The organism is Rhodospirillum centenum SW (assembly GCF_000016185.1).
GTDB classification, from domain to species: domain Bacteria; phylum Pseudomonadota; class Alphaproteobacteria; order Azospirillales; family Azospirillaceae; genus Rhodocista; species Rhodocista centena.
Map to the genome: position 1 here is coordinate 1,855,492 of NC_011420.2, position 111,249 is coordinate 1,966,740.

Consider the following 111,249-nt stretch of genomic DNA (forward strand, 5'->3'; position numbering starts at 1 on the left):
GGTCAGCCGCGCCTCCAGGCTGGCGGCGACGCTGGGCGGGGCCGTCTCCATCCCGCCGGCGGCCGGCGCCGACGGGCGCGCGCCGCCACGGTAGACATCGCGGGACAGCGTCTGGAGCTCCGTCTCCAGCCGGTTGACCCGGTTGATCAGCTCCCGCAGGTCACCGCTCTGGGCAGCGGCCGGGGCGGCCGTTCCCAGCAGCGACGCCGTCAGCAGCAGGACGGTCGGCAGAAGCGGGCGACGACGCAGGGATGGCTCGGAACGGATCATGGTCTCGCGCAGGGCTGGCGGTGGACGGGTCCGGACGGTAACGCGACCGGCAAGGTAGCGTCTCCGGCGCCGGGCAGGAAGAGTGGACGGCACGGGCCCGCCCGAACGCAGAAACGCCGCCCGGTTTCCCGGGCGGCGCTCCTTAGGCTTGGACCTTGACGGTCCGCGGGATCAACCGACCGAGATCAGTTGATCACCGTCACGCCACGACGGTTCTGGGCCCAGGCGGACTCGTCGGAACCGAGAACGGCCGGGCGCTCCTTGCCGTAGCTGATCGTCTGGACGCGAGCGGTATCGACGCCCAGCGCGGTCAGGTAGTTCTTCACCGCGGTGGCGCGGCGCTCGCCGAGGGCCAGGTTGTACTCGCGGGTACCGCGCTCGTCGGCGTGGCCTTCAACGGTCACGGTGACGTTCGGGTACTGCTTCAGCCAGGCGGCCTGACGGTCGAGGGTGGCGGTCGCCTCCGGCGTCAGATCGAAGCGATCGAAGCCGAAGAAGACGCGGTCACCGACGTTGGCGACGAAATCTTCAGCGGAACCCGGGACCGGGCCGGTCGGCGTAGCCGGAGCCGCAGTCGTGGTGCCGCCCGTCGTGGTGGTGGCGGTGGTTTCCGGCGCGGACTGGCAGGCGGAAACCAGCATGAGCGCTGCGAACAGGCTCAGGAACTTGAAGCGCATTTCAGAGACCCCCTAACTTCGACACTGTTGCTTATGATCGGATGTTGCCCCACGAGCGACGCTAACTAACATCCAGTCGCCGATGTCTTCCGATCTTTAGACTGTTAAGTCTTAGCGCCGTTCTTGCGATGCGAAAATAATGTGACCACCTTAGGGAATCAAGGGCGACCAAGCCGGGTCCGACGCATCGGTGGCAGTCACCATCTGCCGTTCGTTCACGCCCGTCAGATCGATCGTGAACAGACGGCTCTGGCGCTGCCGGGCGCCCGCCCCCACCGGCTTCTCCTTGAAGTACATGAGGACGCGGCCGTTCGGGGCCCAGGTCGGACCCTCGACATGGAACGCTTCGGTCAGGAGGCGCTCGCCGGTCCCGTCCGGACGGATTACCCCGATATAGAAGCGACCACCGTTGAGCCGCGTGAAGGCGATCAGGTCGCCGCGGGGGGACCAGACCGGCGTAGCATATCGCCCCTGGCCGAAAGTAATCCGCTTCACGTTCGAGCCGTCGGCATTCATCGTATACAGCTGCTGCGTACCGCCGCGGTCGGATTCGAACACGATCTGCTTGCCGTCCGGTGAGTAGGACGGGGCCGTGTCGATGCCGGGATGGTCGGTCAGCCGGGTCTGCCGCCGCGTCCGGAGGTCGAGCGTGTAGATGTCCGTGTTCCCGGACTGCGCGAGACTCATGATGACCTGATTGCCGTCGGGGGAGAACCGCGGGGCGAAGGTCATGCCCGGAAAGTCACCCAGCAGCTCCTGCCGGCCGGTGTCGATGTTGAAGAGATACACCCGAGGCTTGTTGTTGAAGTAACTCAGGTATGTGATTTCCTGGGCGGTCGGGGAGAAGCGCGGCGTCAGCACCAGGACGCGGCCGTCGGTCAGGAAGCGGTTGTTCTCGCCGTCCTGATCCATGATGGCGAGCCGCTTGACCCGCTGGTTCGCAGGGCCGGACTCGGCGATGTAGACGACGCGGGTATCGAAGTAGCCCTCCTCGCCCGTCAGCCGCTTGTAGATGGCGTCGGAGATGATGTGCGCGACTCGGCGCCATCCTTCCGCCTGGGTGAAGTAGGCCAGCCCGGTGAGCTGCTTGCCGTAGACCACGTCGAACAGGCGGAACTGCACCCGCAGGCGACCGTCCGGCTGGGCCTGCACGCCGCCGGCGACCAGCGCCTGGGCCCCGATCAGGCGCCAGTCGGCAAAGCGCGGCGGCGCGGAGGCGAGCTGCTCCGGCGTCTGGATGAAACGGGCCGGGTCGAGCGGCTGGAACAGGCCCGACCGCTCCAGGTTGGCCGTGATCACCGAGCTGATCTGGCGCGCGACCGTCTGCTCCTGCGGGGTGCCCCCGAGGAACGTCGTGATCGCGATCGGCATCGGTTCGGTGACGCCCTTGGTGATGTCGAGCCGGAGTTCCTGCGCCGACGCGGCGCCGACCGGCAGGGCCGCGGCTAACGCGACCAGCAGGGCCGCCGCGAGACGGCGGCCGATCGTGAGGACGGTGCGGATCATCAGAACATGTCCCTCGGGCTGAAATTCATCACGATGCTGCCGCGGTTACCGTACTTGTCCCGCGGAAGGTTCAGGGTAGCGCAGGCCGGAAGCTGTGGCGCGCGCAGGGCGCTCTCCACGAAGGCGCGGAAGTGCGGATCGCTCAGATTGCCGTTGCCGCGGATGAACTGCACGCCGGTGACCCGCATGTTCGCATCAAACAGAACCCGGATCTCGGCCTGCATGCTCTCCACCCCGCGCGCACCGCTCGGAACGTTCCAGCACTGGCCGATCTGCCGGCGCAGGGCGTCCTCCTCGCTGATGCTCAGGCGCTCCCCGGCGGCGGCCGGCGGACTGCCGGACTCCACGGGGCGTTCCTGCGGCTTCTCCTTGGCCGGAGGCGCGGGCTGCTCCTTCTCCAGGCTGTTCAGCAGGTCGGACAGGGTCCGCTCGGGCTTCGGCTTGGGTTCTTCCTTCTTCGGCTCGGGCTTCGGCTTCGGCTCTTCCTTCTTGGGTTCAGGCTTGGGCTTGGGCTCTTCCTTCTTGGGCTCCGGCTTCGGCTGTTCCTTCTTCGGTTCCGGCTTGGGAGGCTCCGGCTTCTTCGGTTCCTCCTTCTTCGGCTCCGGTTTCGGTTCCGGCTCGGGCTTCGGTTCGGGCTTCGGCGGTGCAGGCTCCGGCTTGACCGGCGGCTTGGGCGGTTCAGGTTTCGGCGTCGGCTCCGGCTCGGGCGGAGGCGGCAACGCCTGGGCCTTGGGCGGCGGGGGCGGCGGCTCCTGCTTCGGAGGCTCGGGCTTGGGGGGTTCGGGCTTGGGCGGCTGTGGTTTCGGCTGGGCGCGCGGCTTGGGCGCGTCCTGTTGCAGGCGGGCGATGGTCATGGGCCCGACCTCGACCACGTCCACCGGAATCTCCTGAAGCATCAGGACGTCCTGGCTCTTCAGGGCGGGCAGGCCGAACAGCGCGATCAGGAAGAGCGCGACGTGCAGCACACCCGAGAGGACAAGGGCCCTACGCATGATGGTGTCGGTTTCACCCCGGAATGACCGTGCAGACGCGGATCAGCGGTTACGCCCGTCCGACTCGATGACCAGCTTCGCCTCGGTCAGCCCGGCGCGGCGGGCCTCGCTCAGCACGTCGATGATGACGGCGTACTGCGCCTTGCGGTCGCCGCGGACCAGGACCTTGCGGTCCGGGGTCTTTTCCGCGACCGCGATCAGGCGCGGCTGAAGCTCCTCCAGCGTGTACTCGTCATCGTCGAACACTGCCTTGTCCTTGAGCGAGATGCGGCCGTCCGACGTGACCGTCAGCCAGAGCGGGTCTTCCTGCGTCTCCAGCGCCTGCGCCGCTCCCTTCGGCAGATTGACGGGAATGCCCGCGGTCAGCAGCGGAGCGGCGACCATGAAGACGATCAGAAGAACCAGCATGACGTCCACGAAGGGCGTCACGTTGATCTCCGCCAAGGGACGGTAGGCGCGGCGCCTGCCGCCGCGTCCGGGCTGCTTTCCGGAAAGGGACGCCCCCATTTCGTCAACCCCGCTCTTCCAGATGGCGTTGCAGGATCGCGGAGAATTCTGTCGTAAATGAGTCGAGACGGTCCGCGAAGCGGCCGAGATCGGTCGAGAACTTGTTGTAGGCGATGACGGCGGGAATGGCCGCGACAAGCCCCAGCGCCGTGGCGAACAGCGCCTCTGCGATGCCGGGGGCGACCACGGCCAGCGAGGTGTTCTGCTGCGCCGCGATCGACGTGAAGGCGTTCATGATGCCCCAGACCGTGCCGAACAGGCCGATGAAGGGCGCGGTCGAACCGACCGAGGCCAGCACCGTCATGTAACGCTCGGCCCCCGCCATCTCGCGCCCGATGGTGACGGACATGACCCGCTCGATGCGCTGGGCAAGGTTGGCGCGCATGGCCCCGGTGGTCAGCAGCCCGCGCTCGGCGGCATGGCGCCATTCCCGCATCCCGGCGGCGAAGGTCGCGGACAGCGGATCGCCGGGATTGGCCGCGACCTCGTCATAGAGCTGGTCGAGCGAGCCGCCGGACCAGAACTGCTCTTCGAACTCGGTCGCCGCGGCCTTCATCCGGCGCAGCTTGACGGCCTTGTCGAAGATGATGGCCCAGCACCAGACGGAGGCGCCGACGAGCGCCAGCATCACGATCTTCACGATCCAGTCGGCGGCCAGGAACAGGCCGAGGATCGACAGCTCATGGGCAGGAGCCACGGCGCCGGCCATGGCGACGGCTTGCAACTCGATGGGCGACATGGGGGATCAGTCCTGACTTTGCCTCAAGGGGCGGGCCTCGGGAACAGGGGCTTCAGTGCCGTCCGCACCGCATTGGGTAACCGGGCGGGCCTTCCGCTCTGGTTAATGCAGGCCAGCCGCAGGCGCACATGGACAAGAACGTCACCGTCCGTCGCGGATCCCGCACTGCCGTCCGCGTATCCCGCGCCGGTGGCGAAAGTGCGGCGGATGATCTGTACCGCGTCCAGTGTCGCGCCGCCGATATCGGAAATCTCCGTATGCACTTCAAGCGCATCGTCCAGCCGCGCCGGACGCAGATAGTCGATTTCGCAGCGCCGTACCGCGAACGCAACACCGCTCTCCGCCACCATGGCCGAATGCGGCACACCCAGCAGGCGCATCATCTCGGTGCGGGCCCTTTCGCAGTAGCGAAGATAGGTCGCATGGTAGACGATGCCGCCGGCGTCCGTGTCCTCGTAATACACACGGCAGGGATAGACGTGCAGCGGCCCGACCAGATGGCCCGTCGCCGGGCCGCGGGGGGCTTCCGGACCGTCAGACATCCTCGCCCTCCCCCTCCGGTGTCCCGCCGCCGGGTCCCGCCCCGCCCAGCAGGTCGAGCTGGCGGGCCGGCGTGGCCGGCGGCGGCAGGCCCAGATAGCGGTAGCCGCTGTCGGTCAGGAGCCGGCCGCGCGGGGTCCGCTGCAACAGGCCCTGCTGGATCAGGTAGGGCTCGATCGTCTCCTCCAGCACGTCGCGCTGCTCGCCCAGCGCCGCCCCCAGCGTCTCCACCCCGACCGGGCCGCCGCCGTAATTGTCCGCGATGCAGCGCAGATAACGCCGGTCCATGGCGTCGAAGCCCAGCCGGTCCACCTCCAGCCGGGTCAACGCCCCGCCCGCCGCCGCCGCGTCCACCACCGCCAGCCCGGCGACGCCGCAGATGTCCCGGACCCGGCGCAGCAGCCGCCCGGCGACACGCGGCGTCCCGCGGGAACGGCGGGCGATCTCCAGGGCACCCTCGCCGGTCAGTTCCATCCCCAGGATGCGGGCACCGCGGGCGACGATGAGCTGCAACTCCTCCGGCTCGTAGAACTGCATCCGCAGGGGGATGCCGAACCGTTCCCGCAAGGGGCGGGTGATCAGGCCGGACCGGGTGGTGGCGCCCACCAGGGTGAAGGGCGGCAGGTCGATCCGCACGCTGCGCGCGGCCGGCCCCTCGCCGATGATGAGGTCGAGCTGGAAGTCCTCCATCGCCGGATAGAGGATCTCCTCCACCGCCGGGGAGAGGCGGTGGATTTCGTCGATGAACAGCACGTCGTGCGGCTGCAGGTTCGTCAGCAGCGCCGCGAGATCGCCGGCCTTGGCGATGACCGGCCCGCTGGTAGCGCGGAACCCGACATTCAGCTCCTTGGCGACGATCTGGGCCAGGGTGGTCTTGCCCAGGCCCGGCGGCCCGAACAGGAGCACATGGTCCAGCGCCTCCTTGCGGCCGCGGGCCGCCTGGATGAACACCGACAGGTTCTCGCGCACCTGCCGCTGGCCGATGAACTCCGCAAGGCTGAGCGGACGGATCGACGCCTCCGCGGCGTCGCCGCCGATGCGGTCCTGCTCCACCAGCCGCTGCGGTCTGTCGGGCGGGCTCACGGGCTAAGCTCCTTCAGTCCGGCGCGGATCAGGTCCGACACCCCGGCCTCCGGCCCCAGCCGCTGGGCCACGGCATTGACGGCGGTGAAGGCTTCGACCCGCCTGTAGCCCAGATTGACCAGGGCGGAGACGGCATCCGCCACGGCCCCGGCCGGACCGGCGGGGGCGGCCCCCCCCTTGCCGGCGGTGGCGGCGGCCGGAGCCGGCGCGCCGAAGCTGGCGACCTTCTCCTTCAGCTCGTTCAGGATGCGCGCGGCCAGCTTCGGCCCGACCCCGTCGGCCTGGCACAGGGCGGTCCGGTCCTGCGCGGCGATGCTGTTGGTCAGCTCGGCCGGCGACAGCGCCGACAGCAGGTTCAGCGCCACCCGGGCGCCCACCCCCTGCACCGTCGTCAGCAGGCGGAACCAGTCCCGCTCCTCCGTATCGGCGAAGCCGAAGAGCTGGATGTTGTCCTCCGACACCCACATCTCGGTCAGCAGCGACACGGCCTCCCCCGGGGCGGCCAGCCGGCGCAGGGTCCGGGCCGAGGCGGAGACGAGATAGCCCACCCCGCCCACATCCACGATGGCCCAGTCGAGCCCCGTGGAATCCAGCAGACCCGTCAGCTTGGCGATCATGCCGCCCCTCCCTTCCATGGCAGGGCGAAGATGGGCCGGCAGGAACAGAACAGCAACAAATTTGCCGGCGGGCGGTGACCTGCCGGCGGGATCATCGCCGGACCCCCAGCATCCCTTCCATGACACGGCGGTTGGTCCCGGCCGTGTGGGCGTGGCAGATGGCGACGGCGAGCGCGTCCGCCGCATCGGCGGAGGAGCGCTGGAAACCCGGCAGCAGCATCCGGACCATGTGCTGCACCTGCTCCTTCTCGGCATGGCCGGTGCCGACGACGGACTTCTTCACGATCATGGGCAGGTACTGCTCCACCACCAGACCGGCGCGCGCCCCGACCAGCAGCGCCACCCCGCGCGCCATGCCGAGCTTGAGGGTGGATTGCGGGTTCCGGTTGGCGAGGGTCTCTTCGACCGCCACCTCGTCGGGCCTCCAGACCCCGATCACCTCGACAAGGCCGTCATGCAGCCGTTCCAGCCGCCGCGGCAGATCCTGCTTCTCGTCCGTGTTGATGGTGCCGTCCGCGACATGGGTCAGGCGGCTGCCCGCCACGTCGATCACACCCCAGCCCGTATGCCGGAGGCCGGGGTCCAGCCCCAGGATCCGGATCGGGACAGCGGCGCTGGACGTGGCGGTCATCGGCGCCCACCCCGGCCGTCAGCCGTTCAGCTTGTCGAGCAGGTCCTGGGGGATGTCGAAGTTCCCCAGCACCGTCTGGACGTCATCGTTGTCGTCCAGCATGTCCAGGAGCTTCATCAGGCTCTGGGCGGCGTCCTCGGCGGCGACCGGGACGGTGTTCTGCGGCTGCCAGGTCAGCTTGGCGCTCTCCGGCGGGCCGAAGCGGGTTTCCAGGGCGTCGCGCACCTCACCCAGGCTGTCCACGGCGGTGCTGATGTAGTGCCCGCCCTCGTCGGACTGCACGTCGTCGGCGCCCGCCTCGATGGCGGCCTCCAGCACCGTGTCGGCATCGGCCACGGAGGCCGGGTAGACCACCTGCCCGATCCGGTTGAACATGAAGCTGACGGAGTTCGTCTCGCCCAGGGTGCCGCCGAACTTGGTGAAGGCGGTCCGCACCTCGCTGGCGGTGCGGTTGCGGTTGTCGGTCAGCGCCTCCACGATCAGGGCGACGCCGCCGGGGCCGTAGCCCTCGTAGCGCACCTCCTCGTAGTTGGCGCCGTCCGCGCCGGGCGTGCCCTGCTTGATCGCCCGCTCGATCCGGTCCTTCGGCATGTTCTCGGCCCGGGCCGCCTGGATCGCGGCACGCAGGCGCGGGTTCGACGCCGGGTCCGGCAGGCCGGCCTTGGCCGAGACGGTGATTTCGCGGGCGAGCTTGTTGAACTTCTTGGCCCGCTTGGCGTCCTGCGCGCCCTTGCGGTGCATGATGTTCTTGAACTGGCTATGACCTGCCATGGCCCCGTGGCATCCTTAATGGAGTTATCGAACTGATATATGGATAGGCAAGGCGTGCTTGTACCATATCTGGTGGCGCATAGCACGCCTCCCGCCGCTTGTCTCGGGTCACTTCCGGGAGGCCGGACCCGGATTCCGCCGGTCAGGCCGCGGCGGAGGGCATGGCCGGCTTCAGCCGGCCGCCCAGGCGCAGCGGCTCCACCCGGACAGCCAGCCCGGTGCGGTCGTCCGTCTCCACGAACAGGCCGCAGACCGTGACGGTGGCATCATTCTCCGCCGGGGTGAAGCGTTCCCCCGGCAGCCGGCGCACCAGCTTGTGGATGGCCGCATCCTTCTTCATGCCGATGACGCTGTCATAGTCGCCGCACATGCCGGCGTCCGTCTGGTAGGCGGTGCCGCCGTTCAGGATCTGGAGGTCGGCCGTGGGGACATGGCTGTGCGTGCCGACGACAAGGCTGACGCGGCCGTCCAGCACATGGCCCATGATCATCTTCTCCGACGTCGCCTCGCCATGGAAATCCAGGACGGCGGCGTCCACCCCGCCCGGCCCCATGCGGTGGACGCGCAGCACCCGCTCGACCGCCGCGAAGGGATCGTCCAGCGGGTCCATGAAGACCCGCGCCATGGCGTTCATCACCAGCACCTTGCGCCGGCGGTCCTTGCTGGGCAGCACGGTGAAACCGCGGCCGGGCGTGCCCTCGGGATAGTTGATGGGGCGCAGCAGGTTCGGCATCCGGTCGATCTGGCCGACCAGTTCGCGCTGGTCCCAGACATGGTTGCCGGTGGTGATGCAGTCCACGCCGGCGGCGAAGAACTCCGCCGCGATCTTCTCGGTGATGCCGAAGCCGCCGGCCGCGTTCTCCCCGTTGGCGATCACGAAGTCGAGGGCGAGGTCCTTGAGCAGCGCCGGCAGGTGCCGCAGCACCCCCTCGCGCCCGCTGCGCCCCACGATGTCGCCGAGGAAGAGAATCCGCATGAACTAGTCCTTTCCGATCCTTGATCGCGTCCAGTTCGTCACCACCCAGTGGAGCGGGTTGTCCAACCCGTCATGGGGCACCGCGGGAACCTCCTGCGCCGCATGGCCGATGCCCGACCGCCCGTCACCGCCCCGCCCGACGCGCAAGCAGAGCGAGCGTGCGGTCGTAGAAGCCGGCGCCGTAGCCCAGCCGCATCCCCGTCCGGTCGAAGGCCAGCAGCGGCACCAGCACCCAGGGACGGGCACCAGTTCCGGCGCCTCGGGCCCCGGCTCCTGCACGCCGAAGGCGCCGGGCCGCAGCGCCTGACCCGGCGCCCAGGCGCGGAAGCGCAGCGGCAGCCCCGGCCCCTGCATCACCGGCAGGGCGGGCCGGCCGCCGGTCCGCGCAAGGTGGTGCAGCAGCGGCCGCACGTCGATCTCGTCCCCCAGGGGCCAGTAGCCGGCGACGACGGTGCCCGCCGGCAGCGCCGGGAAGGCGGCCGCGAAGCACGCCGTCAGCCGCTCCCCCGCCCCGGCCGGGTCCAGTCCGGCGCGCAGGCGCCGCGCCGCCGACCGGGCGGCGGCCTTGGCCCGGCGCAGATCCTCCGACGGGGCGGGGGCTGCGGCATCGGTCATCGGACGGGACACGGGGAAGCGGGGGCCATGGGGTCTGCGGCCATGGGAGCGGGAACCGGCTGTCGGGCATCAAGAAAAACGCCGCCCCCGGCCACGGGAGGCGGCGTCGGAATCCGGGTTGGAAGGACAGCCGCGACGGCCGTTGGTATTGCGTATCCTCCGCGGCCTGCATCAGCAGGTGGGCGCCGTGTGTCCGACACCAGGGCGTCGGCAGGGACAGCTCCCTAGAGGATGGGTATCGGCCCCGGGGATTATGCGACCTGACGCACCGCGCAGCCGCCTTCCGGGGGGTAATCTAGGCACGTTCGAGGCGGGCGGCAATGTCTTCGATGCGCTTTGCCAGGCTGTCCACCGCCGCGATCACGGTTTCGTCCTCCTCGACCGCGCGGGGCGCGGGGGTGTGAACGGCAACCGGGACGGGCCGGCCGCTGCGCAGCGCCTGGGTTTCGGCCCGCAGGTCGAAGATCTCGTCCGCCAGCATCAGGCTGGCCAGCATCAGGAGCTGCGCCTCGCTGCTGCCGACGGAATCGGCGGCGATCTCCTTCAGGCGGGCATCGACATAGGCGCCCAGTTCGCGCAGCCGCTGTTCCTGCCCGTCCTCGCAGGCCAGCGCATAGCCGCGTCCGTTCAGCGTGATCTCCACGCGGGCCATCGGTCACTCCTCCAGCACGATGCGCAGCCGGTCTATGGCGCCGTCCAGCCGCCCGGCCACGGCCTCTACCGTCTCGTTCGCCCGCCGCTCCCCCGCCAGCGCGGCGGCGAGGGCGCGGTTGATCTCCGCCACCTCCTCCTCGCTGAGGGCACGGCCGTCGCCGTCACCGACGAGGGCCGCCCGCTCCAACCGGAAGGCGATGGCCTGGTCCAGACGTCCGATGGCGCGGTCCAGGCGGTCGAGGGCGGTCTTCAGGCGGTCCATGCTCGGCTGTGGCAGGTGCGCCGGCCGGCCCCGGCGCACGGAAAGGCGGTGTGTGCGTGGCAGCACAGTAGGGGGGGCCGGCCCCCGCCGTCAACGGGCGCCCCGACGTCAGCGCCGGGACCAGTCCGGCTCCAGCACGAAGCGCAGCCGGAACCAGGCGACGGCGAAGCCGGCCAGCGTCCAGGCGGCGACCGCGGCGAGGCTCCACTCCAGCGGCTGCACGCCGACGCGGCCGCTGAGCGCCATGTCGAACAGCTCGGTCAGCGGGCCGAGCGGATTGAACAGGGTGAACAGATCCGGCCCGTCCGTCGGATCCGCACTCTTGCCCGCGGCATAGCCGAAATGGACCGAGGCCAGCATGATGAGGATGATCAGGAGCGGCGTCGCCCCCTTCTCGTCATCCACCGGCTTGAAGGACAGGGCGGCATAACCGATCGCCGTCAGCATCGCCGCGGCACCGATCGCGGCGGCCAGGGCCAGCAGCGGGTTGATGTTCGCCCCCTCCCCCGTCAGGACCAGGGAGACCAGCAGGAGCATGGACTGCGCCACGGCCAGAATCCCGACCGCGGTGGCATGGCTGACCATGACCAGCCCGCGGGAAACCGGGCTGACGGAGAAGAAGCGGAGCTGGCCCTTGCGCGTCTCCACCACGAAGGCGACGGCGCCGGTGGTGAAGCAGAAGGCCGCGATGCCGATGGCGAGATAGAAGGCGGCGAAGCGCAGGATGCCGCTCTTGGTGTCCTGCGGCACCTCCACCACCCGCACGTCGTAGCGCGCCCCCGGGGGCGGCCCCGCCGCGGCCGGGGTGCCGGTGGCGTCGCCGCCGATGGCGTCGCCATGGAGCAGGAGATCGCGCACCAGATCCGCCTGGTCGATCAGACGCAGGGGCGAGCGCACCAGCACCGCCTGCCCGTCGGGGGCCGGCAGCACCAGCAGGTCCGCATCCTCCGCCGCCAGCGCGGCCTCCGCCTCCGCCAGGGGGGCGGTCCGCACCGCCATGCCGCCGAAGCGGCCGATGCGCTCCGCCGCCTCGGCGGCGGTGAGACCCAGGCCGGGCAGGGCCTCGCCCGTGTCCGCCACCAGCACGGTGTAGCTGGACCCGACCAGCTTCTGCGCGAAGCTGATGTCGCGGAACACGGTCGCCTTGTAGAAGACGATGAAGGCCAGGGCGACCAGCGGCGTGCTGATCAGCCCGTTGCGCACCTTGCGGTCGCGCAGCAGCGAACGCAGGAAGGTCAGCACGAAGCGGGGGAAGAGAAGCAGCGTGTGCATCATGCCCTGGCCTCCGCCAGCTTGGCGCGCCGGCCCAGCAGGGTGATCCCGACAGCGGCCACGAGCGTCCAGCCGGCCAGCACGAGCAGCGCCGACCCGGCACCCATGGCCGCCGGCTCCCCGCCCAGGGCCAGCCGGAACAGGTCGTAGACGGGCGTCACCGGGTTCACCCAGGCGACAGGCGCGATGGCCGGGATCGACAGGACGTTCCAGAACACGGGGCTGAGCAGCACCAGCGGCCAGATCGCGGCACCGAAGGTCTCGGCACTGCCGCGGTAGGCCGGCAGCAGCAGGCCCAGGAAGGACCCGACCGCACCGAAGACCATGGTGCCCAGCAGCACGACCGCGGCCAGGGCCGGGACGCTGGCGCCGGTCGGCAGGCCGATCACGAGGTCCAGCAGCAGCGCCGTGTAGGCCGTCCCCCCCAGGGTGACCAGGATGCGCCCGAAGGCCAGCCCGGTCATGGCGAAGCCGGGCGTCACCGGCGTGATGCGCAGGAACCCGGTCCAGCCGCCCAGCCGGTCGTGGTGGATCTGCTGCACGGCCACGCTCAGGGTCAGCGCCAGGAGAAGGGTGAAGAAGGCGGCGACCGGCTGCACCGGGGTGCCGTCCTTCTCCGGCGCCGGCAGCGGGTCCAGCAGGATACGGGCCGTGGACGGCGGGGTTTCGATCACCCGCGCCAGGAAGGGCCAGAGATAGAAGCCGGCGTCGCGGACCTGAAGCTCCAGCACCGTCGGCCCGCCGGGGTCGGAGGCGTCCGCGGGGGCCTTCCCGTCCGTCGGCGGGACGACAGGCGTCAGCACGGCGTCGAACTGGCTCTGCTCGAAACGCCGCTGTGCCTCCCCGGCCGGGAGACGTCCGGCCACGATGTAGTCCATCCCGCGCAGCACCGGCCGCAGGTCCTTCGCGGCCGGGCCGACATCCGCCACCACCACCCGCGCGGCCGGCTGTTCCAGCACGGCATCGAGCGTGAAGGGCAGCAGCGCCAGCACGTAAAGCACCGGCAGAAGAACCTGCGCCACCGAGCGCCAGGGCGAGCCGAACCAGTCGAACAGGCCGACCCGGGCGAAGCTGAGGAAGAGCAGCAGGCTGCGGATCATGCGTCGCGCAGCTCCCGCCCGGTCAGCTTCAGGAAGACGTCGCCCAGCGTGCTGCGCTCGACGGACAGGTTCTCGATGGCGAAGCCATGCGCCACCTGCGCCGCCATCAGCGACGCCAGCAGCGGTTCCAGCCGGGGAGCCGCGAAGTGGACGCGGCTACGGCCGGGCTGCGGCTCCAGACCCTGGAACCCCTCCACCGCGGCGAAGGTCTCCACCGGCGCCTGCGCCTCCGTCTCGAAGCTGACATGGGCGCCGGGGCAGTGTTCGTTCACCAGGGCCGCGGGGCTGCCCATGGCCAGCAGCCGCCCGTGGTCCACGATGGCGACGCGGGAGCAGAGCGCCTGCGCCTCCTCCATGCTGTGGGTGGTCAGCAGGGCGGCGCGGCCGGTGCCGGCCACCCGCTCGCGCACCATGTCCCAGAGCAGGGCGCGGCCCTGCGGGTCCAGATTGGCGGTCGGTTCGTCCAGGAACAGCAGGTCCGGGTTGCCGGCGATGGCCAGCGCCATGGCAAGACGCTGCTTCTGCCCGCCGGACAGGCTGCCGACCTGGGCGTCCGTCTTCTCCGCCAGCCCGACGCGCTGGAGCAGCGCCGTACCGTCCTGCGGCTCAGGATACATCAGCCGGTAGAGCCGCATCAGCTCGCCCACCGTGGCGCGCTCCAGCAGCGCGCTCGACTGCAGGACGATGCCGATGCGGGTGCGGACCGGCTGCAGGCCCTTGGAGACGTCGCGGCCGAGCACCAGGGCGCGGCCGCCGTCCGGGCGCCGCAGCCCTTCCAGGATCTCCATGGTGGTGGTCTTGCCGGCGCCGTTGGGGCCGAGAAGCCCGACGACCTCCCCCGGTTCGACCCGGAAGCTCAGCCCCGCCACGGCCTGGGTCTTGCCGTAGCTCTTCCGGAGATCCTGGACCTCGATCATGCCGCCCCCGAAATTTCTCACACGTTTCGCTATCCGACGCGATCCTGGCTGTCAACCGTGGCGCGCGGCCATTGCACCGCAGCAAGGGAAAACCGGCTTGCCCTTGACGCGCCCGGCAGCGCTTGGGCATGGTCGCCCGTCGCGGGTCCTGCAGGCGCGGCAGTGCCCCGGTGCCGGACCCCGAGCGCATCTGTTGGTGTTCCAGGCCCGGCCCTGGCGCCCGGCTTGGCCGGGTGCGCTCCCGCGTCCCCGAAGCCTGCGGGCCCGAAGCCCGCGTCCCGAAAGGCCCTTCATGCACCAGTCCGCTTCCAACGGGTCCGCCAACGGCATCTTCTTCGACGGCATTCCCCATGCCGATCTGGCGAACGCCGTGCGTGCCCTGTCGATGGACGCGGTGGAGGCCGCGAAGTCCGGCCACCCCGGCCTGCCGCTGGGCATGGCGGACGTGGCGACGGTGCTGTTCACCCGCTTCCTGAAGTTCGACGCGGCCCGGCCGCGCTGGCCCGACCGTGACCGCTTCGTGCTGTCGGCCGGGCACGGCTCGATGCTGCTCTATTCGCTCTTGCACCTGACCGGCCACGAGGACATGCCGCTGGAGGAGCTGAAGCGCTTCCGCCAGCTCGGCAGCCGCACGGCCGGACACCCCGAATTCGGGCTGGCCGCCGGCATCGAGATGACCACCGGACCGCTGGGCCAGGGCATCGCCACGGCCGTCGGCATGGCGCTGGCGGAGCGGGTGCTGAACGCCCGCTTCGGCGACGATCTGGTGGATCACTACACCTATGTCATCGCCTCCGACGGCGACCTGATGGAGGGGGTGTCGCACGAGGCCGGATCGCTGGCCGGCCATCTGGACCTGTCGCGCCTGATCGTCCTCTGGGACGACAACCGGATCTGCATCGACGGGCCGACGGAGATGTCCTTCACGGACGACACGCTGGCCCGTTTCCGCGCCTATGGCTGGGACGTGCAGACGATCGACGGACACGACGCGCACCAGATCGCCACGGCCATCGAGTACGCCCGCACCACCGACGCCCCGTCGCTGATCGCCTGCCGCACCGTCATCGGCTATGGCGCCCCGACCAAGGCCGGCACCGCCGCCAGCCACGGCTCGCCCCTGGGCGCGGCGGAGGTGGAGGGCGTGCGCAAGGCGCTGAACTGGCCGCACGCGCCCTTCGAGGTGCCCGAGCCGGTCCGCCGCGCCTGGCGCACCGCCGGCCGCCGCTGGGCCGAGGCCGCCGATGCCTGGGAGGAGCGGCTGGCGACGGCCGGGCACGAGCTGCGCGAGGCGTTCCGCCAGGCCGTGGACGGCCGCCTGCCGGCCGAGGCCGACGCCATCATCGACCGGATCAAGCGGGAAGCGTCGGAGACGAAGCCCGCCGTCGCCACCCGGCAGGCCTCCGGCACCGTGCTGGACGCGCTGGTTCCGACGGTGCCGGAGCTGCTGGGCGGCTCCGCCGACCTGACCGGCTCGAACAACACCAAGGCGAAGAACGTCCCCATCATCCGCAAGGGCAGCTACGGCGGCCGCTACCTGCATTACGGCGTGCGCGAGCACGGCATGGCCGCCGCCATGAACGGGCTGGCGCTGCATGGCGGGGTGATCCCCTTCGGCGGCACCTTCCTGACCTTCAGCGACTACTGCCGCCCCTCCATCCGCCTGTCGGCGCTGATGAAGCAGCGGGTCGTCTATGTCATGACCCACGACAGCATCGGCCTGGGCGAGGACGGCCCCACCCACCAGCCGGTGGAGCACATGGCGGCCCTGCGCTGCATCCCCGGCCTTCTGGTCTTCCGTCCGGCGGACGCGGTGGAGACGGCGGAGGTCTGGCAGATCGCGCTGCACCAGAAGGCCCGCCCGTCGGTGCTGGCGCTCACCCGCCAGAACCTGCCCACCCTGCGCACCGTGCACCATGAGGAGAACCTCTCCGCCCGTGGCGCCTATGTGCTGCGCGAGGCGACGGGCGAGCGGCAGGTGACCCTGCTGGCCACGGGGTCGGAGGTCGCCATCGCCGTGGCGGCGCGCGACCTGCTGGAGGCGGACGGGATCGGCACCGCCGTCGTGTCCATGCCGAGCTGGGAACTGTTCGAGGAACAGCCGGCGGAGTACCGCGCCGGCGTGCTGGGCAGCGGCGTGCGCGTGGCCGTGGAGGCCATGGTGCGCTTCGGCTGGGACCGCTGGACGGGGGCCGCGGACGGCACCCCGGGGGCCTTCGTGGGCATGCCCGGATTCGGGGAGTCCGGCCCCTACCAGGATCTCTACCGTCATTTCGGGATCACGCCGGAGGGGGTCGCGGCCGCGGCCCGGGCACGGCTCTAGGGTTCCGCAGGCGGGTTTCCGGGCCGCTGCCGGCCGTGCGCCAGACGCATGGCCGACCACGCCGGGTGCATGCTTGCGTATCGCGCCGGGGGACGCTGGACTGCCCCCGGACCGTCTCAAAAAAGGCCGCCGGGGGGCGGCCGCCATGCAAACTCGGAGGAAGGCTATGGCAGTCAAGGTTGCGATCAACGGGTTCGGCCGCATCGGCCGTCTGGTTCTGCGGGCCATCTACGAGAGCGGCCGCACCGACGTGGAGGTCGTCGCCATCAACGACCTCGCCGACGTGAAGACCAATGCCCACCTGCTGAAGTACGACAGCGTGCATGGCCGCTTCCCCGGCACCGTCGAGGTGGATACCGAGGGCCAGAAGCTGGTCGTCAACGGCCACGCCATCCCCTGCTTCCAGCAGCGCGACCCGGCCCAGCTCCCCTGGCGCGACCTGGGCGTCGAGGTGGCGATGGAATGCTCCGGCATCTTCACCAAGCGCGACGATGCCGCCAAGCATCTGACCGCCGGTGCGAAGAAGGTGCTGATCTCCGCCCCCGCGACGGACGAGGACATCACGGTCGTCTACGGCGTGAACCACCAGAAGCTCACCGCCGAGCACAAGATCGTCTCCAACGCGAGCTGCACGACGAACTGCCTCGCCCCGGTCGCCTATGTGCTGAACAACGCCATCGGCATCGACCATGGCTTCATGACCACGATCCACAGCTACACCGGCGACCAGCGGACCGTGGACACGATGCACAAGGACCTGCATCGGGCCCGCGCCGCCGCGCTGAACATCATCCCGACCTCGACCGGCGCCGCCAAGGCGGTGGGCAAGGTGCTGCCGGAGCTGAAGGGCAAGCTGGACGGTACCGCCATCCGCGTGCCGACGCCGAACGTCTCGGTCGTGGACTTCAAGTTCGTGGCGAAGCGCGCGACCTCCAAGGAGGAGATCGCGTCTCTGATCCAGGACGCCGCCAAGGGCCCGCTGAAGGGCATCCTGGCCTGCTATACCGAGGATCTGGTCTCCACGGACTTCAACCACGACCCCGCCAGCTCCATCTTTGCGCTGAACGAGACCAAGGTCATCGAGGGCACCTTCGTGCGTATCATGACCTGGTACGACAACGAATGGGGCTTCTCCAACCGCATGAGCGACACCGCCGTGGCCATGGCCAAGGCCGGCTGATCCCCACGCGGTCACCGAACCTGGAGAAGGGCGCCGTCGCCGTGCGGCGCCCTTCCGTTTTCCGGACACGGCAGCATCAGGACAGAACGCATGACCCCGAACGAGATCGCCCGCCTCCAGGCCTATCTGCGCAAGACCTTCGGCAACGACCGGCTGACCGTGATGGCCCCGGCCAAGAAGGGCCAGCCGGTGGAGGTGATGCTGGGCGAGGAGTTCATCGGCACCCTCTACCGCGACGAGGACGAGGGCGACGTCTCCTACAATTTCAACATGAGCATCCTGTCCGAGGACCTGCCCAGCGTGGCCCCGGCCAAGGGAAAGTGAAGCCGGGGCCGCTTGCCCGGGCAGCCGCACCCGCGGCCGGTCCGGCCGGCGGTCCTGCCGCCGCCTTTGCCTGTTGACCGTGTCCCGGCTGGCCGTCACCGCGCCGGCTGCGTGCCGGGGCCGGCGGCCCCGCCGGCCGGCGGCGCGTAGTTTCTGATCCAGTCCTGCACCTGCTGATACCAGAAGACCGAGTTCTGGGGCTTCAGGACCCAGTGGTTCTCGTTCGGGTAGTAGATGAAGCGGGACGGCACGCCGCGCCGCTGCAAGGTGTGGAACAGCTCGATGCCCTGGTTCACCGGCACCCGGTAGTCGAGCTGGCCATGGATCACCAGCGTCGGGGTTCTGAAGTTCCCCGCCGCCATGTGCGGCGAGTAGCGCTGGAATTCCGCCGGATCGTCCCAGTGCTCGCCGAAGCGGTCCACCGAACCGCCACCGTCCCCGCCTTCCTGCGTGTAGCTGTTGTAGACCGCAGCGTGCGCGATCAGCGCCTTGAACGGATGCTCGCGCCCCAGCAGCACGGTGGCGAGGAACCCGCCGTAGCTGCCGCCGCCGGCCACCATGCGCGTGCGGTCCGCCCAGGGCTGCGCCGCCAGCCAGTCCGCAGCCTTGATCGTGTCCTGATAGGGCTTGTCGATGCGGTCGGGATTGATGCTGTCGGTGAAGGCCTCGCCGAAACCGCTGGAGCCGTGGAAATTGTGCCAGGCCACGACATAGCCCCAGCCGGCGAAGACGTGCGCGTTCCAGCGCCACTGCCAGGTGTCGGTGATCGCATTGTGCGGGCCGCCGTGCAGCAGCAGGAAGACGGGATAGGTCTTCTTCGGGTCGAAGCCGGGCGGCTTGATCACCCACATCTGGATATCGTCGCCACCGGCCCCCTTGTAGTTCACGCTCTCCACCGTGCCCATCGCCGTGCGGGCCAGCAGATCGTCGTTGAAGCTGGTAAGGGGGGTGGTCTCGCCGTTGCGGGGATCGACCCGGACCAGTGTCGGCGGCTCGCTGAAGGACTGCCGCAGCGCCACCAGGACCGCCGGCTTGCCGGCCATCCCCAGTTCGGCGAAATCCCGGCCGGCGGTGACCGGCTTCGGCGTTCCGCCGTCCACCGCGAAGCGGTAGATGCGGCGCGTGGCGGCATCGTCGATGGCGCCGTAGAGCGCCTTGGAATCCGGGGCCCAGACGATCCCGGACGCCGACCTGTCCCAGTCTTCCGTAAGGCCGCGGGTCTTCCCGGCGCGGCGGTCGTACAGCATCAGCTTCGCATTGGCGCCGTAGAAGCCGTAGACGCGCTGCTGCTGGAAGGCGAGCCAGCGCCCGTCCGGCGAATAGAGCGGCGAGCCGTCGGAGCCGTCGGGGTTGTCCGCCGTCAGATTGCGCGGGTTGCTGCCGTCGATGCCGGCGACGAAGAGATCCACGTTCGGCCGCGTGCCGGTCGGGTCAACGTCCACGGCGAAGGCGATCTCCGTGCCGTCGGGAGCGATGTCGTAGGGCACGGGTCCTGGATCGCGGAAGGCCACGGCCTTTCCGGTCGGCCGCGTCACCGCCACCGGCGCGCCGCCGTCGAGCGCGGCGATGTAGACATGCGCCTCGCGGTCATCCAGCCACTGGTCCCAGAACATGAGCGGCGGCCTGTCCCAGACCTTGGCGGTCATCTTCGAGGAGTCGCGCTCGGCAAGGCGCCTGCCCTGTTCCTGCCAGTCGTCGATGTCCGTCCAGACCCGGGTCAGGAAGGCGATGCGCCGACTGTCCGGCAACCAGCGCGGCAGCCGCACCCCGGTCGGCACCTCCGTCACCCGCCGCGCCTCGCCGCCGGCGACGGGCAGCACGTAGAGCTGCGCCGCCTTGTCTCCGTCGCGCCTGGCGACGAAAGCGATCCAGCGCCCGTCGGGGCTCCACTGCGGTTCGCTCTCGGCCGCCGGATCACTGGTCAGTTGCCGGGCTTCCCCGCCCGCCGTCGGAACCAGCCAGAGATCGACGTCGCGCCCGTCCGTCGCGGTGTCGTAGGCTGTGACCGGGACGACCGCGGAGCGGCCGTCGGGCGAAAGCGCGGGTGTGCCGATGCGCTTGAGCTGCCACATCGTCTCCGCGCTCAACGGCGCGGGCTCGGCCGCCGCCGCCGGGGCGGCCAGCAGCGCGGCCGCCGCCAGGGCCAGACAGGTTCTTCTCATTCTTGCTCCCCGTTCGTGTGGACTGGTCCGTTCCGATAGTGCCACTTCCGGGGTAGCGTGAAAGGACCGATCCGGGCCGCGGCGACGGGTCCATCCGTCGCGCCCCGCCCCCGGCCCGATCTGCGGTTGCGGCGCCTCGGCCCAGGGTGGTAGGCGGACGGCGGTCCAGGAACGACGGGAGGACGGCACGGATGACCCGCCCGGTGCGCATCCGCGGCATCGAGGACGCACGGCTGGTCCTGGGCGTGGCCCGGGACTGCGGGTGCACGGTCGTGCTGGTCTCCCCCGCCGGGGCCGCGGGCTATCTCGGCGGCGGCTGGTGGGCGGCGCTCACGGCACTGCTGCGGCAGGAGTTTCCCGGGACGGAGATCACGGCCGTGCTGGACTGCGCCGACGACCCCGGCCACGTGCTGGCGGCCCTGCGCGCCGGCTGCACCGAGCTGTCCTTCGCCGGACCGCCGGAGGTGGTGGTGAAGCTGGCCGACATCGCGGCGCAGCACGGCGCCCGCCTGCACCCGCCGGCCGCGGATGCCGTCGAGCCCTGGCGGGAGCGCATCCCACGGGCCGCGCTGCACGCGCTCCTGGCCGGCCCGGGCACCGCCCCTGCGGACACCAGCCCCCCCGGAACCGCCGGGCGGTAAGGCGGATGGTTGCGTTGCAATGCGAAGGGGCGTGGGCTATCTAGCCGCCGGTAATGCCCGAGAGGGCCGGACCCCGCACATCCCCGGCAACTAGGCAGGAAAACCGTCATGAAGCTGACCCGGCGCGTCAAGGAAATCCTCTCCTGGTATGAGAGCGACAATCCCGGCACCAAGGCCAATCTGGCCCGCATCCTGATGGAGGGGCGGCTGGGCGGCAGCGGCAAGCTGGTGATCCTGCCGGTCGATCAGGGCTTCGAGCACGGCCCCGCGCGCAGCTTCGGCGTCAATCCGCCGGCCTACGATCCGCACTACCATTTCCAGCTCGCCATCGACGCCGGCCTGTCGGCCTATGCCGCCCCGCTCGGCCCGCTGGAGGCCGGGGCCGGCACCTTCGCCGGCTCCATCCCGCTGATCCTGAAGATGAACAGCTCCAACAGCCTGTCCCGGCTGAAGGAGGGCGCGGACCAGGCGGTGACCGCCAGCATCGACGACGCTCTGCGCCTGGGCTGCTCGGCCATCGGCTTCACCATCTATCCCGGCTCCGACGCCATGTTCGGCCAGTTCGAGGAAATCCGCGAGCTGTCGCGCGAGGCCAAGTCCAAGGGGCTGGCGACCGTGATCTGGTCCTACCCGCGCGGCGGGGAGATCACCAAGAAGGGCGAGCTGGCGCTGGACATCGACGCCTACGCCGCGCACATGGCCGCCCTGCTGGGCGCCCACATCATCAAGGTCAAGCTGCCGACCGCCGACCTGGAGCAGGAGGAGGCGCGCAGGATCTACGAGCAGACGAAGGTCCCGCGCGAGACCCTGACCGACCGCGTGAAGCACATCATGCAGGCGTCCTTCAACGGCCGCCGCATCGTCGTCTTCTCCGGCGGCGCGCACAAGGGCGAGGACGCGATCTTCGACGATGCCCGTGCCATCCGCGACGGCGGCGGCAACGGTTCCATCATCGGCCGCAACGCCTTCCAGCGCCCGCGCGAGGAGGCCCTGGCCCTGCTGGACAGGCTGGTCCGCATTTACCAGGGCAAGGAATAAGTCCCCTGCCCGGGGCGGTCTTCCGGGACCGCCCGTCCGGCGTTATCGTCGGCCCCGGCGGGCATCTGCCCCCGGGGCCGCTTCCTTTCCGGCGGCCCGCCGCCCTTTCCGGACTGCCATGACCGACTGCCGCCTGTACCTGATCACCCCGCCCGCCTTCGACCCGCAGGCGTTCGCCCCCACGCTGGCCGCGGCCCTGGATGCCGGCGACGTCGCCTGCGTGCAGCTCCGCCTCAAGGACGCGCCCGACGAGGCGATCCTGCGGGCGGTGGAGGTGCTGCGGCCGCTGGTGCAGGCCCGCGACGTGGCCTTCATCCTGAACGACCGGCCGGACCTCGCCGCACGGTCGGGCTGCGACGGGGTGCATGTCGGGCAGGAGGACACGCCCTACCGCGAGGCGCGGCGGCTGGTCGGGGCAGACGCCATCGTCGGCGTGACCTGCCATGACAGCCGCCACCTCGCCATGGTGGCCGGCGAGGAAGGGGCGGACTACGTCGCCTTCGGCGCCTTCTTCCCGACCGGGACCAAGGAGCCGAAGACCACGGCCGATCCGGAGATCCTGACCTGGTGGCAGGAGATGATGGAGGTGCCGTGCGTCGCCATCGGCGGCATCACTGTAGAGACGGCGCCGCTGCTGGTGCAGGCCGGGGCCGACTTCCTGGCCGTCTGCGGCGGCGTCTGGAACCACCCCGCCGGTCCCGCCGCCGCGGTGGCCGACTTCAACCGCGTGATGCGGGGCTGACGGCAGGCGCCGCCACCGGCGCCCAGAGCACGTCCTCGATCCGCGCCGCGCCGGTGACGAGCATCACCAGCCGGTCGAAGCCCAGCGCGATGCCCGCGCTCTCCGGCATCAGGGCCAGGGCGTCGAGGAACTCCTCGTCCAGCGGGTAGCGCTCGCCGTACAGGCGCTGCTTCTCCGCCATGTCTGCCTCGAACCGGGCGCGCTGCACGGCGGGATCGGTCAGCTCCCCGAAGGCGTTCGCCAGCTCGACGCCGCAGGCATACAGCTCGAACCGCTCCGCCACCCGCGGGTCGCCCGGCTTGGCCCGCGCCAGCGCGGCCATGGACACCGGATAGTCGGCCAGGAAGGTCGGCCGTCCGTAGCCGAGACGGGGCTCGATCCGTTCCAGGCTGATGCGGAAGAACAGGTCTTCCCAGGTGTCGCCCGGCGCGGTGCGGATGCCGATGCGCGCCGCCTCCGCCGCCAGCAACGCGGGATCGGGCCGCAGCGGGTCGGGGGCCGTCGCCAGCAGGTCCACGTCCGCGTAGCGCCGGAAGGCATCGGCGACGCTGAGCACCTCCCACGCCCCGAAGGGATCGCACGTCGCCTCTCCCCGGCGCAGCAGGTCCGTCCCGCCCGCGCGGCAGGCGGCCCGCACCAGCGCCTCGCAGTCGCGCATCAGGTCGGTGTAGCCGGCCCCGGCGCGATACCATTCCAGCATGCTGAACTCGGGATGATGGGTCGCCGACCGCTCCCCGTTGCGGAAGACGTGCGCAAGCTGGAACAGCCGCGGCAGCCCCGCCGCCAGCAGCTTCTTCATGGCGAATTCGGGGGAGGTGTGCAGGTGCAGCACCCGCCGGTCGTCGGGATGCGGACCCCGGAGTTCCGTCGAGAAGGCCTGGAGATGCACCTCCAGCCCCGGCGAGACCTGGAGCGCCGGTGTCTCGACCTCGGCGAAGTCCTCCGCCTCGAACCAGGCGCGCACGGCCCGGGTGATGCGGCCCCGCGCCGCAAGCGCGGTGCTGCGGCGGGCGAAGGCGTCGGGGTGCCACCAGGGAAGGGCGGACGGCAGCACGGAGGGCGGAATCGGCGGCAGGGACGTCATGGCGCAGGGGCTGGCGGCGGGAGACTGCGCGCACCATACTGGACTTCGCTTGCCGAGGGGAATGGGCGCACACCGTGGGGTCAGACACGCTTCCGACGCTCCGCATCCTGTGGGACGTCGGCCGCATCAGCGAATGGTACAGCGCCCTGGCGGAGGTGCCGTGCAGCACCCTGACCCAGTGCTTCGGCTATGCCCAGGCCATGGCGACGGTGGAGAAGTGGAAGCCGCGCCTGGGCCTGATCGAACTGGCCGACCGGCCGGTCGGGCTGGTCGTCGTGATGGAGAAGCGGATGATGGGGCTGGTGCGCGTCGTGCGCATCCACCGCGGACCGCTGATCCGGCCGGAGGCGGCGAAGCCGGCCGTCGTGGCGCAGGTGCTGAAGCTGCTGCGCGAGGCCTATCCGTCCGGTCCGACGCGCTGGACCGCCATCGTGCCCGAACTGCCCGCGACGGAGGAGAACGCCGCCATCCTGCGCTGGGCCGGGTTCCGCCGGATGGGCGGCCCCGGCTACCGCACCCTCTGGCTGGATCTGACGCAGGACGAAGCCACCTTGCGCCGGCGCATGGCGCAGAGCTGGCGCAACGCCCTGAACAAGGCCGAACGTTCCGGCCTGACGGTGGAGCTGGACCGCACGGGGACCCTGCTGCCCTGGCTCCTGGAGGAATACGCCCGCGACAAGGCGGCCAAGGGCTACCGCGGCGCCTCCGCCCCGCTGCTGACCCGGATGCGGACCGGCATGCACAAGGACGGCGACGTGCTGATCCTGCGCGCCCTGCTGGACGGCGTACCCGTGGCCGGCATCCTGGTCTTCGGCCACGGCCGGGCCGCCACCTACCAGATCGGCTGGAACGGGCCGGAGGGGCGCCGCTGCAACGCCAACAACCTGCTGCTCTGGCGCGCGGTGCAGGAACTGAAGGCGCAGGGGCGCCTGCGCTTCGACCTGGGCGGCATCCTGCCGGACCAGGCGCCCGGCGTGACCGCCTTCAAGCGCGGCCTGGGCGGCGAGGAGGTCGAACTGGTGGGCGCCTGGGCCTGAACGGGCAGTCCGGCCGGCCCCTAACGCGCGTCCAGCTTGATCTCGATGCGGCGGTTGCGGGCCAGGGCCTCGGCCGAGGTGCCGGGATCGAGCGGCTGGTACTGGCCGAAGCCGGCCGCGGCCAGCCGGTCGGCCGGGATGCCCTGGTCGATCAGGTACTTCACCACCGCCGTGGCGCGCGCCGTGGAAAGCTCCCAGTTGCTGGGGAAGCGGGCGGAGCGGATCGGCACGCTGTCGGTATGCCCGTCCACGCGCAGCACCCAGTCCACCTCCGGCGGCACCCGGGCCGCGATCTCCTTCAGCGTCTCCGCCAGCCGGGACAGACGTTCCTTGCCGGCCTCGCCCAGTTCGACGCTGCCGCTGCCGAACAGCACCTCCGACTGGAAGACGAAGCGGTCGCCCACGACGCGCACGTCGTCGCGCTCCCCCAGCGCCTCGCGCAGCCGGCCGAAGAATTCCGAGCGGTAGCGGGCCAGCTCCGTCACCTTGTCGGCCAGGGCGACGTTCAGCCGGTTGCCCAGGTCGGCGATCTGCGCCTCCTGCTCCCGCCCCTTCCCCTCCGACACCTCCAGCGCCGCCGCCACCCGGGCAAGCTGCTCGCGCAGGGCGGCGACCTGCTGGTTCAGCAACTCCACCTGGGCGCGCGCCTCGTCGCCCAGCGCCCGCTCTGACTCCACACTGCCCTTCAGCCCGGCCTCCCGCGCGGCCAGGGCGTCGCGCTCTCCGGCCAGGGCGGCGATGTCGGCCTGGAGCTGCTCCCCGCGGGCCAGAGTGCTGCGCAGCCGGTCGGTCAGTTGCGCCACGTCGGCACGCAGGCCGCCCGACGTTTCCCGTTCCAGCGCCAGCATGTCCGCCAGTTCGGCGATGCGGCGGTTGACCTCCGCGAGCTGGCGGTCACGGCCCTGCAGGGCGCTGGACAGGTAGACCTGCGCCAGCACGAAGACCAGCAGCAGGAAGACGATCACCATCAGCAGGGAGGACAGCGCATCCACCCAGCCGGGCCAGATGTCCACCGCCGCCCCCCGCCCGCCCCGCCGGCCGCCGAAGCCGGGCATGGCTCAGCGCTCCCCGCCGTCGCCCAGCGCGGCGACGGTGCGCGCCAGGATGCGGATCTCGTTGCGCAGTTCGGCCACCGCCTCGGCCCGGCCGCTGGAACTGTCCTCCAGCAGCCGCGCGGTATACAGCTCCAGGTTCCGGATGTGGGTGCGGGTGGCGTCGTCGATGCCCATGTTGACGCCGGCGGCCAGCGTGGCCGCCAGTTGAGCCAGCACCGGGCGCAGTTCCATCTGGCTTTCCGCCAGCCGGGCCATGAGCTGCTGCTCCGCCCGCATCTGCTCGGCCAGCGCGGTGATCTTCTCCGTGAGCTGGGTCAGGTGGACGTTCTGCGTCCGCCGCCCCTCCTCCGTCGAGGCCATGGCATACTGCAACCGCTCGATGCTCTCCGCCGTCGTCTCCAGCAGCGCCTGGACATAGGCCGGGACGGAGCCGCCCTCCCCGCCGTCCCCGGCGATCCCGCCGGTCAGCCGGGTGGCACCGGCCAGCCAGTCCTCAAGCTCCGCATAGAAGCGGTTCTGCGCCTGCCCCGCCTGGAGTTCCAGGAAGCCCAGCACCAGCGAGCCGGCAAGGCCGAACAGCGAGGAACTGAAGGCCGTGCCCATGCCGGCGAGCGGCGCCTGGAGCCCCTGTTGCAGATCGCCGAAGACGCTGCCGGCATCGGCCGCCCCGTCGATCCGCAGGCTGCCGATCACGCCGCCGATGGCGCCGACCGTCTGCAACAGGCCCCAGAAGGTGCCCAGCAGGCCCAGGAAGATCAGCAGGCCGATGAGGTAGCGGCTGGTCTCACGGCTTTCGTCCAGCCGGGCGCCGACGCCGTCCAGCAGCGAGCGCGTGGCGACCGCCGAGAGGCTGAGCCGCCCCTGCCGCTCGCCCAGCATCCTGGCCATGGGGGCCAGCAGGCGCGGGGCCGCCGGCGGCACCTCCCCGGCGCGGAAGGCGTCCAGCCAGGCCGCCTCCGGCCGCAGCATCAGCACCTGCCGGAAGATGAAGGCGATGCCCAGCAGCAGGACGACGAGGATCAGCCCGTTGAGCGCCGGATTGGCCAGGAAGGCGTGCGCGATCGCCGGGAAGAGCGCCACCGCGACGGCGGCGACGGCGAGGAGGAACCCGGCCATCCGGCCGAGGAACCGCTGCGGGCGAGACATGGGCATGATCCTGGCTCCCCTGCTGTGCCGGCCTGTGCCGGTCTTCTCCGTCCCTGCCGGCCTGCGCCGGTCTGTCCGGTGCCGGTCCCTCTTCGGCGTCCTCTGCCGGGCCGGCCTGTCCCTGCGGACGGGGGCCCTGGGGACGGCGGCACTGTGGATCGGTCAGCGCCGGAAGGAAAGCTCAACCCGGTCGGCTCCCCCTTCGGCGCCGTCGGTGCCGAGCGCGAAGACCAGCATCCGCTGCTTCGGGACGCCCAGCGCCATCAGCTTTGACCGCACGGCGAGCGCGCGGGCCAGCGCCAGCCGGCGCGCCCCCGTCTCCCCGTCGGCCCCCAGGGTCGCATGGGCCCGCAGTTCCAGCCGGTCGCCCGGCGCCTCGGCCAGCCGCCGGGCGACACCCTGGAGCACAGGCTCGGCCGCGGCGCCGAGTCCGTCGGAACCGGGGGCGAAGTCGATCGCCACGGCAGCGCGACCGGCCACCTCCGCCGGCACGGGGCCGGGCGCGACGCGGGTTTCCGGCGGCGGCGGCAGGTCCGTCCGCGGCGCGGGCGGCACGCCCTCCGGGTCCGCCGCGGGGGGAATCGGGGTCACTTCCGGCAGATAGGCCGGCGGCGCCTTGATGAGGCCGGTCCGCTGCCCGGGCTTCGGCACCACGGGCGTGGCCGGAGTCTCCACCGCGGGCGGCGGCGGCACGGGCGGCTTGCGACCGGGCACCCGCACGGCGGGGGCCGGGGCCGTTGCCGTCGTGTTGTCGCCGGTCTGTGCCTGCGCCGGGCTCAGGGCGAGCAGCGCAGCGGCAAGGCCGGCGGCACAGAGGACGCCGCGGCGGAGCGGGGCACGGAAGAGGAAGCGGTTCTGCTGCACGCTGTGCATCGGAGCCCGGAAATGTGGCGGCACCATGGTCCGGTGCCCTGGTCTGCCCGGGTTGGTCCGGCCGGAACGGTCCGGCGGAACGGTCCGGCCCCCGCAGGTCCGCCGCCCGGGCGGCGGACCGGGGCCGGCGTCAGCCGGCGCTGCCGCCCGCGGCAGTCGGGGTGGAAGCGGCCGGGGTGGAGGCGGCCGGGGCCGGCTTGGCCTTCGGCTTCATGGCGTTGCGCAGCAGCGTGCCGAGCGGCAGGTGCAGGTGCGGGTTCGCCGCCAGCACGCTCTGCCCCGCGGCCGGATTGCGGCCGCCGCCGATCTCGGTGACGAAGCCGCCCGCCTCGGCCACCAGCAGCACGCCGGCCGCCACGTCCCAGGGGTTGAGGTCCGTCTCCCAGTAGGCGTCGAAGCGGCCCGCCGCCGTGTAGGCGAGATCGAGGGCCGCCGAGCCCAGACGGCGGATGCCCGACACCTCGGGCATCACGGCGGCGAGCTGGGCCATGAAGCCCTGGAAGTCGCCATGCCCCTTGAACGGGATGCCGGTGGCGACCAGCGCATCGGGCAGGTTGCGCCGGGCCGAGACGCGCAGGCGCTGGTGGTTCAGGAAGGCGCCCTGCCCCTTCTCCGCCCAGAACATCTCGTCATGCGTCGGCTCGTAGACGACGCCGGCAACGATCTCGCCCTCGCGCTCCAGCGCGATGGAGATGGCCCAGTGCGGCAGGCCGTGCAGGAAGTTCGTGGTGCCGTCCAGCGGGTCGATGATCCAGCGGCTTCTCTTGTCGCGCCCTTCGACCGTGCCGGACTCCTCCATCAGGAAGCCGAAGTCGGGGCGGGCGCGGGCCAGCTCGTCGCGGACCATGCGCTCGGCCTTGCGGTCGGCGGCGGAGACGAAGTCCGCCGGTCCCTTGCGGCTGACCTGGAGCTGCTCGACCTCGCCGAAGTCGCGCAGAAGGCGCGGCGGGCCTTTTCGGCGGCGCGGGCCATGACATGATGACGGCCGAACGGGCGGCCATGGGCAAACTCCTCAAAATGCGGGACGGGCACCCTCTCGCGTGCGAGGGCGCCCGTCGGGAACGGTCGGGACCGGGGCGTCGCGCGCCGCGGACGGCGCCACCGGGCGCCGCGGGAGACGCGCGGCCGGATCAGTCCTTCGCGCGCTCCAGATAGGTGCCGTCCTCGACATTGACCACGATGCGGGTGCCGGCATCGACATGCGGCGGCACCAGCACGCGGACGCCGTTCTCCAGCACCGCCGGCTTGTAGGAGGAAGACGCCGTCTGGCCCTTCACGACCGGGTCGGCCTCGACGATGCGCAGGGTCACCGTCTGCGGCAGCTCGACCGAGAGCGGCGCGCCCTCGAAGGACTGGACGACGACTTCCATGCCGTCCTGGAGGAACACCTTGCCGTCGCCGATCACGTCACCGGGGATGGTGACCTGCTCGAACGACTCCTTGTCCATGAAGGTGTACTGGTCGCCCTCGGCGAACAGGAAGGACATCTCGTGCTCGTCCAGGCGGGCGCGCTCCACCGTCTCCTGCGTGCGGAAGCGCATCGACGTCTTGGTGCCGGTCCGCACGTCCTTCATCTCAAGCTGGATGAAGGCGCCGCCCTTTCCGGGCTGCACGATGTTGGCCGCCGTAATGACGTAGAGCTTGCCGCCATCCTCCAGGATGTGGCCCTTCCGCATGGTGTTCGCGTTGACCTTCATGGCACTGTCTTTCACGTGGACTTGAAGCGGCGCGGACCCTACCAGCAAGCCGCGGGACAGGCAACGCCGGGCCGCGCAGCCCCGTTCTGCACAACCGCGGCGGGCCGGAAAAGCGATGCGGCTCCGGTACTTCGGCCGGTCTGCGGCTTGAACGGGGGCGATCCGTCGGATAGGGTTCGCCCCCAATCAGAAAGCCCGGATCACGGGTTTCAGGGCATGGGGACTTCATGGACGGTGCAGCGCTGGGACTGGGGACATTTCTCCAGCACCTGATCAATGGACTGACGCTGGGGGCGATCTACGGCCTGATCGCCATCGGCTACACGATGGTCTACGGCATCATCCGCATGATCAATTTCGCCCATGGCGAAATCTACATGCTGGGGGCCTTCGTCGCGGTGACGGGTTTCACACTGCTGTCCGCGCTGGGCGTGCAGTCGGTAGCGCTGGGCCTGATCGTGGTGCTGGCGGCCTCGATCCTGTTCACCGCCGCCTATGGCTGGACGGTGGAGCGGGTCGCCTACCGCCCCTTGCGCGGATCGGGCCGGCTGGCGCCGCTGATCAGCGCCATCGGCATGTCGATCTTCCTGCAGAACTACGTGATGCTGACCCAGGGCGCGCGGCCGAAGCCGTTGCAGCCCGTGCTGTCGGGCGGCATCACCCTCTGGCAGGGGGAGACCTTCGCGCTGGGCATCACCTACATCCAGGCCTTCATCATCGTGCTGACCGTGGCGCTGATGGCGTCCTTCACGGTGCTGATCGCGCGCACGCCGCTGGGCCGGGCGCAGCGGGCCTGCGAGCAGGACCGGACCATGGCGGCGCTGCTGGGCATCAACGTGGACCGCACCATCAGCCTGACCTTCGTGATGGGTGCCTCGCTGGCCGCCGTCGCGGGCGTGCTGGTGACGATGTATTACGGTGTCGTGGACTTCTACATCGGCTTCCTGGCCGGGCTGAAGGCCTTCACCGCGGCCGTGCTGGGCGGCATCGGCTCGCTGCCGGGCGCGATGCTGGGCGGCCTGCTGATCGGGCTGATCGAGGCGTTCTTCACCGGCTATGTCTCCGGTGCCTACAAGGACGTGGCAGCGTTCTCCATCCTGATCCTGGTGCTGGTGCTGCGGCCGACGGGCCTGCTCGGCCGCCCCGACATCGAGAAGGTGTGAGCCGATGCAGCCTGCACCGACCCTCGCCGCCCGCCTCAAGGATGCCGGCCTCGCCGCCGGCGTGGCGCTGCTGCTGGCGATCCCCTTCATCGGCCTGACCACGGTCAACACCGACCAGGGCCTGTCCGTCGCCACCCGCTGGCCCTGGGTCGGCTACGCCGTGGCCGCCGTCTTCGCCGGCCGGCTGCTGGCGGGCTACCTGCGCGACGCCCTGGCCGGCCGCGCCAGCGCCGCGACGTCGGCGCGCAACGTGCTGCCGACGGGCGAGACGGCGCGGCGGCTCGGCCGTGGCTTCGTGATCGCCGGCATCGGATTCGCCGCGGTGATGCCGTTCCTGCCCTTCAGCGACCGCTACATCCTGGACCTGGGCACCACGGCCCTGATCTACGTTCTGCTGGGCATGGGGCTGAACGTGACGGTGGGTCTGGCGGGCCTGCTGGACCTGGGCTTCGTCGCCTTCTATGCCATCGGCGCCTACACCTTCGCCCTGCTGGCGAAGTTCGCCGGGCTGGGCTTCTGGCTGAGCCTGCCGCTCTCGGGGCTGGTCGCGGCGCTGTTCGCGGTGCTGCTGTCGCTGCCGATCCTGCGGCTGCGCGGCGACTATCTGGCGATCGTCACGCTGGGCTTCGGTGAGATCACCCGCATCGTCATCCTGAACTGGCAGAGCCTGACCGGCGGCCCGAACGGGGTTGCCGGCATTCCGCGGCCGTCGCTGTTCGGCATCTCCTTCGAGCGCCGCCCGCCGGAGGGACAGGTCAGCTTCCATGAGCTGACCGGCATCGCGTTCTCCAGCGAGCACCGGATGATGTTCCTCTACTTCATCATCCTGGTGCTGGTGCTGGCGGCGTCCTGGGCCGTCTGGCGGCTGCGCCGGCTGCCCATCGGCCGCGCCTGGGAGGCCCTGCGCGAGGACGAGATCGCCTGCCGCAGCCTGGGCATCAACCCCACCGCGGCCAAGGTTTCGGCCTATGCCACGGGAGCGATGCTGGGCGGGCTGGCGGGCTGCTTCTTCTCCGCCCGGCAGGGCTTCGTCAGCCCGGAGAGCTTCACCTTCATCGAGAGCGCGATCATCCTGGCCATTGTCGTGCTGGGCGGCATGGGCAGCCAGATCGGCGTCGTCATCGCGGCGCTGTTCATCGTGCTGCTGCCCGAATTCGCCCGCGAGTTCGCGGACTACCGCATGCTGCTGTTCGGGGCGGCGATGATCCTGATCATGGTCTGGCGTCCGGGCGGGCTGCTGTCGGGACGCGACCCGACCCTGCGCCTGTCCGACCGCCGCAGCCCCCCGCCCGCCGCGACGGAGAGCCTGTGATGGCCGAGCCCACGACGACGCCTCCGCTGCTGGAGGTCACCGGCCTGACCATGCGTTTCGGCGGTCTGGTCGCGGTGGACAACCTGAATCTGACCGCGCACGGCTCCGACATCACCGCCGTGATCGGCCCCAACGGTGCCGGCAAGACCACCGTCTTCAACTGCCTGACCGGCTTCTACCGGCCCTCCGCCGGACGGCTGCTGCTGCGTCATCCGGCGCGCGGCGCGGTGGAGCTGCAGGCCCTGCCCGGCTATGCCGTGGCGCGCATGGGCGTGGTCCGCACCTTCCAGAACATCCGCCTGTTCCCCCGCATGTCGGTGCTGGAGAACCTGCTGGTGGCGCAGCACACGGGCCTGATGCGGCAGTCGGGCTACGGCGTCGCCGGGCTGCTGAACCTGCCGGTCTGGCGCCGGGCCGAAGCGGCGGCGGTGGAGCGGGCGCGGGTCTGGCTGGACCGGCTGGACCTGCTGTCGGTCGCCGACGAGGAGGCGGGCAACCTGTCCTATGGCGTCCAGCGGCGGGTGGAGATCGCCCGCGCCATGAGCACGGACCCGCTGCTGCTCTGCCTGGACGAGCCGGCCGCCGGCCTGAACCCGCGGGAAACGGCGGCGCTGGGCGACCTGCTGCTGACCATCCGGGGCGAGTTCGGCACCGGCATCCTGCTGATCGAGCACGACATGAGTCTGGTGATGCGCATCTCCGACCGCATCCATGTGGTCGATCACGGCAAGAAGATCGCCGAGGGCACGCCCGAGGAGATCCGCAGCGACGACCGGGTCATCAAGGCCTATCTGGGCGAACCGGAGGAGGAGGAGATCCCGCCCGAGGTGGTGCAGGACCTTGAGGCGGAGGGGCGGCTATGACCATGCTCAGCCTGACGGGCGTGCGCACCAACTACGGCCCCATCGAGGCCCTGCGCGGCGTGGACGTGACGGTGAACCAGGGCGAGATCGTCACCCTGATCGGCGCCAACGGCGCCGGCAAGTCCACGCTGCTGATGACCATCTGCGGCAACCCGAAGCCCGCGGCGGGCAGCATCGTCTTCGAGGGACAGGACATCGTCAGCCTGCCCCCGCACGAGACGGCGCGGCTCGGCATCGCCCAGGTGCCGGAGGGCCGGCGTATCTTCCCGCGCATGACGGTGTTCGAGAACCTCCAGCTCGGAGGCACCCTGGCGGACCCGGCCCACTTCGAGGCGGACCTGGACTACTGCTACGGCCTGTTCCCCATCCTGAAGCAGCGCCGCGAGCAGCGCGCCGGCACGCTGTCGGGCGGCGAGCAGCAGATGCTCGCCATCTCCCGCGCGCTGATGAGCCGGCCGCGCCTGCTGCTGCTGGACGAGCCCTCGCTGGGGCTGGCGCCGCTGATCATCCGGCGCATCTTCGACGTCATCGCCGAGCTGAACCGCAGCCGCGGCATGACCATCCTGCTGGTCGAGCAGAACGCCTACCACGCCCTGAAGCTGGCCCACCGGGCCTATGTGCTGCAACAGGGGCTGGTGGTGATGCAGGGCCCCGGCCCGGAGCTGCTGGCCAATCCGGAGGTGCGGGCGGCCTATCTGGAGGGCGGGGCGCACTGACCCGCCCCGCCGCCGCCTGACCGCCCCCTGCGCCGCTCAGCGGCGCAGGGCGAGCGCGAGGCCGGTGCCGATCATCGCGGTGCCGGCCGTGCGGTTCATCCAGCGCACCCGGCGCGGGCTGGTCAGCAGCCCCCGCGCCTGCGCCGCCGTCCGGGCGTAGACCACCACCACCCCGCCGACGACGACCGTGACCAGCCCGGCCAGGACCGCCATGTCCACCGGCCCGATCCGGGTCACGTCGATGAAGCTGGGCAGGAAGCCCATGTAGAAGATGATGGCCTTGGGGTTGCCCAGCGTGACGGCGAGGCCCGCCAGGAAGGTGCGGGCAAGGCCCCTGCCCGTCTCCGGTCCGGCGGCGGACGGCAGCACCGGCTCGGCCCGCCACGCCTTGATGCCCAGCCAGAGGATGTAGGCGGCCCCGGCCAGCTTCACCGCCAGGAACAGCTCGCCCATGGCCTGGGCCAGCAGCGCCATCCCCTGCACCGCCAGCGTCATGTAGACGAGATCGCCCAGCACCAGCCCGGCCCCGAGCGCAAGCCCGGCGCGGAAACCGCGGGCGATGGCACAGGACATGACGGCCAGGATGCCGGGACCCGGCGTGGCGGCGAAGATGGCCAGGGCAAGCGCCAGGGCCAGGGAGGATTCGAGGGTCATGCGGGGCTCGGGCGGCAGGAGGGCGGGGATCAGGAGGGCGGCGGGCTAAGCTGGGAATTGTGCGCCGCACCAGAAGGCTATCCCCTTCCGCGCCCGGCGGGAAGGGGCACCGACTCCACGGGGCCGGGACGCTTCGTGCTGTCTGCCGTCCCGGCCCGTTCCGAAGCTCCCCGCCGCCCGGGTAACCGGCGGGCGGCGGGGCCCCGGAGACAACCGTCCTTCCCTCCCAGGACCAGGAGACCCGTGTCGGGTGCGGTCCCCGGTCCGTCTCTTCCGCCTTGCGCGGTTGCTTACGCCGCGTTCAGGTTCTCGACGAAGCGGCGGACCTGGGTGCGCATGGTGGTCAGTTCCTGTTCCAGCGCGGCGATGCGCTGCTGCAGGGCGCTGGCCGATTCCCCGCTGCTGTGCGCCAGATCGGCGACGCTGCGGACGCTGGTCTTCAACTGCCCGGTGCCGCCGGCCGCGGCGGCCACGGCCCGGCTGATCTCCGTCGTCGCCGCGTTCTGCTCCTCCACCGCCGCGGCGATGGACGCGCTGATCTGGCTGACGGTCTGGATCACCTGGGCGATCTCGTTGATCTCGCTGGCCGCGGAGCCGGTCGAGGACTGGATCGCCTGGACCTGCTGGGAGATCTCCTCGGTGGCCTTGGCCGTCTGGTTGGCAAGGCTCTTCACCTCCCCGGCGACGACGGCGAAGCCCTTGCCGGCCTCGCCGGCCCGCGCCGCCTCGATCGTCGCGTTCAGCGCCAGCAGGTTGGTCTGGCCGGCGATCTCGGAGATCAGGGTGACGACGTCCCCGATCTTCCGCGCGGCATCGACCAGCCGGGCGACCTGGGAGACGGTGGTGCTGGCCCGGCTGGCCGCGTCGTCCGCGACCCGGTTGGAGTTCTGCGCCTGACCGCTGATCTCGCGGATGCTGGCCGCCAGTTCCTCCACCGCCGCCGCGACGGTCTGCACGTTGCCGCTGACATCCTCTGCCGATTCGGCGAGCGCCTGGCTGGTGACGGCGTTCGACTGGGCCGCCTCCGCCATGTCGTCCACGGCGCCGGCCATGGCTTCGGCCGTCTGGCCGACACCGTCGATGGAGCGGCCGACCTCGCGGTCGAACTCCTGGGCGATGGTGCGGCGGGCGCGCAGCCGCTCCTGTTCGGATGCCTGCGCCAGACGGGCCTGCTCCGCCTCCAGCTCGCGCTTGGCCTGGGCCTCCTTGCGGAAGGTCAGGACCGCGGCCGCCATGCGGCCGATCTCGTCGCCGCGGTCCATGGCCGGGATCTCGACCGACAGGTCGCCCGCCGCCAGCCGCTGCATGGTGGCGGTCATGCCCACGATGGGCCGGCTGATGGAACGGGCCATCAGGAACAGCACCAGCACGCCGGCCAGAAGGGTCAGGGTGCCGACCAGCAGCATCCCGTTGCGGGTAGCGACCGCATCGGCCAGCAGCGCCTTTTCCGGCACGATCAGGCCGAAGGCCCAGGTGGCATCGACCCCGTCGAAGCGGACCGGCACCATCACGGCGATCATGGTCTCGCCGCTGGCGGCGTCAGTGAAACGGGTGGACGACACCTCGGCTCCGGCCAGCCCGGCCCGCGCCTCGCGGATCGCCGCGTCGTCGCTGTCCTTGCCGACCCTGGCGGCATCGGGATGGGCGACCCACTTGCCGTCGTCGCTGAGCAGGACGGCATGGCCCACGCCGAAGGGGCGGACCCGGCCCAGCGTCTCGTTCACGCTGGCCAGCGCCACGTCCACGGTCGTGATGCCGCGCGGCACGCCGCCTTTGTCGATGATGGGGGTGGACGCCGTGACCATCAGCACGTCCCGCCCTTCGACCGGATAGGTATAGGGCGAGGTGAGGACGGTCCGCTTCTCCCGCATCGGGCGCTGATACCAGCCGTCGGTGTCCTCCGGCTTCGACATGTCCAGCATCTCCATGCCGACACCGCCCGCGTTGCGATAGAAGTAGGGCACGAAACGGCCCTTCGCATCGCTGGCGGAGTGCCCGACGAAGCGCGCGTCATCGCCTTCCGGGAAGCCCGGATCGAAGGCGATGGTCACCCCGAAGAACTGGTCGCTGAGGCCGAGGGCGGACCGCGCCATCGCTGCCAGATCGTCGCGCTCGGCGCGGTCGGCCTGGACCAGGGCGGTGACGCTGCGTCCGATGCCCTGCACCGCGGTCACGGCGCGTCCCACGGTATCATGGACGACACGGGCCTCCGCGGCTGCCTGCTGCCGGAGAAGGTCCGTGGAGAGGGAACGCGCCTCGCCCATCTGGGCATAGTTCGCGTAGAGAACCAGGGCGCCCAGGCCGGTCACGAAGACGGCCAGAACGGACACCATGATCCGCATGCCCAGGGAGAGCTTCGACATCAGTCACCTCGAATGCGAGCACCGATGTCGACAATTTAGTCTTTATTGTACGCCACGGCATTCTGACCGGACGGACAGGGGGGGCAGAGTCCCCGGAGGGCCACGGAATTCCCAGGACGTCGAGACGCCGGACGCGGTGTCAGACGACGGCGGCGCCGGCCGTCCGCTGGTCGAACTGCAGGGCGGCAAGGCGGGCATAGAGACCTTCCTGCCGCAGCAGCTCGGCATGGGTGCCGCTGGCGACGACGCGGCCGGCATCCAGCACGACGATGCGGTCGGCGTTCAGCACGGTGGCGAGGCGGTGCGCGATGATGAGCGTCGTGCGGTTCTTCATCAGGTCTTCCAGCGCCTCCTGCACGGCGCGCTCGCTCTCCGCGTCCAGGGCGGAGGTCGCCTCGTCCAGCAGCAGCAGCGGCGGGTTGCGCAGGAGCGCGCGGGCGATCGCCACCCGCTGGCGCTGGCCGCCGGAGAGCCGCACGCCCTTCTCCCCCAGGAAGGTGTCGAAGCCCTGCGGCAGCGCCTCCAGGAAGTCCAGCGCGTGCGCCGCGCGGGCCGCCTCCCGCACCTCCGCGTCGGTCGCCTCGGGACGGCCGTAGCGGATGTTCTCCATCGCGTTGGTGGAGAAGATCACCGGGTCCTGCGGCACGATGCCGATGCGGGCGCGCACGGCGGCGGGATCGGCCTCGCGGATGTCCACCCCGTCCAGCAGGATGCGGCCCGACCGCGGGTCGTAGAAGCGCAGCAGGAGCTGGAACACGGTGCTCTTGCCGGCCCCGCTGGGGCCGACCAGGGCCACCGTCTCGCCCGGCCGGACCTCAAGCTCCAGGCCGTTCAGCGCCGCGTCTTTGGGTCGGGAGGGATAGTGGAAGACGACGTTGTCGAACCGGACCGCCCCTTCGGCCGGCTGCGGCAGCGGCTTCGGATCGGCCGGGGCCCGGATGTCCGGTTCCGTCGCCAGCAGGTCGAACAGGCGCTCCGTCGCTCCGGCGGCACGGGCAAGGTCGCCCATCACCTCCGACAGGGCACCGACGGCGCCGGCCACGACCACCGCATAGAAGATGAAGGCCGACAGCTCGCCGGCACTGATCTCGCCGCTGATGACGGCATGCCCGCCGATCCAGAGCACCGTGCCGATGGCACCGAACACCAGCACGATCACCAGCATGGTCAGCCACGCCCGCGCCCGCACCCGGTCCAGGGCGACGCTCACCGCGTCCTCCACCCGGGAGGAGAAGCGCTGCCGTTCCAGCGCCTCGCGGCCGAACGCCTGCACCGTGCGGATGCCGCCCAGCGCCTCGTCCACCGCCTGCGCCACATCGGCCACGCGGTCCTGGCTGGCCCGCGACAGGACCCGGACCCGGCGCCCGAAGACGACGATGGGCAGCACCACGGCCGGCACCACCAGCAGCACCATGCCCGCCAGCTTGGGGCTGGTCACCACCAGCAGCACGATCCCCCCCGCCAGCAGCAGGGAGTTGCGCAGGGCGATGGAGATGGTGGAGCCGACGACGACCTGGAGCAGCGTGGTGTCCGTCGTCAGGCGGGACTGCACCTCGCTGGTCCGCGTCACCTCGAAGAAAGCGGGGGACAGGCTGACGACATGGTCGAACACCGTCTTGCGCAGGTCCGCCACCACCCGCTCGCCGACGAAGGAGACGAGGTAGAAGCGCCCGAAGGTGGAGGCGCCCAGCAGCACGATCACGGAGAGCAGCACCAGCAGCGCCTGGTCCAGCACCGCCCCGTCGGCCTGGGCGATGCCCTGGTCCACCAGGTACTGGAGCCCCTTGCCCAGACCCAGCACGGTTCCTGCGGCGATCAGCAGCGACAGGCAGGCCAGCGCGATGGCGCCCCGGTACGGCGTCAGGAAGGGCAGCAGGCGCCGGAGCGGTTTGAGGTCCCGGCGGCGGGCGGTGGCGGTCTTCTGGTCGTCGGCCGGGGACCGGCCGGCTTCGGCATAGCTCGGTTCGCGGAAGACCAAGGGGGCGCTCCAGAGGCTTCGCTGTGCATGCCGGACCTGCCGGCGCCCCCTTGCTAACGGGATGAGGGGACAAGAGCAACACCGCAGCCTGCAATCACCATCATTCGGACGGTTGCACCGGCATGAGGCTTTGGCTATATACGGCGCTTCGTTTTGGGGACCGCCGATCATGAAGCCTGAGATTCACCCGGAATATCACGAGATCACCGTCGTCATGACCGACGGCAGCTCGTTCAAGACCCGCACCACCTGGGGCAAGCCCGGCGACACCATGCGCCTGGACATCGACCCGAAGTCCCACCCGGCGTGGACGGGCGTGCAGAAGCTGGTCGACACCGGCGGCCAGATCGCCAAGTTCAACAAGCGCTTCTCCAACTTCGGCCTGAAGTAAGGCCGGACCGGAGTCCGCTTTGCACCGGAAGGGCGCCGCGGCTTGCCGCGGGCGCCCTTTTCGTGTTGCCGGTATCTGTGACGCCGTATCTGTGACGCCGTATCCGTGGTGGTCATGTCCGGGCGCCGGAACGGTGCGCCGGCAAAGGTCGCCGCGCGTCAGCGACAAGGGCACCCGTCAGGCGACGTTGCGCCGGACCATCTCGTCCAGGCGGGCCACCCGGACATAGAGCCCGTGGCTGCGGTCCAGCAGCGAGCGCAGGCCGCCGGGCAGCAGCTCGCTCTCCGGGCCGGACGGTTCCGAACAGATATGGCCGCCGGACAGGGCGTATTCGTCGGACGCCGCCTGTTCCTGCGTCATCTCCCCCGCATGCACGGCCTTCTGCGCCAGAAGCCATGCCATCACCTGGGTCAGCCGGGTGGTGACGCGCATCGCCTCGTAGCTGGCCTGAAGCCGGAGGTGCGGCGGCAGCTTCGCCTGGTCCGCCGCCTCATGATGGGCGACATAGTTCCGCGCCTCCAGGAGCAGAGCCATCGTCTCGTCATAGGTGCGGTTGAAGAACGCGGTCGGGCCACCCACACTCGATCCTTTCACCGGGACAGCCCCGGCCTCCGGAAACTCTAGAGTTTAAACGCTGAAACTTGCAACCGTTCCGGAGCAGACGCCGGGGGTGATGCAGGCGACAGGAGCAACCGGAAGGCGTCGGCCCACACCTGGATACCGTCGCCATCCCCCCTCTTGACGCCGTCGGAGCGCCTTCCCATCTCGAAGAGCGTCGGCGGACGCCCGCCAGGGGTTCCCGACAGAGACCTGAAAGTACTGGCAGAAAGTACTGACAGAAGTGTCGGTACGCACTGTCACCGACGCACCCCGGAAGGATCGCCCGCAGGCGGGGACCTTCCATCGGGGTATCGCTCACGAAGGAGGATATCCATGCGTAGCTACGACCTGTCGCCGCTGTTCCGTTCCACCGTCGGTTTCGACCGCCTGACCCGCCTCATGGAGTCGGCCCTGAACACCGACGAGGCCAGTACCGGCTACCCGCCCTACAACATCGAGAAGCTGGACGACGACCATTACCGGATCACCATGGCCGTGGCGGGCTTCCGCCCCGAGGATCTGGAGATCACGGCGCATCCGAACCTGCTGGTCATCCAGGGCAAGGCCATCAAGGAAGGGGACGCGGGGAACTATCTCTACCGCGGCATCGCCGGCCGGGCCTTCGAGCGCCGCTTCCAGCTTGCCGACCACATCCGCGTCTCCGACGCGACCCTGGAGCACGGCCTGCTGAGCGTGTCGCTGGTCCGCGAGGTGCCCGAGGCCATGAAGCCCCGCACCGTCCAGATCACCACCGCCACCCGCCCGGCGACCCTGGAAGCCCGCGCGGCCTGATGTCCGCGCAACTCCGGGAGAAGGCAGCCCCGGGAGAAACCTGAGCGGGGCCTTCCGGAACGCGAACGGGGACGGCATGACGCCGTCCCCGTTTCCCGAACCGCCCGGAAGGACCCCGACGGCTGCATGGCCCTGAGGCCATGCCCACCACCGTGGGCCTTGTCCAAGCGTGAGGCCGCTTTTCCGCGGTCCCCTTTTTGTTGCCCCGCCCGTTCAACTCGCACTCGAACAATGCGGTAACGGTATGCAGGGCCTGCGGAGTCGTCAAGCCGAACAAGCAGCCTTGTTAGCCATATCGTCATAATTCCGCATTGTTGTGTCCTTACATCCCCTGCCGGTGAACCGCCGGGTGCAGCGACGCCGCCCGCGGCGGTGCCAGTCCCCGCCGCGGATGTGCCCCGTCGGGGCTGAGCCCGGCATGCACCGCATCGGCCAGACGCAGCAGTTCGCCCCGGCCCAGGTCGCCGACCAGCGCATAGCCGAGATCCCCGTCCAGCCAGGTGAACAGCGTCCGGCTGCCCTGACGCATGTAGCTGAAGGTGCCCTCGGTGGCCTCCGCGGGCGGTCCGACGATCAGGCTGACATGACGGGCGCCCGCGGCCTCCCGGTAGATGAACTGCAACCCCGCCCCGTCGCCCAGGGGAACGGGACGACGCCGGTCCAGATGCCAGCCCAGCGGCGACAGGTCGGGGGGCCTTACCCCCGCCACCAGCCCCGTCGCCGCCGGAATCGCCCCGCCGGCACCGGCGACCGTCCGGGCGTGCGCCTCCAGGGCGGACCGGGAGAAACGGTAGAAGTCCGCCCCGCCCGGTCCGGCCCGCCAGCCCGGCAGAACCGCCACCGCCAGCAGGGCCGCGGCACACAGAGCACCGGCCAGGACCACCCGCCCCCCGCGGCGGAACGGCGGCGGCTGGCGTACCTGCCGCGCCAGACCTGACGCCTCGCGCCGCCAGGCCTCGAACGCCGCCCGGGGGACGGGTCCCGCCCCCTCCCCCGCGCCGAACAGCACCCGCAGACCCTCGTTCTGGGCCTGCCAGGCGGCGACGCGGGCTGCCGCCGCAGGATTGGCGGCAAGATAGGCCAGCACGACCGCCCGGCGGGCCGGCGGCAGGGCACCGTCCACCAGTTCGTGCAGGTCCTCCTCCACCACCACCGGCGGCCGCCGCCCGATCATTTCACCCTCCGTAGCCGCGGGGCCTCGCCGGCCAGATGCTGACGCAGCGCCTCCCGCGCCCGGGACAGACGGGACATGACAGTGCCGACCGGAATGCCCAGCACGGTTGCCACCTCCTCGTACCGCAGCCCCTCCAGCGCCACCAGCAGCAGCACCTGCCGCTGCTCCGGCGGCAGCAGGGCCAGACCGCGGGCCATGTCGCGCAGTTCCATGTGGTCGTCCTGACCGGCAGGGGTGGCGACATGCAGGGCCGCGTCCCCGACGGGGGTGACGGTGGGGGCCGTCACCTTGCGCCGGACATGGTTGGCATGGAGGTTGTGCAGGATGGTGAAGAGCCAGGCCCGCAGATTGGTGCCCGGCTGGAACCTGTCGGACCGGGACAGGGCCCGCGCCAGCGCATCCTGGACCAGATCGTCGGCATCCGTCCGGTCACGCAGGAGAGCCCGGGCATACCGGCGCAACGGCCCGATATGCTGCTCGATCTCCGCACCGAATTCGGTCACGCCGCCCCCCATCGCTGTTGCCTGCGAGGACAACAGCGATGGGGGACCGGGAGACACGCACGAAAAAGAGGCCCGGGCCGATATTCCCGGCCCGGGCCTTCGCAGATCGTTCGGCGAGGACGCCCGCCGGGTCAGTCCGCGGGCTTGTCCACGGCGTAGCCGATGGTCCGCAGGGCGTCCCCGATCTCCTCCAGGATCATCGGGTCGTCGATCGTGGCCGGCATCTTCCAGGGTTCCGCATCGGCGATCTTCTGCATGGTGCCGCGCAGGATCTTGCCCGAACGGGTCTTCGGCAGGCGGTCCACGACGATGGCCTGCTTGAAGCTGGCGACCGGGCCGATCTCGTCGCGCACCTTGGCGACGATCTCGCGCACGATCACCTCCGTCGGGCGGGTGACGCCGGCCTTCAGCACGACGAAGCCCAGCGGCACCTGGCCCTTCAACTGGTCCGCCACGCCGATGACGGCGCATTCCGCCACGTCGGGGTGGCCGGCCAGCACCTCCTCCATACCACCGGTGGAGAGCCGGTGGCCCGCCACATTGATGATGTCGTCGGTGCGGGCCATCACATAGACATAGCCGTCCGCATCGACGAAGCCGGCGTCCGCCGTCTGGTAGTAGCCGGAGAACTCCGACAGGTAGCTCTTGCGGAAGCGGTCCTCGGCGTTCCAGAGGGTCGCCAGCGTGCCCGGCGGCAGCGGCAGCTTGCAGACGATGGCGCCGATGTCGCCGCGCTTCACCTCATGCCCGTCCGCGCCCAGGATGCGGACGTCCCAGCCCGGCAGCGGCTTGCAGGTGCTGCCGTACTTGACCGGGAAGAGACCCAGGCCCAGCGGGTTGCCGGCGATCGGCCAGCCCGTCTCCGTCTGCCACCAGTGGTCGATGACGGGGACCTTCAGATGGTCCTCGGCCCAGTGCAGCGTGTCGGGGTCGCTGCGCTCACCCGCCAGGAACAGGGCGCGCAGGCAGGAGACATCGTAGTTCTTCAGCAGCAGTGCGTTCGGGTCGTCGCGCTTGATGGCGCGGAACGCGGTGGGCGCCGTGAACAGCGTCTGGATGCGGTACTCGCTGATCATGCGCCAGAAGGCGCCGGCGTCGGGCGTGCCGACCGGCTTGCCCTCGTAGATCACCGTCGTGCAGCCGTGCAGCAGCGGCGCATAGACGATGTAGCTGTGGCCGACCACCCAGCCCACGTCCGAAGCGGCCCAGAACACCTCGCCCGGCTTCACGCCGTAGAAGTGCTCCATGGTCCACTTCAGCGCCACGGCATGACCGCCGTTGTCGCGCACGACGCCCTTGGGCTGGCCCGTCGTGCCCGAGGTGTAGAGGATGTAGAGCGGGTCGGTGGCGGCGACCGGCACGCAGTCGGCCGGGGTCGTCGCGGCGACGGCGGCCTCCCAGTCGTGGTCGCGGCCGTCGATCAGGGACGCCTGCTCCTGCGGGCGTTGCAGAATCAGGCAGGATTCGGGCTTGTGGGTCGCCTGCTCGATGGCGCTGTCGAGCATCGGCTTGTACTTCACCACCCGGCCCGGCTCGATGCCGCAGGAGGCGGAGACGATCACCTTGGGCTGGGCATCGTTGATGCGGGTCGCCAGCTCGTGCGGGGCGAAACCGCCGAAGACGACGGAGTGGACCGCCCCCAGCCGGGCGCAGGCCAGCATGGCGACCAGCGCCTCCGGCACCATCGGCATGTAGACCAGGACACGGTCGCCCTTGACCACACCGCGGTCGCGCAGCGCGCCGGCGAACAGCGCCACCTGGTCACGGAAGTCGCGGTAGGTCAGGATGCGCTTCGTGCCGGTGACAGGGCTGTCGTAGATGATGGCCGGCTGGTCGGCCCGGCCGCCCTCGACATGGCGGTCGATGGCGTTCCAGCAGGTGTTCAGCTCGCCGCCGGCGAACCAGCGGTAGAGCGGGGCGCGGCTGTCGTCCAGCACGACGTCCCACGGCCTGATCCAGTCGATGTCCTTGGCGGCTTCTCCCCAGAAGCCAGCAGGATCGGCCAGCGAGCGTTGGTGAAGCTCCTCATAGCGGGCCGGCATTGATGCCTCCTCAGAATTTCTCCGCCGCACGCAGATTCCGCACGCACGGCGTGTTGGCTCTCGCTTGTCGCCAAGCGCAATTAGGGCGTGTCGACTCCGCCATGACAATGGGGAAAAGGCAAAGCCCTGCACCTGACCGGGCGACCCCGGACGCCCGCGACCCTTCCGGTCCGGCGACCGCGACGCCATGACATAGGTCATATCAGCGCTGGCTGTTGAAGCATTTTGCTTCCCGCGGCGATGCACCGCGGTTTAGAAGTGGGCCCCCGGCGCCATATGCCGGTAATTTCCGTAGCATATGCCCATGACATGATCGTCGAGAACCGCCGTATCATCTTCTCGCCGGAGGCCGTCCGCGAGGCCGTGAAACTGTACCGCGAGTCGTTCCCCCAGAAGCAGCCGCCCGGCGTACTCGGACCGATCATCCTCCGCAACCAGGCGCCCCTGGCGCTGGGCATTTCAGTACAGGCGGTCGGAGCCAGCAACTTCCGGGAGATCGAGATGGCGGAGACGGAGATCGCCGCCATGCTGATCCTCTACTGCCGCCGCCTGAAGATCCCCCTGCCCCGCGCCAGCTCCAAGTCGATGGAGGCGCAGAACGACAGCCTGGTGCTGTCGATCACCAAGGTCCTGCCGGTCGCACCGGGGGCCTGACCGCCCGTCCGCCCGCGGACGGTGACGCTCAGGCGAAGAAGCGTTCGACCTCGAAGCTGCTGGCCCGGCCGACGCTGGCGAAGCGCTCCTCCAGCCAGCGCGAGGCGGCGGCGCGGCCGAGATCGCGCAGTTCCGTGAGAAAACCCCAGTCGGCGTTCAGCTTGCTGGACACACCCAGCACCGCCATTGCCGCCTCCGCCTCGATCCGGTGCAGGAAGAGGGCGCGCATGCCCGCCTCCTCCTCCGTCAGCCGGCCGGCGGCGAGCAGCCGGTTGACCAGTTCCAGCGAGCGCAGTTCGCGCAGGAAGGTGCCGTTGAAGCCGATCTCGTTCATGCGGTCGATGATCGCCGTCGGCGTCGTCGGCACGGCCGGGCGGGCGATCGGCGTCACCTGCACGATCAGCACGTCGCGGGCGGCGCACTCGTGGATCAGGGGATAGATGGTCGGGTTGCCCATGTAGCCCCCGTCCCAGTAGTGCTCCCCGTCGATCTCCACCGCCTGGAACAGGAACGGCAGGCAGGCCGAGGCGACAAGACAGTCGGCCGACAGCTCCCGCCCCTTGAAGACCTTGAGCTTGCTCTCCCGCACGTTGGTGGCACCGACATAGAGGCGCACGTCCGCCGCCTCGCGCAGGACGTCGAAGTCGATCAGGCCGCGCAGGATCTCCCGCATCGGGTTCAGGCCCAGCGGATTGAACTGGTAGGGACTCATCATCCGGACCAGCAGGTCGAAGCCGGCATAGACCGGGTGGGCCTCCAGGTGCGGGTCGCCGGTGAAGCGCGACATCCAGGAGGGATTCCAGGGGCCGACCGCGTTCGCCTTGGCCAGCCGCCGCCAGAGCCGGTAGAGCTGGCCGCGCGCCTCCTCCCGGCCGCCGGTCAGCAGCCCGTAGGCCAGCATGGCGCCGTTCATGGCGCCGGCGCTGGTGCCGCTGATCCCCTCGAAATCCAGCCGCCCGTCCTCCAGCAGCCGGTCGAGCACGCCCCAGGTGAAGGCGCCGTGGGCGCCGCCCCCCTGGAGAGCGAGATTCACCGTGCGGGTCCCCGCCGCGGCCCCCTGGTCCCCGGACCGTTCCGGTGCCGTCGCACCCTCGACCATGCCGTCCTTCACAGTGTCCGCTGCCTCATGTCAGGGGGGCCTCGTGTCAGGGGGCCTCATGTTGCGGGGGATGGGTCGGGCGCGCCGGGCAGGCCGCTACTGCGCCGTCCAGCCGCCATCCACCGGCAGCGAGGCGCCGGTCAGGTTGGCAGCGGCCGGGCCGCAGAGGAAGACGGCCAGCTCGCCGAGTTGTTCCGGGGTGGTGAACGCCCTGGAGGGCTGCTTCTCCGACAGCAGTCGCACCTCCGCCTCCTGGGGCGGGATGCCCTCGCGCTCGGCCAGGGCGTCGATCTGCTTCTGCACCAGCGGCGTCAGCACCCAGCCGGGACAGATGGCGTTGCAGGTGATGCCGCAGCCCGCCGTCTCCAGCGCCACGACCTTGGTCAGCCCGACGATGCCGTGCTTGGCGGCGACATAGGCCGACTTGTTGACGGAGGCGACCAGACCGTGGGCGCTGGCGATGTTGACGATGCGGCCCCAGCCGCGCGCCTTCATGTGCGGCAGCGCCAGCCGGATGCCGTGGAAGGCGGAGGACAGGTTGATGGCGATCACGGCATCCCAGCGGTCCACCGGGAACTGGTCCACGGGGGCCGTATGCTGGATGCCGGCATTGTTGACCAGCACGTCCACGCCGCCGAACCGCTCGGCACAGGCGGCGACCAGCGCCTCGATCTCCGCCGGCTTCGCCATGTCGGCGCCGTGGTGGATGACGCCGACGCCGAACTCCGTCTCGATGCCGCGACGCAGCTCCTCGATCGCGGCTGCCTCACCGAAGCCGTTCAGCACGATGTCCGCGCCGGCGCGGGCGAGCGAGCGGGCGATCCCCAGCCCGATCCCGCTGGTCGATCCCGTGACGATGGCCGCCTTGCCCTTAAGCATTACCGTCTCCTCCCCTGATCGTGTCTTCCCGGAAGGAATAGCGGAGACGGGCCGGCCGTTCCACCGCCGACCTGCGGCGACGCACAGGCGACAATGGACCGGCGGCGGTTACCTACTGCTTAAGCCGGTCGGGAAGGGAGCCGGTCGGGACCGCCCCCCGGCCCTCCGTCCGGTCACCCCCTGGCGGCGCGGCGGCGGCACGGCCGGCCACCCAGGCCAGCAGCGTGTCCGCCGCCAGCGTCCGGTCCGGTCCGGCGAGCGGCCCGGTCAGGTCCAGGCTGAAAGGCGGCGCCCCGTCCGGTCGGGCCGGCTGCACCGCCGCCGACAGCCGCACGGTATCGGTCAGCGGGTCGAGCACCCCGTCCACCGTGAGGGAACCGGCCGGCCCCTCCGCCGCCAGCCCGCTGCTGCCGGGGGTCCCGGCGGCGAACGCCAGATCGCCGGACAGCCGGGTGAGCGGTGTGCGTCCGGCAGCGACCGCGGCGGCCAGCCGACGGGCGGCGTCCCGGGCGTCGCCGGTCCCGTCAAGCGCCGCCGTGGCGCGGCCGAGGTCGAGACCGAGCAGGACCGTGTCGCTCAGAGCCACCTGCCCCTGGCCGGTCAGGCTGCGCAGCACGCCGGCCGGGTCCGGCCCCGCGCCGCGGCCTTCCATGGCGAGGTCCAGGCGGCCGCCGGACAGGGCCAGCCCGCGGTCCCGGCCGGGCGGCAGGTCGGGCAGGGTCGCCCCCGTCAGTTCCAGCCGCAGGTCCCCCTCCAGCGGGGGAAACGCCCCCTCCCCCTCCGGCAGCGGCTGGGTGAGCCGGAGAGCGGCCTCCAGGCGCCCGCCGCGCCATGTGCCCCGCAGCCGCTCAAGCTCCAGCCCGCCATCGCCGGCAGCGAGGCGGAGGGAGGCCCCTTCCACGGTGGCCCCGGCGAGGGTCAGGGCCTGGGCCTCGATCTCCGCCTCGCCGTCCAGGCCCCGGGTCCAGGACAGATCCCACGGTGACCCGCCGGCCGCCGCCAGGGCGGGAGCGAGACGGTCGAGGTCGAGCGGCCCCGTCACCAGGGACGCCCGCAGCCGTGGCAGATCGCCGGATCGGTCCAGCGCCACCCGGCCGGTCACGGCCGTCTGACCCAGCGTCCCCTGGATGGCATCGACGGTCAGCTCGGGCCAGGTGCCCGTGAGGGCGGCGAAAAGCTCTGTTCCCCCCGGCGCGCCGGCGGGCCGCCAGTCCGGCCACCAGAGCCGGCCGAGGCGTACCGCGTCCGGCAGGGTCGCCCGCAGCTTGAGGTCGAGCGCCGGGGTCCCGTCCGTCCCGGCCAGGGTGCCCCCGGCCTGCACCGTTCCGCCCAGCAGCCCGGCCTCCGCCTCCAGCACCATGCGGGCGGCGTCGCCGGCCAGCCGGGCCGTCAGCGTGACCGGGCCGAGCCGGTCCGGGGCCACCGGCGGCGGGAGGGCCAGAGCCCGGAACAGCGGCGCCAGCGTTTCTGCCCGGGCGCTGACGGTCAGGTCGGTGAAACCGCCCGACAGCGGTTCGCCCACGCGGCCGGCGATGCGGCCGGCGATGCCGGCGGCGGACTCCGCCGACAGGTCGCGCAGGGTCAGGGCGCCGTCCCGGGCCGTGGCGGAGAGAACCAGCCCCTCCACCGGCACCCCGCCCGCCGTCAGGTGCCCGAAGCGGGCATCGAGATCGATGTCGAGCGTCTCCAGCCGGTCCGCCCAGGCGCGCGGATCAATGTCGCCGCCCCCGTCCGGCCGATAGGCGTCCAGGTCCAGCCGGTCGGCGGCGAGGTTCAGGCCCAGGACCGGCCTTTCACCGCCGTCCCACGACACGGCCCCGGTCAGGGTGGTGGTATCGAGGCTGCCGGCAAGATCGGTCAGGCGGAAGGCCGCGGGCGTGCCGGCCAGCCGGCCGGCCAGCGCCGCCGAGCGCAGCCGCTCGGCCGGGATGTCCGCCGTGTCCAGTCCCATCCAGGCCAGGGTGGTGCGCAGGTCCGCCGTCTTCAGCGTGACGGCAGTGTCCGCCCGGAGGAGCCCGTCGGTGGCGGCAAGACGGCCCGAGGCCGTCACCACCGTATCGCCCGGCAGCACGATGCCGGCAGTCTCCAAAGCCAGCCCCCCGTCCTCCAGCCGGCCGCGGAGACGGGCGTCGCGCAGCAGGGCGCGTTCCCAGACGATGTGATCCGCCACGAGATCCAGCGCGAGCACGGCCGGCAGCGGCAGCGGGGCCGTCGGACCGGAACCGGCATCGTCCGCGGGGGAACCGGGCAGCCAGTCGTCCAGGGCCAGGGGCGAGAGCGCCAGGGACAGCCGCGCCGGATCGTCCGCGCTGGCGACGGCCGGCAGGACCAGGGTGCCGGTGCCGCGCGTCTCCCCCACCCGCAGGTCGATCCCCTTCAGGGTGCAGCGCCCGCCCGCGACCGTCAGGGACGCCGCGGCGTTGAAGGGCTGGTCGGCTGCGGCCGGCAGCGCCTCGGGCAGGCGCCGTCCCAGCCCGGCCGCGGCGGCGCGGAGAAGCGATGCCAGCCGCTCCCCCTCCGCGCGCAGGTCCCCCTGCAACCGGGACGGGTCGCCGTCCGGCACGACGCCGGCGAAGCGGACCTGTCCCTTGCCGTCGGGCACGCCCAGCGTGGCCCGCACCGGGACCGTGGCGCCGGGGGCGATACGGCCGGTGGTGACGTCCAGCGTCAGCGGTACCCCGTCGAGACTGAAGCTGCCGGCGACGTTGAAGGGTCCCTGCGGTCCGCCGGCATCCACCGAGCCGCGGATGGAGACCAGATCCAGCCGGCGGCGACCGTCGTCGGCTTCCAGGGTCAGGGTGCCGCGATGGATCGTCATGCGGTCGAGCTGCACCGTCCCGCCCAGGGCGGACAGGTCGATCGGACCGATGCGGCTGCCGTCGGGACGGAACTCGATCCGCATGCGGGAATCGACCAGCGCCAGCTTCTCGATCTGCACCCTGCCCGCCAGCAGCGGCAGCAGCCGCACCTTCACCTCCACCGTTCCGACACTGGCCAGAGGCGGGCGGCCGGGCGCCGCCCCCGGTTCCGAGAGCGCGACATCAGCGGCCAGCAGCGTCGGCGAAGGCAGCAGCGTCAGATCCACGTCGCCGGCAATGGTGACATCCCGCCCCATGGCAGTGGCCAGGAGATCGGCCAGCTCCGGCCGGAAGCGGTTCCAGTCCACCAGGGCCGGGGCCAGCAGCACCGTCGCCAGGACCAGGGCCAGTCCGGCGGCAGCGGTCAGGGGCTTTCTCACGAGGCGTCGTCCCGTCGGAAGAGTGACGCCCTCTCCCTTTCCGGGGCGGGCGTCGAAGGGTAAGCTGGGGGTCGCGTTCTAGGGCGCAAATGTGGCGTCCGCCGGGCGCGCGCAAGGGCACCGGCGGGGCACCGGAGGGGCGCAGGAGCGTTCCGGCGCCGCCGGATGTTCAGCCATGCCGCCGGACCATCCGGCGACAGTCGGAACGGACGCGACACGGGAAGGGAGGGTCCCATGGGGGAGGTCGTCAACCTCAACCGCTACCGCAAGCAGCGCAGCCGCGCCGAGCGCGAGAAGGAGGCCGCCGCCAACCGGGCGAAACACGGCCGGACCAAGGCGGAACGGCACCAGCAGGCGATGCAGCAGTCCAAGGACACCGCCGACCTTGAGCAGCACCGGCTGGACCGGGACGAGTGACCGGGAACGACGGGAAACGGCGTCAGAAAGCCGGCCACGGCTCGGCCGACCTCCGCGCGGTCGGCCTCAGCGCGGTCGGCCTCAGCGCGGTCGGTTGACGTGCCCCATCTTGCGCCCCGGCCGGGCCTGCGCCTTGCCGTAGAGGTGCAGCTTCGCCCCCGGCTCTGCCAGGAGCGCGGGCCACTGCGCCACCTCGTCTCCGATCAGGTTCTTCATGCGCGCCGGGGCACGGATGCCGGTCGGTCCCAGGGGCAGGCCGCAGACCGCGCGGACGAGCTGCTCGAACTGGCATGTCTCCGCGAAATCCATGGTCCAGTGGCCGGAATTGTGCGGCCGCGGGGCGATCTCGTTGACCAGAACGGTGCCGTCGCGGGTGACGAACATCTCCACCGCCAGCAGCCCGACGACGCCCAGCGCCTCGGCCAGCGCGCGGGCGATGCGGTCGGCCTCCGCCGCGACGGAGGGCGCGATGTCGGCCGGGGCCAGCGTTTCGTCCAGGATGCCGGCGCGGTGGCGGTTCTCCACCGCCGGCCAGGCCGCCATCTCCCCGTCCTCGCGCCGGGCGACGATGACGGAGACCTCCAGCGCGAAATCCACCCAGCCTTCCAGGATGCCCTCGGGGGCGCCCATCTCCGCCCAGGCCGCGGCCAGATCGGTGCCGGGCGCGAGCCGGACCTGCCCCTTGCCGTCATAGCCCATGCGGGTGGACTTCAGCACCGACGGGGTGCCCAGCGCGGCCACGGCGTCCGCCAGCCCGGCAACGTCGCGCACGGCGCGGAAGGGGGCCGTGCCGATGCCCAGCGCATTGGCGAACCCCTTCTCCCGCAGCCGGTCCTGCGCCACCGCCAGCACGCCGGCGCCGGGATGCACGGGCACCCGCTCGGCCAGGAAGGCGACCGCCTCCGTCGGGATGTTCTCCCACTCCAGCGTCACCACATCGACCGCGGCGGCGAAGCGGGTCAGGGCGGCGCGGTCGGTGTAGTCGGTGACGATGGTGGCCTCGGCCGCGACCTGGGCGCAGGGCCCTTCCGCCTCATGCGTCAGGACATGGGTGCGGTAGCCCAGCCGGGCCGCCGCCAGCGCCGTCATGCGGCCGAGCTGGCCGCCGCCCAGCATGCCGAGGGTGGCGCCCGGCGCGATCGTCCGCATGATGTCAGCCCTGCGGTTCGTCGACGGGGACCTCGGCCACCCGGTCGGTCTGCCGGGCCCGCCAGTCCACCAGCGCGGCATCCAGCCGCGGGTCGGAGAGCGCCAGCACCGCGGCGGCCAGCAGCGCCCCGTTGATCGCCCCGGCCTTGCCGATGGCCAGCGTGCCGACCGGCACGCCGCCGGGCATCTGCACGATGGAATAGAGGCTGTCCAGCCCGCGCAGCGCGTGGCTTTCCACCGGCACGCCGAAGACCGGCAGCGTCGTCATGCTGGCCGCCATGCCGGGCAGGTGCGCGGCCCCGCCGGCCCCGGCAATGATGACCCTGAGCCCGCGGCCCTTGGCCGTGTGCGCATAGTCGTAGAGGCGCTGCGGCGTCCGGTGGGCGGAGACGATGCGCGCCTCGAACGGCACGCCCAGCTCCTCCAGGACCTGGGCGGCGTGGCGCATGGTCGCCCAGTCGGACTGGCTCCCCATGATGATGCCGACCAGCGGGTCGGCGGCGTGGGTTTCGGGCGGGGTCACGGGCGGCGCTCCTGGCCTGTCGCAGGCGGAAAGCGGCGGATTATAGGAACGGACGCCGCCCGCGCAAGCGTGGTGGTGCAGCGCAGCGCGCCGCGCGGCCGGTGCTCAGGCGATGATGTCGGGCAGCAGCTCGCTCTCGATGCGGGCAATCATGTCCTTCAGCAGCAGCTTGCGCTTCTTCAGCCGCTGGAGCTGCAACTGGTCGATCGGGGTCTGCTCGGAAAGCCGCACGATGACATCGTCCAGGTCGCGGTGTTCGACCCGGAGCGCCGCCAGCTTTTCCTTCATCGCCTGTTGTTCGTTCATGCCACGCGCCGCCACTGCATCGAGCGGGTTCCTTATCACAAATCCCCCGGCAGGTGGCCTGTGGAATTTGCGCCCGGCCGGTGCGGTCCGGACGGTGCATTCCGCCCCCGGTGGCCGGGCGCCCGGCGGCAGGGCGGTTGCGGCGCCGGGGCGATCTGGTAACACTGGCAGCGTCCGGCGCGGACCCGTCCGGGCGCCGGCACCCTTCCCGTCCCGAGCATGGAACCCTGCCATGACGCCCACCAAACGCATCGGCATCCTCACCAGCGGCGGCGACTGCGCCGGCCTGAACGCGGTCATCCGGGCCGTGGTCCATCGGGCCACCACGCATTACGGCTGGCAGGTCGTCGGCATCGAGGACGGCACCCAGGGCCTGCTGTCGCGCCCCGTGCGCTACCTGAACCTGGACCTCAACATGGTGGACGGCACCATGATGCGGCAGGGCGGCACGGTGCTGGGCACCACCAACAAGGGCGACCCCTTCGCCTATCCCATGGCCGACGGCAGCACCCGCGACCGCAGCCAGGAGATCATCGGCGGCCTGCGCGAGCTGGGCGTGGATACGCTGATCGGCATCGGCGGCGACGGCAGCATGGCGATCCTGCGCAGGCTGGCCGCCATCGGCGGAATCAAGCTGATCGGCGTGCCCAAGACCATCGACAACGACCTGGGCATCACCGAGACGTCCGTCGGCTTCGATACGGCCGTCGCCGTGGCGACGGAGGCGCTGGACCGGCTCCAGCCCACCGCAGCCAGCCACGACCGCGTCATGGTGCTGGAGGTGATGGGCCGCGATGCCGGCCATATCGCCCTGACCGCGGGCATCGCCGGCGGCGCCGACGTGATCCTGCTGCCCGAGCTGTCCTGGTCCATCGAGGGCGTGGCGGCGAAGATCCGGCAGGTGCAGCGCAACGGCCGCAACTTCGCCCTGGTCGTCGTCTCCGAAGCCGTGAAGACGGCCGAGGGCGCCGCCGCGCGGAAGGAGTTCGCCGACGGCCAGAAGCGCTACGGCGGCATCGGCAACTACATCGGCCATCTGATCTCCGAGGCGACGGGGGCGGAGACCCGCGTCACCGTGCTGGGCCATGTCCAGCGCGGCTGCCCGCCCTCCTACCGCGACCGGCTGCTGGCCTCGGCCTTCGGCGTGCGCGCCGTGGACCTGATCGCGGAGGGCAAGTCCGACCGGCTGCTGGCCTGGTCGAACCGTCAGGTGATCGACGTGCCGATCGAGGAGGCGATCGCCGCCTATGCCAGCGTCGATACCGCCAGCACCCTGGTGCAGACGGCGCGCGGCCTGGGCATCTATATCGGCGATGTGGACGGCTGAGCGGCCGCCCGCCGCCGCCCTGACGTGATGCCCGCGTGACGGTCTCTGCCGCCCCTTCCCCCGACCTCTGGCGCTTCTCCCTGGCGGTCTACGCCCGGCCGGGCGTGGCACCGATGTGCCTGGAGCTTCAGGACCGGCACGGAGCGGACGTCAACCTGCTGCTCTGGGCCGCCTGGCTGGCCCTGGTGCATGGCCATGTCCTGACGCCGGAGGAACTGGCCGGGGCGGAGGCGGCGGTGGCGCCCTGGCGCGAGGCGGTGGTGCGGCCCTTGCGCGCGGTCCGACGCACGCTGAAGGCTCCGGAACCACCCCTCCCCGCCGACGCCGGCGCCCTGCGGGAGCGGATCAAGGCGGTGGAGCTGGAGGCTGAACGGCTGCAGCAGCAGATGCTGGACGGGCTGCCGGCCACGCGCAGGCCGGGCGGCAGCCCCGCCAGCCCCGCGGCGGCCCTGGCGACCAACCTGTCGCGGCTGGTTCCGCCCGAGACTCTCCCCGCCGTTACACGGGCGTTACACACGGCCGCTCAGGAGTCCGGCATCCTCCGTGGTAGCGTCCCTTCCCCGTGAGGGGGGGCCATCCGCCGCGGTGGTTGGTCCCCCCTCACGGGGAAACCACGAAGAAGCATGGGGCCTCGATGAGCAGGAATTCCAGCAAGGGCGCGCTGTCCCGCCGCGCGCAGTCCACCACGTCCCTGACGGGCGCCGCGCTCGGCGGCATGCTCGGGGCGTTCGCCGTCGCGCTGACCGTCGCCGGTACCGCCGTGGCCGCCGGGCCGACGCAGGTCGCGCAGTCCCAGGCCGTGCCGAAGGCGCAGCCCCCGGCCCCCGGCCTGCCGGTGCTGGACCCGGCCGTCAGCCCCTGCCAGAACTTCTTCCTGCACGCCTGCGGTCCCTGGATCAAGGCGCACCCGATCCCGGACGACCAGTCCCGCTGGGGCAGCTTCAACCTGCTGGCCGAGGACAACCAGGCCCTGCTGCACGACATCCTGGAAGCGGCGGTGAAGGCGCCGACGCCGGAGACGCAGAAGATCGGTGACTACTACAAGGCCTGCATGGACGAGGCCGGCATCGAGGCCAAGGGCCTGAAGCCGCTGGAGCCCGTGCTGTCCGGCATCCAGGGCCTGAAGGACAAGAAGGCGATCGCGCCCCTGCTGGCGGATCTGCACCGCCAGGGCATCGGCGGCCTGTTCCGCTTCGGCCAGCAGCAGGACTTCAAGGACGCCACCATGGCCATCGCCGTGGTGGATCAGGGCGGCCTGGGCCTGCCGGACCGCGACTTCTACCTGAAGGACGACGAGCGCTCGACGAAGCTGCGCGACGCCTATGTGGCGCATGTGCAGAAGATGTTCGAGCTGGCCGGCAGCAAGCCCGAGGAGGCCGCGAAGAAGGCCGCCGCGGTGATGAAGATCGAGACGGCGCTGGCCGACGGCTCGATGACCCGGGTGATGCGCCGGCAGCCCGAGAACCGCTACAACATGAAGGCCTTCGCGGACTTCACGGCGCTGGCCCCCAGCATCGACTGGGCCGCCTACACCGCGGCGCTGGGCGTGCCGCCGCAGAAGGATCTGAACGTCGCCAACCCGGCCTTCTTCCAGAAGCTGGAGGAGGTGGTCAAGGCGACCTCGCTGGACGACCTGAAGACCTATCTGTCCTGGCACGCCCTGCGCGGTGCTGCGCCGATGCTGCCCGACGCCTTCGTGCAGGAGAATTTCAACTTCTACGGCAAGGCCCTGTCGGGGGCGAAGCAGATCCGCCCGCGCTGGAAGCGCTGCGTCGCGGCGACCGACAACGCGCTGGGCGAGGATCTCGGCCAGCACTATGTCGAGAAGGTGTTCGGCCCCGACCACAAAAAGCGCATGCTGTCCATGGTCGCGGACATCCAGTCCGCCTTCCACGAGAAGATGGGCACGCTGGAATGGATGAGCCCGGAGACCCAGACCAAGGCCCGTGAGAAGCTGGCCGCGGTGCAGAACAAGATCGGCTATCCCGACCAGTGGCTGGACTACTCGCTGCTGGAGGTGAAGCCGGACGACGCGCTGGGCAACGCCGCCCGCGCCAACGCCTTCGAGACGAAGCGCGACCTGGACAAGATCGGCAAGCCCGTGGACCGCGGCGAGTGGTTCATGACCCCGCCGACCGTGAACGCCTACTATTCGCCGGCCTTCAACGACATCAACTTCCCGGCCGGCATCCTGCGTCCGCCCTTCTTCGACTTCGAGGCCGACGACGCCTACAACTACGGCGCCATCGGCGCCGTGATCGGGCATGAGATCACGCACGGCTTCGACGACCAGGGCCGCAAGTTCGACGCCAAGGGCAACCTGTCGAACTGGTGGACCGAGGACGACGCCAAGCGCTTCACCGAGCGCGCCCAGTGCCTGGTGGACCAGTACGGCTCCTACGTCGCGGAAGGCGACGTGAAGCAGAACGGCGAGCTGACCCTGGGCGAGAACACCGCCGACAACGGCGGCCTGCGTCTGGCCCTGGCCGGGCTGCGCAAGCGGCTGGGCGAGAAGGGGCTGGCCGAGAAGGTCGGCGGCCTGACGGCGGAGCAGCGCTTCTTCTACGGCTGGGCGCATGTCTGGTGCGCCACGGCGCGGCCGGAGGCGCGGGTGCTGCAGGCCAAGACCGACCCGCACTCGCTGCCGGAGTACCGTGTCAACGGCACCGTCTCCAACATGGAAGACTTCGCCAAGGCCTTCAACTGCAAGCCCACGGACCCGATGGTCCGCGGCGAGAAGGCCTGCCGCGTCTGGTGACGGCCGGGGCCGGGGCACCGCCCCGGCTCCCCTTCCCCTTCGCGGATACGACGAGGGCGGGCCCGCAAGGACCCGCCCTTTCGCATTCCAGGCTCCGGCGGACCGGAATGTCGGCCGACGCCGGTCAGTTCCGGTCGGTGCGGTCCTCGATCCGGTCGCCGGCCTCTTCGGCGTTCCGCTCCAGGCGGTCGCCGGTATTCTCCAGGGCCTCCCCGGTCTCCTCGGCCGCCTCGTCGAGCTGGGCGCCGGCCCGCTCGGCGGGACCCTCGTTGTCGCAGGCGGCCAGGGCCAGCGGCGAAGCCAGCAGGGCCACGGCGAGGAAGCGGCGCAGGGTGGGGTTGGCGGTCATGTCCATGTCCGTTCGCTGTTGCAGGGGGCCGCCGCAGCGGCTGCAACAACCAACGTCAAGAGCGCATCGGTGGTTCCGGGCGCCGTGAAACGATCACACTGGGGCGATTCCGGGGCAGCGCCTCCCCGGTCGGGGTTCAGTCCCCGTCCGCAGCGACGGGCGGCACCGGGGCCGGGGCTGCCGGATCGCGCCAGCGCCGCACCCGGTCCGTCTCGATGTCGAACAGGTCGAGCACGCGGCCGACCGTGTGGTCCACCATCTCGTCCACCGAGCCGGGCAGCGCATAGAGCGCCGGCACCGGCGGATAGACGATCGCCCCCATCTCCGTCACCGCCACCATGGAGCGCAGATGACCCAGATGCAGCGGCGTCTCCCGCACCATCAGGACCAGCCGCCGGCGCTCCTTCAGCACGACATCGGCCGCGCGGGTCAGCAGCGTCGAGGTCACGCCGGTGGCGATCTCGCTCAGGCTGCGCATGGAGCACGGGGCGACGACCATGCCGAGCGTGCGGAAGCTGCCGCTGGAGATGGCGGCCCCGATATCCTGCGGGGAATGCGCCACATCCGCCAGCGCCCGCACGTCCGCCGCCTTCAGGTCTGTTTCATACGCAAGGGTCACCTCCGCCGACCTGCTCATTACGAGGTGGGTTTCGATCGGCAAGGGACGTAGGATTTGCAGCAGGCGGATGCCGTAGACGACACCCGAGGCGCCGCTGATACCGACGATGAGGCGGGGAGTTCCGGACATGGACGTGATGTAGCGTTCCGCCGCGCCAGCGTCCAGCACCAGCTTCCCGCCCGTGACCTGAGTCCGCGACCCGGCAGGAGGGAACGAGATGTCGATGGTGGAGCGTGTCGAATCCCTGAAGGTGAAGCACCGGACCCTGGAGGCGCTGCTGCGCCACGAGACGCAACGGCCCCTGCCCGACCCCGCCATCGTCACCCGCCTGAAGCGGGAGAAACTGCGCATCAAGGATGAGATCGCCCGGATCGCCCTGGCCTGACCGGGAGCCGGACGACAGGGGCTGGAAGAGACACCAGCCGGAAACGCAGACGGCGTGTCCCGCCAGGGACACGCCGTCCGTTCCGTGACCGTGACAGGCCGGGAGCGCCTGCCGGGATGCCGTCAGTCGGCGTCGTACTCGGCCGCGTCCCCGGCACCTGCACCGCCTTCGACCAGCCCGGAGACGGTCTCCGTCTCCTCCTCCTCGTCGGCGGGGCGGCCCTTGCGAGCCTTCTCCAGCGCCGCTTCCATCTCCCGCTGGCTGCACAGGCCCAGCAGGACGGGGTTGCGCGGCTTGATGTTCTGGGAGTTCCAGTGGGTCTTGTCGCGCACCGAGGCGATGGTCGGCTTCGTCGTGCCGATCAGCTTGCAGATCTGCGCGTCGGTGAGCTGCGGATAGGTCTTCAGCAGCCAGGAGATCGCGTCGGGCTTGTCGCCGCGCTTGGTCACCGGCGTATAGCGCGGCCCCTTGGCGCGGGCGACCGGCTGCGGCAGATCCTGGTGCCGCATCTGGAGCTTGGCGTTCGGGTCCTTTTCCACCCGATGGATCTCGTCCCAGGTAAGCTCGCCGCCCGCGATGGGGTCGCGCCCGACCATGCCTACCGCCACCTCGTCGTCGGCGATGGCCTGGACCTCCAGCTCGTGCATGCCGCAGAACTCGGCGATCTGATCGAAGGTCAGGCCGGTGTTCTCGACCAGCCAGACCGCGGTCGCCTTCGGCATCAGGGGCAGAGCCATGTTTCCTCCTCGAACGCAAAGCCCGCCCGTGGCGCGGGTCACTGGCCCCGCGCAGCCCCGGACGGAAATGTCACGTATGCTTCTGCTATACAGGCAGGTGCCGGGAGAGGTCACGCCTTTTCGCAAGGAGCGCGCGTGGCGGACAGCCGGCTTCACCCGGCAACGGTGAGGATGATCTTGCCGACATGCTCGCCGGATTCGATCAGGGCATGGGCGGCGGCGGCCTGCTCCAGCGGGAAGGTGCGGTAGATGCGCGGCCGCACCAGCCCCTCCTCCAGCAGCGGCCAGACCTTCTCCTGCAGGGCCACGGCGATGCGCCCCTTCTCCGCCACCGGCCGCGGCCGCAGGGTGGAGCCGGTGAGCACCAGCCGCTTCTGCATCACCCACATCAGGTTGAGCGTCCCCTTCGGCCCGCGCTGGAAGGCGATGGAGACATGCCGCCCGTCGGGGGCGAGGCAGTCCACGTTGCGGGCAAGGTAGTCGCCACCGACCATGTCCAGCACCACGTCGACCCCGGTGCCGCCGGTCAGCTCCTTGACCACGACCACGAAATCCTCGGCCTTGTAGTCGATGCCGCGGTCGGCCCCCAGCTCCTCGCAGGCGCGGGCCTTGGCCGGGCTTCCGGCGGTGGCGAAGACACGGGCGCCGAACGCCTTGGCGAGCTGGATGGCGGTGGTGCCGATGCCGCTGGTGCCGCCATGGACCAGCAGCGACTCGGTCGGCTTCAGGGCGCCGCGCTCGAACACGTTGCTCCAGACGGTGAAGAAGGTCTCCGGCACGCCCGCCGCCTCCACCGCCGACAGCCCGCGCGGGATCGGCAGGCACTGCGGTGCCGGGGCGACGCAGTAGGCGGCATAGCCGCCGCCGGCGACCAGGGCGCAGAGCGCATCGCCCTCGCGCCAGCCCGACACGCCCTCGCCCACGGCCGCGACGGTGCCGGCCACCTCAAGCCCCGGCAGGTCGCTCGCCCCCGGCGGCGGCGGATAGAGGCCCAGGCGCTGGAGCACGTCCGGACGGTTGACGCCGGCGGCGGCGACGCGGATCAGCAGCTCGCCCGGGCCGGGCCGCGGCACCGGCCGCTCCACCGGGCGCAGCACCTCCGGGCCGCCGGCCCCGCCGATCTCCACCGCACGCATCCGCTCGGGCACCGCCATCACCATCCTCCTGAAAACCGACGGAGCGCCCCTGACCGGATCGCGCCCGCTGTTGCCCCGGCCCCGGGGCGGGGACAGACTATACAGATCGGAACCGCCTTGAGCAGAGGATGACGCCATGGAACCGGAGGATTTCGAGCCGCGCAACCGGCCGGCCAGACCGAAGGATCTCTCCACCCTGTCGGTGGGCGACCTGGAGGAGTACATCGCCGGCCTGGAGGCCGAGATCGCCCGCGCCCGCGCGACGATCCAGGCGAAACAGGCCGTGACCGCCGCCGCCCAGGCCGTCTTCAAGCGCTGAGCGTCCGTCAGGCCCGGGCATCTGATGCCGGACGTCGCGGCGCTGCCGCCGGAGCGAGAGGAGCGCCGCGGACGTCACAGAACGTCTCGTCCGTCATAAGACTTTTTCGCACGTCATAAGACTTTCATGGAGCGCTGCTAGGGTCCCGCCTCTTTCCTGAGGGGGGAAACGATGAACGGTTTCAGGACTCTGACATCAGCTCTGGCGCTCGTGACGGCGCTCGGCGCGGGGAGCGCCGCCGCCGATCCGGCACTGATGGACTTCGTGCTGCGCCCGGGCACCGACGGCGCCGAGGGCTCGATCGCGGTGGCGATCCCCCTGGCCGACAGCGACGCGGCCCGCACCTTCCTTGACCTGCGCGGCAGCATCGACGATGCCGACCGCCGCGTCGCCAACATCGGCATCGGCCATCGCTTCCGCCTGGGCGCGGTGGTGCTGGGCGGCGCCGTCTACTACGACCGGGTCCGCACCGACCTGGAGAGCGACTTCAGCCAGGCCACCGTCAGCCTGGACCTGATGACCGCCGACCTGGACCTGCGCGCCAACTATTACGCACCGCTGGACGACGAGGAGTCGGTCGGCACGACCGTCGCCGGGGCGCCGCGCCTGTCGGGCAACCATATCGTCCGCAGCATCTTCCAGCCGCGCGAAGTGACGCTGAAGGGCTTCGACGCCGAGGTCGGCTACCGCCTGGGCGCCATCGAGGGCTACGACGTGCGCGCCTTCGCCGGCGGCTACCGCTACACCGACGACGAGGCGCCCACGGTGGACGGCGTCAAGGGTCGCCTGGAAGCGTGGTCGCAGGACGGCCGCTTCAGCTTCGGCATCGAGGTGCGGGACGACGACCAGGACGACACGCAGGCGTTCGCCACCTTCCGCATGCGGCTGGGCCTGTTCAGCGAGCCGGCCCGGCGCGAAGGCACCGCGTCCCGCCTGGACTGGCCGGTGCTGCGCGAATCCGGCGTGCGCACGGCCGGCCCCGGCCGCTCCGATGACCGTTTCGTCGCCGAGGAGCAGTACAACCTGACGAGCGGCACCTTCGGCGGCAGCGGGGGCACCCGGCTGGTGTTCGTGAGCCAGGGCGCCGCGGGCACCGGCACCGTGGAAAGCCCGTTCGGCAGCATCGCCGCCGCCGCCGCCGCGGCGCAGGCGAACGACCTCATCTATGTCCGCAGCGGCTCCTACACCGGCAACGTGGCGCTGAAGAACGGCCAGCAGCTCATCGGCCAGGGCGAGGCGCTGAGCGCGGGTGGCACCACCCTGATCGCCGCCGGCGAGCGGCCGAGCCTGACGGCCGCCAGCGGGAACGTGGTGACGCTGGCCAACGGCAACACCGTTGCCGGCCTGCGCATCACCGCCCCTGCGGGGACGACGAACCGGGACGAGTTCGCCGCCGTTCTGGGCGACAACATCACCGGCCAGACCCTGCGTAACAACGATTTCTCCGGGAACACCGGCAGCAACGGCACCTCGTCCGTGGGTGTGCGCCTGACCAACATGGCCGGCATCGCCGGCACCCGGTCGGAGACGCGCCACTTCGTCTCCAACAGCACCAGCGCCCCCTATTACGGCACCTACTATACGGGCTTCGGCGCCAACAACGCCGAGATCGTCTCCGTCACCACGGCGAACGGCGGCTGGGGCGTGCTCTCGACCGACGGCGCCGGCACGGTGGACGTGTTCAGCATCGGCAGCGGCGACATCGCCGGCCTGCCCATCCTGATGCGGCGCGACACGGTGCGGGCCGACATCGCCCGCGACGTCGGCGCCGCCGCGGCGGGCGACCTGACGACGGTGACCGTGCATCCGACGTCCGGCTACTATCTGGTGGCGGTGCAGCACACCGACATCACCAGAAGCGGCCTTGTGGAGATCCGCGACAAGGCCACGGGCCGCGTCATCCAGCGCGTGACCGCGGGCGTCGGACCGGACGGCACCGGCATCTCCCCCGACGGCCGCTGGGCCGTGGTCGCCAACGAGGCGGAGGCGCTGAACGCCCCGGGCTCGATCACCGTGATCGATCTGGCGAAGGCCGCCAGCGGCGGGGCCGTGGCGCGGCAGGTCGCGCTGACCGACCAGACCGGGACCTTCTACGCCAACCCGGCGGGCACGCAGCAGCGTTTCACCGACAACGACGACCCCGTGCGCGTCGGTCCCGTGACGCACGACCCTGAGGGGCTCCAGCCCGAATATGTCGGCTTCAGCAGCGACAGCCGCTACGCCTATGTCTCCTTGCAGGAGAACAACGGTGTGATGGCCCTGGACCTGACCGGCGGCACGGCGCCGCGGTACTTCAACCTGGGCGCGGTGACGCGGACCGGGGTCGATCTGACCAACAGCTCCAGCAACCCGCCGCAGATCAGCTTCACCCAGACCCTGACCGGGGCGCTGCGCGAGCCGGACGGCGTCGCTGGCTTCACGCTGAACGGAGTCCGCTACTTCATCACCGCCGACGAGGGCGACACCAGCCAGCCGGGGGTGAGCAGCAGCCAGCGTTTCCGCGGCGGCCGCTCCGTCTCCATCTTCAACGCGGAGACGGGGCAGCTCGTCGGCGACACCGGCAGCCAGTTCGACCAGCTCCTGTTCAGCACCGGCAACGCGGCGATGGAGGCCAACCCCGGCATCTACGGGTCGCTGTCGCAGGCGCCGCGCTACTACAACGATGACCGCTCCCGCCGAGGCGGCAGCGAGCCGGAGGTGCTGACCGTGTTCGAGCAGAACGGCGCCACCTATGCCGCCGTCGGTCTGGAGCGCGGTGCCAGCATCGCACTGGTCAACCTGTCCGACCCGGCGCGCCCGCGGGTGGAGACCATCGCCCTCTTGCCGCGCGATCTGACGACGGTGACCGGCACGGTCGGCCTGGCCGCCAACCCGGAGGGCATCGCCTCGGCCGTGTTCGGCGGCCGGCGCTTCGTCTATGCCGGGCTGGAGAACGCCGGCAACGTCGCCATCTGGCGCTTCAACCCGGGCGGCAACTGACGCCCGGCCGAGAGACCCCGGATTGCTCCTCAACTCGGGGGCGGCAGCGATGCCGCCCCCTTTTCTTCGCCCGCGGCGCCCGTCAGCCCCGGGGAACCTCCCCGGCCCTGACCGCCTCCAGCACATGGACCCGCAGCGCGCTGGAGAGATTGCCCGTGCGGGTCGCGTCCACCTCCTCGATCAGGGTGCCGACGGGGACGCCGCGCGCCGCCGCCAGTTCCTTCAGCGCCTCCCAGAACGGTTCCTCCAGCGTCACGCTGGTCGGGTGCCCCGCCACGAGCACGGATCGCTTCTTGATCATGGTCCGCCGCCCCCTTCCGCCGGATCAGCCCCGGCCGCTCAGAACGTCACCCGGCCGGTCAGGCTCCAGACCCGGCCGTCGCCGGGCGTCACCAGCCAGGCGCGGGCGGAGCCGCGGGCCGGGTCGGAGAAGCGCACGGCCACCGGCGGCGTGCGGTCGTCGAACAGGTTCTCCACCCGCAGGGTCAGGCGCCAGGGGCCGCTTTCCAGCCCGGTCCAGACATCCACGCGGCCGGCGGACGGGACCCAGGAGAGGTTGGAGTTCTCCGTGTACTGGCGCGACTGCCAGAGCCATTCGCCGCCCGTGAACCAGCCCAGGTCCGCGGCCCAGGGCAGGTCGCCGTCATACTGCGCGGTGGCCGCGACCTGATGCCGGCTCTGCCGCGGCAGGGCGTTGCCGGAGATGTCGCCCGTGGGGCCGAAGGCGGGGATGTCGCGGTAGTCGGGGTCCTGGTAGTCGCGGAATTCCGCATCCACCAGCGTATAGGCGAGGCTGAGGTCCAGCCCCGCCGCGGGCGTCGCCGCCAGTTCCAGTTCCAGCCCGCGGCTGCGGCTGCGGGCGGCATTGTTGGTGTAGAAGTTGTTGGACCGGCCGGCGGCGCTGGCCGCGACCACCTGCTGGTCGCGCCAGTCGATCCAGAACAGCGCCGCGTTGGCGGTCAGCAGGCCGTCGAACCACGCCGTCTTGGTCCCCACCTCGTAGGTCCAGTTCGTCTCCGGACCGAAGCTGCGCTCCGTATCGAACAGGTTGGCCATGGTATTGAAGCCGCCGCTCTTCGCCCCCTTGGCGACGCTGGCATAGAGCATGGCCGTGTCCGTCGCCTGCCAGGAGAGGGCGAAGCGCGGAGTCCACATGGTCCAGCGGTCGGACAGCGCGATGGGATTGCCGGCCGCGTCGCGGCTGGTGGTCCGGAAGTCCTTCTCGTCGCGCTGCCAGCGCAGGTCGGCCGTGGCGGTCAGCCCGTCCAGCAGGCGCCAGCCGAGCGAGCCGTAGAGGGCGGTGCTGTCCGTCTCCTCGTCCGTGCGCGGCAGCCGCGGGCTGACGGTCTGGCCCAGCGCGTACTCGATGTTCCGCCGCTCCGTCTCGTTGTCGAAATGGTAGACGCTGGCGCCGACGATCCAGGTCAGCGCCTGCCCGCGGTCGGCGGAGACGAGCCGCAGCTCCTGGCCCGCGTCCCAGCGGTCGGTGAGCTGGCCGGCGCCGGAGACGAGGGCGGCCGTGTAGTCGTTGTCGCGGTTGAACTCGTTGGTTTCGGCGTTGAACGCCGTGATGGCGGTCAGCGTCGCCGCGTCCAGCGCATAGTCCACGGTCAGGGCGGTGCGCCACGCATCGCGCCGGAAGCCGAAATGCTCGGGATTGGCGGCGAAGGGGCCGCTGCTCTCCGGGATAGCGCCGCAGTACTGGCTGAACACGCCGGTCGCGGCGCGCGGCTCGCAGTTGGTGGCGAGGTAGTATCCCTTGGGCTGGCCGTCGTCGTCCTCGGCGTAGGAGACGCGCAGCAACGCCTCCAGCCGCTCCGTCGGCGTCGCGCGCAGGGTCAGGGCCCCGGCGACGCTCTTCTCCGAGCCGATCTCCGGCCCGCCGGCCAGCGCATTGTCGTAGAAGCCGCCATAGTCGCGCAGGGACACGCTGGCCCGCGCCGCCAGCTTGCCGGGGATCAGCGGGCCGCCGACGGCCGCCGCAGCCTGCCGCTGCTGCTTGGAGCCGAAGCCCGCTTCCGCGAAGCCCTCCAGCGTGTCGCCCGGCCGGCGCGTCACAAGGTTGACGGCGCCGCCGAAGGTGTTGCGGCCGAACAGGGCGTTCTGCGGTCCCTTCAGCACCTCCACCCGCTCCAGGTCGTTGAGGAACAGGTTGATGGAACTGCGGCCGGAGACATAGACGCCGTCCAGGAAGAAGCCGACCGACGGCTCCTCCCCCGTGCCGGGCTGGGTCAGGCCACGGATCGCCGGGGCCGGGTTGAAGCGGCCGAAGGGGTCGCTGACGACGAGGCCGGGCGCGCGCACCGCGATGCCGGCGATGCTGTCCACCCGCGCCCGCTCGATCAGGGTCGCGTCCAGCACCGTGACGGAGACCGGCACGCGCTGCGGGTTCTCCTCCCGCTGGCGGGCGGTGATGACGATCTCCTCCACCGGCGCCGCCCCGGCGGGGAAGGCGTGCAGGACGGTGACGGCCGCGGACAGGGACGGCAGCAGGGCGGCCGCGGCCGCCATGGACGTTCTACGCATCGGTCGGTGTCTTCGGTGCCGGGGATGTCGGGCGCGTCCTTCCGGAGCGCGCGCAGGGCTGCCGGGTAGCAGCTTCGCGGCAGCCCTGTCCAGCGCGGCCGGCCCGCCTGCGTCACCCGCAGGCAGCACCGTGGCACGGATGCTACGCCGCGCCCGCCTGCGCCGGGTCGAAGGGGCGGCCGAGCAGATAGCCCTGCATCAGGTCGATGCCGCGGTCCAGCAGCCAGTCACGGTCGGCTTCCTCCTCGATCCCTTCCGCCACCGAGAGCGCGCCCGTGTCGCGGATCATCGGGATCAGGTGGCCGACGATGCTCTGCCGGTAGCGGTCGGCATGGACGCCGCGGATCAGCCCCATGTCGATCTTCACGACGTCGGGGCGCAGTTCCTGCATCAGGCTGAGCCCGGCGAACCCGGCGCCCACATCGTCCAGCGCGATGCGGAACCCGGCCTTGCGGTAGAAGGCCAGGATGTTGCGCAGGTGGTCGAGATCCTTGACCTCGGCGCTCTCGATCACCTCGAAGACGACATCGCCCGGATCGAGGCCGATCTCCTGGATGAAGCGGGCCGTGGTGCGCAGGCAGTAGGTCGGGTCGTAGATGGCCGAGGGGTTGAAGTTGATGAAGACCTTGCCCCCCGACGGCCGGACCCGGCCCGCCGCCTGCAACCCGGCGCGGCGTGCCACGAGGTCGAGGTTGAAGAGAAGGTCCGCCTCCCGGGCCGTGTCGAACAGGGGGCCGGCGCCGATCAGGCTGCCGTCGGCCTCCCGCCCGCGCAGCAGGCTCTCATGGCCGTAGAGCGTGCCGTCGCGTCCGACGATGGGCTGGAGCATGGCGAACAGCCGGTCATGCTCCACCAGATCCACCAGCCAGCGCCCGCGCACCCGGGCCACCAGATGGCGCAGGGTGACCGTGTGCAGCCAGTCGCCCATGCGCGGGGCAACGTCGGCCGGCAGCAGCAGGGCACGGGTGTGCGTCTGCTCCTCCCGCGAGAGCAGCGGGTCGAGCGCGGCGCAGAAGCGTTGGAGCTGGTCGGCGCTGGCGGTGAAGCCCAGACAGTCCCCGTCCTCCAGCGGCTCCAGGGCCAGCGCGTGCTCGCGCGCCAGCCGGGCCACCTTGGTGCGGGTGAAGCCGGTCGCAAACCCCAGGAGAACCCGGTTCTCGGGATACTCGACGGGGGGAAGCCGCTCGCAGTCGGGACAACGCATGCGCCGGGGTCCTCCCTTCTGTCCGTCGAAGGCACAGCCCGGGGCGGCGTGGGGTGGCCCGCCGCCCCGCTTGGGACAGGTGGGCCGCATCAGCGCGGCCCGACCATGTCCTCCGGCCGTACCCACTGGCGGAACTGTTCTTCGGTCAACAGCCCCAGTTCGATGCCGGCCCGCATCAGCGTGGTGCCTTCCTTGTGCGCCTTCTTGGCGATCTTCGCCGCATTGTCGTAGCCGATGTGCGGGTTCAGCGCCGTGACCAGCATCAGGCTCTCATGCATCAGCCTGTCGATGCGCTCGCGGTTCGCCTCGATGCCGACGACGCAGTTCTCGGTGAAGCTGCGGCAGGCGTCGGCGATCAGCCGGATCGACTGCAGCAGGTTGTAGATCATCACCGGCTTGAAGACGTTCAGCTCGAAATGGCCGGTGGCGCCGGCCTGGCTGATGGTGACGTGGTTGCCCATCACCTGGGCGCAGACCATGGTCATGGCCTCGCTCTGGGTCGGGTTCACCTTGCCGGGCATGATGGAGCTGCCGGGCTCGTTCTCCGGCAGGCTGATCTCGCCGATGCCGCAGCGCGGGCCGGAGCCCAGCAGGCGGATGTCGTTGGCGATCTTCATCAGCGAGCAGGCCAGCGTGTTCATCACGCCCGACGCCTCGACCACCGAGTCATGGGCGGCCAGCGCCTCGAACTTGTTCGGGGCCGTGACGAAGGGCAGGCCGGTGATCTTCTCCACCTCCGCCGCGAAGGCCGCGTCGAAGCCCTTCCTGGCGTTCAGCCCGGTGCCGACGGCCGTGCCGCCCTGGGCGAGGCGCAGCAGCGCCGGCAGGCAGGACTTCGCCCGCTCGATGCCGTAGGCGACCTGCTGGGCGTAACCGCCGAACTCCTGCCCCAGGGTCAGGGGCGTCGCATCCTGAAGGTGGGTGCGGCCGATCTTGACGATGTCGGCGAACTCGCGGGCCTTGGCGTCCAGCGCGGCGTGGAGCTGCTCCAGCGCCGGGATCAGCTCGTGATGCACCTGCTCGGCGGCCGCGACATGCATGGCCGTCGGGAAGGTGTCGTTGGAGGACTGGCCCATGTTGACATGGTCGTTGGGATGGACAGGCTTCTTGCTGCCCATCTCCCCGCCCAGCAGCTCGATGGCGCGGTTGGAGATGACCTCGTTGGCGTTCATGTTCGTCTGGGTGCCCGAGCCGGTCTGCCAGACGACCAGGGGGAAGTGGTCGATCAGCGTGCCGTCGATCACCTCCTCGGCCGCGTCCACGATGGCGGCGCCGATCTTCGCGTCCAGCACCCCCAACGCCATATTGGTCTGGGCCGCGGCCTTCTTGACGATGCCGAGCGCGCGCACCAGGGGGGCGGGCATGCGCTCGCCGCCGATCCTGAAGTTCTGCAGAGACCGCTGGGTCTGGGCTCCCCAGTACCTGTCGGCGGGCACCTCGACGGGACCGAAGCTGTCGGTTTCGATGCGCACCTTGTCGGCCATTGGCCAGATCCTCCGGAAGGTCGAACGACGCTCCGCGTTGTAGCCCCACCGCCGCCGTCGGGCAATGGTGCCGGCCGGAGCGAAGGGACAGGTGACCGCGCGGACGGCAGGGCGACACCGCCACGGGAACAAACGCCGCCGCCGGCTGTCGTCATCCCGCGGGTGCCGGCACATCCGCCGCGGCCCCGTCGCCGCGGCGCTCCCCGGGGAGGAGGACAGCCGGTACCCCCGGAGAAGGCGGGGGTGGGGATGGAAGCCGGACGGCGGGGACTCCGGAAGCGGAAGGCGGTGGCGGGCCGGGCGGCCGCGCTGGCGGTGGTCGTCGTGTCCTGGGCCATGCCGGCCGCGGCAGGCGGAGGCGGCGGCCGGGAACCCGCCGCGGAAATACCGGCCGTGGTCGCCGGCCGGATCACAGAGATGCCGGCCGTAACCCGGTCGCGCCTGCTGGTGCTGCCCCCGACAGCCGGGCCGGCGCTGGCCGAGCCGGCCCTGCGCCTGGACCGCGCCCCCGACCGGCCGCGCACCGCCCCGGTGGACGCCCCCTTCTCCGGACACGGCTTCGCCGATGTCGGCAGCGTGCGGATGGGCATGGGCTGGGCCTTCGAGGGCGACGCCCTGTCCCTGGACCTGACGCCGGAGGCGGCCCGCTACCGCCTGCGCAGCCGGATCGAGCTGGACACCGGCGACGTGGTGGACCGGGTGATGCTGGGCGTCGTCATGCCGTTCTGACGCACCCGACCTGCAGAGACACCCCCCGCGGAAATGCCATCATGTCGCAGTTTTGCCTTCACTTGGGCACAGCGAGGGGCTAGTCCTTTCTCAGGATGCTTTAACCGGACCCTGTTACAGTTATCCAGGTTACAAGTATCCTGAATCGCAGCCGATCCCCACAGCCGATCATGTCCATCGAGACAGCCACGCCGTCCCTTCCCGCCGGCACCGCGCCCGTTGTGCGCCTTTACCTCACCCCCGCCCTGATCGCCGTCGCCATTGCCGCCCTGGCCGTGCTGGCGGCCTGCGCCCCGGACCGCCCGGTGCCGCACGGCGGCTATGGCGTGAACGAGCAGGCGGAGCGCCGGGCGGTGCTGGGCACCCCTGCCTTCGCGCAGTTCCCGCCTTACCGGATCGTGGCGCCGGAGGCCGTGGTGCCGGACCTGGACAGCCATCCGCAGGCGCGCGACTACGCCACCGCCCTGCGCCAGGGCGCTGCCCGCGGCGCGACCTTCGCCGGGCATCTGGCCGTGGCCCGCTGGAGCTGCGGCACGGGCTGCCAGCAGTGGGCCTTCATCGACGCGCTGGACGGGCGGGTGCTCTGGGGGCCGACGACGGCCGCCGGCGCCCGCTACACCATGGACAGCCGGCTGTTCGTCGCCGACGCGGACGGCACGGCGCGCTACTTCGTCTGGGACGGCAGCGCCCTGCGCCCGCTGGCCGGCTGAGGCAGCGGCGGCCCGGAAGCCGCCGCCCGCCATCCTCCAGCCTGTCGCCGGCGCGACCGGCCGTCAGCGGTTGCCCATCACGATGTCGCCCAGGGGGCCGAGGGCGCTGCCCTCCCCCTTCTTGCCCAGCGGCGTGGCGGCGGCCAGCATCCGCCCGGCGAGGCGCGAGAAGGGCAGGCTCTGGATCCAGACCCGGCCCGGCCCCCGCAGCGAGGCGAAGAACACCCCCTCCCCGCCGAACACCATCGACTTGATGCCGCCGACCTGGACGAGGTCGAAATCCACCTCCGGCGTCATCGCCGCGAGGCAGCCGGTATCGACGTGCAGTTCCTCACCGGCCGCGAGCTGACGCTCCACGACGGTGCCGCCGACATGCACGAAGACCCAGCCGTCGCCGGCCAGGTTCTGCATGATGAAGCCCTCGCCGCCGAACAGGCCGGTAAGGATGCGGCGCTGGAAATGGATGCCGATGGAGACGCCCTTGGCCGCGGCCAGGAAGCTGTCCTTCTGGCAGATCAGCCGGCCGCCGACATCGGACAGCTTCAGCGCCAGGATGGTGCCGGGATAGGGCGCGCCGAAGGCGACCTTTCCCTTGCCGGTCCCCTGATGGGTGAAGACGGTGGTGAACAGGCTCTCCCCGGTGATGACGCGCTTGCCGGCACCGATCAGCTTGTCCATGAAGCTGCCGCCCTCCGGCCCGGAGCCGTCGCCGAAGATGGTGGTCATCTCCACCCGGGAGTCCTTGTAGACCATGGCCCCGGCCTCGGCCACGGCACTCTCGCCGGGGTCGAGTTCGACCTCCACGAACTGCATCTCCTCGCCGTAGATGCGGAAGTCGATCTCGTCGGCGCGGCCGCCGCGGATGCCGGCCGACGGCGGCGGCGGCATCGCCCCGCCGGCCCAGGGGCTGGCGTCGGCCGACAGTTCCGCGACCGCCTTCACCGGCAGCCATTCCGGCATCCCCTGGCGCCAGCAGAAGGCGTCCGGGTTGCGCCGGGCGAAGTCGAGGGCGGCCTCACCCTGCAACGGGCCGACCTGTTCCCGCGACGTATGGAAGAACCACTGCGTCATCATCCGCTCTCCCCTTGTTCCCTGCCCTTCTGCACGGCTCCGTCCTTGCGACGGGTTCTTTTCTGTCATGGGGCCGTCGCCGGGCCCTGCGGTCTCCCGTCAGTCGTCGCTGCCGGCCCCGGCTTCGGCGAGGCGGGCCTCGATCTCCGCCACGGCGGCCTCGTCGAGGCCGAGGCGGCGGGCCAGCTCCGCCAGATAGTCCTGTTCCACCCGGGTGTCCGGCTCGATGGCGAGGCGGGAGGCGGCCCAGACCTCGGCCGCAGTGGCGGGGTCCTTCACCCGCGCGACCAGTCCATCCATGTCGCAGGGACCGGCCAGCAGCTCGTTGAAGCGGGCGAGCACGTCGTTCTCCGCCCCCTCCTCCTCCATCGCGTCGAGGATGTCGCGCTTCTCCTCCTCGTCCAGCACGCCGTCGGCCTTGGCCGCCTGCACAGCGGCATAGATCAGGAGATCGACGTCGGGCACCGGCGCCGGCGGGGTCAGCGCCCCCGGCGGCAGCGGCGGCGGGCCAGAGGGCGCGGCAGGCATGGGCACGGCGGGCAGGGGCACAACAGGCGGCGGCGCGGCAGGCGCGGCCCCAGCCCCGGGGGCGGCCCCGGGGAACGGTGGCGGCACGGCCTGCCCGCCCGGCGGCGGGGGCGGCTCGACCTGCGGCCCCTGCTGACGGCCGCGGAAATGTTCGTAGGCGGCGAATCCGATCCCGGCGATGAGCGTCAGCCCCTCGCGCGAGAAGGCTGCCCGGCGGGCGATCCCCCCCACCGATCTGCCGCGCAGGCTGTTGTCCAGAAACATGCCGAGAAGCCGTTCGACATCCATCCCCGGGTCTCCACCGACCATCGTGACCGGCCCCCTTATAGGGCATCCCGGCGCCCGCTGTCCCGGTCCGCTTGGGGGCACCCCGTCGGACCAGCGCTGCCGACCGGTCCCGTATGTCAGCCGCGCGGGGCCGCCACCAGCCGCAGCGCGAGCGCGACAAAGATCGTCCCCACCAGCCAGTTCTGCACCCGTGCCCAGAGCGGCCGGCGCAGCAGCCAGCGGCCCAGCCCCCCGGCGGAGACGCCGACGGCGGCGTTCACCAGGAAGCCCGGCACGAACAGGATCAGGCTGAGCACCAGGAACTGCGCCGCCATGCTGCCCGCCTCCGGCCGCACGAACTGCGGCAGGAAGGCCAGCATGAACAGCAGCAGCTTCGGGTTCAGCAGGCAGGTCAGCAGGCCGCGCCGGTAGACCGCCGCCAGGGCGGCGCGCTGATCCGTCGGCGCCACCGCGCCCAGCCCCGCCGGGCCGGCGCGGAAGGCGTTCCAGGCCGCCCACAGCAGATAGGCGGCGCCGAGCCAGCGCAGCAGGTCCAGCGCCAGGGGGGACGCCGCCACCAGCCCGGCGAAGCCCAGCGTCATCGCCACCGTGTGCAGCAGCAGCGCGGTGGCGACGCCGGCGGAGGCCGCCAGCCCGGCCCGCGGTCCGCCGCCCAGGCCGCTGGCGAAGCAGAGCAGCATGTCCGGTCCCGGGGTAAGGGAGAGGGCCACGGCGGCCAGGGTGTAGACGGCCAGGAGCTGGGGATCGAAGACAGGCATGGCGGGTCCCGGGATTGCGGCGCTGCGGGACCGCTATTGGACGGGGCGTCCGGGCGTCGCGCAAGCCCCGTCGTGCCCGGGCGGCGAACGACGTTCCCGCCGTTCCCGCCGCCGGGCGGCGCGGGCCGCCAGCCGACGGCGGGGCAGGAGCACGGCGGCGGCGCCTGCGGCGACCGCGAGCCAGGCGGGCAGCGCGTGCGTCGCCAGCGACGGCAGGGCGTGCAGCACCAGCACGTCGTTGCCGCCGTAGCTGAGCCCCGCCCCGCCGCCCATCAGGATGCCGCCGGCGAAGCACGCCACCGCCCGGGCCGGGATCGAAGTGCAGGCGGAAGCGGCCGGAGGCGCGCACCGACACCGTCGCCCCGGCGAGCACGGCCGCCGTCAGCAGCGCCACCTTCCCAAGGCCCGGAAATGCCGTTCCGGCGACACCTGTCTGGCCCAGGGCGCGGGGGATCAGGGAGGTGTACATTCCAGGGGCCCGTGCAGGGCGTAGAGCGTGCCGCCGGCGACTCTAATCACCGCCGTCGCCGCGAAAGGGGTTCCAGCGCGCCCGGCTCCAGGGCGTTGCGCCAGGCCCGGCCGCGGGACCAGCCGCACCAGCAGGGCCGTCCCGGCCACCAGGAGGGCCGCCACCAGCAGCAGCGACCAGGGGTGCGGCTCGGCCAGGACGCTGGTCCGGTCCGGCGCCGGAACCTCCCGCGCCAGCCCGCGCCAGAGGGCCAGCAGGCCGAGCCCGCCGGCCAGCCCGGCCGCCGCCGCGAGATAGGAGAGGTCGCCGCCGCCCAGCCGGGTGACCGTGCTGAAGGCGCAGCCGCGGTTGACCGCCGCCCCCATCCCGAAGACGAAGGCGCCCGCCAGCAGGGGGAGATCCACCGGCAGGCTGACCGCCAGCGTCGAGCGCGGCAGCAGCCAGGCCAGCGGCACCGTCACCGCCAGAACCCAGGCGGAGCAGGCGAGGATCGCCACGCCCTGCCGCGGCCGGCGGCGGTCCAGCAGTTCCTGCACTGCCGCCACGGCGCAGATCGAGCCCTTCTGTGATGCCAGCCCGACGATGAAGGCCAGCGGCAGCGACACCAGCACCATGACGACCGCGAGAAGCACCCCCGTTCCCCCTTCCTGCCGCGTCCCCTGCCCCCGACAACGGCGGCCGACGCGCTCCGCTCCCGCACGGGAACCGCACGGAACCGCCGCGGCCGGCCCCGGAAGGGCGACAGCCTGGCGCGGGCGTGCGCGCAGTTTCCCCCTCGACACCGTCGTCGGAACGGGTGTTCGATTGATCCAGGAGGAACAAGCGCACCAGGCCGACTGTCGGGTCGGCGGGCGGCGCGCAAGCCCGCCTGAAGACCGCGAGAGCCGCACCGGGGCGTGATCGTACACGGAGGTGTGGCATGAATGACGGCATGAGGTCAGGGCCGCGCGTCGCGGCCCTGGTCGGACCCTATCTCAGCGGCAAGACGACGCTGCTGGAGAGCCTTCTCGCGGCCACCGGCGCCGTCGCGCGCAAGGGCAGCACGACCGAGGGCAGCAGCCTGGGCGATGCCTCGCCCGAGGCCCGCGCGCGGCACATGACCATCGACATGAATCTGGCCGCCGCCGAGTTCCTGGGCGAGCGCTGGCATTTCCTGGACTGCCCCGGCTCGATCGAGCTGGCGGCCGAGGCGCAGCGGGCGCTGTGCGTGGCCGACGTGGCGGTCGTCGTCTGCGAACCCGACCCGGACAAGGCGGCGGCGCTGGCGCCGCTGTTCAGGTTCCTGGACGATCTTGCCATCCCGCACATGGTCTTCATCAACAAGATGGACCAGCTCGCCGGGGCGGACCTGCGCGTGCGCGACCTGATGCAGGCGCTGCAGGGCGCCTCGCAGCGGCCGCTGGTGCTGCGGCAGGTCCCCATCCGCGACGGGCAGGAGGTCACCGGCTACGTCGATCTGGTCAGCGAGCGCGCCTACCGCTGGCGCCCCGGCCAGGCGTCGGACCTGGTGCCGCTGCCCGACACCGTGCGCGAGCGCGAGCAGGATGCCCGGCAGACCATGCTGGAGTCGCTGGCCGACTTCGACGACACCCTGATGGAGCAGCTTCTGGAGGACATGGCGCCCGAGCGCGGCGAGGTCTACCGGCAACTCTCGCAGGATCTGGCGCGCGACCTGATCGTGCCCGTCTTCCTGGGCTGCGCCGACCGCGACCACGGTGTCCGCCGGCTGCTGAAGGCGCTGCGCCACGAGACGCCGGACAGCACGCAGAGCGCCGCCCGCCTGGGGATCCCCGAGGGCCAGACGGTCGTGCAGGTGTTCAAGACCTTCCACGCCAGCCATGCCGGCAAGCTGTCCATCGCCCGCGTCTGGCGCGGCACGGTCGGCGACGGGGCCGTTCTGTCCGGCGACAAGGCCAGCGGCCTGTTCGACTTCGTCGGCCTTGCCGCCACCAAGCGCGGCCCCGCCGCCCAGGGCGAGGTGGTCGCCATCGGCAAGCTGGAGCATGCGCGCAGCGGCGACGTGCTGTCCGACGCCGGACCGGCCGTGCGCGCGACCTTCTGGCCGGAGCCGTCGGTGCCGGTCCATGCCGTCGCCATCGCCGCCGAGCAGAAGACCGACGAGGTCAAGCTGACCGCCGCCATCCAGAAGCTGATCGACGAGGACGCAAGCCTGTGCTTCCAGCACGGCGGCGACACGGGCGAGCTGATCCTGTCCGGCCAGGGCGCGGTGCATCTGGCCATCGCCATCGACCGGCTGCGCAGCCGCTACAACGTGGCCGTCCGCTCCCACCCGCCGGCGGTGCCGTACCGCGAGACGATCCGGAAACCGACCGAGCAGCACGCCCGCTTCAAGCGCCAGACCGGCGGCCACGGCCAGTTCGCCGACGTGCATGTGGAGGTGCGGCCGCTGGCCCGCGGCGAGGGCTTCCGCTTCGAGGACAGGATCGTCGGCGGCGTCATCCCGCGCACCTACATCCCCGCCGTGGAGGAAGGGGCGAAGGAGGCGCTGGCCCTGGGGCCGCTGGGCTTCCCCGTCGTTGACGTGGCCATGACCCTGACCAACGGCCAGTACCATGCCGTGGACAGCAGCGAACAGGCCTTCAAGACCGCCGGCCGCATGGCCATGCAGGAGGCCCTGCCGAAGTGCGAGCCGGTGCTGCTGGAACCGATCCTGCTGGTCACCCTGTCGGTGCCGTCGGAGTTCACGCCCAAGGTGCAGCGCATGGTCAGCCAGCGCCGCGGCCAGATCCTGGGCTTCGACGCCCGGCCCGGCTGGCCCGGCTGGGACGAGACCAAGGCCTACATCCCGCAGGCCGACATGGCCGACCTGATCGTGGAGATGCGGTCCCTGAGCCAGGGGCTCGGCACCTACACGGCCGAGCTGGCGCATCTGGCCGAGCTGAACGGCAAGCTGGCCGACCGCGTGATCGAAAGCCGCGCCGCCGCCATCGCGGCCCAGTAGCCGCCGGTCCGGTAACCGCCGTCACAGCGAACGCCGGCTGATCCCGCCCAAGGGCGGAGCGGACCCCGGGGCCATCCCCGGGGTCCGTCCGTTCCGGCCCTCTTGTCCGGCCCCGGGGCGGTCCCCATCCTGCTGCGGCGTGCGCAAGCGTCTTGCAGCCGCCGCCGGCTTGCCGCAGTAAGAGCGTCGCCAGTTTCCCTGGAGTGGGTACGCCCTCCGGCGCGCCGGTTCCGTCCGGCGCCCGCGGGGCCAGTGTCGGGAGCCGTTCTTGAAAGCCATCATCCTGAGCGCCGGGCAGGGCAAGCGGCTGATGCCGCTGACCGCGGACCAGCCGAAATGCCTGATCGCGCTGTCCGGCCGCACCCTGCTGGAATGGCAGTTGCGCCATCTGGCGCAGGCCGGCGTGGAGGAGGCCGTCGTCGTCACCGGATTCGGCGCCGACATGGTGGACCAGGCCATCGCGGCCATGCCGCTGTCGGGCATCCGGGTGAGGACCCTGCACAACCCCTTCTACGCCCTGGCCGACAATCTGGGGAGCTGCTGGGCCGCCCGCGGAGAGATGGGGGACGGCTTCCTGATCCTGAACGGCGACACCCTGTTTCCGACCGCCGCGGCGGCACGGTTGCTGGCCGCAGGGGACGCGCCGATCACGGTCACCATCGACCGCAAGGACGGCTACGACGCCGACGACATGAAGGTGCGGACGGCCCCCGACGGGCGGCTGCTGGCCATCGGCAAGACCCTGCCGGCGGAGATCGTCAACGGCGAGTCCATCGGCTTCCTGAAGTTCACGCCCGAGGGCGGCCACCGCTTCCGGACGGAGGTGGAGCGCGCCCTGCGCGCGCCGGAAGGGCTGAAGCTCTGGTATCTCTCGGTGATCGACCGCATCGCCCGGGCGACGCCGGAAGATGCGACGCCGGTGGTCGGCACCGTGGGCATCGAGGGGCTGGAGTGGGGCGAGATGGACTTTCCCGCCGATGTCCGCCGCAACGAGGAACTGACCCGCGGCTGGCTGGCGGCCGAAGCCGCCGGGCGTTAGCCGCGGCAGGACGCCGCAGCCATTCCGACCCGCCTGCCGTGACCCGGTGCTCTTTCCGCTGTTGCAGGGACACGTTCCCTGAACGCGGAGAGAAACGATGGACCAGCAACTGACCGATACCCAGCGCACGCCCCCGTCGCACGAGGCGCTGCCCGTGCAGACCGGGCTGCCCGAGGACGCCCGGCAGGATCTGGCACAGGGGCTGGCGCGGGTCCTGGCCGATACCTACACGCTGCTGGGCAAGACGCACGGCTTCCACTGGAACGTCACCGGCCGGCAGTTCCATTCCCTGCACGAGATGTTCCAGGAACAGTACGAGGATCTGACCGGGGCCGTGGACGACCTGGCCGAGCGCATCCGCGCCCTGGGCCACTTCGCCCCCGGCAGCCTGAGCCAGTTCCTGAAGCTGACCGAGATCGAGGACGAGCACGGCGTGCCCGCGCCGCAGGAGATGCTGAGCCAGCTCGTGCGCGACAACGAGACGGTGACGCGGACCTGCCGCGAGGTGGTGGACATCGCCCAGGAGGCCGGGGACACGGTCACCGAGGACCTGATGAACCAGCGCATGGCCTATCACGAGAAGGCGGCCTGGATGCTGCGCGCCAGCATCGGCTGAGCCGCCGTCCCGGCAGAGACCGGCCAGAAGACGGGCGGGCCCCCGCGGCCCGCCCGTTCCGTTGTGCGGGTCCCGCCGGAGCCGGAAAAGGGGAGCGGCGATACCCCTGCCATAGGTAGTGCTTCTTCAAGGGCCCGGAGGGGCTTATCCTTTGTGTGCGACGCATAGCCGGTAAACTTGGAAGAATTCTAAACTGGGCTTGAGGGGATGTCCCCGCCCCGTTAGGATCGCCAGCGGATGGCCGGTTACGGCTCACAGCATCGAGGAGAAGCGATTATGGCCAAGGCAATGACCATCGACATCGGCATTCCGGAAGCGGACCGCAAGGAGATCGCGGACGGGCTGTCCGCCCTGCTGGCGGACACCTTCTCGCTCTACCTGAAGACCCATGGCTTCCACTGGAACGTCACGGGCCCGATGTTCAACACGCTCCACACCATGTTCATGACCCAGTACACGGAGCTGTGGAACGCGCTGGACGACATCGCCGAGCGCATCCGCTCCCTGGGCTTCCCGGCCCCGGCCAGCAGCACCCAGTACGCCGCCCTGACCTCGGTGACGGAGGAGACGGCCGTGCCGTCCGCGATGGAGATGGTGCGCCAGCTCGTCGCCGGGCACGAGGCCGTGGCGCGCACTGCGCGGCGCGTCTTCCCGGCCGCCGAGAAGGGCGGCGACGAGTCGACCGCCGATCTGCTGACGCAGCGTCTCCAGATCCATGAGAAGACCGCCTGGATGCTGCGCTCCCTGCTGGAATAGCAGCCTGCCCGCTCAGCCGAAGGCCGTCGCCTGCATCGACGGCCTTCGGCCGACCTCGTCGTACCAGTCCGCCAGCCGCGGCGCGAGGCTGCGCCAGCCCAGCGCGGCGTGGCGGAAATCCAGATAGGCCAAGGCGACGGCAAGGCCGATGTCGCCCAGGTCGAAGTGCTCCGGCTCCCCGGGCTCGCCGTCCGGGAAGCGGGCCTTCTCCAGCGCCGGCACGGCCCGGCGCAGCGCCGCCGTCTGGCGCGACACCCAGCCGGCGGAGCGTTCCGCCTCCGGCCGCCGTCCCTCCACGACGGCCGCGAAGGCCGCGTCGGTGACGCCGCGGGCCAGCGCCGCCAGCCGCAGCGCCCGCCAGCGTGCCGGCCCGATGGGGGCCAGCAGCCGCGGGGCCGGGCCGGAGGCGTCCAGCCATTCCGCGATCAGGTCGCTGTCCACCAGCGTCGTGCCGTCCTCAAGGTCCAGCGCGGGCACCTTTGACAACGGATTGACGGCCAGCAGGGCCGCCGGGTCCGACCAGGGGTCGCAGAACACCGTCTCGACGGCGCTCTCCAGCCCCTTCTCCTGCACCACCACCAGCACCTTGCGCGCATAGGGCGAGGTGCCGTTGACATAGAGCTTCATCGCCTGTTTCCCGTGGCGCCTGGTGCCCGCTGCGGCCGCCCCCTCCATAGGGATCGTCACCCTCGAACAGGCGTGAGGCGGCGTCCTCCCGCCCGGACGGACGGAGGGGCGGTGATCAGTGCGTGACCAGCAGCGGCACCTTGGTGTGCTGCAGGACGTACTTGCTGACGCCGCCGAGGATGCGGGTGCGCAGGCGGCTGTGGCCGTAGACGCCCATCACGATCAGCCCGGCCCCGGCGATCCGCGCCTCCTCCAGAATGGTGTCGCCGACATCGTGGTCGTCGGCGCCGATGGTGCGCAGTTCCACCTGGACGCCGTGTTCGGCCAGGAACTGCGACAGGCCGGCGCCGGGCAGATCCTTGGAGCCGTGCGGCTGGGCGCAGACGACGGTGACGCCCTCGGCCTCCTTCAGCAGCGGCAGCGCGTCGCGCACGGCCGACGCCGCCTCCCGCGAGGATTTCCAGGCGATCAGGATGCGGGTGGGGTCGATCACGCTGTCGCGGCCCTGGGGCAGCACGATCACCGGCGCGCTGGCGGCGAAGGGCAGGAACTCCGTCAGGTCGGCGTGGAAATCGTTGAAGGCGCTGCGCGGCGCGTCCTGGCTGATGACGATGGCGTCCGCATAGCGGCCGTGCAGGGCGAGGTGCTCGGCGGCGTCGCCCAGTTCCATCAGGAATTCATGGCGCAGCCCGTTGCGCCCGCAGACCGCCTCGAAATGTTCCCGGGCCTCGGCCGAGACCTCCTCCGCCCGCAGCACGGCATCGCGCATGGACACGCCATAGGGCAGGCCGGGAAGCTGCATGGGAAGGCAGATGAACAGGCCGCGCAGCCGTGCCTGCTGGCGGGCCGCGAACTCGGCCGCGATCTCCACCCGCCGACGGCTGTCAGGATCGGGGCCGATGTGGACGAGGACGGTCTTGAATCCCACGGGCGCTCTCCTTGATCTTTGATTTTATTATATGTTTCCGGCCAGGGCGGGGAGGGTCCGCCGCCCTGCCGCGCTCCGGATCGCCGCGGACCCGGGACGTCCGCCTGGAACGGCCCCGGATTGTCGCCGGAGGCGCCCCCCCAGTCCAGCCCCTGATCAATGACGGCCCCGTGACCGGACGGAACCGTGACCGCCGCTACTTCTGCCCGTCACCCCCGTCATCCGTGCAGGAGGTGCATTCACCCCCCAGATACGTGTGGAGAAACCGCTCGATGGCCTCGCTGGAGACGATGACGCCGTCGAGCGAGCTGATCTCATGGCCGTCCTCCGGCAGGGTCACCAGGGTGGATGTCCGCCCCGCCGCCGCCATCCGGGCCTGCATCTGGCGCACGGGACCGACAGGCGTGACCTCGTCCTTCTCTCCCTGCACGAAGAGCGTGGGCGGGAAGCCCTCCCGGGTGCCGGTGAGCGGCGACGCCGCCACACGCCGCCGTTTCAGATCGGCATCATCCGGATCGCCCAGGTAACGGAGTTGCTCCATCCCCGCGGAACCCATTGATCGGGCGTAAGCTAAGAACTGTTCCAGGTCCACGAGGCCGCCGAGGGCGACGACGGCGCGGTAGGGCGTGCCGGGGCGGTTGGCCGCCGCCAGCGCCAGATAGCTGCCGAAGCTGCCGCCCACCAGCGCCACCCGGTCCCGCCGCGCCAGTCCCGCCGACACCGCCCAGGCCAGCGTGTCCTCAACATCGTCCAGCATGGCCCCGTCGAACTGACGGAACCCCGCCTTCTGGAAGGCCTGCCCGAAGCCGGTGGAGCCGCGGTAGTCGGGCATGATCACCGTATAGCCCCGGTCGGCCAGGAACAGGGTCAACTGGTCCAGATGGGGTTTGTTCTGCTCCTGTGGACCGCCGTGCAGCATGACAATCGCAGGGCCATCGGTGCCGGCTGCCGCATCGGCCCGGCGCCGGACCGTGTAGACCGGCAGTTCGGTCCCGTCCCGCGCCGTGATGAAGCGGAAGTCGAAGGCGAAGGCCCCCATCAGGTCGCACCCGGACGAAAGCCGCTGCACCGCCCTGGCCTTGATGTCCAGGATGACGTCGTCCACCTGCCCGTCGCGGCTGTAGACCCGCAGGAGCTGGCGTTCGCCCGTAGCATCGGCTGCCGTGACCGAGACGAAGGCGGTGGGCGCACCGAAGGCCGTCTGCAAGGCCGGTTCGATCCAGGCGGAGTCGTGATCGAACAGGGCGATGCGGGAGAAGCCGGCGGTCTCGACCGCCCCGAAAGCCGTGCGCCCGTCGGCGGAGAGCAGCAGATCAGAGACATCGCCGCGGGCCGGAGCCCAGAGCGGCGTCACGGTACCGTCGCCGCCCAGTTTCCCGAAGGCCAGCAGACCCCGCCCGTCCCAGTACCGCACATGGCTCCAGGGTATCCCGTCCATGACCAGACCGCGCCCCATACGGAGGTAGTCCGCAGGGAAGACCGTGTCCTTGTCGATGGTCAGCAGCGGGGTCGGTGTCCGCCCCTGGCGGATCTCCTCGACCGTGCCGAGAAAGAGGTGCCGGAGATCCAGGGGGTCGCCCACCTCATTGGGGCGGCCGGCGACAGCGTAGATACGGTCCTCGGCATCGACCACCCAGCGCACGATATCGCCCGGATTCCGGACCAGCAGCTCTGCCGTACCGCTGGACAGGTCCACGGTGAACAGGTCACCGCCCTTATGATGCCTGTCGGCGGACAGCGGGTCCGCATCCGCTCCCAGCCGCAGGGCGATGAAACCGGTATGCGGCTGCGCCGGATAGCCCAGGCGCGTCACCCGGTCTGGCAGCAGGATTCTTCTGTCCTGGGGCATCTCCCGGGCGAGAGGGACGACCAGGGGGCGCTCGGAGACGTCCGGCTCCAGGGTGACCAGGATCGGCGTCTTGTCCCGCAGCACCACCAGGAACCGGCTCGCCGTTCCATCCAAGGGGACATAAACCGTCACGTCCTCGACTACGCGCTCACGCCCCGATACGAGGTCGCGGGTCTTCAGCAGGGTGCGACTGCCTTCGGTGCGGATCGGTCCCGGGGTGCGCGCCCTGGCAACAAGGCGCAGCCCGTCCGCCGAGAGACCCTCGGCATCGGTCCGGCAGACGGGCTGATAGTAATGGATATAGGGAGCTGTCGGCCCTTCATCTGCAGAAGCCCCCGCCCCCGGTCCTCCGGTAATGACTGCGGCGAAGAATACCGGAACCACGAACAAGACACGATCCAGCTTTCTCATCGAAACGAAGTCCCACTTATCGGAATTGCGCCAGACAGAATGAAGGACCTTCCTTGAGGCCAGAACCTCAGGAGCCGAGCCCACCTGTTACCGCGGTAGCACACCCGGCGGCCAACCATGACCTGCGTCAAGGATACGCTGGCGGGCCCCGTCCGCACTTCCTAAAAATGGCGGCAAGGGGCCGCACTTACGCGGCCCGTCCGGGAGGAAGCCATGACGGCCCGCCGTGGATGCCTGAATTTTGCCGCCCTGGGTTGTGCCCTGGCCCTGGCCGCTGCCTTTTCGCCCGTCGAAGCGCAGAGCGCCGACCGGACGGACCCGAAGCCGGCCCCGCGCCCCTCGCAGGCCGAGTCCGTCCCCCTGGGCGCGGCGGCCTGATCCGCGCGGGGGCCTGTCCGCGCGGGCGATGCCTGCCCCGGAGGGGGAAACCCCTGCCCCCCGGTGTCAGGTCAGGCTGACAGCCTTTTCCGGATCGCCGGCGGGAAATACAGAACTTTTAACAGCTTGCATGGATGGCCCGGACTTGCTTGAGCCCGGCCCCGCGATCCGGGCCGCGTGAGACGGGGTCCGGCCCCCCATCGGCTCCGGTCGTGCTTCCGCCACTGCCGCGGCATGTCCCGCGGCAGCACTCAAGGGCGGCGGCCTGCCTGCGCCGCCGCCCGGTTTTCCGGTCCCGCTTCCGTTCGGCGTTCCGACCCCGGCCGGCGTCAGCGCAGCGAGGCGCAGAAGCGCTGGATGCGGCGGCACGCCTCCTCCAGCACCGTCTCCGACGTGGCGTAGCTGATGCGGAAGTGCGGCGACAGGCCGAAGGCCGCGCCATGCACGACGGCCACGCCTTCCGCCTCCAGCAGTTCGGTGGCGAAGTCCTCGTCACTGCCGATCACCCGGCCGCCGGGGGTGGAGAGGCCCAGCGTGGCGGCGCAGGAGGGGTAGACGTAGAACGCCCCCTCCGGATTCGGGCAGGACAGGCCCTTGGCCTGGTTCAGCATGCTGACCACGAGATCGCGGCGGCGGGCGAACACCTCGGCCTGGCGGGGGATGTAGTCCTGCGGGCCGTTCAGCGCCTCGGTCGCCGCCGCCTGGGAGATGGAGGTGGGGTTGGAGGTGGACTGGCTCTGGATCACGCCCATCGCCTTGATCAGCTCCTTCGGACCGCCGGCGAAGCCGATGCGCCAGCCGGTCATGCTGTACGCCTTGGAGACGCCGTTGACCGTGAGCGTGCGGCCCAGAAGACCGGGCACCACCTGGGCGATGGTGGCGAAGCGGAAGCCGTCATAGACCAGGTGCTCGTACATGTCGTCGCTCATCACCCAGACCTGGGGATGGCGCAGCAGCACCTCCCCCAGCGCCGTCAGCTCGGCGGCCGTGTAGGCGGCGCCGGTGGGGTTGGAGGGCGAGTTCAGGATCAGCCACTTGGTGCGCGGCGTGATGGCCGCCTCCAGCGCCGCGGGCGTCAGCTTGAAGCCCGCCTCCGCCGGGCAGGCGACGGGCACCGGCGTGCCCTCGGCCAGCAGCACCATGTCCGGATAGCTGACCCAGTAGGGCGCCGGCACGATCACCTCGTCACCCGGATCGAGCGTCGCCAGCAGGGCGTTGAAGAGCACCTGCTTGCCGCCGGTGCCGACGGTGATCTGCGTCGCCGGGTCGTACTCCAGCCCGTTGTCACGGCGGAACTTGGCGGCCACGGCCTTCTTCAGCTCGGGCGTGCCGTCCACGTCGGTGTACTTGGTGAAGCCGCGGCGGATCGCCTCGATGGCGGCGTCCTTGATGCTGTCCGGCGTGTCGAAGTCCGGCTCCCCCGCCCCCAGCCCGATGACGTCGCGCCCCGCGGCCTTCAGCGCGCGGGCCTTGGAGGTGACGGCGATGGTGGCCGACGGCTTGATGCGGGAAAGACGGCTGGCGAGGAACGGCATGGCTGGCCCCGGGGCGGTGGTCGGTGGATCGGTCCGGGCGGACGGGCCGCGACGGTACGCCCCACGCCCCGGAGGGGCAAGGGCCAGCCGCGGCAGAGGTGCGATGCGGCCGGCGGACGGCGGGAGGCGATGCACCACGGAGGCACGGAGGACACGGGAGGGGCACGGAGGGCGCAGGAAGGGCCCTGCCTGCCGGGGTCACGCGGACTCGCACAGGGGCGGCGGCAGGCGCTTGGCGGCGGCAGGCGCGCGGCATGCGGTGATTCAGGACACGGATGAACGCGGATAACCACGGATAGCCACGGATGAACCGGATGAGACCTGTTCCTGTCCGCGCCATCCGTGCGCCGGCGCAGCCGGCATCCATGGCCATCCGCGTTCCCTGCCCTACGCCTGGGGTGTCGGCCCGCAAGATGCGCGCGACCTCCGAGGGCGGGCGGAAACTCCGTGTCCTCCGTGCCTCCGTGGTGAGAAGATCCGGTGGGCGCCTACCGCCGCTTCCGGGTCCGGGTGCCGCCGAACTGGACACCGCCGACGTCCAGGCCGCCGTCGTCGGTGGCGTGTGCGCCCTTGGGGGCGCCTTTGGGAGCCCCCTTGGCGGACTTCGTGTCGCCGCGGCCGCGGCCCTTCGCGGCGGCGTGGTCTGCCCGGGCGTGGTCTCCCCGGGCGCTGGCGCGCAGGGCGGTGCTGCCGGGGATGCCGGGGGCGGCGAGGCCGAGGTCGATGGCTTCCAGGCGGCGGATCTCGTCGCGGATCTTCGCCGCCGTCTCGAACTCCAGGTCCGCGGCGGCCGTGCGCATCTTCTTCTCCAGGTCCGCGATGACGGCCTTGATGTCCTTGCCGGCCAGGAGGTTGCCGGCGGCGCCCGTGTCCACCTCCACGCGGTCGCCGCGTTCGTAGACGCTGCCCAGCACGTCGGCGATGTTCTTGCGCACGCTCTCCGGCGTGATGCCGTGTTCGGCGTTGTAGGCGAGCTGGCGGGCGCGGCGGCGCGCCGTCTCCTCCAGCGCCGCCTTCATGCTGGCCGTCTCCTTGTCGGCATAGAGGATGGCGCGGCCTTCCAGGTTGCGCGCGGCGCGGCCGATGGTCTGGATCAGCGAGGTGCGGGAGCGCAGATAGCCCTCCTTGTCCGCGTCCAGGATGGCGACGAGGCCGCATTCGGGGATGTCCAGCCCCTCGCGCAGCAGGTTGATGCCGATCAGCACGTCGAACACGCCCAGGCGCAGGTCGCGGATGATCTCGATGCGCTCCAGCGTCTCCACGTCGGAGTGGATGTAGCGGACCTTGATGCCCGCCTCCATCATGTACTCGGTCAGCGCCTCGGCCATCTTCTTGGTCAGGGTGGTGACCAGCACGCGCAGGCCCTTGGCCACCACCTCGCGCACCTCGGCCATCACGTCGTCCACCTGCGTCTCCGTCGGGCGGACGATCACCTCCGGGTCCACGAGGCCGGTGGGGCGCACCACCTGCTCGACGAAGACGCCGCCGGTGCGCTCCAGCTCCCAGGGCCCCGGGGTGGCGGAGACGAAGACCGTGGGCGGGCGCATGGTGTCCCACTCCTCGAACTTCAGCGGCCGGTTGTCCTTGCAGGAGGGCAGCCGGAAGCCGAAATCCGCCAGCGTGGACTTGCGCATGAAGTCGCCGCGGAACATGCCGCCGATCTGGGGCACCATGACGTGGCTCTCGTCCACGATCAGCAGCGCGTCCTCGGGCAGATACTCGAACAGGGTCGGCGGCGGCTCGCCCGGATTGCGGCCCGAGAGGTAGCGGGAATAGTTCTCGATGCCGGCGCAGGAGCCGGTGGCGGCCATCATCTCGATGTCGAAGGTGGTGCGCTGCTCCAGCCGCTGCGCTTCCAGCAGCTTGCCCTCGGCGTAGAACTCCTCCAGCCGCAGCTTCAGGTCGCGCTTGATCTGCTCCACCGCCTGCTGGAGCGTGGGCTTGGGCGTGACATAGTGGCTGTTGGCGTAGATCCGCACCTCCTTCAGCGCCCCCTGCTTCTCCCCGGTCAGGGGGTCGAACTCGTGGATCGCCTCCACCTCGTCCCCGAACAGGGAGAAGCGCCAGGCCCGGTCCTCCATGTGCGCGGGGAACAGCTCCACCGTGTCGCCGCGCACCCGGAAGGTGCCGCGGGAGAAGCCGGCATCGTTCCGGCGGTACTGCAGCTCCACGAGCTGCTGGAGGAACTTCTGCCGGTGCAGCGCCTGCCCGACGACGACGTCCACCGTCATCGCCTGATAGGTCTCCACCGAGCCGATACCGTAGATGCAGGAGACCGAGGCCACGATCACCGCATCGCGCCGCTCCAGCAGGGCGCGGGTGGCGGCATGGCGCATGCGGTCGATCTGCTCGTTGATCGTGGATTCCTTCTCGATATAGGTATCGGTGCGCGGGACGTAGGCTTCCGGCTGGTAATAGTCGTAGTAGCTGACGAAGTATTCGACCGCGTTGTCGGGGAAGAAGCTCTTCATCTCCCCGTAGAGCTGCGCGGCCAGCGTCTTGTTCGGCGCCAGGATCAGGGTCGGGCGCTGCAGCGCCTGGATGACGTGCGCCATGGTGAAGGTCTTGCCCGAGCCGGTGACGCCCAGCAGCACCTGGTCGCGCTCACCCCGGCGCAGGCCCTCCGTCAGCTCGGCGATGGCGCGCGGCTGGTCGCCCGCCGGGGCGAACTCGCTGACCACCGTCAGGGGCGCGCGCTGCGGCGGGCTTTCCACCCGCGTGCGCCAGGGCATCACGGCGGAACCGGCGGGATCGGAGCCGGCGGCAGCAGAGCCGGCAGCAGCAGAGCCGGCGGTGGGGGCGGTGTCGGGGCGGTCCTGGGGCATGCCCCTAGGATAGGACGCGGCGGCCCGCCGTTCCAGTGCCCGATCCCGTTCTGTTCGCCCCGGCCCGCCCGCCGGTGCGGCCGCTGGCCTGGGAGAACGCCTTGGACAGGGTGTCCCAGGCCGCGTCCAGGGCCGGCGAGGCGCCCCCGTCCTCGGCCGCCATGTCGCGGATCGCCTTGGCGAAATCGTCCATGACGCAGGTCCCCTTGGGCGGCCGGGGACCGAGGTCGGCGCTGCGCGGGAACACGGTCAGCACCCGGATGCGGACCAGCGGGAAGCGGCCGCGGATGGCCTGGATCAGGGGATGCAGCCTGACCACCGGATTGGGGAAGCTGCCGACCTTGCCCCCCGGCGCGACATAGCGCCAGAGGCCGGACCCGGCATTGGCCTTCACCGGCCCGACCACGTCGTGCGGGCCGGAATGGACCAGCAGGACCGAGGCCGGCAGCCGCAGCACATGGTCCACCTTCAGCACCTTGCCATGCCCGTCATGGATGCGGACATCGTGGATCGCCTCGAAGGGCAACTCGTCCAGCACGATGCGACGCTTGTAGAGGTCGGCGTCGTACTGCCGCGCCGACGGCATCCGGCGCCGCCGCGAGACCAGCGCCAGCAGCAGCACCAGGACGAGCACGGCCAACACCAGCGCCAGGGCGCCGGCCGTCACCAGTTCGCCGGGGCTCAGACCCGTCTGTTGCACAAGCGTGGAAAGCATGGGGGTTGCTTAGCTCTTTTATGCGCCCCTGTCACCGTTGCGGGTCCCCGCCCGCCCCGCATGCCATATCGCCACTGACACCTGCCCGGCCGGAGCGTTACGCTGCCGGGCGACAGGTGACGGAGCGCAGGCGGGGGAGCGACGATGCCGGTGATGGCGAAGAAGGCGGTACTGGTGACGGGGGCGGCGATGGGCGTGGGCGCCGCCATCGCGGAGGACCTGGGGGCCGACGGCTGGAACGTGGGTGTCCACTACTTCACCCAGAAGGACCTGGCCGACCAGGTGGTGGCGAACATCCGCCGCAACGGCGGCACGGCCCACGCGCTCCAGGCCAATCTGGCGAGCGAGGCCGACACGGCGGGGCTGATCCCGCAGGCCTTCCAGACGCTGGGGGCGCTGACCCTGCTGATCAACGCCGCCTCCGTGTTCGAGGACGACACGGCCCTGACCGCCACCCGGCGCTGCTGGGACCGGCACATGGAGACGAACCTGCGGGCGCCGTTCGTGCTGATCCAGCAGTTCGCCCGCCAGCTTTCCGAGACCGAGAGCGGCTGCGTCATCAACGTGCTGGACCAGCGGGTGCTGAACCTGACGCCGCACTATCTGAGCTACACCGTGTCCAAGGCCGGGCTGTGGACCCTGACCCGCACGCTGGCGCTGGCGCTGGCCCCGCGCATCCGGGTCAACGGCATCGGCCCGGGGCAGGAGTTCCGCCCGGCGCGGGAGCCCGACGCCAAAGGTGCCGCCATGGCAGCGGCCCCGCCCCTGGATCCCGACGAGCACGCGCGCAGCCTGCCGCTGCGCAGGCGCGTGGGCGTGGAGGAGGTCTGCCGCGCCGTCCACTTCATCCTGGAAACCCCGTCCCTGACCGGCCAGATGCTGGCGCTGGACGCGGGCGAGCACATGGGCTGGGCGCTGCCGACCTCGGTCCTGCCGGGCGGGTCGTGACCCCCGGGAGCGGGCGGTGCCGGCGGGCGGCCGGACGGGACTCCGGGCCGGCGCGCCTGTGCCGCAGTGCGGCAGGTGCTGTGCTGCAAATCCGCACGGAGAAGACAGACCGCCCCCCTGGCCCTGTTCTTTCGGCAGGCTCTGGCCGGGGGCCGGACCCAAGGATGGTTCGCCCGCCGAAATAAAGGGAGCCGAAGTTTTGCACACCCCCCGGCTGCGCCCCACGCCCCCGCCTGTCAAGCCGAAAAATCCGCCACATGACGGGACCGTGACCCCTTGACTTGAAAAAAGCTCAATGAAATCAATGACGTCATATTTGATGCCCAAAAAATGAGCAGGGACGTGAAAGCCGCGGAGCGCTTAGGGTCCCACAGCACAGACCAGGGCTTATCCGCAGAGTTATCCACAGGAATCGTGGATGACTTCCCGATTACCCCTCCCGGAAGGGTGGGGCCGGTCGATTCGACGTCCCGCCCCGGGCCGGGGCCGGCATCCTGCGGATCGGCGGCGGCCGCAGCGCCCGCGGCGCGGCATGCCCGGGTTGCCCGTCACCCGCGTTGACCATGGCGGCGGGATCGGCCACATGAGCGGCATGCACCCCGATGAGATGCCTCCCCCGCAGGACGCGGAGACCCTGCCGTCTGTGAACAGCCCGGCGACGGACGGTCCTGCCGACGCCGCCCCCGCCGTTCCGGACGGGGGGCCGGGAGAAGACGGAAGCACCGCCCCCGCCGAGGCGCGCCCGGGCCGGCGGCGACGCGGCAGCGTGGCGGACCTGGCCCGCGGGGTGGAGACGATCAAGGGGTATCTGCGCACCCTGCCCGACCGGCCCGGCGTCTACCGCATGCTGAGCGCCGAGGGGGACGTGCTCTATGTCGGCAAGGCGCGGAACCTGAAGCGGCGCGTCACCAACTACACCCAGGTCGCCAAGCTGCCCGTGCGCCTGCAGCGCATGGTGGCCGAGACGGTCACCATGGAGTTCGTCACCACCCACACGGAGGTGGAGGCGCTGCTGCTGGAGTCGAACCTGATCAAGCGGCTGATGCCGCGCTACAACGTGCTGCTGCGGGACGACAAGAGCTTCCCGCACATCCTGATCACGGGCGACCACCCCTTCCCCCAGCTCACCAAGCACCGCGGCGCCCGCGACCGTGCCGGCAGCTATTACGGCCCCTTCGCCAGCGCCGGAGCGGTGAACCGGGTGATGACGGCGCTGCAGCGCGCCTTCCAGATCCGCACCTGCACCGACACGGTGTTCGCCAGCCGGACACGGCCCTGTCTCCAGTTCCAGATCAAGCGCTGCACGGCGCCCTGCGTCGGCCGGGTCGGCGACGCCGGCTACGCCGCCCAGGTGGCCGAGGCGAAGTCCTTCCTGTCGGGCCGGAGTTCGGAGGTGCAGGCGCGGCTGGCCCGGGCCATGCAGGACGCGGCCGAGGCGCTGGAGTTCGAGACGGCGGCCAAGCTGCGCGACCGCATCCGCGCCCTGACCGCCATCCAGGCGCATCAGGACATCAATGTCGAAGGGGTGGAGGATGCCGACGTGATCGCCGCGCACCAGGACGGCGGCGTCACCTGCATCCAGGTCTTCTTCTTCCGCGGCGGCCGCAACTACGGCAACCGCGCCTATTTCCCCAGCCACGACAAGGCCCAGGATACGCCCGAGGTGCTGTCCGCCTTCGTCGCCCAGTTCTACGAGAACAAGGCCGCCCCGGAGCTGGTGCTGGTCAGCGAGGACCTGCCCGAACACGCGCTGCTGCAGGAGGCGCTGTCGGTGCGCGCCGGGCACAGGGTGGCGCTGGTGGCCCCCAAGCGCGGCGACAAGCGCCGGGTGGTGGACCATGCCCTGACCAACGCGCGGGAGGCGCATGGCCGCCGGCTGGCGGAGAGCGGCAGCCAGGCGAAGCTGCTGGCCGGGGTGGCCGAGGTCTTCGGTCTGGCGGAACCGCCGCAGCGGATCGAGGTCTACGACAACTCCCACATCCAGGGCACGAACGCCGTGGGCGGCATGATCGTGGCCGGCCCCGAGGGCTTCCTGAAGTCCGCCTACCGCAAGTTCAACATCAAGGACCCGGCCGCCGCCGGCGACGACTACGCCATGATGCGGGAGGTGCTGACCCGGCGCTTCGAGCGGGCCCTGAAGGAGGACCCGGAGCGCACGGGCGGCACCTGGCCCGACCTGCTGCTGATCGACGGCGGCGAGGGCCAGCTTGCCGTGGCGCTGGAGGTGCTGGCCGAGCTGGGCATCGACGACGTGCCGCTGGCCGGCATCGCCAAGGGACCGGACCGCGACGCCGGCCGCGAGCGCTTCTTCCTGCCCGGCCGTCCGCCCTTCGGACTCGATCCGAAGAGCCCCGTCCTCTACTACCTCCAGCGCCTGCGCGACGAGGCGCACCGCTTCGCCATCGGCACCCACCGGGCGCGGCGGGAGAAGGCGCTGGGCGCCAGCCCGCTGGACGAGATCGCCGGCATCGGGCCGCGGCGCAAGAAGGCGCTGCTGCACCATTTCGGCTCGGCCCGCGCCGTCTCCCGCGCCGGACTGCAGGACCTCGCCAGCGTCGAGGGGATCAGCGAGGCGGTGGCCAGAATCATCTATGACCACTTCCATCCGGACGGCTAGGATGGGCCCGGCCCGGAACCGGGCCAAGGAACCGGACGCGGCTGCGCCCGGTTCCGCCAGCAGCCGGGGCGACCCGGTCTGCCGTGACCGCGAAGTGTTTGGACGCCGATGCTGACCAGCCTGCCCAACATCCTGACCCTGTCCCGGATCGTCGTCATTCCGGTGATCGTGGCGCTGTTCTTCGTGCCGGGGCCGTCGGCCGCCTACACCGCCTGCGCCCTGTTCGCGGCGGCCGGCATCACCGACTGGTTCGACGGCTACCTGGCCCGCGCCTGGCGGGAGGAGAGCGTCATCGGCAAGTTCCTGGACCCGATCGCCGACAAGCTGCTGGTCGCCGCCGTGCTGATGATGCTGGTGGCGGTGGACAAGGTGGCCGGCTGGGCCGTGATCGCCGCCGTCGTCATCCTGCTGCGCGAGGTCATGGTGTCCGGCCTGCGCGAATTCCTGGCCGGCCTGCAGGTGGGCGTGCCGGTCAGCCGGCTGGCGAAGTGGAAGACCGGCATCCAGATGGGGGCCATCGGCGTGCTGATTGTCGGCGACGACGGTCCCGGCTGGCTGCCCACCACCCTGATCGGCGAGGCCGGCCTCTGGGTCGCCGCCCTGCTGACCCTGGTCACCGGCTGGGACTATCTGCGCGCCGGCCTGCGCCACATGCTGGCGCCCTTGCCGGAAAAGCCGCCGCGGGCGACCGAGGTGCGGACCTGAGGTCGGGCCGGCACAGGAGCGCACGCCTGCAAGCGGGCGCCCCTACAAGAGAAGTCCAAGGCGAATGCATACAAGTAGACGGCGGAGCATCGAAAGCCGAAGACTTCCGAGGCTTCCTTCCAGGCGATGACGCCGACTGTACTGCATCTCGACACCGGAACAAATAATGGGTATTTCTTTCGTCGTGCCGCCGGACGGTCGGCGGCCTGACGATGAGGACTCCATGATCCGTCGCGCGCTTGCTGCAAGTGTCCTGGTCCCCGTCCTTCTTGCCGGGGCCGCGCTGGCCGACGGCCGGCAGGATTTCACCCTGGTCAACAAGACCGGCTACACGATCTCCGAAGTCTACGTCTCCTCGGCCAAGACGGACGACTGGGAAGAGGACGTGATGGGCCGCGACGTCCTGGAGGACGGCGACCGCGTCCAGATCTCCTTCCCCTACAAGGAGAAGTCGTGCAAGTGGGACCTGAAGGTCGTCTATGACGATGGCGAGGAAGCCGTCTGGAACGGCTTCGACCTCTGCCGGACCTCGGTGATCCGCATCCGCTACAACCGCAATGACGGCAGCACCTGGGCCGAGTACGAGTGACGGCTGAGGCAGAGCCCCTCCCCGCCGGTCCGCTGCCTTGTCCGGGCTTCCGTCCCTGGCCGGGTGCGCTATGTATGGGGGCGAGACCGCGGGGAGGATTGCTGTGAAGCTGCTCTATTTCGCCTGGCTGCGCACCAAGGTCGGCCTGTCCGAGGAAACGGTGGAGCCGCCGCCCGGGGTGACGGACGTGGCCGGCCTGATCGACTGGCTGAAGGGGCGCGGCCCCGGCTATGCCGACGCGCTGGCCAATCTGGCCGTCGTGAAGGTGGCCGTGAACCAGGAATACGTCCCCTTCGAGCATCCGGTCCGGCCGGGGGACGAGGTGGCGCTGTTCCCCCCGGTCACCGGCGGCTGAGGCCCCCCGTGACGGTACGCGTGCAGGCGGAGGATTTCGATGTCGGCGCCGAGCTGGCGGCCCTGACCCGCGGCAATCCGCGGATCGGCGGGCTGGCCTGCTTCGTCGGGCTGGTGCGCGACCTGCACCCCGGCGCCGCGGATGCCGCCGCCGTCCAGGCCCTGACCCTGGAACACTATCCCGGCATGACGGAGCGCCAGATCGGCGCCATCGCGGCCGAGGCGAAGGCGCGCTGGCCGCTGGAGTCGGTGCTGGTGATCCACCGCCACGGCCGGCTGGAGCCGGGCGACCGCATCGTGCTGGTGGCCTGTGCCAGCGCCCACCGGGACGCCGCCTTCGCCGCCTGCCAGTTCCTGATGGACTGGCTGAAGACCCGCGCCCCCTTCTGGAAGCGGGAAGAGACCGTGGAGGGCGGCCGCTGGGTGGAGGCCCGTGCAGAGGACGAGGCGGCAGCCCGGAAGTGGTAGTCCATCCGGCTGCGAGGGAGCCGTGCGAAAGTTGCCGGAGACAGAGACCCTTGGAGAGCGATAGGATAGCCGCCGGTTTCTGAGAGCGATCAAGAAGATATGACCCAGGGACAGCGGACCTGTACCATCCTGGTCGTCGATGACAGCCGGACACATCTCGCCCAGCTCTCCGACCTGTTGCGCCAGGACGGCTATGCTGCCGTCCATACGGTCCGCGATCCGCGCACGGCCGTTGCGGAATGCCGCGAGCGCAAGCCGGACGTCATCCTGCTCGACTATGTGATGCCGCACCTGGACGGGTTGCAGGTGATGGACGCGCTCCAGGCCGCCCGGCTGGAGGTGGAGCCCGCGGTCATCCTGGTCACCGGCCATTCCGACCGGAATCTCCGGCTGGAAGCCCTGCGCCGCGGCGCCCGCGACTTCATCGGCCGCCCCTTCGACCCGCACGAGCTGCTGGCCCGCCTTTCCAACGTGGCCCAGGCGCAGTTCCTGCAACGCCAGCTCCGGCACCAGAACGTGATGCTGGAGAGCATGGTCAAGGAGAGCACCCAGCGCCTGTCGGAGGCGATGGAGGTGCTGCGCCATGCCGAACGGCAACTGGCTGAACAGCTTGAGCATTCGCGGGAAGAGAACCGGCGCAAGAGCGAGTTCCTGGCGAACGCGACGCACGAGCTGCGCACGCCCCTGAACGCCATCCTGGGCTTTGCCGACCTGCTGGTGGCGGAGGCCTACGGTCCGCTGGGCAACCCGCACTATGCCGAGTATGCCCACGACATCCACACCGCCGCCGAGCACCTGCTGGCGCTGGTGGAAGGCACCATGGATCTGGCCAAGGCGGAATCCGGCCAGGACGAGATCGAGCTGCGGGAGATCGATATCGGCCGCACGGTGCAGGACAGCATCCGCCTGCTGCGCCAGCTTGCCGAGATCGGCGGCGTGAGCCTGACCGTGAGCGTGCCGGAGACGCCGCTGCGGCTGCGCAGCGACCCGGAGAAGATCAGGCAGATCGTCCTGAACCTCGCCTCCAACGCCATCAAGTTCACGCCCAAGGGCGGCTGCGTGACCGTGGATGTCAGCGCCGACAGCGACGGCGGGGCCTGCATCCTGGTGATCCGCGACACCGGCATCGGCATCGCGCCGCAGGACCTTGCCACGGCCCTGCGCCCGTTCGGACAGGTGCGCAGCCCCGATCGCCCGCACCCCAAGGGCACCGGGCTGGGACTGCCGCTGACCCGGCGTTTCGTGGAGATGCTGGGCGGCTCCATGGCGATCGACAGCCGCCCCGGCCACGGCACCGTCGTCACCGTGCGCCTGCCCGCCCTGGCGGAGGAGGCCCTCTCCGAAAATCTGGCCGCCGGCTGACGCCCCCCCGACGCCCGGGAAACGTCATCGTGCATCCGTGTTTCCGGCGCGACCGGCCCGCGGCTGGTGCCGACGGACCGGATGGCACGGATCACCACGGATGACACGGATCGGAACGGCACCCGTCGGTACTTTCCGGAGCCCCCGGCGATCCGGTAAGGCGGACGGTCACCGGCGCCTGCGGCGCCCGGACCCTTCATCCGTGTTCATCCGTGTTTCCGGCGCGACCGGCCCGCGGCTGGTGCCGACGGACCGGATGGCACGGATCACCACGGATGACACGGATCGGAACGGCACCCGTCGGTACTTTCCGGAGCCCCCGGCGATCCGGGCAGGTGGACGGTCACCGGCGCCTGCGGTGCCCGGAGCCTTCACCCGTGTTCATCCGGACAATCCGTGTTCATCCGTGTTTCCGGCGCGACCGGCCCGGGCTGGTGCCGACGGACACGGATGGCGCGGCGGATGACGCGGGGTAGCCGCCCCTCCCCCGCCGTGGGCGACGGGGGACGGGCGGGACCGGACCGGGTCGAGCGGCGTTACTCGGCCGCGGCGGCGTCCGCGAGGCGGCCGTTCACCAGGGCGTCGTAGTCCAGCATCAGGGCCTTGGTGATCTCGCCCGGGGTATAGGTGATGTCCCCGATGCGGCCGACGGCCGTGACCTCGGCAGCGGTGCCGGTGAGGAAGACCTCGGTGAAGTCCTTCAGCTCGTCGGCGCTGATCGCCCGCTCCACCACCTGGTAGCCGCGCCGGCGGGCGAGGCCGATCACGGTGCGGCGGGTGATGCCGTCCAGGAAGCAGTCCGGCGTCGGCGTATGGATCGCCCCGTCCTTGACCAGGAAGATGTTGGCACCCGTCGCCTCCGCCACGAGGCCGCGGTAGTCCAGCATCAGCGCGTCCTGGAAGCCGTCATTCTCGGCCGCATGCTTGGACATGGTGCAGATCATGTAGAGGCCGGCCGCCTTGCTGGCCGTGGGCGCCGTGTCGGGCGCCGGCCGCCGCCACTTGGAGATCTGGAGCGAGATGCCCTTCATCCGCAACTCGGGCGAGAAATAGCTGGGCCATTCCCAGGCGGCGATGGCGAGGTGGATCTTGTTCGCCTGGGCGGAGACGCCCATCATCTCGCTGCCGCGCCACGCCACGGGCCGGACATAGCCGTTGACCATGCCCGCGGCCTTGACGACGTCATTCGTCGCCTTCTCGATCTCCGCCGCGCTGTAGGGAATGCGGAAACCGAGGATTTCCCCCGACCTGACAAGCCGTTCCGAATGCTCGGTCAGCTTGAAGACCTTGCCGTTGTAAACCCGCTCCCCTTCGAATACACAACTTGCATAATGCAGGCCGTGCGTCAGGACGTGGATCTTGGCATCGCGCCACGGCACCATCTCACCGTCGAACCAGATAACGCCGTCGCGGTCGTGGAAGGGGATGATGGACATCGCAGGTCGGTTCCTCATGGCTTACGCCCGGGTCAGAATGTGTCCGGGTGGACAGCTCGGACGTTACGATCTTTCAGAAAAAAGTCAACATGGCTGACATAAAAACCGGCGCCAACCCCCTCTTCCTCCGCGAGGAGGAACTGCGTCAGGGGATCGAGCTGCTGTTCTACGCCTACCGCGACTTTACCGCCGAACCCGACGCGATGCTTGAGAAAATCGGTCTGGGCCGGGCGCACCACAGGGTCGTCTATTTCGTGGGACGCTATCCCCAGATCACGATCACAGAGCTGCTATCGATTTTGCGCATCACGAAACAGAGCCTCAGCCGGGTGCTGAACGACCTGATCGGGCAGGAGTACATCGAGCAGCGCACCGGCACCCGCGACCGCCGCCAGCGCCTGCTGACCCTGACCGCCAAGGGCGAGGCGCTGGAGCGCGAACTGTCCGACGCCCAGCGCGCCCGCATCGCCCGTGCCTACCGCGCCGCCGGGGCCGAGGCGGTGGAGGGATTCCGCACCGTCATGCTGGGCATCATGGACGAGGACGACCGCGCCAAGTTCCCCGCCCGCGGCCCCGCCCCGAAACGCTGACCCCGCCCCTGCCCCGCCAGCGGAGCGCGGCCGCCGTGGCTTGTCCGCCGGAGGATCGCGCCGGTTCGCCCGGCCGGCCGGATGCGGCGGGGGATGCCGCGGGGGCGGGAGCGCGGTATGATCCCGCCATGACCGAGGAAATCCCGCACATCCTGGTGGTGGACGACGACACCCGCCTGCGCGAGGCGCTGAAGCGCTACCTGTCGCAGCACGGCTTCCTGGTGACAACGGCGGCCGACGCGGCCGAAGCGCGGGCGCGGCTGGAGGGGCTGTGCTTCGACCTGATCGTGCTGGACGTGATGATGCCGGGCGAGAACGGGCTGGACCTGACCCGCAGCCTGCGCCGCACGGGCGGCGTGCCGATCCTCCTGCTGACGGCCCGCGGCCAGCCCGACGACCGCATCGCCGGGCTGGAGGCCGGGGCCGACGACTACCTGCCCAAGCCGTTCGAGCCGCGGGAGCTGCTGCTGCGCATCCAGTCGATCCTGCGCCGGCTGGCGAAGCCGGCCGCCGCCCCGGCGGAGATCCGCCTGGGCCGCTGGGTGTTCGACCCGCAGCGGGAGGAACTGCGCGCCGGCGAGGAGACCGTGCGCCTGACCCCCGCCGAAGCGGGCCTGCTGAAGACCCTGGCGACGGCGCCGGGCGAGGTGTTCAGCCGGGAGGAGCTGGTGGACCGCGTGGGCATGGAGTGCAACGCCCGCACCATCGACGTGCAGGTCACGCGCCTGCGCCGCAAGCTGGAGGACGACCCCCGCCTGCCCCGCTACCTTCAGACGGTGCGCGGCGAGGGCTACGTCCTGCGGCCCGACTGAGGGAAGCCGGCATGACCGTCCCCGGAATGCTGTCCCGCCCCCTGGCCGCCTGGCGCCGGCGGCCGCGGCCCTTCGCCTGGATGAAGCGGTTCCTGCCGCGGACCCTGTTCGGCCGTTCGCTGATGATCATCGCCACGCCGGTGGTGCTGGCCCAGGCCATCGCCACCTTCGTCTTCTACGACCGGCACTGGGACACCATGACCAACCGGCTGGCCTTCGCGGTCGCCGGCGAGATCGCCATCATCGTGGACGAGCTGCTGGAGGACCGCAGCGAGGAGGAACGCGCCAGCACCATGGCGCGGGCCGCGGGCGCCGTGGACCTGTTCGTGAGCTGGCTGCCGGGCGAGACCCTGCCCCCCGGCCGGCAGGAACTGCGCGGCATCCTGAAGACCACCCTGGGCCGCGCCCTGGACGAGCGGGTGCGGCGGCCCTGGCGGATCGATTCCACCGTGGCGCACGAATGGATCGAGATCCGCATCCAGATGGACGAGGGCGTGCTCTCGGTGATGAGCCCGGAGCGCCGCCTGTTCAGCTTCACCAGCTATCTCTTCATCATGTGGATGATCGGCAGCTCGGTGGTGCTGTTCGCCATCGCCATCGTCTTCATGCGCAACCAGATCCGCCCGATCCGCCGGCTGGCCGTGGTGGCCGACGCCTTCGGCAAGGGCCGCGACGCCCCCGGCTTCAAGCCGGAGGGGGCGCTGGAGGTGCGGCAGGCGGCGGCGGCCTTCCTGCTGATGCGCGAGCGCATCCAGCGCATGATCAGCCAGCGCACGGAGATGCTGGCCGGGGTCAGCCACGACCTGCGCACGCCGCTGACCCGGATGAAGCTGGAACTGGCCATGCTGCCCGACCTGCCGGAGGTGGCGGAGCTGCGCCAGGACGTGGCCGACATGGAGACGATGATCGAGGGCTATCTGGCCTTCGCCCGCGGCGAAGGGGCGGAAGCACCCCAGCCGGTGGACATCGCCCGGCTGCTGGAGGCCGTGGCGGCGAACGCCCGGCGCGAGGGCGCCGCCGTCACCCTGGATCTGCCGGCGGAGACGGCCGGCGAGGACGGGGGGAAGGACGAGGGAGCGGACGGGGAGGCCGGCATCATCCTTCCGATCCGCCCGAACGCCTTCAAGCGCTGCCTCGCCAATCTGGTGGGCAATGCGCGCCGCTACGGCAGCCATGTCTGGATCGGGCTGCGCCGCGACGCCACGGCGGTGGAGATCGTCATCGACGACGACGGGCCCGGCATCCCGCCCGACCGCCGCGAAGAGGTGTTCCGCCCCTTCACCCGGCTGGAACCGTCGCGCAATGCCGAGACGGGGGGCGTGGGGCTGGGCATGACCATCGCGCGCGACGTGGCCCGACGGCACGGCGGCGACGTGGTGCTGGGCGACAGCCCGCACGGGGGGCTGCGCGCCATCGTCAGGCTGCCGGTCTGACGGCGCCGGTCTGACGGCGCTGATCCGGAGGAGCGGAGGGGGCCGGGCGGAGCGGTCGGCCCCGCGCCGGCACCCGCGGGCGGCCTACTTCTTCGGCTGCGTCTTGCTGACGGCGACCTTCAGCTCCTCCAGGCTTTCCTTGACCCGGTTGGAGAGGACCTCGGCCGCCTCGGTGTTCGACTTGGCGACCATCTCGGCCATTTCCTTCATGTTGGTGAGCGCCTTCTCGAAGGCGGCCTTCACCAGCTCGGTCTGCTTGGCGACCTTCTCCTCCGGCGTGCCGGCGGCCATCATGTCGGAGACGCTGGAGGACGCCTCTTCCATCGACTGGCGCAGGATCTCCACCTGCCGGCGCATCACGGCCTGCAACCCCTCGAAGGCGAGCTGGTTGGCAGCGGTCAGCGCCTCGATGTTCTTGCGTTGGGCCTGCATCATCTGGTCGAGATCGACGCCGGGGACCTTGAAGTCGCCCATCATCTTCGTCACGTCCATGAACTTCGCCGGGTCCATGAACTTGGACATGTCGAAGTCGAAGAAGGGATTCTTGGAAGCCGCCATGGATTCGTTCCCCCACGTCCGGGTTGCGCCGCACTGCAACAAAGTCGCGTCGAAGACTGCCCTCTGCCGCTTTCTTAGTCAATCTTTTTGTTGCACTGCACAAAATCGCATGCACTTCAGGGGGCCGGCGCCTCGGCCGCGGTAGCCCGCCGGCGCGGCCGGGAGACGCTGTTCCAGACCTCCTCCGCCCGGCGCAGATTGGCGTCGAGCGCCGCCATGGTGCGGGCGAGATCGGGGCTGTCATCCTCGAACCAGACGCGCAGGGTCGCCAGCCAGACGGCGGCAAGCCCGCGCGCCTTCAGCATGCCGGCCAGCCCGCCGCCGGGCAGCCCGGCGGCCTCCAGCATCCAGGCCATGGAGCGGGGAAGCTGCGGCGCCACGCAGAGCGCCGCCGAGGGGGAGCCACGCAGCTCCCGCCAGACGACGCGCAGCCCGGCCCGGTAGGGCTCCAGCGCGTCGAAGCGCCGCATCAGCACGTCGAACACGCGGTCGTGCGGCCGCTCCTCCATGTCGGGAGCGGGGCCGGCGAGCACAGCCCCATCGGCGAGCCGCGCGAGGCCGCGCAGAAGCGCGAGCTTGCCGGGGAAATGGCGGTAGAGGTCGGCCAGCGACACCTCCGCCGCCGCTGCGATCTCCGCGAGCGTGAGGTCGCGCCAGCCCTTCTCCGCCGCCAGGGTCATGGCCGCGGCGATGAGGCGCCGCTCCGCCTCGGTCTTCCTGTCCGGGTCCGACTTCCTGCTCATGCCGTCTCCGCCCTTGCTGTCTTCGGCGCTTGCTGTCTCAGGCCCCTCACGTCCCTGCCGCACCAGCGGAAGCGGACTCCCGGGGCCACCCGCTAGAAGTGGGGACGGACTCCCGGTCCGGCCAGCCGGGACGGACGGGATCGCCGGGGAAAGACGGTCGGGCAGGCAGCGTTCAGGTCACCTCGTCCACCTGCCCGCCGGTCAGCGCGACCAGGGTGGCGGGGGCGACGGGGAAGACGGCGCTGGGCGTGCCCGCGGCGGCCCACACCGTGTCGAACGCCAGCAGGTCGCGGTCCACCAGCACCACCGGCGGCACCGTATGGCCGAGCGGCGGCACCCCGCCGATGGCATAGCCGGCATTGGCGCGGACGAATTCCGCATCCGCCTTCGCCAGCTTCTCGCCGCCGATCAGCGGGCCGAGCCGGCGGGCCACCGCCGTCTCGTTCACCCGGTTGCTGCCGCTGGCGACGACCAGCACGGGCCGGCCGCTGTCGCGGGTGCGGAACATGATCGACTTGGCGATCTGGGCCACCTCGCAGCCCACGACGGCGGCGGCCTCGGCCGCGGTGCGGGTGGAGGCGGAGAACTCCACGACATGGACCGGATGGCCCAGGTCGTTGATCAGGTTCTGGAAGCGCTGGGCGCTGGGGCTGAGGGGAAGCGGCACGGCCCGGCTCCGCTCAGCCCGCCAGCTCGCGCGAGCGGCGCACTGCGGCGGCGACCGCCCGGTCGAGCAGCGGCCCCAGCCCGTCCGGCGCCATCAGCACGTCCAGCGCCGCCTGGGTGGTGCCGCCGGGGCTGGTGACGTTGCGGCGGAGCTGGTCCGCCGGTTCGGCGGCCCGGTGCAGCAGCTCCCCCGAGCCGGAGACGGTGGCGCGGGCCAGCGTCATGGCGAGATCCGGCGGCAGGCCCGCCGCCTCCCCCGCCTTCGCCAGCGCCTCCACCAGCAGGAAGACATAGGCCGGGCCGCTGCCGGAAACGGCGGTCACGGCGTCGATCTGGCTCTCCTCGGAGAGCCACGCCACCTCCCCGGCCGCGGCCAGCAGGCGGGTGCAGAGATCGCGCTGTTCGGACGTGACGGCGGCATTGGCGACGGCCGCCGTGATGCCACGGCCGATGGCGGCCGGCGTGTTGGGCATGGCCCGCACGATGGCCGCCCCTGACCCGAACACCCGTTCGAAATAGCCGACGGTCCTGCCGGCGGCGATGGAGAGGAAGACGGCCGTTCCGGCGAAGCGGGCGTAGGCGGGGGCCGCGGCATCCATCATCTGCGGCTTGACCGCCAGGACCACCGCGTCGGGCGCGAAGCCGGACGGCAGCGCCTCCGCCCCGGTCACCACCTCGACACCGTCCGGCACCCCGGACGGAAAGGCCGCGGCGGGGCCGGACGGCTCCACCACGACGATGCGGGACGCGACCGAGGCCGCCCTCCAGCCGGAGAGCAGGGCCCCGCCCATCTTGCCGCATCCGACCAGCAGCAGCGAAACACCCATGCCGATGCCCGAACCGCCTCCTGTTTCCGGGGCCTGTTCCACAGCTCGCCGCGGCCGCATCCGGGCGGTCGCCGTGCGGGGATCAGGCCTCCCCGACCGTATCCAGGATGGCGGCGGTGACCGCCTCCTGGGCCGACTTGCCGCCCCAGATGACGAACTGGAAGGCGGGGTAGTAACGCTCGCACTCGGACAGCGCGATGTCCACCAGATCCTCAAGCTGTTCCACACTGGCCGCCCGGGCGCCGCGCAGCAGCAGCGTCTGCCGGAACATCGGGGTCTGCTCCTCGGGGCAGACATCGAAATGGCCGAGCCACATCTTCGAGTTCACCTCGGCCAGCAATTCGTGGATGGACGGCCGCCGCGGTACGGGCACCTTCATGTCGAACTGACAGGAGAACTGCATGGCGCTCACCTCCGTCTGCCAGACGAAGAAGAGCCGGTAGTCGCACCAGCGCCCGCCGATCTCGACCACCATCTCCTCCTCGCTGGCGCGATCGAAGGGCCATTCGTTGGCGACGACGATCTCCTCGATGATGTCGAGCGGATTGTGGGTGTTGCCCTGGGTATCGACGGATACGGCCGTCATGATGCGCCCTCCTCTCGCGCGCGGTGGGAAGGATGACCCCGCCCCCCGTTCCCGGTCTGGAAACCCGCCTGCCCCGGCTCCGTCACGCTGCGTCGTGCCCCCGGCCCGACCCAGCATGTATGACAGCGCCGATATGTTGTGGTTCCAGACCGTGGGGCTACTAGGCTTACGGTGCCAGATGCGCCCCCGTGCGCGCAACCGGATTCCCGGCGGGCCGGGTATTCCGGTGCATGAACTTTCCCCGACGCGGTTCCGGCGTCCAGGGCCGTTTCAGCCGTTCTTTCAGCGACGGTGCGGACAGGCGCCGCCCGTGCGGCGCCGGCCGGATCAGGCCCCGGTATCCTTGGCGCCCGTGTCCTTGGCGCCCGCGTCCGGACCGGCATCCTTGCCGGCCGGCCGGTGCGGCCGCTTGGGCGGCGTGTCGGGGCTCAGCAGTTCGAGCTGCGCCGTCAGCGTGGCGACCAGGGCTTCCAGCCGGGTCACCCGGTCGGCCAGCGTCTCCTGCTGGCGGACCTTGTCCTCCAGCTCCTCCTGGGCCGCGCGGGCCCGGGTGGCCATCTCGCGCACCATCTCGAAGTCGTCGCGCGGCACCACGTCCATCTGCGACAGGATACGCTCGAACTGCTGGCGGAACTGGGACTCGACCTCCGAGCGGATGCCGGTCAGCGCACCCACCGCGCTGCTCGCGACTCGGGCCAGATCATCCAGCAGCTTATTGTCGACCTGCATCGGTCATCACCCCTTGATGGAAGCGCGCCAGTATGGCGGGCGGGTCCCGGCCTGTCCAATGCAGGATCGGCCGGGCCCGTCGGACGGGGGCGCAAGATGCGGTGCCGTCGCGGGCGGCGCAACCCCGGAAAAGCGTCCCCCGAGAAGCGTCCCCTGGCCTGATGGTCCGCAACCGCGGCGCAGCCGCCGCCCGGACCGGGGACGTCCCGTCAGCCACGGGTCGCCGCCCTGTGGACAACCCACCGTGGACAACCCACCCCGGCCCCTATAACACTTCCTATAACACTCAAGGCCGGCGGACGTGCCGTCCGCCTGCTGAATCGGCAGGGAGGGGCCGCCCATGCTCGTGGTCACCGGCGGTGCCGGCTTCATCGGATCGAACCTGGTCGCCGGCCTGGAAGAGGCGGGCCTGGGTCCCGTCGTCGTCTGCGACCGGCTGGGCCGCGGGGAGAAGTGGCGCAACCTGGGCAAGCGCGCCCTCTGGGACCTGATCCCGCCGGAGGAGCTGTTCCGTTACCTGGACCGCCATGCCGGCGAGATCGACTGCGTGTTCCACATGGGCGCGGTCTCCGAGACGACGGAGACGGACGCCGACCTGATCGTGACCAACAATTTCCGCCTGACCCTGGATCTCTGGGAGTGGTGTACCCGCACCGCGACCCGGATGATCTACGCCTCCTCCGCCGCGACCTATGGCGACGGCTCGGCCGGCTTCGACGATGACCCGTCGCCGGGGGCGCTGGCGGCGCTCAGGCCGCTGAACCCCTACGGCTGGTCCAAGCACCTGTTCGACCGCCGTATCCTGCAAGGCGGCATGACCGGCGGCCGGCGCCCGCGGCAATGGGCCGGGCTGAAGTTCTTCAACGTCTACGGCCCGAACGAATACCACAAGGGCGAGATGCGCTCGGTGGCCTGCAAGATGTGGCCCGCCATCGCCGCGGGCGAGCCGGCCCGGCTGTTCGCCTCGGACCTGCCGGACTATCCCGACGGCGGGCAGATGCGCGACTTCGTCTGGGTCGGCGACTGCGTGGACGTGATGATCTGGCTGTACGGGCACCCGCAGGTCAGCGGCCTGTTCAACCTGGGCACGGGCCACGCCCGCACCTGGAACGATCTGGCCTGCGCCCTGTCCATCGCCACGGGCCGCGCCCCGGCCATCGAGTACGTGCCGATGCCCGACGTGCTGCGCGGCCGTTACCAGTATTTCACGCAGGCGCGCATGGACCGGCTGCGGGCCGCGGGCTACACGGCACCGTTCACGTCGCTGGAGGAGGGCGTCGCCCGTTACGTGCGCGACTACCTCGCCACCCCCGACCCGTATCGCTAGAGCCCCTGTCCGATGTCCGGTATCCCCTTTCCCGCCATCGACCCCGTCGCGGTCGAGCTGGGTCCCATCGTGATCCGCTGGTACGCCCTGGCCTATCTGGCCGGGTTCCTGTTCGGCTGGTGGTACTGCACCCGTCTGGCCCGGGCGATTCCGGGCCGGCCGACCCCGGACGACCTGTCGGAGTTCCTGACCTGGGCCATCGTCGGCGTGCTGCTGGGCGGCCGGCTGGGCTTCGTGCTGTTCTACAATCTCGACTACTACATACAGCATCCTTTGCAGGCCCTGGCGATCTGGTCGGGCGGCATGTCCTTCCACGGCGGGCTGACGGGCATCGTCGCCGCCATCCTGCTGTATGGCTGGCGGCACGGCTTCAGCCCCTTCGCGCTGGGCGATCTGGTGGCGGTGGCCGGCCCGGTGGGGCTGTTCCTGGGCCGCATCGCCAACTTCGTGAACGGCGAGCTGTGGGGCCGCCCCGCACCGGATCTGCCCTGGGCCGTGATCTTCCCCGACCCGCGGGCCGGCGGGGTGCCGCGCCACCCGAGCCAGCTCTATGAGGCGGCGCTGGAGGGGCTGGTGCTGTTCGCCGTGCTGGCCTGGCTGGCGTCGAAGCCGGCGGTGCGCGAGCGCACGGGCACGCTGTCGGGCACCTTCCTGGTCGGCTACGGCATCGCCCGCATCCTGGGCGAGGTCTTCCGCGAGCCCGACGTGCAGATCGGCTATCTGGCCTTCGGCGTCACCATGGGACAGATCCTGTCCGTGCCGATGGTGCTGATCGGTCTCTGGATCCTGGTGCGGGCGCCGTTCGGCCCCGTGCGCACGCCCGCGGCGGCCGCGGCCGGGCGATGAGCCCGACGCCCGTCACGGGCACGCCGCCGGAGGCGGAGACGCCGCTCGCGGCGCTGATCGCCCGGCAGATCCGGCTCACGGGACCGCTGCCGGTCAGCGCCTACATGGCGCTCTGCCTCGGCCATCCGCAGCACGGCTACTACACGACCCGCGACCCGCTGGGCGCGGGCGGCGACTTCACCACCGCCCCCGAGATCAGCCAGATGTTCGGGGAGATGCTGGGCCTCTGGGCGGCGCACTGCTGGCTGGCGATGGGCAGTCCGGCCGGCGTCGCCCTGGTGGAGCTGGGACCGGGCCGCGGCACCCTGATGGCCGACGCGCTGCGCGCCACCGCCCGGGTGCCCGGCTTCCACGCCGCCCTGCGCCCGCATCTGGTGGAGACGAGCCCGGTGCTGCGGCAGCGGCAGGCGGCGGCGCTGGCCGCCCTGCCCGCCCCGCCGGCGCCGGTCTGGCACGACCGGCTGGAGGAGGTGCCGGAGGGGCCGCTGCTGCTGCTGGCGAACGAGTTCTTCGACGCCCTGCCGATCCGCCAGCTCGTGCGGCAGGAACACCGCGGCCGGCTGCTCTGGGCCGAGCGCAAGGTGGGGCTGGACGCGGACGGGCGGCTGGCCTGGGTGCTGGACCCGGCCGCCGGCGAGGCGCTGGTGCCGCCCGCCCTGCGCGGCTCCCCGCCCGGCAGCGTCGTCGAGCTGGCCCCCGCGGCGGCGGCCGTGGCGCAGGAGATCGGCGGACGGCTGGCGCGCGCGCCCGGTGCCGCGCTGATGGTGGATTACGGCCATGCCGGGCCGGCCGTGGGCGACACGCTCCAGGCCGTGCGGCGGCACCGCTTCGCCGACCCGCTGGAAGCCCCGGGCGAGGCGGACCTGACGGCGCATGTGGACTTCGCGGCGCTGGCGGCGGCGCTGCGGGCGGGCGGGGCCGCGGCCTGGGGGCCGGTGACGCAGGGCGATCTGCTGTCCGCCCTGGTATCCGGACCCGCGCCGCCGTCCTGAAGGGGCTTGCGACGCCGGCGCACCTGCGGATATTGACAGCGCCCTCGACCGCCTGCTGGGGGAGGCCGGCATGGTCCGGCTGTTCAAGGCGGTCGCGGCAACGAGCCCCGGCCTGCCGGCCCCGGCCGGCTTCGACGCCTGACCCCCAGCCACCCCGTTTTCCGCCGCGAAGGTCCGCAGGACGACCGTGATCACCCTTAGCACGTTGAACGCGATCCCCGCCATCCGGCACGGCTTCTTCACCCGCACGGGCGGCGTCTCCCGCGGGCTGTTCGACAGCCTGAACTGCGGCTTCGGCTCGGGCGACGCGCCGGCCGCCGTGGCGGAGAACCGGGCCCGCTGCATGCGCCGGCTGGACCTGCCGGCGGAGAGCCTGGTCACCGTCTACCAGATCCACAGCCCCACCGTCGTGACGGTGACCGCCCCCTGGCACCACAGCACCGCCCCGAAGGCCGACGCGATGGTGACGCGGGTGCCGGGGATCGCGCTGGGCATCCTGACGGCCGACTGTGCGCCGGTGCTGTTCTGCGATCCCGAGGCGGCGGTGATCGGCGCCGCCCATGCCGGCTGGAAGGGGGCGTTCGGCGGCGTGCTGGAGGCCACGCTGGCCGCCATGACCGCGCTGGGCGCCCGGCCGGAGCGCACGCTGGCCGCCATCGGCCCGCACATCGCCCACCGCTCCTACGAGGTGGGGGCGGAGTTCCGCGACCGCTTCCTGGAGCAGGACCCGGCGCACGCGGCCCTGTTCGCCCCCGCGCGCCGGGAGGGGCACTGGCTGTTCGACCTGGGCGGCTATGCCGAGGGGCGGCTGGTCGCGGCCGGGGTGGCGGGGGTGCAGCGCACGCCGCACGACACGCTGGGCGAGACCGACCGCTTCTTCAGCTACCGCCGCGCCACCTTGCAGGGCGAGCCGGACTACGGCCGCGGCCTGTCCGCCATCGCCCTGGCGGAGTGACCGGCCGGGGGGCGGGGCGCCGGAAGCGGGCCGTCCGGCCAAGTCGAACGGGGCTGGCTCCCGTACCCGCCCGGCAGCGGCTGGCACAGGATGACTGTCCGCGCGGGGGAGGCAGCCATACCCTGAGGAGATGCCCCGGCCGCGCCGAGAAGGGAGGAGCAGCGTTTACTTCAAGAACATGCCTTGATATGGTCCGCGCGCCTCATGAAGGTTTCGCTACGGCCGCCGGGCGGGCGTGGCACTTCCACCACGACATCGCGAGACGGGCGGCGCTCCCATGAAGCTCATCGCCGGCAACAGCAATCGGCCGTTGGCCGAGGCCATTTCCGTTTGCCTCAAGGTGCCCTTGACCAAGGCCAGCGTCCGGCGCTTCTCGGACATGGAGGTCTTCGTCGAGATCCTGGAGAACGTCCGGGGCGAGGACACCTTCGTCATCCAGTCGACCAGCTATCCGGCGAACGACAACCTGATGGAGCTGCTGGTCACCATCGATGCGCTGCGCCGCGGGTCCGCGCGCCGCATCACGGCGGTGATCCCCTACTACGGCTATGCCCGGCAGGACCGCAAGACCGGCCCGCGCACGCCGATCTCCGCCAAGCTGGTCGCCAACCTGGTCACCATGGCCGGCGCCCACCGCGTGCTGACGCTGGACCTGCACGCCGGCCAGATCCAGGGCTTCTTCGACATCCCGACGGACAACCTGATCGCCGCCCCGGTGTTCACCCAGGACATCCAGGCGAAGATGCCGGACAAGGGCAACCTGACCATCGTGTCGCCCGACGTGGGCGGCGTGGTCCGCGCCCGCGCCATCGCCAAGCGCCTGGACGCCGACCTCGCCATCATCGACAAGCGGCGCGAGCGCGCCGGCGTGTCGGAGGTGATGAACGTCATCGGCGACGTGGACGGCCGCGACTGCATCCTGATCGACGACATCGTGGATTCCGCCGGCACCCTGTGCAACGCGGGCGTGGCCCTGCGTGAGCGCGGCGCCCGCTCGGTCCGCGCCTATGTCACCCACGGCGTGCTGTCGGGCGGCGCCGTCGCCCGCGTCGCGGACTCGCCGCTGGACGAGCTGGTGACGACGGACAGCATCCAGGCGACGGAGGCCGTGCGCGTCTCCCGCAACATCCGCCAGCTCACCATCGCGCCGCTGATGGCCGAGGCGGTGGAGCGCATCAGCCACGAGCGCTCGGTGTCGAGCCTGTTCGACTGATCTTCGACTGACCACCGTCGGCGCCGGTCCTTTTCCGGGTCTGCGCTTGACAGGAAACGGGGCGGGCATTAGACCCGCGCAACTTGATCCGGGCGTACAGCACCCCTGGAGGCTGGCGTCCGGCTCGCGGACCCGGGGCGATCCCGCCCGACCGGGTCCGTCTGCTTTGAGGAGATGACCTATGACCCAGACCATCGCGCTGAGCGCCGAGCTGCGCGACCGGGCCGGAAAGGGGACCGCCCGCCAGACGCGCCGCGAGGGCCGCATTCCGGCCGTGATCTACGGCAACAAGGAAAAGCCGGTGATGATCTCGCTGGAGTTCAACCAGTTCTTCCGCGAGCTGCACCGCCCGGGCTTCTTCACGCACCTGTTCAGCATCACCGTCGACGGCGCCACGCACCGCGTGCTGCCGCGTGACGTGCAGTTCGACCCGGTCAGCGACCGGCCGCTGCATGTGGACTTCCTGCGCGTCTCCGCCGCGACCGAGATCGTGGTGAAGATTCCGGTGGAGTTCGCCAACGGCGAAACCTCCCCGGGCATCAAGCGGGGCGGCGTGCTGAACATCGTGCGCCACGAGATTGAGGTGTTCTGCCGGGCCGACAACATCCCGGAGCACATCACCGTCGATCTGGCCGATGCGGACCTGAACAGCTCCATCCACATCAGCGCGGTGGCGCTGCCGGAAGGCGTGCGTCCGACCATTGCCGACCGCGATTTCACCATCGCCACCATCGCCGCCCCGTCGGGCCTCAAGTCCGAGGCTGCCGAGGCGGAGGATGCGGCCCAGGCGGGCGCGTAAGCTCCGATGCGTCTCGTCGTCGGTCTGGGCAATCCCGGCCCGGAGTACGAGCGCCAGCGGCATAATGTCGGCTTCATGGCGGTGGACCTGCTCCACCGCCGCTACGGCTTCGGTCCCTGGAAGCGCCGCTTCCAGGGGCTGACCGCCGAAGGCAGCGTGGCGGGGGAGAAGGTCCTTCTCCTGAAGCCCGCCACCTTCATGAACCTCTCCGGCCAGGCCGCCGGCGAGGCCATGCGCTTCTACAAGATCACGCCCGACCAGGTCCTCGTCTTCCATGACGAGCTGGACCTGCCGCCGGGCCGCGTCCGCGTCAAGCGGGGCGGCGGCCATGGCGGCCACAACGGCCTGCGGTCGCTGGACGACCATGTCGGCAAGGACTACTGGCGCATCCGCATCGGCATCGGCCACCCCGGCTCGAAGGAGCGGGTGACCGGCTGGGTGCTGTCCAACTTCGCCAAGGCGGAGGAACAGTGGCTGGAGCCGCTGCTGGACGCCCTGGTGGCGGAAGCTCCCCTGCTCGTGGCCGGCGAGCCCGAGAAGTACGCCAGCCGCATCGCCCTGCTGACCCAGCCCCCCAAGCCGCCGAAGCCCCCGAAACCGCCGAAGGACGGCGCGAAGGAGACGGCCGGCAAGGGAACGGAAGCAGAAACGGCCAAGCCCCCCGGCCCCGCGGCCGGGCGCACCGGGTAGGGCGCCTTTTCGGCCTGCGGAGTGGATGCTGCCGGCAGGTGGCGTTGCGATACCCTCCGGTGATATGATCCCCAAGGGAGTGCCGGTCGTCTTCAACCGTTCGGAACGGGTCTGGATGCGTGCGGTGTCGCACAGGCTGCTGCGAACGGTGATCGAGACGCCCGTGTTCTCAAGGCGGGCGGATGCACTTCTGACCCCGGCCGAGCGGGACAGGCTGATCGAGACATTGTCGAACCACCCGGAGCGCGGCGTCCCGGTCCCCGGGATGAACGGCATCCGGAAGATGCGCTTCGCGGCGGACGGCAGGGGCAGGAGCGGCGGATTCCGCGTTCTCTATTTCCTGCGGCTCCGGGATGATCTGGTGTTCGCGCTCCTGATCTATGGCAAGAATGAGCAGGTCAACCCGACGCCCGAACAGCAAAAGAAGCTGTGCGACCTTGTCGAGCGCCTGACCCAGGACCCGCCGCGCAACCGGTGACATGGAGGTTCCGATGTCCCGCACCACCGATGTGACCGACGAGCTTCTGGTCTCCCTGGACGAGGCCGTGGCGATCGTCGCGGGGAGGACGGGGCCGGGCCGGGTCCATGTCGCGGGACCTGCGGCCCAGCCGGCGCCGCCGGCCGTTCCGGAAACGATGCCGGCCGGGAGCCCCCGGAGCGCCGACCGGATCCGGTCGCGTCTGCGCGGCGCTCCACGCCGCACGGCCCTGCCCGAGGGATAAGGCATTGTCGCCTGCCCGGCGCACCGGCTGACGTCCCTGCGACGGGACGCCCCCGACCCCCCTCCTGCCTGGATCGGCCCCGGCGGGCGCTATAGGATCGCCCCGGTCCGGGCATGACGGATGCCCCGTGGTCGATCAGGGTCGGGCGATGGTACGCGCAGGTCTGGTCTTCTTGGCGATTCTGCTGGCCGGGGCGGTGGCCGGCACGCTGATGATGTACTTCACGATGAACCCGCCGGCATCGGCGGACTCGCTGCAACGGCTGGCGGCGGCGCTCCTGATCTGCATCGTGGCGCTGGTGTCGGTGGTGCTGCTGACCCGCGACGCGGCCGCCGTGCAAACCGCCCTGCCCGCCCCCGCTCCCGACCTGCCGGAGACGGGGCCGGCGGCCGACGGGGCGGTCCTGGACGAGATGATCCGCATGGCGGAGGTGCGGCTGTCGGCGCAGTACACGGCGGCCCTGGCCGCGGATCAGCGGGCCAACTCCTTCACCGGCCTGATGATCGCCCTGACCCTGGGGCTGGGCGTCGCCACCCTGCTGCTGCACGGGCGCGCGCCCGCCCTGAGCATCGCCGCCGGCTTCGGCAGCCTGACGGCCCAGGTGGCCGCGGCCATCGCCTACTGGGCCGGCAAACCCCGGTCCCTGGCCCCGGCCGGCGTCCTGCCGTCCGACTGGACGCCGGAGATGCGGACCCTGTCCGACCCTTGCGCCGTGAAGGCCCGCATCTGCCGGCTCTACGAGGACCGGCTGCGTGAGAACGAGGCGGCCCTGGCCGAGGCGTCGCGGGCCACGGGCACGGCCGTTCTGGCGGGGCTGGCGATGCCGGTCGTGGCGCTGATCGCCTATCTGCTGGCGAGCCGGTTCCTCTAAGGCCGTCAGCCCGGGCGCTCCCGTCACGCCAGCAGGTCGATCAGCATCCCGGTGGTGCGGTCGTCGCTGCGCAGCACGGCGGCCGCCACGCCGGCCTGCACCTGGGCGAGCGCGAGGTCGGCCGCCGCCTGGGGCAGCACGGCGGCG

112 protein-coding genes and 1 other RNA gene (2 of these 113 cut by a window edge) are annotated in these 111,249 nt (G+C 71.0%); 47 read left to right on the plus strand and 66 right to left on the minus strand.

What is annotated here, in order from left to right:
* The 19 genes from ybgF to RC1_RS08705 form a co-directional block, all read right to left on the minus strand.
* Positions 1-270, minus strand: the 5' portion of a protein-coding gene (ybgF, locus tag RC1_RS08620; protein ID WP_012566980.1) for a tol-pal system protein YbgF. It extends 687 nt beyond the left edge of the window; the window shows 270 of its 957 coding nt (coding positions 1-270); it begins with the start codon at positions 268-270; its stop codon lies beyond the left edge, outside the window.
* Positions 271-455: 185 nt separating this feature from the next.
* Entirely contained in the window at positions 456-947 is a 492-nt protein-coding gene (gene pal, locus RC1_RS08625; RefSeq protein ID WP_012566981.1) for a peptidoglycan-associated lipoprotein Pal, read from the minus strand.
* 150 nt (positions 948-1,097) lie between these two features.
* Positions 1,098-2,453 carry a Tol-Pal system beta propeller repeat protein TolB gene (tolB, locus tag RC1_RS08630; RefSeq protein WP_012566982.1) on the minus strand — a complete coding sequence of 452 codons (1,356 nt, stop codon included), beginning with the start codon at positions 2,451-2,453 and terminating at the stop codon, positions 1,098-1,100.
* Positions 2,453-3,445 carry a protein TonB gene (locus tag RC1_RS21745; protein ID WP_012566983.1) on the minus strand — a complete coding sequence of 331 codons (993 nt, stop codon included), beginning with the start codon at positions 3,443-3,445 and terminating at the stop codon, positions 2,453-2,455. Before RC1_RS21745 ends, tolB begins: the two co-directional genes overlap by 1 nt.
* Positions 3,446-3,487: 42 nt before the next feature.
* Positions 3,488-3,952 carry an ExbD/TolR family protein gene (locus tag RC1_RS08640; protein ID WP_012566984.1) on the minus strand — a complete coding sequence of 155 codons (465 nt, stop codon included), beginning with the start codon at positions 3,950-3,952 and terminating at the stop codon, positions 3,488-3,490.
* A 4-nt stretch (positions 3,953-3,956) separates the two neighbouring features.
* The gene (gene tolQ, locus RC1_RS08645; protein ID WP_012566985.1) at positions 3,957-4,691 is read right to left on the minus strand and encodes a protein TolQ; all 735 of its coding nucleotides are present in this window, start codon (positions 4,689-4,691) and stop codon (positions 3,957-3,959) included.
* A gap of 23 nt (positions 4,692-4,714) precedes the next feature.
* Positions 4,715-5,233, minus strand: coding sequence for a YbgC/FadM family acyl-CoA thioesterase (locus tag RC1_RS08650; protein ID WP_012566986.1), 519 nt, complete (start codon positions 5,231-5,233; stop codon positions 4,715-4,717).
* Positions 5,226-6,314: a Holliday junction branch migration DNA helicase RuvB gene (ruvB, locus tag RC1_RS08655; RefSeq protein WP_012566987.1), complete on the minus strand. Its 1,089-nt coding sequence runs from the start codon at positions 6,312-6,314 to the stop codon at positions 5,226-5,228. Before ruvB ends, RC1_RS08650 begins: the two co-directional genes overlap by 8 nt.
* A complete protein-coding gene (gene ruvA, locus RC1_RS08660) occupies positions 6,311-6,931 on the minus strand; it encodes a Holliday junction branch migration protein RuvA (protein ID WP_012566988.1) in 621 nt (206 codons plus the stop codon). Before ruvA ends, ruvB begins: the two co-directional genes overlap by 4 nt.
* A gap of 91 nt (positions 6,932-7,022) precedes the next feature.
* The gene (ruvC, locus tag RC1_RS08665) at positions 7,023-7,562 is read right to left on the minus strand and encodes a crossover junction endodeoxyribonuclease RuvC (protein WP_012566989.1); all 540 of its coding nucleotides are present in this window, start codon (positions 7,560-7,562) and stop codon (positions 7,023-7,025) included.
* An 18-nt stretch (positions 7,563-7,580) separates the two neighbouring features.
* Positions 7,581-8,333 carry a YebC/PmpR family DNA-binding transcriptional regulator gene (locus RC1_RS08670; RefSeq protein WP_012566990.1) on the minus strand — a complete coding sequence of 251 codons (753 nt, stop codon included), beginning with the start codon at positions 8,331-8,333 and terminating at the stop codon, positions 7,581-7,583.
* Positions 8,334-8,475: 142 nt separating this feature from the next.
* On the minus strand, positions 8,476-9,309 hold the full coding sequence (locus RC1_RS08675) for a TIGR00282 family metallophosphoesterase (protein ID WP_012566991.1): 834 nt from the start codon (positions 9,307-9,309) through the stop codon (positions 8,476-8,478).
* 124 nt (positions 9,310-9,433) lie between these two features.
* Positions 9,434-9,994, minus strand: coding sequence for a 5-formyltetrahydrofolate cyclo-ligase (locus RC1_RS22595; RefSeq protein WP_336884706.1), 561 nt, complete (start codon positions 9,992-9,994; stop codon positions 9,434-9,436).
* Positions 9,995-10,047: 53 nt separating this feature from the next.
* Positions 10,048-10,206: non-coding RNA, 6S RNA (ssrS, locus tag RC1_RS20750), on the minus strand.
* A gap of 13 nt (positions 10,207-10,219) precedes the next feature.
* A complete protein-coding gene (locus RC1_RS08685; protein ID WP_012566992.1) occupies positions 10,220-10,576 on the minus strand; it encodes a cell division protein ZapA in 357 nt (118 codons plus the stop codon).
* Positions 10,577-10,579: 3 nt separating this feature from the next.
* Entirely contained in the window at positions 10,580-10,840 is a 261-nt protein-coding gene (locus RC1_RS08690; protein ID WP_012566993.1) for a hypothetical protein, read from the minus strand.
* A gap of 108 nt (positions 10,841-10,948) precedes the next feature.
* The gene (locus RC1_RS08695) at positions 10,949-12,115 is read right to left on the minus strand and encodes an ABC transporter permease (RefSeq protein ID WP_012566994.1); all 1,167 of its coding nucleotides are present in this window, start codon (positions 12,113-12,115) and stop codon (positions 10,949-10,951) included.
* Positions 12,112-13,212, minus strand: a complete 1,101-nt coding sequence (locus tag RC1_RS08700) for an ABC transporter permease (RefSeq protein ID WP_012566995.1) — start codon at positions 13,210-13,212, stop codon at positions 12,112-12,114. Before RC1_RS08700 ends, RC1_RS08695 begins: the two co-directional genes overlap by 4 nt.
* A complete protein-coding gene (locus tag RC1_RS08705) occupies positions 13,209-14,129 on the minus strand; it encodes an ABC transporter ATP-binding protein (protein ID WP_012566996.1) in 921 nt (306 codons plus the stop codon). The genes RC1_RS08700 and RC1_RS08705 overlap by 4 nt, the downstream gene beginning before the upstream one ends.
* A 292-nt stretch (positions 14,130-14,421) precedes the next feature.
* Between RC1_RS08705 and tkt the strand changes: the two genes are divergently transcribed.
* From tkt to RC1_RS08720, 3 genes are all read left to right on the plus strand, one after another.
* The gene (gene tkt, locus RC1_RS08710) at positions 14,422-16,452 is read left to right on the plus strand and encodes a transketolase (protein ID WP_012566997.1); all 2,031 of its coding nucleotides are present in this window, start codon (positions 14,422-14,424) and stop codon (positions 16,450-16,452) included.
* A 166-nt stretch (positions 16,453-16,618) separates the two neighbouring features.
* Complete coding sequence (gene gap / locus RC1_RS08715; RefSeq protein WP_012566999.1) at positions 16,619-17,632, plus strand: type I glyceraldehyde-3-phosphate dehydrogenase; 1,014 nt, start codon at positions 16,619-16,621, stop codon at positions 17,630-17,632.
* A gap of 90 nt (positions 17,633-17,722) precedes the next feature.
* Positions 17,723-17,956 carry a DUF3126 family protein gene (locus RC1_RS08720; protein WP_012567000.1) on the plus strand — a complete coding sequence of 78 codons (234 nt, stop codon included), beginning with the start codon at positions 17,723-17,725 and terminating at the stop codon, positions 17,954-17,956.
* Between the two features lie 95 nt (positions 17,957-18,051).
* Here the strand turns inward: RC1_RS08720 and RC1_RS08725 are convergent, their stop codons facing one another.
* Positions 18,052-20,118: a S9 family peptidase gene (locus RC1_RS08725; protein ID WP_012567001.1), complete on the minus strand. Its 2,067-nt coding sequence runs from the start codon at positions 20,116-20,118 to the stop codon at positions 18,052-18,054.
* Between the two features lie 191 nt (positions 20,119-20,309).
* On the opposite strand from RC1_RS08725, the gene RC1_RS08730 reads away from it, so the two are divergent.
* The 3 genes from RC1_RS08730 (at position 20,310) to thiE (ending at position 22,539) form a co-directional block, all read left to right on the plus strand.
* Positions 20,310-20,759: a hypothetical protein gene (locus tag RC1_RS08730; RefSeq protein ID WP_012567002.1), complete on the plus strand. Its 450-nt coding sequence runs from the start codon at positions 20,310-20,312 to the stop codon at positions 20,757-20,759.
* 108 nt (positions 20,760-20,867) lie between these two features.
* A complete protein-coding gene (locus tag RC1_RS08735) occupies positions 20,868-21,797 on the plus strand; it encodes a class I fructose-bisphosphate aldolase (protein WP_012567003.1) in 930 nt (309 codons plus the stop codon).
* Positions 21,798-21,915: 118 nt separating this feature from the next.
* Positions 21,916-22,539, plus strand: a complete 624-nt coding sequence (gene thiE, locus RC1_RS08740) for a thiamine phosphate synthase (RefSeq protein WP_012567004.1) — start codon at positions 21,916-21,918, stop codon at positions 22,537-22,539.
* Here the strand turns inward: thiE and epmA are convergent.
* Positions 22,517-23,623, minus strand: coding sequence for an EF-P lysine aminoacylase EpmA (gene epmA / locus RC1_RS08745; protein ID WP_012567005.1), 1,107 nt, complete (start codon positions 23,621-23,623; stop codon positions 22,517-22,519). The two genes, thiE and epmA, sit on opposite strands and share 23 nt — an antisense overlap.
* A gap of 74 nt (positions 23,624-23,697) precedes the next feature.
* On the opposite strand from epmA, the gene RC1_RS08750 reads away from it, so the two are divergent.
* Positions 23,698-24,660: a lipid II:glycine glycyltransferase FemX gene (locus tag RC1_RS08750; RefSeq protein WP_012567006.1), complete on the plus strand. Its 963-nt coding sequence runs from the start codon at positions 23,698-23,700 to the stop codon at positions 24,658-24,660.
* 20 nt (positions 24,661-24,680) lie between these two features.
* On the opposite strand, the gene RC1_RS08755 is transcribed toward RC1_RS08750, so the two are convergent.
* From RC1_RS08755 to efp, 5 genes are all read right to left on the minus strand, one after another.
* A complete protein-coding gene (locus RC1_RS08755) occupies positions 24,681-25,715 on the minus strand; it encodes a peptidoglycan -binding protein (RefSeq protein ID WP_012567007.1) in 1,035 nt (344 codons plus the stop codon).
* Between the two features lie 3 nt (positions 25,716-25,718).
* Positions 25,719-26,867: a hypothetical protein gene (locus RC1_RS08760; protein WP_012567008.1), complete on the minus strand. Its 1,149-nt coding sequence runs from the start codon at positions 26,865-26,867 to the stop codon at positions 25,719-25,721.
* A 156-nt stretch (positions 26,868-27,023) separates the two neighbouring features.
* Positions 27,024-27,761: an OmpA family protein gene (locus RC1_RS20035; protein ID WP_085978998.1), complete on the minus strand. Its 738-nt coding sequence runs from the start codon at positions 27,759-27,761 to the stop codon at positions 27,024-27,026.
* 103 nt (positions 27,762-27,864) lie between these two features.
* Complete coding sequence (locus tag RC1_RS08770; protein ID WP_083759276.1) at positions 27,865-28,671, minus strand: inositol monophosphatase family protein; 807 nt, start codon at positions 28,669-28,671, stop codon at positions 27,865-27,867.
* Positions 28,672-28,864: 193 nt separating this feature from the next.
* Positions 28,865-29,431, minus strand: coding sequence for an elongation factor P (efp, locus tag RC1_RS08775; protein WP_012567011.1), 567 nt, complete (start codon positions 29,429-29,431; stop codon positions 28,865-28,867).
* A gap of 227 nt (positions 29,432-29,658) precedes the next feature.
* Between efp and RC1_RS08780 the strand changes: the two genes are divergently transcribed.
* The 4 genes from RC1_RS08780 to RC1_RS08795 are packed head-to-tail and all read left to right on the plus strand — an operon-like array spanning position 29,659 to position 33,485.
* Positions 29,659-30,594 (plus strand): ABC transporter permease subunit, encoded by a 936-nt coding sequence (locus RC1_RS08780; protein ID WP_012567012.1) that lies wholly within the window; start codon positions 29,659-29,661, stop codon positions 30,592-30,594.
* 4 nt (positions 30,595-30,598) lie between these two features.
* A complete protein-coding gene (gene livM, locus RC1_RS08785; protein ID WP_012567013.1) occupies positions 30,599-31,906 on the plus strand; it encodes a high-affinity branched-chain amino acid ABC transporter permease LivM in 1,308 nt (435 codons plus the stop codon).
* Complete coding sequence (gene livG, locus RC1_RS08790) at positions 31,906-32,769, plus strand: high-affinity branched-chain amino acid ABC transporter ATP-binding protein LivG (protein ID WP_012567014.1); 864 nt, start codon at positions 31,906-31,908, stop codon at positions 32,767-32,769. The genes livM and livG overlap by 1 nt, the downstream gene beginning before the upstream one ends.
* Before the next feature lie 2 nt (positions 32,770-32,771).
* Entirely contained in the window at positions 32,772-33,485 is a 714-nt protein-coding gene (locus RC1_RS08795; protein WP_041786225.1) for an ABC transporter ATP-binding protein, read from the plus strand.
* Between the two features lie 36 nt (positions 33,486-33,521).
* On the opposite strand, the gene RC1_RS08800 is transcribed toward RC1_RS08795, so the two are convergent.
* The 3 genes from RC1_RS08800 to RC1_RS08810 form a co-directional block, all read right to left on the minus strand.
* A complete protein-coding gene (locus RC1_RS08800; protein WP_012567016.1) occupies positions 33,522-34,139 on the minus strand; it encodes a LysE family translocator in 618 nt (205 codons plus the stop codon).
* Positions 34,140-34,429: 290 nt separating this feature from the next.
* Positions 34,430-36,502 (minus strand): methyl-accepting chemotaxis protein, encoded by a 2,073-nt coding sequence (locus RC1_RS08805; protein WP_012567017.1) that lies wholly within the window; start codon positions 36,500-36,502, stop codon positions 34,430-34,432.
* 139 nt (positions 36,503-36,641) lie between these two features.
* On the minus strand, positions 36,642-38,480 hold the full coding sequence (locus tag RC1_RS08810) for an ABC transporter transmembrane domain-containing protein (RefSeq protein WP_012567018.1): 1,839 nt from the start codon (positions 38,478-38,480) through the stop codon (positions 36,642-36,644).
* A 169-nt stretch (positions 38,481-38,649) separates the two neighbouring features.
* Between RC1_RS08810 and rpmE the strand changes: the two genes are divergently transcribed.
* Positions 38,650-38,871 (plus strand): 50S ribosomal protein L31, encoded by a 222-nt coding sequence (gene rpmE, locus RC1_RS08815; RefSeq protein ID WP_012567019.1) that lies wholly within the window; start codon positions 38,650-38,652, stop codon positions 38,869-38,871.
* 177 nt (positions 38,872-39,048) lie between these two features.
* Here rpmE and RC1_RS08820 read toward each other — a convergent pair whose 3' ends face one another.
* Entirely contained in the window at positions 39,049-39,450 is a 402-nt protein-coding gene (locus tag RC1_RS08820) for a DUF1465 family protein (RefSeq protein ID WP_012567020.1), read from the minus strand.
* 354 nt (positions 39,451-39,804) lie between these two features.
* On the opposite strand from RC1_RS08820, the gene RC1_RS08825 reads away from it, so the two are divergent.
* Positions 39,805-40,263, plus strand: coding sequence for an Hsp20 family protein (locus tag RC1_RS08825; RefSeq protein ID WP_012567021.1), 459 nt, complete (start codon positions 39,805-39,807; stop codon positions 40,261-40,263).
* Positions 40,264-40,585: 322 nt separating this feature from the next.
* On the opposite strand, the gene RC1_RS08830 is transcribed toward RC1_RS08825, so the two are convergent.
* The 3 genes from RC1_RS08830 to RC1_RS08840 all read right to left on the minus strand — a co-directional run bounded on the left by RC1_RS08830 (position 40,586) and on the right by RC1_RS08840 (position 43,982).
* On the minus strand, positions 40,586-41,437 hold the full coding sequence (locus RC1_RS08830) for a hypothetical protein (protein ID WP_012567022.1): 852 nt from the start codon (positions 41,435-41,437) through the stop codon (positions 40,586-40,588).
* Entirely contained in the window at positions 41,434-41,940 is a 507-nt protein-coding gene (locus RC1_RS08835) for a sigma-70 family RNA polymerase sigma factor (RefSeq protein WP_083759427.1), read from the minus strand. The genes RC1_RS08830 and RC1_RS08835 overlap by 4 nt, the downstream gene beginning before the upstream one ends.
* Before the next feature lie 131 nt (positions 41,941-42,071).
* Positions 42,072-43,982 (minus strand): propionyl-CoA synthetase, encoded by a 1,911-nt coding sequence (locus RC1_RS08840; protein ID WP_012567024.1) that lies wholly within the window; start codon positions 43,980-43,982, stop codon positions 42,072-42,074.
* Positions 43,983-44,291: 309 nt separating this feature from the next.
* Here RC1_RS08840 and RC1_RS08845 point away from each other — a divergent pair, with 309 nt between their 5' ends.
* Positions 44,292-44,636, plus strand: coding sequence for a hypothetical protein (locus tag RC1_RS08845; protein WP_012567025.1), 345 nt, complete (start codon positions 44,292-44,294; stop codon positions 44,634-44,636).
* Positions 44,637-44,664: 28 nt separating this feature from the next.
* Here the strand turns inward: RC1_RS08845 and RC1_RS08850 are convergent, their stop codons facing one another.
* The 3 genes from RC1_RS08850 to RC1_RS08860 all read right to left on the minus strand — a co-directional run bounded on the left by RC1_RS08850 (position 44,665) and on the right by RC1_RS08860 (position 49,852).
* On the minus strand, positions 44,665-45,735 hold the full coding sequence (locus RC1_RS08850) for a patatin-like phospholipase family protein (RefSeq protein ID WP_012567026.1): 1,071 nt from the start codon (positions 45,733-45,735) through the stop codon (positions 44,665-44,667).
* Positions 45,736-45,831: 96 nt separating this feature from the next.
* A complete protein-coding gene (locus RC1_RS08855) occupies positions 45,832-46,614 on the minus strand; it encodes a 3-hydroxybutyrate dehydrogenase (RefSeq protein WP_012567027.1) in 783 nt (260 codons plus the stop codon).
* Positions 46,615-46,726: 112 nt separating this feature from the next.
* A complete protein-coding gene (locus tag RC1_RS08860; protein ID WP_012567028.1) occupies positions 46,727-49,852 on the minus strand; it encodes an AsmA family protein in 3,126 nt (1,041 codons plus the stop codon).
* 234 nt (positions 49,853-50,086) lie between these two features.
* Here RC1_RS08860 and RC1_RS08865 point away from each other — a divergent pair, with 234 nt between their 5' ends.
* Positions 50,087-50,269: a DUF4169 family protein gene (locus RC1_RS08865; protein ID WP_012567029.1), complete on the plus strand. Its 183-nt coding sequence runs from the start codon at positions 50,087-50,089 to the stop codon at positions 50,267-50,269.
* A gap of 81 nt (positions 50,270-50,350) precedes the next feature.
* Here the strand turns inward: RC1_RS08865 and RC1_RS08870 are convergent, their stop codons facing one another.
* From RC1_RS08870 to RC1_RS08880, 3 genes are all read right to left on the minus strand, one after another.
* Entirely contained in the window at positions 50,351-51,418 is a 1,068-nt protein-coding gene (locus tag RC1_RS08870) for a 5-(carboxyamino)imidazole ribonucleotide synthase (RefSeq protein ID WP_012567030.1), read from the minus strand.
* Between the two features lie 4 nt (positions 51,419-51,422).
* Complete coding sequence (gene purE / locus RC1_RS08875) at positions 51,423-51,893, minus strand: 5-(carboxyamino)imidazole ribonucleotide mutase (RefSeq protein WP_041786227.1); 471 nt, start codon at positions 51,891-51,893, stop codon at positions 51,423-51,425.
* A 153-nt stretch (positions 51,894-52,046) separates the two neighbouring features.
* The gene (locus tag RC1_RS08880) at positions 52,047-52,247 is read right to left on the minus strand and encodes a YdcH family protein (RefSeq protein WP_012567032.1); all 201 of its coding nucleotides are present in this window, start codon (positions 52,245-52,247) and stop codon (positions 52,047-52,049) included.
* Positions 52,248-52,479: 232 nt separating this feature from the next.
* Between RC1_RS08880 and RC1_RS08885 the strand changes: the two genes are divergently transcribed.
* The 3 genes from RC1_RS08885 to RC1_RS08895 all read left to right on the plus strand — a co-directional run bounded on the left by RC1_RS08885 (position 52,480) and on the right by RC1_RS08895 (position 56,332).
* Complete coding sequence (locus RC1_RS08885) at positions 52,480-53,574, plus strand: ATP-dependent 6-phosphofructokinase (RefSeq protein ID WP_012567033.1); 1,095 nt, start codon at positions 52,480-52,482, stop codon at positions 53,572-53,574.
* A gap of 35 nt (positions 53,575-53,609) precedes the next feature.
* Positions 53,610-54,140, plus strand: coding sequence for a TIGR02444 family protein (locus tag RC1_RS08890; RefSeq protein WP_012567034.1), 531 nt, complete (start codon positions 53,610-53,612; stop codon positions 54,138-54,140).
* Positions 54,141-54,208: 68 nt separating this feature from the next.
* Positions 54,209-56,332 carry a M13 family metallopeptidase gene (locus tag RC1_RS08895; RefSeq protein ID WP_012567035.1) on the plus strand — a complete coding sequence of 708 codons (2,124 nt, stop codon included), beginning with the start codon at positions 54,209-54,211 and terminating at the stop codon, positions 56,330-56,332.
* 124 nt (positions 56,333-56,456) lie between these two features.
* On the opposite strand, the gene RC1_RS08900 is transcribed toward RC1_RS08895, so the two are convergent.
* Positions 56,457-56,681: a hypothetical protein gene (locus RC1_RS08900; RefSeq protein WP_041785256.1), complete on the minus strand. Its 225-nt coding sequence runs from the start codon at positions 56,679-56,681 to the stop codon at positions 56,457-56,459.
* 136 nt (positions 56,682-56,817) lie between these two features.
* Positions 56,818-57,429 carry a UbiX family flavin prenyltransferase gene (locus RC1_RS08905; protein WP_012567037.1) on the minus strand — a complete coding sequence of 204 codons (612 nt, stop codon included), beginning with the start codon at positions 57,427-57,429 and terminating at the stop codon, positions 56,818-56,820.
* Between the two features lie 88 nt (positions 57,430-57,517).
* Here RC1_RS08905 and RC1_RS20755 point away from each other — a divergent pair, with 88 nt between their 5' ends.
* Positions 57,518-57,685, plus strand: coding sequence for a YdcH family protein (locus RC1_RS20755; protein ID WP_012567038.1), 168 nt, complete (start codon positions 57,518-57,520; stop codon positions 57,683-57,685).
* A gap of 122 nt (positions 57,686-57,807) precedes the next feature.
* Here the strand turns inward: RC1_RS20755 and RC1_RS08910 are convergent, their stop codons facing one another.
* Together RC1_RS08910 and RC1_RS08915 are read right to left on the minus strand one after the other, a co-directional pair.
* The gene (locus tag RC1_RS08910) at positions 57,808-58,422 is read right to left on the minus strand and encodes a DUF1013 domain-containing protein (protein ID WP_012567039.1); all 615 of its coding nucleotides are present in this window, start codon (positions 58,420-58,422) and stop codon (positions 57,808-57,810) included.
* 152 nt (positions 58,423-58,574) lie between these two features.
* Positions 58,575-59,582: an NAD(P)H-quinone oxidoreductase gene (locus RC1_RS08915; RefSeq protein ID WP_012567040.1), complete on the minus strand. Its 1,008-nt coding sequence runs from the start codon at positions 59,580-59,582 to the stop codon at positions 58,575-58,577.
* A 112-nt stretch (positions 59,583-59,694) separates the two neighbouring features.
* Here RC1_RS08915 and RC1_RS08920 point away from each other — a divergent pair, with 112 nt between their 5' ends.
* On the plus strand, positions 59,695-59,877 hold the full coding sequence (locus RC1_RS08920; RefSeq protein ID WP_012567041.1) for a DUF1192 domain-containing protein: 183 nt from the start codon (positions 59,695-59,697) through the stop codon (positions 59,875-59,877).
* Positions 59,878-60,048: 171 nt separating this feature from the next.
* Positions 60,049-62,856: a choice-of-anchor I domain-containing protein gene (locus tag RC1_RS08925; protein WP_083759278.1), complete on the plus strand. Its 2,808-nt coding sequence runs from the start codon at positions 60,049-60,051 to the stop codon at positions 62,854-62,856.
* Positions 62,857-62,938: 82 nt separating this feature from the next.
* On the opposite strand, the gene RC1_RS08930 is transcribed toward RC1_RS08925, so the two are convergent.
* From RC1_RS08930 to fumC, 4 genes are all read right to left on the minus strand, one after another.
* A complete protein-coding gene (locus RC1_RS08930) occupies positions 62,939-63,157 on the minus strand; it encodes a ribbon-helix-helix domain-containing protein (RefSeq protein ID WP_012567043.1) in 219 nt (72 codons plus the stop codon).
* A gap of 38 nt (positions 63,158-63,195) precedes the next feature.
* The gene (locus RC1_RS08935) at positions 63,196-65,382 is read right to left on the minus strand and encodes a TonB-dependent receptor (RefSeq protein ID WP_012567044.1); all 2,187 of its coding nucleotides are present in this window, start codon (positions 65,380-65,382) and stop codon (positions 63,196-63,198) included.
* A 142-nt stretch (positions 65,383-65,524) separates the two neighbouring features.
* The gene (locus RC1_RS08940; RefSeq protein WP_012567045.1) at positions 65,525-66,586 is read right to left on the minus strand and encodes an EAL domain-containing protein; all 1,062 of its coding nucleotides are present in this window, start codon (positions 66,584-66,586) and stop codon (positions 65,525-65,527) included.
* An 89-nt stretch (positions 66,587-66,675) separates the two neighbouring features.
* Positions 66,676-68,070, minus strand: coding sequence for a class II fumarate hydratase (gene fumC, locus RC1_RS08945; RefSeq protein WP_012567046.1), 1,395 nt, complete (start codon positions 68,068-68,070; stop codon positions 66,676-66,678).
* Positions 68,071-68,487: 417 nt separating this feature from the next.
* Between fumC and RC1_RS08950 the strand changes: the two genes are divergently transcribed.
* Complete coding sequence (locus RC1_RS08950) at positions 68,488-68,799, plus strand: hypothetical protein (RefSeq protein WP_148213424.1); 312 nt, start codon at positions 68,488-68,490, stop codon at positions 68,797-68,799.
* 170 nt (positions 68,800-68,969) lie between these two features.
* Complete coding sequence (locus tag RC1_RS20040; protein ID WP_012567048.1) at positions 68,970-69,509, plus strand: hypothetical protein; 540 nt, start codon at positions 68,970-68,972, stop codon at positions 69,507-69,509.
* A 63-nt stretch (positions 69,510-69,572) separates the two neighbouring features.
* Here the strand turns inward: RC1_RS20040 and RC1_RS08960 are convergent, their stop codons facing one another.
* From RC1_RS08960 to RC1_RS08980, 5 genes are all read right to left on the minus strand, one after another.
* Positions 69,573-70,583 carry a TIGR00266 family protein gene (locus RC1_RS08960; RefSeq protein WP_202795572.1) on the minus strand — a complete coding sequence of 337 codons (1,011 nt, stop codon included), beginning with the start codon at positions 70,581-70,583 and terminating at the stop codon, positions 69,573-69,575.
* A 96-nt stretch (positions 70,584-70,679) separates the two neighbouring features.
* A complete protein-coding gene (locus RC1_RS20045) occupies positions 70,680-71,396 on the minus strand; it encodes a DUF533 domain-containing protein (RefSeq protein ID WP_012567050.1) in 717 nt (238 codons plus the stop codon).
* A 116-nt stretch (positions 71,397-71,512) separates the two neighbouring features.
* Positions 71,513-72,154: a LysE family translocator gene (locus RC1_RS08970; RefSeq protein WP_012567051.1), complete on the minus strand. Its 642-nt coding sequence runs from the start codon at positions 72,152-72,154 to the stop codon at positions 71,513-71,515.
* A 33-nt stretch (positions 72,155-72,187) separates the two neighbouring features.
* Positions 72,188-72,454 carry a hypothetical protein gene (locus RC1_RS08975; RefSeq protein ID WP_012567052.1) on the minus strand — a complete coding sequence of 89 codons (267 nt, stop codon included), beginning with the start codon at positions 72,452-72,454 and terminating at the stop codon, positions 72,188-72,190.
* A gap of 153 nt (positions 72,455-72,607) precedes the next feature.
* Complete coding sequence (locus RC1_RS08980; RefSeq protein WP_012567053.1) at positions 72,608-73,255, minus strand: YeeE/YedE thiosulfate transporter family protein; 648 nt, start codon at positions 73,253-73,255, stop codon at positions 72,608-72,610.
* 299 nt (positions 73,256-73,554) lie between these two features.
* On the opposite strand from RC1_RS08980, the gene RC1_RS08985 reads away from it, so the two are divergent.
* The 4 genes from RC1_RS08985 (at position 73,555) to RC1_RS09000 (ending at position 77,996) form a co-directional block, all read left to right on the plus strand.
* On the plus strand, positions 73,555-75,585 hold the full coding sequence (locus RC1_RS08985) for an elongation factor G (RefSeq protein WP_234703852.1): 2,031 nt from the start codon (positions 73,555-73,557) through the stop codon (positions 75,583-75,585).
* 268 nt (positions 75,586-75,853) lie between these two features.
* Entirely contained in the window at positions 75,854-76,624 is a 771-nt protein-coding gene (locus tag RC1_RS08990; protein WP_012567055.1) for a phosphocholine cytidylyltransferase family protein, read from the plus strand.
* Positions 76,625-76,721: 97 nt separating this feature from the next.
* Complete coding sequence (locus RC1_RS08995; RefSeq protein ID WP_012567056.1) at positions 76,722-77,240, plus strand: Dps family protein; 519 nt, start codon at positions 76,722-76,724, stop codon at positions 77,238-77,240.
* Between the two features lie 276 nt (positions 77,241-77,516).
* Positions 77,517-77,996 carry a Dps family protein gene (locus RC1_RS09000; protein WP_041785261.1) on the plus strand — a complete coding sequence of 160 codons (480 nt, stop codon included), beginning with the start codon at positions 77,517-77,519 and terminating at the stop codon, positions 77,994-77,996.
* A gap of 12 nt (positions 77,997-78,008) precedes the next feature.
* On the opposite strand, the gene RC1_RS09005 is transcribed toward RC1_RS09000, so the two are convergent.
* The 6 genes from RC1_RS09005 to RC1_RS09030 all read right to left on the minus strand — a co-directional run bounded on the left by RC1_RS09005 (position 78,009) and on the right by RC1_RS09030 (position 87,264).
* Complete coding sequence (locus RC1_RS09005) at positions 78,009-78,623, minus strand: glutathione S-transferase N-terminal domain-containing protein (protein WP_012567058.1); 615 nt, start codon at positions 78,621-78,623, stop codon at positions 78,009-78,011.
* Positions 78,624-78,738: 115 nt separating this feature from the next.
* The gene (locus RC1_RS09010; protein ID WP_012567059.1) at positions 78,739-79,551 is read right to left on the minus strand and encodes a universal stress protein; all 813 of its coding nucleotides are present in this window, start codon (positions 79,549-79,551) and stop codon (positions 78,739-78,741) included.
* A 196-nt stretch (positions 79,552-79,747) separates the two neighbouring features.
* Positions 79,748-81,514 carry an alpha/beta hydrolase family protein gene (locus tag RC1_RS20050; protein ID WP_049766673.1) on the minus strand — a complete coding sequence of 589 codons (1,767 nt, stop codon included), beginning with the start codon at positions 81,512-81,514 and terminating at the stop codon, positions 79,748-79,750.
* A gap of 1,004 nt (positions 81,515-82,518) precedes the next feature.
* On the minus strand, positions 82,519-83,724 hold the full coding sequence (locus RC1_RS09020; protein ID WP_012567061.1) for a pyridoxal phosphate-dependent aminotransferase: 1,206 nt from the start codon (positions 83,722-83,724) through the stop codon (positions 82,519-82,521).
* Between the two features lie 488 nt (positions 83,725-84,212).
* Complete coding sequence (gene uvrB / locus RC1_RS09025) at positions 84,213-86,549, minus strand: excinuclease ABC subunit UvrB (protein WP_012567062.1); 2,337 nt, start codon at positions 86,547-86,549, stop codon at positions 84,213-84,215.
* A gap of 4 nt (positions 86,550-86,553) precedes the next feature.
* Entirely contained in the window at positions 86,554-87,264 is a 711-nt protein-coding gene (locus RC1_RS09030) for an NERD domain-containing protein (RefSeq protein ID WP_012567063.1), read from the minus strand.
* 153 nt (positions 87,265-87,417) lie between these two features.
* Here RC1_RS09030 and RC1_RS09035 point away from each other — a divergent pair, with 153 nt between their 5' ends.
* The 7 genes from RC1_RS09035 (at position 87,418) to RC1_RS09065 (ending at position 94,307) form a co-directional block, all read left to right on the plus strand.
* Positions 87,418-88,212, plus strand: coding sequence for an SDR family oxidoreductase (locus tag RC1_RS09035; protein WP_336884707.1), 795 nt, complete (start codon positions 87,418-87,420; stop codon positions 88,210-88,212).
* 607 nt (positions 88,213-88,819) lie between these two features.
* Complete coding sequence (gene uvrC / locus RC1_RS09040) at positions 88,820-90,829, plus strand: excinuclease ABC subunit UvrC (RefSeq protein ID WP_083759428.1); 2,010 nt, start codon at positions 88,820-88,822, stop codon at positions 90,827-90,829.
* 108 nt (positions 90,830-90,937) lie between these two features.
* The gene (gene pgsA / locus RC1_RS09045) at positions 90,938-91,534 is read left to right on the plus strand and encodes a CDP-diacylglycerol--glycerol-3-phosphate 3-phosphatidyltransferase (RefSeq protein WP_012567067.1); all 597 of its coding nucleotides are present in this window, start codon (positions 90,938-90,940) and stop codon (positions 91,532-91,534) included.
* A 223-nt stretch (positions 91,535-91,757) separates the two neighbouring features.
* The gene (locus tag RC1_RS09050; RefSeq protein WP_041785264.1) at positions 91,758-92,123 is read left to right on the plus strand and encodes a hypothetical protein; all 366 of its coding nucleotides are present in this window, start codon (positions 91,758-91,760) and stop codon (positions 92,121-92,123) included.
* A 103-nt stretch (positions 92,124-92,226) separates the two neighbouring features.
* The gene (gene moaD / locus RC1_RS09055; protein WP_012567069.1) at positions 92,227-92,478 is read left to right on the plus strand and encodes a molybdopterin converting factor subunit 1; all 252 of its coding nucleotides are present in this window, start codon (positions 92,227-92,229) and stop codon (positions 92,476-92,478) included.
* Between the two features lie 8 nt (positions 92,479-92,486).
* Positions 92,487-92,945: a molybdenum cofactor biosynthesis protein MoaE gene (locus tag RC1_RS09060; protein ID WP_012567070.1), complete on the plus strand. Its 459-nt coding sequence runs from the start codon at positions 92,487-92,489 to the stop codon at positions 92,943-92,945.
* A 99-nt stretch (positions 92,946-93,044) separates the two neighbouring features.
* Positions 93,045-94,307, plus strand: a complete 1,263-nt coding sequence (locus tag RC1_RS09065; protein ID WP_012567071.1) for a hybrid sensor histidine kinase/response regulator — start codon at positions 93,045-93,047, stop codon at positions 94,305-94,307.
* A gap of 536 nt (positions 94,308-94,843) precedes the next feature.
* Here RC1_RS09065 and RC1_RS09070 read toward each other — a convergent pair.
* On the minus strand, positions 94,844-95,743 hold the full coding sequence (locus RC1_RS09070) for a branched-chain amino acid aminotransferase (RefSeq protein WP_012567072.1): 900 nt from the start codon (positions 95,741-95,743) through the stop codon (positions 94,844-94,846).
* A gap of 89 nt (positions 95,744-95,832) precedes the next feature.
* Between RC1_RS09070 and RC1_RS09075 the strand changes: the two genes are divergently transcribed.
* The 3 genes from RC1_RS09075 to RC1_RS09085 all read left to right on the plus strand — a co-directional run bounded on the left by RC1_RS09075 (position 95,833) and on the right by RC1_RS09085 (position 98,578).
* Complete coding sequence (locus RC1_RS09075; RefSeq protein WP_012567073.1) at positions 95,833-96,333, plus strand: MarR family winged helix-turn-helix transcriptional regulator; 501 nt, start codon at positions 95,833-95,835, stop codon at positions 96,331-96,333.
* Between the two features lie 128 nt (positions 96,334-96,461).
* Positions 96,462-97,145, plus strand: a complete 684-nt coding sequence (locus RC1_RS09080) for a response regulator (RefSeq protein ID WP_012567074.1) — start codon at positions 96,462-96,464, stop codon at positions 97,143-97,145.
* Positions 97,146-97,156: 11 nt separating this feature from the next.
* Positions 97,157-98,578 (plus strand): ATP-binding protein, encoded by a 1,422-nt coding sequence (locus RC1_RS09085; RefSeq protein ID WP_012567075.1) that lies wholly within the window; start codon positions 97,157-97,159, stop codon positions 98,576-98,578.
* Positions 98,579-98,662: 84 nt separating this feature from the next.
* Here the strand turns inward: RC1_RS09085 and RC1_RS09090 are convergent, their stop codons facing one another.
* The 6 genes from RC1_RS09090 to RC1_RS09115 form a co-directional block, all read right to left on the minus strand.
* Positions 98,663-99,136 carry a phasin family protein gene (locus RC1_RS09090; RefSeq protein ID WP_012567076.1) on the minus strand — a complete coding sequence of 158 codons (474 nt, stop codon included), beginning with the start codon at positions 99,134-99,136 and terminating at the stop codon, positions 98,663-98,665.
* Positions 99,137-99,252: 116 nt separating this feature from the next.
* A complete protein-coding gene (locus RC1_RS09095) occupies positions 99,253-99,879 on the minus strand; it encodes a TetR/AcrR family transcriptional regulator (RefSeq protein ID WP_012567077.1) in 627 nt (208 codons plus the stop codon).
* Positions 99,880-100,051: 172 nt separating this feature from the next.
* The gene (locus RC1_RS09100) at positions 100,052-100,546 is read right to left on the minus strand and encodes a YbaK/EbsC family protein (RefSeq protein ID WP_012567078.1); all 495 of its coding nucleotides are present in this window, start codon (positions 100,544-100,546) and stop codon (positions 100,052-100,054) included.
* Positions 100,547-100,559: 13 nt separating this feature from the next.
* On the minus strand, positions 100,560-101,372 hold the full coding sequence (proC, locus tag RC1_RS09105) for a pyrroline-5-carboxylate reductase (protein WP_012567079.1): 813 nt from the start codon (positions 101,370-101,372) through the stop codon (positions 100,560-100,562).
* An 82-nt stretch (positions 101,373-101,454) separates the two neighbouring features.
* A complete protein-coding gene (locus RC1_RS09110; protein WP_012567080.1) occupies positions 101,455-101,958 on the minus strand; it encodes a type III secretion system chaperone family protein in 504 nt (167 codons plus the stop codon).
* Positions 101,959-102,285: 327 nt separating this feature from the next.
* On the minus strand, positions 102,286-102,687 hold the full coding sequence (locus RC1_RS09115; protein ID WP_012567081.1) for an accessory factor UbiK family protein: 402 nt from the start codon (positions 102,685-102,687) through the stop codon (positions 102,286-102,288).
* 340 nt (positions 102,688-103,027) lie between these two features.
* Between RC1_RS09115 and rfaD the strand changes: the two genes are divergently transcribed.
* From rfaD to RC1_RS09165, 10 genes are all read left to right on the plus strand, one after another.
* Positions 103,028-104,014, plus strand: a complete 987-nt coding sequence (gene rfaD / locus RC1_RS09120; protein ID WP_012567082.1) for an ADP-glyceromanno-heptose 6-epimerase — start codon at positions 103,028-103,030, stop codon at positions 104,012-104,014.
* 12 nt (positions 104,015-104,026) lie between these two features.
* The gene (gene lgt / locus RC1_RS09125) at positions 104,027-104,860 is read left to right on the plus strand and encodes a prolipoprotein diacylglyceryl transferase (protein WP_012567083.1); all 834 of its coding nucleotides are present in this window, start codon (positions 104,027-104,029) and stop codon (positions 104,858-104,860) included.
* Positions 104,857-105,852: a class I SAM-dependent methyltransferase gene (locus RC1_RS09130; protein WP_012567084.1), complete on the plus strand. Its 996-nt coding sequence runs from the start codon at positions 104,857-104,859 to the stop codon at positions 105,850-105,852. The genes lgt and RC1_RS09130 overlap by 4 nt, the downstream gene beginning before the upstream one ends.
* 187 nt (positions 105,853-106,039) lie before the next feature.
* Positions 106,040-106,807 carry a peptidoglycan editing factor PgeF gene (gene pgeF / locus RC1_RS09135; RefSeq protein WP_041785268.1) on the plus strand — a complete coding sequence of 256 codons (768 nt, stop codon included), beginning with the start codon at positions 106,040-106,042 and terminating at the stop codon, positions 106,805-106,807.
* A gap of 277 nt (positions 106,808-107,084) precedes the next feature.
* Positions 107,085-108,020 (plus strand): ribose-phosphate pyrophosphokinase, encoded by a 936-nt coding sequence (locus RC1_RS09140; RefSeq protein ID WP_012567086.1) that lies wholly within the window; start codon positions 107,085-107,087, stop codon positions 108,018-108,020.
* A 181-nt stretch (positions 108,021-108,201) separates the two neighbouring features.
* Positions 108,202-108,819, plus strand: a complete 618-nt coding sequence (locus RC1_RS09145) for a 50S ribosomal protein L25/general stress protein Ctc (RefSeq protein WP_012567088.1) — start codon at positions 108,202-108,204, stop codon at positions 108,817-108,819.
* Positions 108,820-108,825: 6 nt separating this feature from the next.
* A complete protein-coding gene (pth, locus tag RC1_RS09150) occupies positions 108,826-109,509 on the plus strand; it encodes an aminoacyl-tRNA hydrolase (RefSeq protein WP_012567089.1) in 684 nt (227 codons plus the stop codon).
* A gap of 25 nt (positions 109,510-109,534) precedes the next feature.
* On the plus strand, positions 109,535-109,987 hold the full coding sequence (locus RC1_RS09155) for a type II toxin-antitoxin system RelE/ParE family toxin (RefSeq protein WP_148213426.1): 453 nt from the start codon (positions 109,535-109,537) through the stop codon (positions 109,985-109,987).
* A gap of 13 nt (positions 109,988-110,000) precedes the next feature.
* Entirely contained in the window at positions 110,001-110,231 is a 231-nt protein-coding gene (locus tag RC1_RS09160; RefSeq protein ID WP_148213427.1) for a hypothetical protein, read from the plus strand.
* A 148-nt stretch (positions 110,232-110,379) separates the two neighbouring features.
* Entirely contained in the window at positions 110,380-111,102 is a 723-nt protein-coding gene (locus RC1_RS09165; protein ID WP_012567092.1) for a hypothetical protein, read from the plus strand.
* A gap of 23 nt (positions 111,103-111,125) precedes the next feature.
* Here the strand turns inward: RC1_RS09165 and RC1_RS09170 are convergent, their stop codons facing one another.
* On the minus strand, positions 111,126-111,249 hold the 3' end of the coding sequence (locus RC1_RS09170) for a hypothetical protein (RefSeq protein WP_012567093.1). The gene runs 134 nt beyond the window's last position; the window shows 124 of its 258 coding nt (coding positions 135-258); its start codon lies beyond the right edge, outside the window; the stop codon is at positions 111,126-111,128.

Coding starts and splice junctions, on each gene's coding strand:
- RC1_RS08870 (WP_012567030.1), bottom strand. CDS start 51,418: ATGCGGACGATCGCGCCGGGCGCCACCCTCGGCATGCTGGGCGGCGGC.
- uvrB (WP_012567062.1), bottom strand. CDS start 86,549: ATGCCCCAGGACCGCCCCGACACCGCCCCCACCGCCGGCTCTGCTGCT.
- RC1_RS09050 (WP_041785264.1), top strand. CDS start 91,758: ATGATCCGTCGCGCGCTTGCTGCAAGTGTCCTGGTCCCCGTCCTTCTT.
- RC1_RS08730 (WP_012567002.1), top strand. CDS start 20,310: ATGACCCGCCCGGTGCGCATCCGCGGCATCGAGGACGCACGGCTGGTC.
- RC1_RS08855 (WP_012567027.1), bottom strand. CDS start 46,614: ATGCTTAAGGGCAAGGCGGCCATCGTCACGGGATCGACCAGCGGGATC.
- RC1_RS09165 (WP_012567092.1), top strand. CDS start 110,380: ATGGTACGCGCAGGTCTGGTCTTCTTGGCGATTCTGCTGGCCGGGGCG.
- RC1_RS09095 (WP_012567077.1), bottom strand. CDS start 99,879: ATGAGCAGGAAGTCGGACCCGGACAGGAAGACCGAGGCGGAGCGGCGC.
- RC1_RS08905 (WP_012567037.1), bottom strand. CDS start 57,429: ATGTCCGGAACTCCCCGCCTCATCGTCGGTATCAGCGGCGCCTCGGGT.
- livG (WP_012567014.1), top strand. CDS start 31,906: ATGGCCGAGCCCACGACGACGCCTCCGCTGCTGGAGGTCACCGGCCTG.
- RC1_RS08675 (WP_012566991.1), bottom strand. CDS start 9,309: ATGCGGATTCTCTTCCTCGGCGACATCGTGGGGCGCAGCGGGCGCGAG.
- tkt (WP_012566997.1), top strand. CDS start 14,422: ATGCACCAGTCCGCTTCCAACGGGTCCGCCAACGGCATCTTCTTCGAC.
- RC1_RS09155 (WP_148213426.1), top strand. CDS start 109,535: ATGCTGCCGGCAGGTGGCGTTGCGATACCCTCCGGTGATATGATCCCC.
- proC (WP_012567079.1), bottom strand. CDS start 101,372: ATGGGTGTTTCGCTGCTGCTGGTCGGATGCGGCAAGATGGGCGGGGCC.
- RC1_RS08720 (WP_012567000.1), top strand. CDS start 17,723: ATGACCCCGAACGAGATCGCCCGCCTCCAGGCCTATCTGCGCAAGACC.
- RC1_RS09115 (WP_012567081.1), bottom strand. CDS start 102,687: ATGCAGGTCGACAATAAGCTGCTGGATGATCTGGCCCGAGTCGCGAGC.
- RC1_RS08640 (WP_012566984.1), bottom strand. CDS start 3,952: ATGGGGGCGTCCCTTTCCGGAAAGCAGCCCGGACGCGGCGGCAGGCGC.
- RC1_RS20755 (WP_012567038.1), top strand. CDS start 57,518: ATGTCGATGGTGGAGCGTGTCGAATCCCTGAAGGTGAAGCACCGGACC.
- RC1_RS08825 (WP_012567021.1), top strand. CDS start 39,805: ATGCGTAGCTACGACCTGTCGCCGCTGTTCCGTTCCACCGTCGGTTTC.
- RC1_RS20035 (WP_085978998.1), bottom strand. CDS start 27,761: ATGGTGCCGCCACATTTCCGGGCTCCGATGCACAGCGTGCAGCAGAAC.
- RC1_RS08920 (WP_012567041.1), top strand. CDS start 59,695: ATGGAACCGGAGGATTTCGAGCCGCGCAACCGGCCGGCCAGACCGAAG.
- RC1_RS21745 (WP_012566983.1), bottom strand. CDS start 3,445: ATGCGTAGGGCCCTTGTCCTCTCGGGTGTGCTGCACGTCGCGCTCTTC.
- uvrC (WP_083759428.1), top strand. CDS start 88,820: ATGCCTCCCCCGCAGGACGCGGAGACCCTGCCGTCTGTGAACAGCCCG.
- rfaD (WP_012567082.1), top strand. CDS start 103,028: ATGCTCGTGGTCACCGGCGGTGCCGGCTTCATCGGATCGAACCTGGTC.
- RC1_RS08760 (WP_012567008.1), bottom strand. CDS start 26,867: ATGCCCATGTCTCGCCCGCAGCGGTTCCTCGGCCGGATGGCCGGGTTC.
- RC1_RS08885 (WP_012567033.1), top strand. CDS start 52,480: ATGACGCCCACCAAACGCATCGGCATCCTCACCAGCGGCGGCGACTGC.
- RC1_RS08670 (WP_012566990.1), bottom strand. CDS start 8,333: ATGGCAGGTCATAGCCAGTTCAAGAACATCATGCACCGCAAGGGCGCG.
- RC1_RS09020 (WP_012567061.1), bottom strand. CDS start 83,724: ATGCCGTTCCTCGCCAGCCGTCTTTCCCGCATCAAGCCGTCGGCCACC.
- RC1_RS08960 (WP_202795572.1), bottom strand. CDS start 70,583: ATGATGACGCAGTGGTTCTTCCATACGTCGCGGGAACAGGTCGGCCCG.
- RC1_RS22595 (WP_336884706.1), bottom strand. CDS start 9,994: ATGCCCGACAGCCGGTTCCCGCTCCCATGGCCGCAGACCCCATGGCCC.
- RC1_RS08700 (WP_012566995.1), bottom strand. CDS start 13,212: ATGATCCGCAGCCTGCTGCTCTTCCTCAGCTTCGCCCGGGTCGGCCTG.
- RC1_RS09075 (WP_012567073.1), top strand. CDS start 95,833: ATGGCTGACATAAAAACCGGCGCCAACCCCCTCTTCCTCCGCGAGGAG.
- RC1_RS08830 (WP_012567022.1), bottom strand. CDS start 41,437: ATGATCGGGCGGCGGCCGCCGGTGGTGGTGGAGGAGGACCTGCACGAA.
- RC1_RS20040 (WP_012567048.1), top strand. CDS start 68,970: ATGTCCATCGAGACAGCCACGCCGTCCCTTCCCGCCGGCACCGCGCCC.
- RC1_RS09140 (WP_012567086.1), top strand. CDS start 107,085: ATGAAGCTCATCGCCGGCAACAGCAATCGGCCGTTGGCCGAGGCCATT.
- tolB (WP_012566982.1), bottom strand. CDS start 2,453: ATGATCCGCACCGTCCTCACGATCGGCCGCCGTCTCGCGGCGGCCCTG.
- RC1_RS08805 (WP_012567017.1), bottom strand. CDS start 36,502: ATGTCGAAGCTCTCCCTGGGCATGCGGATCATGGTGTCCGTTCTGGCC.
- RC1_RS09085 (WP_012567075.1), top strand. CDS start 97,157: ATGACCGTCCCCGGAATGCTGTCCCGCCCCCTGGCCGCCTGGCGCCGG.
- RC1_RS08880 (WP_012567032.1), bottom strand. CDS start 52,247: ATGAACGAACAACAGGCGATGAAGGAAAAGCTGGCGGCGCTCCGGGTC.
- RC1_RS08735 (WP_012567003.1), top strand. CDS start 20,868: ATGAAGCTGACCCGGCGCGTCAAGGAAATCCTCTCCTGGTATGAGAGC.
- RC1_RS08755 (WP_012567007.1), bottom strand. CDS start 25,715: ATGCCCGGCTTCGGCGGCCGGCGGGGCGGGCGGGGGGCGGCGGTGGAC.
- RC1_RS09110 (WP_012567080.1), bottom strand. CDS start 101,958: ATGACGGCCGTATCCGTCGATACCCAGGGCAACACCCACAATCCGCTC.
- RC1_RS08865 (WP_012567029.1), top strand. CDS start 50,087: ATGGGGGAGGTCGTCAACCTCAACCGCTACCGCAAGCAGCGCAGCCGC.
- RC1_RS08725 (WP_012567001.1), bottom strand. CDS start 20,118: ATGAGAAGAACCTGTCTGGCCCTGGCGGCGGCCGCGCTGCTGGCCGCC.
- RC1_RS09145 (WP_012567088.1), top strand. CDS start 108,202: ATGACCCAGACCATCGCGCTGAGCGCCGAGCTGCGCGACCGGGCCGGA.
- RC1_RS08690 (WP_012566993.1), bottom strand. CDS start 10,840: ATGGACCGCCTGAAGACCGCCCTCGACCGCCTGGACCGCGCCATCGGA.
- livM (WP_012567013.1), top strand. CDS start 30,599: ATGCAGCCTGCACCGACCCTCGCCGCCCGCCTCAAGGATGCCGGCCTC.
- lgt (WP_012567083.1), top strand. CDS start 104,027: ATGTCCGGTATCCCCTTTCCCGCCATCGACCCCGTCGCGGTCGAGCTG.
- fumC (WP_012567046.1), bottom strand. CDS start 68,070: ATGGCCGACAAGGTGCGCATCGAAACCGACAGCTTCGGTCCCGTCGAG.
- RC1_RS08930 (WP_012567043.1), bottom strand. CDS start 63,157: ATGATCAAGAAGCGATCCGTGCTCGTGGCGGGGCACCCGACCAGCGTG.
- RC1_RS09035 (WP_336884707.1), top strand. CDS start 87,418: ATGGCGAAGAAGGCGGTACTGGTGACGGGGGCGGCGATGGGCGTGGGC.
- ruvC (WP_012566989.1), bottom strand. CDS start 7,562: ATGACCGCCACGTCCAGCGCCGCTGTCCCGATCCGGATCCTGGGGCTG.
- RC1_RS08940 (WP_012567045.1), bottom strand. CDS start 66,586: ATGCGTTGTCCCGACTGCGAGCGGCTTCCCCCCGTCGAGTATCCCGAG.
- RC1_RS08910 (WP_012567039.1), bottom strand. CDS start 58,422: ATGGCTCTGCCCCTGATGCCGAAGGCGACCGCGGTCTGGCTGGTCGAG.
- RC1_RS09080 (WP_012567074.1), top strand. CDS start 96,462: ATGACCGAGGAAATCCCGCACATCCTGGTGGTGGACGACGACACCCGC.
- RC1_RS08845 (WP_012567025.1), top strand. CDS start 44,292: ATGATCGTCGAGAACCGCCGTATCATCTTCTCGCCGGAGGCCGTCCGC.
- RC1_RS08995 (WP_012567056.1), top strand. CDS start 76,722: ATGGACCAGCAACTGACCGATACCCAGCGCACGCCCCCGTCGCACGAG.
- rpmE (WP_012567019.1), top strand. CDS start 38,650: ATGAAGCCTGAGATTCACCCGGAATATCACGAGATCACCGTCGTCATG.
- RC1_RS09130 (WP_012567084.1), top strand. CDS start 104,857: ATGAGCCCGACGCCCGTCACGGGCACGCCGCCGGAGGCGGAGACGCCG.
- ruvA (WP_012566988.1), bottom strand. CDS start 6,931: ATGATCGCCAAGCTGACGGGTCTGCTGGATTCCACGGGGCTCGACTGG.
- RC1_RS09070 (WP_012567072.1), bottom strand. CDS start 95,743: ATGTCCATCATCCCCTTCCACGACCGCGACGGCGTTATCTGGTTCGAC.
- RC1_RS08850 (WP_012567026.1), bottom strand. CDS start 45,735: ATGGTCGAGGGTGCGACGGCACCGGAACGGTCCGGGGACCAGGGGGCC.
- RC1_RS08915 (WP_012567040.1), bottom strand. CDS start 59,582: ATGGTGATGGCGGTGCCCGAGCGGATGCGTGCGGTGGAGATCGGCGGG.
- RC1_RS09160 (WP_148213427.1), top strand. CDS start 110,001: ATGTCCCGCACCACCGATGTGACCGACGAGCTTCTGGTCTCCCTGGAC.
- RC1_RS09005 (WP_012567058.1), bottom strand. CDS start 78,623: ATGAAGCTCTATGTCAACGGCACCTCGCCCTATGCGCGCAAGGTGCTG.
- RC1_RS09065 (WP_012567071.1), top strand. CDS start 93,045: ATGACCCAGGGACAGCGGACCTGTACCATCCTGGTCGTCGATGACAGC.
- RC1_RS08650 (WP_012566986.1), bottom strand. CDS start 5,233: ATGTCTGACGGTCCGGAAGCCCCCCGCGGCCCGGCGACGGGCCATCTG.
- RC1_RS09000 (WP_041785261.1), top strand. CDS start 77,517: ATGGCCAAGGCAATGACCATCGACATCGGCATTCCGGAAGCGGACCGC.
- RC1_RS08900 (WP_041785256.1), bottom strand. CDS start 56,681: ATGACCGCCAACCCCACCCTGCGCCGCTTCCTCGCCGTGGCCCTGCTG.
- RC1_RS09030 (WP_012567063.1), bottom strand. CDS start 87,264: ATGCTTTCCACGCTTGTGCAACAGACGGGTCTGAGCCCCGGCGAACTG.
- RC1_RS08985 (WP_234703852.1), top strand. CDS start 73,555: ATGAGGTCAGGGCCGCGCGTCGCGGCCCTGGTCGGACCCTATCTCAGC.
- RC1_RS08795 (WP_041786225.1), top strand. CDS start 32,772: ATGCTCAGCCTGACGGGCGTGCGCACCAACTACGGCCCCATCGAGGCC.
- RC1_RS20045 (WP_012567050.1), bottom strand. CDS start 71,396: ATGGATGTCGAACGGCTTCTCGGCATGTTTCTGGACAACAGCCTGCGC.
- tolQ (WP_012566985.1), bottom strand. CDS start 4,691: ATGTCGCCCATCGAGTTGCAAGCCGTCGCCATGGCCGGCGCCGTGGCT.
- epmA (WP_012567005.1), bottom strand. CDS start 23,623: ATGACGTCCCTGCCGCCGATTCCGCCCTCCGTGCTGCCGTCCGCCCTT.
- RC1_RS08925 (WP_083759278.1), top strand. CDS start 60,049: ATGAACGGTTTCAGGACTCTGACATCAGCTCTGGCGCTCGTGACGGCG.
- pth (WP_012567089.1), top strand. CDS start 108,826: ATGCGTCTCGTCGTCGGTCTGGGCAATCCCGGCCCGGAGTACGAGCGC.
- thiE (WP_012567004.1), top strand. CDS start 21,916: ATGACCGACTGCCGCCTGTACCTGATCACCCCGCCCGCCTTCGACCCG.
- RC1_RS08800 (WP_012567016.1), bottom strand. CDS start 34,139: ATGACCCTCGAATCCTCCCTGGCCCTGGCGCTTGCCCTGGCCATCTTC.
- RC1_RS08950 (WP_148213424.1), top strand. CDS start 68,488: ATGCCGGCCGTAACCCGGTCGCGCCTGCTGGTGCTGCCCCCGACAGCC.
- efp (WP_012567011.1), bottom strand. CDS start 29,431: ATGAAGGTCAACGCGAACACCATGCGGAAGGGCCACATCCTGGAGGAT.
- RC1_RS08935 (WP_012567044.1), bottom strand. CDS start 65,382: ATGCGTAGAACGTCCATGGCGGCCGCGGCCGCCCTGCTGCCGTCCCTG.
- RC1_RS09090 (WP_012567076.1), bottom strand. CDS start 99,136: ATGGCGGCTTCCAAGAATCCCTTCTTCGACTTCGACATGTCCAAGTTC.
- pal (WP_012566981.1), bottom strand. CDS start 947: ATGCGCTTCAAGTTCCTGAGCCTGTTCGCAGCGCTCATGCTGGTTTCC.
- purE (WP_041786227.1), bottom strand. CDS start 51,893: ATGGGGAGCCAGTCCGACTGGGCGACCATGCGCCACGCCGCCCAGGTC.
- RC1_RS08780 (WP_012567012.1), top strand. CDS start 29,659: ATGGACGGTGCAGCGCTGGGACTGGGGACATTTCTCCAGCACCTGATC.
- RC1_RS08695 (WP_012566994.1), bottom strand. CDS start 12,115: ATGATGCACACGCTGCTTCTCTTCCCCCGCTTCGTGCTGACCTTCCTG.
- RC1_RS08705 (WP_012566996.1), bottom strand. CDS start 14,129: ATGATCGAGGTCCAGGATCTCCGGAAGAGCTACGGCAAGACCCAGGCC.
- RC1_RS08685 (WP_012566992.1), bottom strand. CDS start 10,576: ATGGCCCGCGTGGAGATCACGCTGAACGGACGCGGCTATGCGCTGGCC.
- RC1_RS08970 (WP_012567051.1), bottom strand. CDS start 72,154: ATGCCTGTCTTCGATCCCCAGCTCCTGGCCGTCTACACCCTGGCCGCC.
- RC1_RS08895 (WP_012567035.1), top strand. CDS start 54,209: ATGAGCAGGAATTCCAGCAAGGGCGCGCTGTCCCGCCGCGCGCAGTCC.
- pgsA (WP_012567067.1), top strand. CDS start 90,938: ATGCTGACCAGCCTGCCCAACATCCTGACCCTGTCCCGGATCGTCGTC.
- RC1_RS08840 (WP_012567024.1), bottom strand. CDS start 43,982: ATGCCGGCCCGCTATGAGGAGCTTCACCAACGCTCGCTGGCCGATCCT.
- gap (WP_012566999.1), top strand. CDS start 16,619: ATGGCAGTCAAGGTTGCGATCAACGGGTTCGGCCGCATCGGCCGTCTG.